This is a genomic window from Motilibacter peucedani (genome assembly GCF_003634695.1).
GTDB lineage: Bacteria > Actinomycetota > Actinomycetes > Motilibacterales > Motilibacteraceae > Motilibacter > Motilibacter peucedani.
This window is the reverse complement of the sequence record NZ_RBWV01000013.1, coordinates 281,486-392,712: the sequence shown is the minus strand read 5'-3', so window position 1 is coordinate 392,712 and position 111,227 is coordinate 281,486. Positions and strand designations below refer to the sequence as shown.

At 73.3% G+C, this 111,227-nt stretch carries 114 protein-coding genes, 1 tRNA gene, 1 other RNA gene and 1 pseudogene (2 of these 117 running past the window's edge); 47 read left to right on the top strand and 70 right to left on the bottom strand.

The genetic code is table 11. The annotated features are described in order from the left end of the window. The 5 genes from CLV35_RS14965 to CLV35_RS14945 all read right to left on the bottom strand — a co-directional run. Nucleotides 1-1,025, bottom strand: the 5' portion of a protein-coding gene (locus tag CLV35_RS14965) for a lactonase family protein (RefSeq protein WP_121194276.1). 136 nt of this gene lie to the left of the window's left edge; only the first 1,025 of its 1,161 coding nucleotides appear in the window; the start codon lies at nt 1,023-1,025; its stop codon lies beyond the left edge, outside the window. Between the two features lie 146 nt (nt 1,026-1,171). After that, nucleotides 1,172-1,315, bottom strand: coding sequence for an Rv0909 family putative TA system antitoxin (locus CLV35_RS14960; RefSeq protein ID WP_121194275.1), 144 nt, complete (start codon nt 1,313-1,315; stop codon nt 1,172-1,174). A gap of 20 nt (nt 1,316-1,335) precedes the next feature. Continuing rightward, complete coding sequence (locus tag CLV35_RS14955; protein WP_121194274.1) at nt 1,336-2,130, bottom strand: alpha/beta hydrolase; 795 nt, start codon at nt 2,128-2,130, stop codon at nt 1,336-1,338. Between the two features lie 5 nt (nt 2,131-2,135). Then, nucleotides 2,136-2,471 (bottom strand): GroES family chaperonin, encoded by a 336-nt coding sequence (locus tag CLV35_RS14950; RefSeq protein ID WP_407938216.1) that lies wholly within the window; start codon nt 2,469-2,471, stop codon nt 2,136-2,138. A gap of 2 nt (nt 2,472-2,473) precedes the next feature. Then, a complete protein-coding gene (locus tag CLV35_RS14945) occupies nt 2,474-2,755 on the bottom strand; it encodes a DUF3618 domain-containing protein (protein ID WP_231121839.1) in 282 nt (93 codons plus the stop codon). Between the two features lie 181 nt (nt 2,756-2,936). On the opposite strand from CLV35_RS14945, the gene bcp reads away from it, so the two are divergent. Next, a complete protein-coding gene (gene bcp / locus CLV35_RS14940; protein WP_121194271.1) occupies nt 2,937-3,410 on the top strand; it encodes a thioredoxin-dependent thiol peroxidase in 474 nt (157 codons plus the stop codon). Nucleotides 3,411-3,448: 38 nt separating this feature from the next. Further along, nucleotides 3,449-3,532 (top strand) — tRNA-Leu (locus tag CLV35_RS14935). Between the two features lie 140 nt (nt 3,533-3,672). Here the strand turns inward: CLV35_RS14935 and CLV35_RS14930 are convergent. After that, nucleotides 3,673-5,655, bottom strand: a complete 1,983-nt coding sequence (locus tag CLV35_RS14930; RefSeq protein WP_121194270.1) for an ArnT family glycosyltransferase — start codon at nt 5,653-5,655, stop codon at nt 3,673-3,675. Here CLV35_RS14930 and CLV35_RS14925 point away from each other — a divergent pair. Continuing rightward, nucleotides 5,643-6,578, top strand: coding sequence for an FAD:protein FMN transferase (locus tag CLV35_RS14925; RefSeq protein ID WP_121194269.1), 936 nt, complete (start codon nt 5,643-5,645; stop codon nt 6,576-6,578). The genes CLV35_RS14930 and CLV35_RS14925 overlap by 13 nt on opposite strands. A 3-nt stretch (nt 6,579-6,581) precedes the next feature. Here the strand turns inward: CLV35_RS14925 and rdgB are convergent, their stop codons facing one another. Genes rdgB through murI form a run of 4 tightly spaced genes read right to left on the bottom strand, consistent with a single transcriptional unit; the run spans nt 6,582 to nt 9,424 of the window. Then, entirely contained in the window at nt 6,582-7,184 is a 603-nt protein-coding gene (gene rdgB, locus CLV35_RS14920) for an RdgB/HAM1 family non-canonical purine NTP pyrophosphatase (protein WP_121194268.1), read from the bottom strand. Continuing rightward, nucleotides 7,181-7,900, bottom strand: a complete 720-nt coding sequence (gene rph, locus CLV35_RS14915; RefSeq protein ID WP_121194267.1) for a ribonuclease PH — start codon at nt 7,898-7,900, stop codon at nt 7,181-7,183. Before rph ends, rdgB begins: the two co-directional genes overlap by 4 nt. Before the next feature lie 13 nt (nt 7,901-7,913). After that, complete coding sequence (locus tag CLV35_RS14910; RefSeq protein WP_121194266.1) at nt 7,914-8,645, bottom strand: MBL fold metallo-hydrolase; 732 nt, start codon at nt 8,643-8,645, stop codon at nt 7,914-7,916. Further along, nucleotides 8,642-9,424 (bottom strand): glutamate racemase, encoded by a 783-nt coding sequence (gene murI / locus CLV35_RS14905; protein WP_121194265.1) that lies wholly within the window; start codon nt 9,422-9,424, stop codon nt 8,642-8,644. The genes CLV35_RS14910 and murI overlap by 4 nt, the downstream gene beginning before the upstream one ends. A 671-nt stretch (nt 9,425-10,095) precedes the next feature. Here murI and CLV35_RS14900 point away from each other — a divergent pair. Further along, nucleotides 10,096-10,644 (top strand): hypothetical protein, encoded by a 549-nt coding sequence (locus CLV35_RS14900; RefSeq protein ID WP_121194264.1) that lies wholly within the window; start codon nt 10,096-10,098, stop codon nt 10,642-10,644. 84 nt (nt 10,645-10,728) lie between these two features. On the opposite strand, the gene CLV35_RS14895 is transcribed toward CLV35_RS14900, so the two are convergent. The 5 genes from CLV35_RS14895 to clpS all read right to left on the bottom strand — a co-directional run bounded on the left by CLV35_RS14895 (nt 10,729) and on the right by clpS (nt 13,351). Then, nucleotides 10,729-11,676, bottom strand: coding sequence for a PLP-dependent cysteine synthase family protein (locus CLV35_RS14895; RefSeq protein ID WP_121194263.1), 948 nt, complete (start codon nt 11,674-11,676; stop codon nt 10,729-10,731). A gap of 17 nt (nt 11,677-11,693) precedes the next feature. After that, nucleotides 11,694-11,966, bottom strand: a complete 273-nt coding sequence (locus CLV35_RS14890) for a MoaD/ThiS family protein (RefSeq protein ID WP_121194262.1) — start codon at nt 11,964-11,966, stop codon at nt 11,694-11,696. Nucleotides 11,967-12,055: 89 nt separating this feature from the next. Further along, nucleotides 12,056-12,463 (bottom strand): Mov34/MPN/PAD-1 family protein, encoded by a 408-nt coding sequence (locus CLV35_RS14885; protein ID WP_121194261.1) that lies wholly within the window; start codon nt 12,461-12,463, stop codon nt 12,056-12,058. Between the two features lie 10 nt (nt 12,464-12,473). Further along, nucleotides 12,474-13,046 carry a DUF2017 domain-containing protein gene (locus CLV35_RS14880; RefSeq protein ID WP_121194260.1) on the bottom strand — a complete coding sequence of 191 codons (573 nt, stop codon included), beginning with the start codon at nt 13,044-13,046 and terminating at the stop codon, nt 12,474-12,476. Further along, nucleotides 13,043-13,351, bottom strand: coding sequence for an ATP-dependent Clp protease adapter ClpS (gene clpS / locus CLV35_RS14875; RefSeq protein ID WP_121194357.1), 309 nt, complete (start codon nt 13,349-13,351; stop codon nt 13,043-13,045). The genes CLV35_RS14880 and clpS overlap by 4 nt, the downstream gene beginning before the upstream one ends. Before the next feature lie 27 nt (nt 13,352-13,378). Here clpS and CLV35_RS14870 point away from each other — a divergent pair, with 27 nt between their 5' ends. From CLV35_RS14870 to CLV35_RS14860, 3 genes are all read left to right on the top strand, one after another. Further along, nucleotides 13,379-14,686: a nicotinate phosphoribosyltransferase gene (locus CLV35_RS14870; protein ID WP_121194259.1), complete on the top strand. Its 1,308-nt coding sequence runs from the start codon at nt 13,379-13,381 to the stop codon at nt 14,684-14,686. Between the two features lie 58 nt (nt 14,687-14,744). Next, entirely contained in the window at nt 14,745-15,227 is a 483-nt protein-coding gene (yidD, locus tag CLV35_RS14865; RefSeq protein ID WP_121194258.1) for a membrane protein insertion efficiency factor YidD, read from the top strand. A gap of 126 nt (nt 15,228-15,353) precedes the next feature. Continuing rightward, a complete protein-coding gene (locus CLV35_RS14860; RefSeq protein WP_121194257.1) occupies nt 15,354-15,998 on the top strand; it encodes a hypothetical protein in 645 nt (214 codons plus the stop codon). A gap of 25 nt (nt 15,999-16,023) precedes the next feature. On the opposite strand, the gene CLV35_RS14855 is transcribed toward CLV35_RS14860, so the two are convergent. Further along, nucleotides 16,024-17,460 (bottom strand): aldehyde dehydrogenase family protein, encoded by a 1,437-nt coding sequence (locus CLV35_RS14855; RefSeq protein ID WP_121194256.1) that lies wholly within the window; start codon nt 17,458-17,460, stop codon nt 16,024-16,026. A gap of 65 nt (nt 17,461-17,525) precedes the next feature. On the opposite strand from CLV35_RS14855, the gene gabT reads away from it, so the two are divergent. Further along, nucleotides 17,526-18,884, top strand: coding sequence for a 4-aminobutyrate--2-oxoglutarate transaminase (gabT, locus tag CLV35_RS14850; RefSeq protein WP_121194255.1), 1,359 nt, complete (start codon nt 17,526-17,528; stop codon nt 18,882-18,884). Here gabT and CLV35_RS14845 read toward each other — a convergent pair. Continuing rightward, nucleotides 18,872-19,642 (bottom strand): class I SAM-dependent methyltransferase, encoded by a 771-nt coding sequence (locus tag CLV35_RS14845; RefSeq protein WP_121194254.1) that lies wholly within the window; start codon nt 19,640-19,642, stop codon nt 18,872-18,874. The two genes, gabT and CLV35_RS14845, sit on opposite strands and share 13 nt — an antisense overlap. A 119-nt stretch (nt 19,643-19,761) precedes the next feature. Between CLV35_RS14845 and CLV35_RS14840 the strand changes: the two genes are divergently transcribed. Together CLV35_RS14840 and CLV35_RS14835 are read left to right on the top strand one after the other, a co-directional pair. Further along, nucleotides 19,762-20,568, top strand: coding sequence for a sugar phosphate isomerase/epimerase family protein (locus tag CLV35_RS14840; RefSeq protein WP_121194253.1), 807 nt, complete (start codon nt 19,762-19,764; stop codon nt 20,566-20,568). Beyond that, on the top strand, nt 20,565-21,698 hold the full coding sequence (locus CLV35_RS14835; protein WP_121194252.1) for a Gfo/Idh/MocA family protein: 1,134 nt from the start codon (nt 20,565-20,567) through the stop codon (nt 21,696-21,698). The genes CLV35_RS14840 and CLV35_RS14835 overlap by 4 nt, the downstream gene beginning before the upstream one ends. On the opposite strand, the gene CLV35_RS14830 is transcribed toward CLV35_RS14835, so the two are convergent. Together CLV35_RS14830 and CLV35_RS14825 are read right to left on the bottom strand one after the other, a co-directional pair. Beyond that, a complete protein-coding gene (locus tag CLV35_RS14830) occupies nt 21,695-23,068 on the bottom strand; it encodes a family 16 glycosylhydrolase (RefSeq protein ID WP_121194251.1) in 1,374 nt (457 codons plus the stop codon). The genes CLV35_RS14835 and CLV35_RS14830 overlap by 4 nt on opposite strands. 384 nt (nt 23,069-23,452) lie before the next feature. Further along, nucleotides 23,453-23,905 carry a MarR family winged helix-turn-helix transcriptional regulator gene (locus tag CLV35_RS14825; protein WP_147431983.1) on the bottom strand — a complete coding sequence of 151 codons (453 nt, stop codon included), beginning with the start codon at nt 23,903-23,905 and terminating at the stop codon, nt 23,453-23,455. An 80-nt stretch (nt 23,906-23,985) separates the two neighbouring features. On the opposite strand from CLV35_RS14825, the gene CLV35_RS14820 reads away from it, so the two are divergent. Both CLV35_RS14820 and CLV35_RS14815 read left to right on the top strand, forming a co-directional pair. After that, nucleotides 23,986-24,459: a hypothetical protein gene (locus tag CLV35_RS14820; protein WP_121194249.1), complete on the top strand. Its 474-nt coding sequence runs from the start codon at nt 23,986-23,988 to the stop codon at nt 24,457-24,459. A gap of 2 nt (nt 24,460-24,461) precedes the next feature. Further along, nucleotides 24,462-24,740 carry a hypothetical protein gene (locus CLV35_RS14815; RefSeq protein ID WP_121194248.1) on the top strand — a complete coding sequence of 93 codons (279 nt, stop codon included), beginning with the start codon at nt 24,462-24,464 and terminating at the stop codon, nt 24,738-24,740. Nucleotides 24,741-24,746: 6 nt separating this feature from the next. On the opposite strand, the gene CLV35_RS14810 is transcribed toward CLV35_RS14815, so the two are convergent. Further along, on the bottom strand, nt 24,747-25,619 hold the full coding sequence (locus CLV35_RS14810; RefSeq protein ID WP_121194247.1) for a helix-turn-helix transcriptional regulator: 873 nt from the start codon (nt 25,617-25,619) through the stop codon (nt 24,747-24,749). Nucleotides 25,620-25,758: 139 nt separating this feature from the next. On the opposite strand from CLV35_RS14810, the gene CLV35_RS14805 reads away from it, so the two are divergent. From CLV35_RS14805 to CLV35_RS14795, 3 genes are read left to right on the top strand one after another with little or no spacing between them, the layout of a single operon-like run. Further along, nucleotides 25,759-26,499: an SDR family oxidoreductase gene (locus CLV35_RS14805; protein ID WP_121194246.1), complete on the top strand. Its 741-nt coding sequence runs from the start codon at nt 25,759-25,761 to the stop codon at nt 26,497-26,499. Continuing rightward, entirely contained in the window at nt 26,496-27,395 is a 900-nt protein-coding gene (locus CLV35_RS14800; protein WP_121194245.1) for an SDR family oxidoreductase, read from the top strand. Before CLV35_RS14805 ends, CLV35_RS14800 begins: the two co-directional genes overlap by 4 nt. 35 nt (nt 27,396-27,430) lie before the next feature. Then, nucleotides 27,431-27,637: a tautomerase family protein gene (locus CLV35_RS14795; protein ID WP_121194244.1), complete on the top strand. Its 207-nt coding sequence runs from the start codon at nt 27,431-27,433 to the stop codon at nt 27,635-27,637. Nucleotides 27,638-27,679: 42 nt separating this feature from the next. Here CLV35_RS14795 and CLV35_RS14790 read toward each other — a convergent pair whose 3' ends face one another. Continuing rightward, the gene (locus tag CLV35_RS14790; protein WP_121194356.1) at nt 27,680-28,237 is read right to left on the bottom strand and encodes a CGNR zinc finger domain-containing protein; all 558 of its coding nucleotides are present in this window, start codon (nt 28,235-28,237) and stop codon (nt 27,680-27,682) included. An 85-nt stretch (nt 28,238-28,322) separates the two neighbouring features. Here CLV35_RS14790 and CLV35_RS14785 point away from each other — a divergent pair, with 85 nt between their 5' ends. The 3 genes from CLV35_RS14785 to CLV35_RS14775 are packed head-to-tail and all read left to right on the top strand — an operon-like array spanning nt 28,323 to nt 32,479. After that, nucleotides 28,323-29,330 (top strand): EamA family transporter, encoded by a 1,008-nt coding sequence (locus CLV35_RS14785; protein WP_121194243.1) that lies wholly within the window; start codon nt 28,323-28,325, stop codon nt 29,328-29,330. A gap of 54 nt (nt 29,331-29,384) precedes the next feature. After that, nucleotides 29,385-30,290 carry an NAD-dependent epimerase/dehydratase family protein gene (locus CLV35_RS14780; protein WP_121194242.1) on the top strand — a complete coding sequence of 302 codons (906 nt, stop codon included), beginning with the start codon at nt 29,385-29,387 and terminating at the stop codon, nt 30,288-30,290. After that, on the top strand, nt 30,287-32,479 hold the full coding sequence (locus tag CLV35_RS14775; RefSeq protein WP_121194241.1) for a glycosyltransferase family 2 protein: 2,193 nt from the start codon (nt 30,287-30,289) through the stop codon (nt 32,477-32,479). The genes CLV35_RS14780 and CLV35_RS14775 overlap by 4 nt, the downstream gene beginning before the upstream one ends. Here CLV35_RS14775 and CLV35_RS14770 read toward each other — a convergent pair. Next, the gene (locus CLV35_RS14770) at nt 32,380-32,877 is read right to left on the bottom strand and encodes a GtrA family protein (RefSeq protein ID WP_183061998.1); all 498 of its coding nucleotides are present in this window, start codon (nt 32,875-32,877) and stop codon (nt 32,380-32,382) included. The genes CLV35_RS14775 and CLV35_RS14770 overlap by 100 nt on opposite strands. Nucleotides 32,878-32,879: 2 nt before the next feature. Continuing rightward, nucleotides 32,880-34,043: an NAD-dependent epimerase/dehydratase family protein gene (locus CLV35_RS14765; RefSeq protein ID WP_121194240.1), complete on the bottom strand. Its 1,164-nt coding sequence runs from the start codon at nt 34,041-34,043 to the stop codon at nt 32,880-32,882. Between the two features lie 108 nt (nt 34,044-34,151). On the opposite strand from CLV35_RS14765, the gene CLV35_RS14760 reads away from it, so the two are divergent. Continuing rightward, nucleotides 34,152-35,183, top strand: a complete 1,032-nt coding sequence (locus tag CLV35_RS14760; protein ID WP_121194239.1) for a LacI family DNA-binding transcriptional regulator — start codon at nt 34,152-34,154, stop codon at nt 35,181-35,183. Here CLV35_RS14760 and ald read toward each other — a convergent pair. Genes ald through CLV35_RS14735 form a run of 5 tightly spaced genes read right to left on the bottom strand, consistent with a single transcriptional unit; the run spans nt 35,167 to nt 42,312 of the window. Then, entirely contained in the window at nt 35,167-36,270 is a 1,104-nt protein-coding gene (gene ald, locus CLV35_RS14755; protein ID WP_121194238.1) for an alanine dehydrogenase, read from the bottom strand. The two genes, CLV35_RS14760 and ald, sit on opposite strands and share 17 nt — an antisense overlap. Beyond that, nucleotides 36,267-37,838: an APC family permease gene (locus tag CLV35_RS14750; protein ID WP_183061997.1), complete on the bottom strand. Its 1,572-nt coding sequence runs from the start codon at nt 37,836-37,838 to the stop codon at nt 36,267-36,269. The genes ald and CLV35_RS14750 overlap by 4 nt, the downstream gene beginning before the upstream one ends. Before the next feature lie 53 nt (nt 37,839-37,891). Further along, nucleotides 37,892-39,322, bottom strand: coding sequence for a gamma-aminobutyraldehyde dehydrogenase (locus CLV35_RS14745; RefSeq protein ID WP_121194237.1), 1,431 nt, complete (start codon nt 39,320-39,322; stop codon nt 37,892-37,894). Between the two features lie 45 nt (nt 39,323-39,367). Further along, nucleotides 39,368-40,888 carry a CoA-acylating methylmalonate-semialdehyde dehydrogenase gene (locus CLV35_RS14740; protein ID WP_231121835.1) on the bottom strand — a complete coding sequence of 507 codons (1,521 nt, stop codon included), beginning with the start codon at nt 40,886-40,888 and terminating at the stop codon, nt 39,368-39,370. Next, entirely contained in the window at nt 40,885-42,312 is a 1,428-nt protein-coding gene (locus CLV35_RS14735; RefSeq protein ID WP_121194236.1) for an aspartate aminotransferase family protein, read from the bottom strand. The genes CLV35_RS14740 and CLV35_RS14735 overlap by 4 nt, the downstream gene beginning before the upstream one ends. A 143-nt stretch (nt 42,313-42,455) precedes the next feature. Between CLV35_RS14735 and CLV35_RS14730 the strand changes: the two genes are divergently transcribed. The 4 genes from CLV35_RS14730 to CLV35_RS14715 are packed head-to-tail and all read left to right on the top strand — an operon-like array spanning nt 42,456 to nt 46,298. Then, nucleotides 42,456-43,865, top strand: coding sequence for an NAD(P)/FAD-dependent oxidoreductase (locus tag CLV35_RS14730; RefSeq protein ID WP_121194235.1), 1,410 nt, complete (start codon nt 42,456-42,458; stop codon nt 43,863-43,865). Further along, on the top strand, nt 43,862-45,238 hold the full coding sequence (locus CLV35_RS14725) for an NAD(P)/FAD-dependent oxidoreductase (protein ID WP_121194234.1): 1,377 nt from the start codon (nt 43,862-43,864) through the stop codon (nt 45,236-45,238). The genes CLV35_RS14730 and CLV35_RS14725 overlap by 4 nt, the downstream gene beginning before the upstream one ends. Nucleotides 45,239-45,259: 21 nt before the next feature. Further along, nucleotides 45,260-45,751 carry an Lrp/AsnC family transcriptional regulator gene (locus CLV35_RS14720; RefSeq protein WP_121194233.1) on the top strand — a complete coding sequence of 164 codons (492 nt, stop codon included), beginning with the start codon at nt 45,260-45,262 and terminating at the stop codon, nt 45,749-45,751. Between the two features lie 40 nt (nt 45,752-45,791). Further along, nucleotides 45,792-46,298, top strand: a complete 507-nt coding sequence (locus CLV35_RS14715; protein WP_183061996.1) for a macro domain-containing protein — start codon at nt 45,792-45,794, stop codon at nt 46,296-46,298. Nucleotides 46,299-46,313: 15 nt separating this feature from the next. Here the strand turns inward: CLV35_RS14715 and CLV35_RS14710 are convergent, their stop codons facing one another. The 4 genes from CLV35_RS14710 to CLV35_RS14695 all read right to left on the bottom strand — a co-directional run bounded on the left by CLV35_RS14710 (nt 46,314) and on the right by CLV35_RS14695 (nt 51,455). Then, entirely contained in the window at nt 46,314-47,933 is a 1,620-nt protein-coding gene (locus tag CLV35_RS14710; protein WP_121194231.1) for a Na+/H+ antiporter, read from the bottom strand. A gap of 42 nt (nt 47,934-47,975) precedes the next feature. Further along, complete coding sequence (locus CLV35_RS14705) at nt 47,976-48,962, bottom strand: inorganic phosphate transporter (protein WP_121194230.1); 987 nt, start codon at nt 48,960-48,962, stop codon at nt 47,976-47,978. Nucleotides 48,963-48,968: 6 nt separating this feature from the next. Beyond that, the gene (locus CLV35_RS14700) at nt 48,969-49,589 is read right to left on the bottom strand and encodes a DUF47 domain-containing protein (RefSeq protein WP_121194229.1); all 621 of its coding nucleotides are present in this window, start codon (nt 49,587-49,589) and stop codon (nt 48,969-48,971) included. A gap of 93 nt (nt 49,590-49,682) precedes the next feature. After that, nucleotides 49,683-51,455 (bottom strand): DEAD/DEAH box helicase, encoded by a 1,773-nt coding sequence (locus CLV35_RS14695; RefSeq protein WP_121194228.1) that lies wholly within the window; start codon nt 51,453-51,455, stop codon nt 49,683-49,685. Between the two features lie 817 nt (nt 51,456-52,272). Here CLV35_RS14695 and CLV35_RS14690 point away from each other — a divergent pair. Further along, on the top strand, nt 52,273-52,569 hold the full coding sequence (locus tag CLV35_RS14690; RefSeq protein ID WP_121194227.1) for a hypothetical protein: 297 nt from the start codon (nt 52,273-52,275) through the stop codon (nt 52,567-52,569). Nucleotides 52,570-52,668: 99 nt separating this feature from the next. Then, on the top strand, nt 52,669-53,157 hold the full coding sequence (locus tag CLV35_RS14685) for a hypothetical protein (RefSeq protein ID WP_121194226.1): 489 nt from the start codon (nt 52,669-52,671) through the stop codon (nt 53,155-53,157). A 9-nt stretch (nt 53,158-53,166) separates the two neighbouring features. On the opposite strand, the gene CLV35_RS14680 is transcribed toward CLV35_RS14685, so the two are convergent. The 4 genes from CLV35_RS14680 to CLV35_RS14665 form a co-directional block, all read right to left on the bottom strand. Then, nucleotides 53,167-53,451: a DUF3039 domain-containing protein gene (locus tag CLV35_RS14680; RefSeq protein WP_121194225.1), complete on the bottom strand. Its 285-nt coding sequence runs from the start codon at nt 53,449-53,451 to the stop codon at nt 53,167-53,169. A 62-nt stretch (nt 53,452-53,513) separates the two neighbouring features. Next, a complete protein-coding gene (locus CLV35_RS14675; protein ID WP_121194224.1) occupies nt 53,514-54,113 on the bottom strand; it encodes a YqgE/AlgH family protein in 600 nt (199 codons plus the stop codon). Beyond that, nucleotides 54,110-54,463: a VanZ family protein gene (locus CLV35_RS14670; RefSeq protein WP_121194223.1), complete on the bottom strand. Its 354-nt coding sequence runs from the start codon at nt 54,461-54,463 to the stop codon at nt 54,110-54,112. Before CLV35_RS14670 ends, CLV35_RS14675 begins: the two co-directional genes overlap by 4 nt. After that, nucleotides 54,460-55,848 (bottom strand): NAD-dependent malic enzyme, encoded by a 1,389-nt coding sequence (locus tag CLV35_RS14665; RefSeq protein WP_121194222.1) that lies wholly within the window; start codon nt 55,846-55,848, stop codon nt 54,460-54,462. Before CLV35_RS14665 ends, CLV35_RS14670 begins: the two co-directional genes overlap by 4 nt. Nucleotides 55,849-55,894: 46 nt before the next feature. Here CLV35_RS14665 and CLV35_RS20150 point away from each other — a divergent pair, with 46 nt between their 5' ends. Continuing rightward, a complete protein-coding gene (locus CLV35_RS20150; protein ID WP_183061995.1) occupies nt 55,895-56,863 on the top strand; it encodes an MSMEG_6728 family protein in 969 nt (322 codons plus the stop codon). Between the two features lie 88 nt (nt 56,864-56,951). On the opposite strand, the gene CLV35_RS14655 is transcribed toward CLV35_RS20150, so the two are convergent. The 4 genes from CLV35_RS14655 to CLV35_RS14640 form a co-directional block, all read right to left on the bottom strand. Continuing rightward, a complete protein-coding gene (locus CLV35_RS14655; protein ID WP_183061994.1) occupies nt 56,952-59,318 on the bottom strand; it encodes a SpoIIE family protein phosphatase in 2,367 nt (788 codons plus the stop codon). 44 nt (nt 59,319-59,362) lie between these two features. Then, nucleotides 59,363-59,581, bottom strand: coding sequence for a hypothetical protein (locus CLV35_RS14650; RefSeq protein WP_121194220.1), 219 nt, complete (start codon nt 59,579-59,581; stop codon nt 59,363-59,365). A 1-nt stretch (nt 59,582) separates the two neighbouring features. Next, on the bottom strand, nt 59,583-60,365 hold the full coding sequence (locus CLV35_RS14645; protein ID WP_183061993.1) for a phosphatase PAP2 family protein: 783 nt from the start codon (nt 60,363-60,365) through the stop codon (nt 59,583-59,585). Between the two features lie 155 nt (nt 60,366-60,520). Next, nucleotides 60,521-61,492 (bottom strand): pirin family protein, encoded by a 972-nt coding sequence (locus CLV35_RS14640; RefSeq protein WP_121194218.1) that lies wholly within the window; start codon nt 61,490-61,492, stop codon nt 60,521-60,523. Nucleotides 61,493-61,635: 143 nt separating this feature from the next. Here CLV35_RS14640 and CLV35_RS14635 point away from each other — a divergent pair, with 143 nt between their 5' ends. After that, entirely contained in the window at nt 61,636-62,259 is a 624-nt protein-coding gene (locus CLV35_RS14635; protein ID WP_121194217.1) for a nitroreductase family protein, read from the top strand. A gap of 31 nt (nt 62,260-62,290) precedes the next feature. Here CLV35_RS14635 and CLV35_RS14630 read toward each other — a convergent pair whose 3' ends face one another. Genes CLV35_RS14630 through CLV35_RS14620 form a run of 3 tightly spaced genes read right to left on the bottom strand, consistent with a single transcriptional unit; the run spans nt 62,291 to nt 65,215 of the window. Further along, nucleotides 62,291-63,226, bottom strand: a complete 936-nt coding sequence (locus tag CLV35_RS14630) for an aldo/keto reductase (RefSeq protein WP_121194216.1) — start codon at nt 63,224-63,226, stop codon at nt 62,291-62,293. After that, the gene (locus tag CLV35_RS14625) at nt 63,223-63,522 is read right to left on the bottom strand and encodes a hypothetical protein (protein WP_121194215.1); all 300 of its coding nucleotides are present in this window, start codon (nt 63,520-63,522) and stop codon (nt 63,223-63,225) included. Before CLV35_RS14625 ends, CLV35_RS14630 begins: the two co-directional genes overlap by 4 nt. Nucleotides 63,523-63,574: 52 nt before the next feature. Further along, entirely contained in the window at nt 63,575-65,215 is a 1,641-nt protein-coding gene (locus CLV35_RS14620) for a sodium:solute symporter family protein (RefSeq protein WP_121194352.1), read from the bottom strand. Nucleotides 65,216-65,339: 124 nt separating this feature from the next. Here CLV35_RS14620 and CLV35_RS14615 point away from each other — a divergent pair, with 124 nt between their 5' ends. Beyond that, a complete protein-coding gene (locus CLV35_RS14615) occupies nt 65,340-67,358 on the top strand; it encodes an ATP-binding SpoIIE family protein phosphatase (protein WP_183061992.1) in 2,019 nt (672 codons plus the stop codon). A gap of 126 nt (nt 67,359-67,484) precedes the next feature. Beyond that, the gene (locus CLV35_RS14610; protein ID WP_121194213.1) at nt 67,485-69,143 is read left to right on the top strand and encodes an APC family permease; all 1,659 of its coding nucleotides are present in this window, start codon (nt 67,485-67,487) and stop codon (nt 69,141-69,143) included. Nucleotides 69,144-69,159: 16 nt separating this feature from the next. On the opposite strand, the gene CLV35_RS14605 is transcribed toward CLV35_RS14610, so the two are convergent. The 4 genes from CLV35_RS14605 to ssrA all read right to left on the bottom strand — a co-directional run bounded on the left by CLV35_RS14605 (nt 69,160) and on the right by ssrA (nt 72,415). Next, nucleotides 69,160-71,385 (bottom strand): heavy metal translocating P-type ATPase, encoded by a 2,226-nt coding sequence (locus CLV35_RS14605; RefSeq protein ID WP_121194212.1) that lies wholly within the window; start codon nt 71,383-71,385, stop codon nt 69,160-69,162. A gap of 7 nt (nt 71,386-71,392) precedes the next feature. Next, the gene (locus tag CLV35_RS14600) at nt 71,393-71,617 is read right to left on the bottom strand and encodes a cation transporter (protein ID WP_121194211.1); all 225 of its coding nucleotides are present in this window, start codon (nt 71,615-71,617) and stop codon (nt 71,393-71,395) included. Nucleotides 71,618-71,642: 25 nt separating this feature from the next. After that, the gene (locus tag CLV35_RS14595; protein ID WP_121194210.1) at nt 71,643-71,936 is read right to left on the bottom strand and encodes a metal-sensitive transcriptional regulator; all 294 of its coding nucleotides are present in this window, start codon (nt 71,934-71,936) and stop codon (nt 71,643-71,645) included. Between the two features lie 100 nt (nt 71,937-72,036). Next, nucleotides 72,037-72,415: a transfer-messenger RNA gene (gene ssrA, locus CLV35_RS14590) on the bottom strand. Nucleotides 72,416-73,071: 656 nt separating this feature from the next. Here ssrA and CLV35_RS14585 point away from each other — a divergent pair. Beyond that, nucleotides 73,072-74,970 carry a hypothetical protein gene (locus CLV35_RS14585; RefSeq protein ID WP_121194209.1) on the top strand — a complete coding sequence of 633 codons (1,899 nt, stop codon included), beginning with the start codon at nt 73,072-73,074 and terminating at the stop codon, nt 74,968-74,970. On the opposite strand, the gene CLV35_RS14580 is transcribed toward CLV35_RS14585, so the two are convergent. Both CLV35_RS14580 and CLV35_RS14575 read right to left on the bottom strand, forming a co-directional pair. After that, entirely contained in the window at nt 74,942-77,203 is a 2,262-nt protein-coding gene (locus tag CLV35_RS14580; RefSeq protein ID WP_183061991.1) for a choice-of-anchor J domain-containing protein, read from the bottom strand. The two genes, CLV35_RS14585 and CLV35_RS14580, sit on opposite strands and share 29 nt — an antisense overlap. A gap of 95 nt (nt 77,204-77,298) precedes the next feature. Then, nucleotides 77,299-78,363 carry a spore photoproduct lyase family protein gene (locus CLV35_RS14575; protein ID WP_121194207.1) on the bottom strand — a complete coding sequence of 355 codons (1,065 nt, stop codon included), beginning with the start codon at nt 78,361-78,363 and terminating at the stop codon, nt 77,299-77,301. A 36-nt stretch (nt 78,364-78,399) separates the two neighbouring features. On the opposite strand from CLV35_RS14575, the gene CLV35_RS14570 reads away from it, so the two are divergent. Both CLV35_RS14570 and CLV35_RS14565 read left to right on the top strand, forming a co-directional pair. Continuing rightward, complete coding sequence (locus CLV35_RS14570) at nt 78,400-79,269, top strand: heme-dependent oxidative N-demethylase family protein (RefSeq protein WP_121194206.1); 870 nt, start codon at nt 78,400-78,402, stop codon at nt 79,267-79,269. A gap of 34 nt (nt 79,270-79,303) precedes the next feature. Continuing rightward, nucleotides 79,304-80,053, top strand: a complete 750-nt coding sequence (locus tag CLV35_RS14565; protein ID WP_121194205.1) for a hypothetical protein — start codon at nt 79,304-79,306, stop codon at nt 80,051-80,053. A gap of 13 nt (nt 80,054-80,066) precedes the next feature. Here CLV35_RS14565 and smpB read toward each other — a convergent pair whose 3' ends face one another. The 3 genes from smpB to CLV35_RS14550 are packed head-to-tail and all read right to left on the bottom strand — an operon-like array spanning nt 80,067 to nt 82,728. Then, the gene (gene smpB / locus CLV35_RS14560) at nt 80,067-80,552 is read right to left on the bottom strand and encodes an SsrA-binding protein SmpB (RefSeq protein ID WP_121194204.1); all 486 of its coding nucleotides are present in this window, start codon (nt 80,550-80,552) and stop codon (nt 80,067-80,069) included. A gap of 5 nt (nt 80,553-80,557) precedes the next feature. Further along, nucleotides 80,558-81,337 carry a DUF72 domain-containing protein gene (locus CLV35_RS14555; protein ID WP_121194203.1) on the bottom strand — a complete coding sequence of 260 codons (780 nt, stop codon included), beginning with the start codon at nt 81,335-81,337 and terminating at the stop codon, nt 80,558-80,560. 8 nt (nt 81,338-81,345) lie between these two features. Further along, complete coding sequence (locus CLV35_RS14550) at nt 81,346-82,728, bottom strand: peptidoglycan DD-metalloendopeptidase family protein (protein WP_121194202.1); 1,383 nt, start codon at nt 82,726-82,728, stop codon at nt 81,346-81,348. Nucleotides 82,729-82,802: 74 nt separating this feature from the next. Between CLV35_RS14550 and CLV35_RS14545 the strand changes: the two genes are divergently transcribed. After that, nucleotides 82,803-83,621 carry an AIM24 family protein gene (locus CLV35_RS14545; RefSeq protein WP_121194201.1) on the top strand — a complete coding sequence of 273 codons (819 nt, stop codon included), beginning with the start codon at nt 82,803-82,805 and terminating at the stop codon, nt 83,619-83,621. 44 nt (nt 83,622-83,665) lie between these two features. On the opposite strand, the gene ftsX is transcribed toward CLV35_RS14545, so the two are convergent. Further along, nucleotides 83,666-84,580: a permease-like cell division protein FtsX gene (gene ftsX / locus CLV35_RS14540; protein ID WP_121194200.1), complete on the bottom strand. Its 915-nt coding sequence runs from the start codon at nt 84,578-84,580 to the stop codon at nt 83,666-83,668. Nucleotides 84,581-84,596: 16 nt separating this feature from the next. Continuing rightward, nucleotides 84,597-85,286, bottom strand: coding sequence for a cell division ATP-binding protein FtsE (gene ftsE / locus CLV35_RS14535; RefSeq protein WP_121194199.1), 690 nt, complete (start codon nt 85,284-85,286; stop codon nt 84,597-84,599). Between the two features lie 231 nt (nt 85,287-85,517). On the opposite strand from ftsE, the gene CLV35_RS14530 reads away from it, so the two are divergent. Continuing rightward, a complete protein-coding gene (locus CLV35_RS14530; RefSeq protein ID WP_121194198.1) occupies nt 85,518-85,715 on the top strand; it encodes a hypothetical protein in 198 nt (65 codons plus the stop codon). 10 nt (nt 85,716-85,725) lie between these two features. Here CLV35_RS14530 and CLV35_RS14525 read toward each other — a convergent pair whose 3' ends face one another. Further along, nucleotides 85,726-86,700, bottom strand: a complete 975-nt coding sequence (locus tag CLV35_RS14525) for a hypothetical protein (protein ID WP_147431982.1) — start codon at nt 86,698-86,700, stop codon at nt 85,726-85,728. Between the two features lie 89 nt (nt 86,701-86,789). Then, nucleotides 86,790-87,890: a peptide chain release factor 2 gene (gene prfB, locus CLV35_RS14520; protein ID WP_121194196.1), complete on the bottom strand. Its 1,101-nt coding sequence runs from the start codon at nt 87,888-87,890 to the stop codon at nt 86,790-86,792. A gap of 140 nt (nt 87,891-88,030) precedes the next feature. On the opposite strand from prfB, the gene CLV35_RS14515 reads away from it, so the two are divergent. From CLV35_RS14515 to CLV35_RS14505, 3 genes are read left to right on the top strand one after another with little or no spacing between them, the layout of a single operon-like run. Continuing rightward, nucleotides 88,031-88,981 (top strand): ABC transporter substrate-binding protein, encoded by a 951-nt coding sequence (locus CLV35_RS14515; RefSeq protein ID WP_121194195.1) that lies wholly within the window; start codon nt 88,031-88,033, stop codon nt 88,979-88,981. Continuing rightward, nucleotides 88,978-89,832, top strand: a complete 855-nt coding sequence (locus tag CLV35_RS14510) for an amino acid ABC transporter permease (RefSeq protein WP_231121833.1) — start codon at nt 88,978-88,980, stop codon at nt 89,830-89,832. Before CLV35_RS14515 ends, CLV35_RS14510 begins: the two co-directional genes overlap by 4 nt. Further along, nucleotides 89,829-90,566 (top strand): amino acid ABC transporter ATP-binding protein, encoded by a 738-nt coding sequence (locus CLV35_RS14505; protein WP_121194193.1) that lies wholly within the window; start codon nt 89,829-89,831, stop codon nt 90,564-90,566. The genes CLV35_RS14510 and CLV35_RS14505 overlap by 4 nt, the downstream gene beginning before the upstream one ends. A 114-nt stretch (nt 90,567-90,680) precedes the next feature. On the opposite strand, the gene CLV35_RS14500 is transcribed toward CLV35_RS14505, so the two are convergent. From CLV35_RS14500 to CLV35_RS19755, 12 genes are all read right to left on the bottom strand, one after another. Then, a complete protein-coding gene (locus CLV35_RS14500; RefSeq protein ID WP_121194192.1) occupies nt 90,681-92,285 on the bottom strand; it encodes a methyl-accepting chemotaxis protein in 1,605 nt (534 codons plus the stop codon). Nucleotides 92,286-92,358: 73 nt separating this feature from the next. Further along, the gene (locus CLV35_RS14495; RefSeq protein WP_231121832.1) at nt 92,359-93,417 is read right to left on the bottom strand and encodes a substrate-binding domain-containing protein; all 1,059 of its coding nucleotides are present in this window, start codon (nt 93,415-93,417) and stop codon (nt 92,359-92,361) included. 112 nt (nt 93,418-93,529) lie between these two features. Beyond that, complete coding sequence (locus CLV35_RS14490; RefSeq protein ID WP_231121831.1) at nt 93,530-94,036, bottom strand: flavin reductase family protein; 507 nt, start codon at nt 94,034-94,036, stop codon at nt 93,530-93,532. A gap of 45 nt (nt 94,037-94,081) precedes the next feature. Next, nucleotides 94,082-94,525 carry a pilus assembly protein TadG-related protein gene (locus CLV35_RS14485; protein WP_121194190.1) on the bottom strand — a complete coding sequence of 148 codons (444 nt, stop codon included), beginning with the start codon at nt 94,523-94,525 and terminating at the stop codon, nt 94,082-94,084. Beyond that, a complete protein-coding gene (locus CLV35_RS14480; RefSeq protein WP_121194189.1) occupies nt 94,522-94,947 on the bottom strand; it encodes a pilus assembly protein in 426 nt (141 codons plus the stop codon). The genes CLV35_RS14485 and CLV35_RS14480 overlap by 4 nt, the downstream gene beginning before the upstream one ends. Beyond that, a complete protein-coding gene (locus CLV35_RS14475) occupies nt 94,944-95,348 on the bottom strand; it encodes a TadE/TadG family type IV pilus assembly protein (RefSeq protein ID WP_121194188.1) in 405 nt (134 codons plus the stop codon). The genes CLV35_RS14480 and CLV35_RS14475 overlap by 4 nt, the downstream gene beginning before the upstream one ends. Before the next feature lie 3 nt (nt 95,349-95,351). Then, complete coding sequence (locus tag CLV35_RS14470; protein WP_231121830.1) at nt 95,352-95,564, bottom strand: hypothetical protein; 213 nt, start codon at nt 95,562-95,564, stop codon at nt 95,352-95,354. Nucleotides 95,565-95,600: 36 nt separating this feature from the next. Beyond that, the gene (locus tag CLV35_RS14465) at nt 95,601-96,536 is read right to left on the bottom strand and encodes a type II secretion system F family protein (RefSeq protein WP_121194187.1); all 936 of its coding nucleotides are present in this window, start codon (nt 96,534-96,536) and stop codon (nt 95,601-95,603) included. Then, a complete protein-coding gene (locus tag CLV35_RS14460) occupies nt 96,533-97,393 on the bottom strand; it encodes a type II secretion system F family protein (RefSeq protein ID WP_121194186.1) in 861 nt (286 codons plus the stop codon). The genes CLV35_RS14465 and CLV35_RS14460 overlap by 4 nt, the downstream gene beginning before the upstream one ends. Before the next feature lie 3 nt (nt 97,394-97,396). Then, nucleotides 97,397-98,620, bottom strand: a complete 1,224-nt coding sequence (locus CLV35_RS14455) for a CpaF family protein (RefSeq protein WP_121194185.1) — start codon at nt 98,618-98,620, stop codon at nt 97,397-97,399. Between the two features lie 96 nt (nt 98,621-98,716). After that, nucleotides 98,717-98,887 (bottom strand): hypothetical protein, encoded by a 171-nt coding sequence (locus CLV35_RS20145; protein WP_183061990.1) that lies wholly within the window; start codon nt 98,885-98,887, stop codon nt 98,717-98,719. 40 nt (nt 98,888-98,927) lie between these two features. Then, nucleotides 98,928-99,185 (bottom strand): hypothetical protein, encoded by a 258-nt coding sequence (locus tag CLV35_RS19755; RefSeq protein ID WP_147431981.1) that lies wholly within the window; start codon nt 99,183-99,185, stop codon nt 98,928-98,930. Nucleotides 99,186-99,223: 38 nt separating this feature from the next. Between CLV35_RS19755 and CLV35_RS20910 the strand changes: the two are divergent. The 8 genes and pseudogenes from CLV35_RS20910 to CLV35_RS14410 all read left to right on the top strand — a co-directional run. Further along, nucleotides 99,224-99,832, top strand: a pseudogene (locus CLV35_RS20910) (DUF5937 family protein); the annotation flags it as partial. A 224-nt stretch (nt 99,833-100,056) separates the two neighbouring features. After that, nucleotides 100,057-100,776 (top strand): cellulose binding domain-containing protein, encoded by a 720-nt coding sequence (locus CLV35_RS14440; protein ID WP_183061989.1) that lies wholly within the window; start codon nt 100,057-100,059, stop codon nt 100,774-100,776. A gap of 72 nt (nt 100,777-100,848) precedes the next feature. Continuing rightward, nucleotides 100,849-102,156, top strand: coding sequence for an APC family permease (locus tag CLV35_RS14435; protein ID WP_121194181.1), 1,308 nt, complete (start codon nt 100,849-100,851; stop codon nt 102,154-102,156). A gap of 71 nt (nt 102,157-102,227) precedes the next feature. Beyond that, nucleotides 102,228-102,530, top strand: coding sequence for a hypothetical protein (locus CLV35_RS14430; protein WP_147431979.1), 303 nt, complete (start codon nt 102,228-102,230; stop codon nt 102,528-102,530). Next, complete coding sequence (locus CLV35_RS14425; protein WP_121194179.1) at nt 102,527-104,221, top strand: WXG100 family type VII secretion target; 1,695 nt, start codon at nt 102,527-102,529, stop codon at nt 104,219-104,221. The genes CLV35_RS14430 and CLV35_RS14425 overlap by 4 nt, the downstream gene beginning before the upstream one ends. Nucleotides 104,222-104,295: 74 nt before the next feature. Continuing rightward, nucleotides 104,296-104,853 (top strand): hypothetical protein, encoded by a 558-nt coding sequence (locus CLV35_RS14420; RefSeq protein WP_121194178.1) that lies wholly within the window; start codon nt 104,296-104,298, stop codon nt 104,851-104,853. 26 nt (nt 104,854-104,879) lie between these two features. Beyond that, nucleotides 104,880-106,175 carry a type VII secretion-associated serine protease mycosin gene (gene mycP, locus CLV35_RS14415; protein WP_183061988.1) on the top strand — a complete coding sequence of 432 codons (1,296 nt, stop codon included), beginning with the start codon at nt 104,880-104,882 and terminating at the stop codon, nt 106,173-106,175. A gap of 59 nt (nt 106,176-106,234) precedes the next feature. Next, nucleotides 106,235-106,855: a hypothetical protein gene (locus CLV35_RS14410; protein ID WP_121194177.1), complete on the top strand. Its 621-nt coding sequence runs from the start codon at nt 106,235-106,237 to the stop codon at nt 106,853-106,855. Between the two features lie 19 nt (nt 106,856-106,874). Here CLV35_RS14410 and eccB read toward each other — a convergent pair whose 3' ends face one another. Next, the gene (gene eccB / locus CLV35_RS14405) at nt 106,875-108,293 is read right to left on the bottom strand and encodes a type VII secretion protein EccB (protein WP_121194176.1); all 1,419 of its coding nucleotides are present in this window, start codon (nt 108,291-108,293) and stop codon (nt 106,875-106,877) included. Nucleotides 108,294-108,414: 121 nt separating this feature from the next. Between eccB and eccE the strand changes: the two genes are divergently transcribed. Both eccE and CLV35_RS14395 read left to right on the top strand, forming a co-directional pair. Next, nucleotides 108,415-109,707, top strand: a complete 1,293-nt coding sequence (gene eccE / locus CLV35_RS14400; protein WP_183061987.1) for a type VII secretion protein EccE — start codon at nt 108,415-108,417, stop codon at nt 109,705-109,707. Further along, on the top strand, nt 109,704-110,465 hold the full coding sequence (locus tag CLV35_RS14395; RefSeq protein WP_121194174.1) for a hypothetical protein: 762 nt from the start codon (nt 109,704-109,706) through the stop codon (nt 110,463-110,465). The genes eccE and CLV35_RS14395 overlap by 4 nt, the downstream gene beginning before the upstream one ends. A gap of 32 nt (nt 110,466-110,497) precedes the next feature. Here CLV35_RS14395 and eccD read toward each other — a convergent pair whose 3' ends face one another. Next, nucleotides 110,498-111,227: the 3' portion of a type VII secretion integral membrane protein EccD gene (eccD, locus tag CLV35_RS14390; RefSeq protein ID WP_183061986.1), read on the bottom strand. Its footprint extends 683 nt past the window's final position; only the last 730 of its 1,413 coding nucleotides appear in the window; its start codon lies off the right edge, out of view; it ends in the stop codon at nt 110,498-110,500.

Genomic DNA, 111,227 nt, shown 5'->3' with positions numbered 1-111,227 from the left:
GCGTAGAGGTGGTCGTCGTCGGAGCTCACCGACAGGTCGAGCGGCGCGCCGTCGCCCACGGCGCTGACGGCACCGGTGCCGCCGACCTGGGTGACGTCGCCGTGCGGCCCCGTCTTCCAGGCGGCGAGCGTGCCGCTGCCGCTGTTGGTGCCGAAGACGAAGTGGCGCGAGGCCGCGTTCCAGCACAGCGCCGCACCCCCGTCGGGGGCCGACGCGCCGAGCCTCGTGAGCGAGCCGTCACTGCCGACCGCGTAGACCAGCGTGCGCGACACCGACGCGTCGGTCAGGACGAGGTGGTCGCGCCGGTCGAAGGCGAAGCTGAAGGGCACGCCGTCGACGGGCGTGACGGCGGGGGTCGGCGCGAGCGTGCCGTCGCTGCGCACCGGGTAGCCGAGCACCGTGCCGCCGACCTTGGTGGTCACGAGCAGGGTCCGGCCGTCGGGCGTGAAGCCGACCTGCCCCGGCGAGTGCAGGAACTCCGGGACGGCGGTGTTGGTGATGCCTACGCTGCGCGCGGAGCCGGGGATGGCGGTGAGGCTCGACCCGGCACCGATGCGGAAGCCGGTCACGCCGACCGAGCCGCCGCCGTTGAGCACGTAGACCAGGTCGCCGGACACGCTGACGCTGACGGGGAACGAGCCGCCCGTCGAGAGCACCTGGCGCCGGGTCAGCGTCGCGCCGTGGACCGAGAAGACGGTGAGCGTGCCGCTGCCGGCGTTGACGGCGAGCAGCAGGCCGTGCGCGTGGTCGAGCACGAGCGAGCCCTGCGAGGCGAGCGCGTCGAAGGGGGCGCCCTGCGTGACTCCCCCGTTGCCGCCGGTGGCCCACGCGCCCGAGGCGACGAGCGAGCCGTCGCGCAGCCTGGACCAGCCGACGACCGTGTTGCCCGACAGGGCGTTCTCCTGGACGAAGGCCGCGCCGCGGGGGCTGTTGTTGGGCGTCGCCGCGAAGGCAGGCGGCGTGACCGCCGCGCCGGCTGCGAGGGCGCCGGCCAGGGCGAGGGTGCGGCGAGTGGTGCGGTGCATGGACGGACCTCCGGGACGGCGGGAGAGGGACTCCTCGAGGTTCTCCACCGTCTGCCGCCGCGCCAAGGGAACCGGCGCGTACGTCACAGGTCCGTAAGAAGTCCGCCTCCCGGTCCGGGAGGTTCGTCCGTGCCGAAGCGGGCTGGCTACTCGCCGATCTTGGCGTCGGCCGCCTTCTCCGCGGACTCGATCTGCTGCTCGCCCTTGCCGCCGGTCTTGGCCTCGGCCGCGTCGCCCGCCTTCTCGATGCCCGCGTCGCTGGCCTTCTCGATGCTGTCCTCGATGCCCATGACTGCTCCTCGTCGGTCGACTACGGCGTCGGGAGCCCCGGCGCCACGAGCCCTCTACCCACCAGCCCCCGCGCGAACTCGACGGACCTGGAGAAGATGAGCGGCGCGTCGTTGTCGAGCGTCGCGACGTGGTAGCTCTCCTCGAGCACCACCTCCTCGACCGTCGTGCCGGTCGCGCCCGCGCGCAGCAGCTCGGCGGAGAGCGGCTCGACGACGTGGTCCTCGCGGCTGCGGAAGAGCAGCACGGGAGCGCGTACGAGCCCGAAGTCCCTCCGGGTGACGGTCCAGAGCCGCTGCAACGACGCGAATGCGGCCACCGGCGTGCGGTCGTAGGTCGGCTCGTGGCCTCCCGGGCGCTTGATGTCCCCGCCGATGGCCGGCCGTGACCTCACCGCCCACGAGACCCAGCGCGCCAGCCGGGCGTCCCACCGCTCGGTCGCGTAGGAGGGGTTGACCACCACGAGGCCCGACAGCGGCCGCCGCTCGGCGAGTCGGGTGACCAGGGTGCCACCCATCGAGAGCCCGCCGGCGACCACCGTCGAGCAGCGGGCGGCCACCTCGTCGTAGGCCGCCTCGACCTCGGCGTACCAGTCCTGCCAGGTCGTCGAGTTCGCGTCCTGCCAGGTGGTGCCGTGACCGGGCAGGCGGGGCACGCGCACCGTGAAGCCTTCAGCGGCGAGGTGCTCGGCCCAGGGCCGCATGGAGGCCGGTGAGCCGGTGAACCCGTGGCTGAGCACGAAGCCGATGCCGTCGCCGACGCCGTCGCGGTCGCCGTCGGCGGAGAAGGGCTCGGCGCCCGGCAGCACGCTCGTCATCGCGCTCAGAGGTAGAGCCCGGTCGCGCTGTCCGCCACCCGGGCCGCGGCGAGCGCCGACACGTCGCGCTCGCGCAGCATCACGTAGGTCGCGCCGTGCAGCTCGACCTCCGGCTTGTCCTCGGGGTCGTAGAGCACGCTGTCGCCGGCTTCGATCGCGCGGGCGTTGGGGCCGACCGCCGCGACCGTGCCCCAGACCAGGCGCTTGCCGACGGCGGCGGTCGCGGGGATGACGATCCCCGCGCCCGTGCGGCGCTCGCCCTCGCCGGGCGTGAGCCGCACGAGGACGCGGTCGTGCAGGAGCCGGACGGGGACGCCGGGCTCGAGAGCGGTCACGGGCAGGCTCAGCGGCGCCGGGCGCGCAGCACCACGAGACCCAATGCCGACACGGCGGCGGCCGCGGCTCCCGCGAGCCGGTCGACGCGCAGGCTGCCGTCGGGCGCGACGACCTGCTCGCGCGCCTTCTCCTTGAGCCGGGCCACGACGTTGGCGGGCTTGACCCGCTCGCTGATCTCGTCGATGGTCCCGGCCAGCCGGTTGCGGGTGAGCTCGATGTCGCGCTCGATGTCCTTGGGCGAGCGGTTCGCCGCACCATTCGGCGACACGGTCCGGGAGGGATCGCTCACGGTGGGTTCCTCCTGCGCGGCATCGGCGGCGGTGGCCGGTGCGTCTCGGTGACGGGTGCTGGACTCTCTATGCCCGATCATGGCGGACGCATACGCGTCAGGGCGAGAGGGGGGCTGCTCGACGAGCCGGCCGTCCGGGCCGGGGCTAGGCTGCCGCCGACCCCTGCGAGGAGGACGACGCATGACCGAGACGAGCAGGCTGTCGCCCGGCGACACCGCGCCCGCCTTCACCCTGCCCGACGCCGACGGCACGCCGGTGTCGCTGGACTCGCTGCGCGGGCGCAAGGCGGTCGTCTACTTCTACCCCGCCGCCGGCACGCCGGGCTGCACCAAGCAGGCCTGCGACTTCCGCGACTCGCTCGAGCCGCTCGCTGCGGCCGGGTACGCGGTGGTCGGCATCTCCCCCGACGCTCCCGCCAAGCTGGCGAAGTTCCGCGACGCCGAGCAGGTGAGCTTCCCGCTGCTCTCCGACGCCGACCGCTCGGTGATGACCGCGTGGGGCGCCTACGGGACCAAGTCGCTCTACGGCAAGCAGGTCACCGGCGTCATCCGCTCGACGTTCGTGCTGGACGAGCAGGGCACGGTCGAGAAGGCGATGTACGCGGTGAAGGCCACCGGCCACGTGGCCAAGCTGCGCCGGGAGCTCGGGGTCTGAGGCGTGGTCAGCGTCGGCCCTAGGATCGACGCCGTCGGGCGGGAGTGGCGAAACTGGCAGACGCGCGGGATTTAGGTTCCCGTGCCCGAGAGGGCTTGGGGGTTCGAGTCCCCTCTTCCGCACACGGGTCGGTGGACGTGGGCCTGCGCGCCACACGGGGGAGTGACGCGCAGGCACCACGAGTTGACCACCGCGACGGCTCGGCGGTCCGGCTTCCGCCGCTGCTCACCCGAAGTGGTGAGCAGCGGCGGCACCGACTGCACTAGCGGGCTGACAGGTCGTAGACCGTCACACCACCGACCGTGGTGGCGGTGTAGGTCGAGGACACCCACGACGCGATCTCGCCCGAGGCGTTGCTGCCGCCCCTCTGCGAGCCCATGCCCATCCCGCCGCCGCCGATGAAGTAGTGGATCGTGCCGGCGGCGACGAGCGCCTCCAACTCGGCGAGCGTGGGTGAGGGGTCGCTGCCGTTGAAGCCCCCGATCGCCATGACCGGGTCGCCGCTCGCGAGCTGGTAGCCCGAGGCGGTGTTCGACCCGACCGCCGCGGCCACCCACGTGTAGTCGTCGGCATTCGTCTGCAGCAGCGCGGTCAGCTCCGCGGTGGGCGTCGAGCCGTTGAGCAGGCCGCCGGCGCCGCCGCCCGTGGGTCCCCCCGTGGGGGCGCCGGTGCCGCCGCCGACACCCGCGGGCGGCTGGCCGCCCGGTCCGCCGGGGCCGCGCTGGCCGCCGAAGCCGCCTCGCCCGCCCGGGCCGCCGGAGCCGGCGACGGTGGGACCGGCGGTCACGATCGACCCGGTGTGGGGCGTGGCTGCGGTCTCCACCGCGTACGCCGCCGGTCCCGCCAGCGCCGCGACCAGCGAGAGCGTCACTGCGGCGGCGGTCACCCGAGCGCCGAGCTGCGGTGCGAGCAGCGCGACCGCGGCGACGACGCCCACGACGAGCACCACCGGGCGCAGCCACGGCACGAAGTCGGCCGAGCGGCCGAGCAGCACCCATGCCCACCAGGCCGAGACGAGGACCGCGGCTGCGAGTACGCATCTGGCCCACAGGGCCGCGCGCTCGCGCCAGACGAGGGCGGCGCCGATGCCGACGGTCGCGCCGATCGCGGGGGCGAGGGCGACGTTGTAGTAGGCGTGGAAGATGCCCCTCATGAAGCTGAAGGTGAGGAAGGTGACCACCAGCCAGCTCCCCCACAGCAGCAGGGCAGCGCGCGCCACGTCGGTGCGGGCGGCGCGGCGCAGCGCCACGAGGCCGCCGACCAGCAGGAGCAGCGCGGCGGGGACGAGCCAGGAGGCCTGGCCGCCCATCTCGGCGTCGAACAGCCGGAGGATGCCGGTCTCGCCCCACATGCCGGTGCCGCCGCCACCCCCGCCGCCCACGCTGCCGGTCTCGTTGCCGCTCAGGCGGCCGAGGCCGTTGTAGCCGATGACCAGCTCGAGGATGCTGTTGTGCTGCGAGCCGCCGATGTAGGGGCGGGCGGAGGCGGGCATCAGCTCGACGGTCGCGATCCACCACCCGCACGAGACCAACAGCGCGAGACCGGCGCCGAGCAGCTGGACGATGCGACGGCGTACGGGTGTGGGCGCCAGCACCAGGTAGGCGAGTGCGAAGCCGGGCACCACGAGCAGCGCCTGCAGCATCTTGGTGAGGAAGCCGAAGCCGATGAGAGTTCCCGCGAGGAGCAGCCACCGCGTCTCGGCCTTCTCGACCGCGCGCGTCATCGCGTAGGCAGCGCCCATGAGCAGCAGCACGAGCAGCGCGTCCGGGTTGTTGAAGCGGAACATCAGCACCGCGACCGGCGTGAGCGCGAGCACCGCGCCGGCGAAGAGACCGGCGGCCGGCGTGGTGACGCGGCGCACTGCCTCGTAGAGCAGCCCGACGCTCGCCACGCCCATCAGCGCCTGCGGCACCAGCATCGACCAGCTGCTCATGCCGAAGACACGGGCGGAGAGCGCCATGACCCACAGCGAAGCCGGCGTCTTGTCGACGGTGATGGAGCTCGCGGCGTCCGAGGAGCCGAAGAAGAAGGCCTTCCAGCTCACCGACCCCGCCTGCACGGCGGCCGCGTAGAACGAGTTGGCCCAGCCGGAGGCTCCGAGGCCCCAGAGGTAGAGCACCGCGGTCAGGGCGAGCAGGCCGACGAGGGCAGGCCGGACCCACGAGAGGTCCTTGCCCGGCGGCGTCGGCATCGGCGGGGGCGGCAGTGGGTCGACTCGTGGTGGGGCGAGGGATGTCGAGGTCATGCCGCAACTCTCGCCAGGCGCTCTGTCGCTGCGTTGTGCCTGCACTGTGCGGTTCCTGTGCCTCGATCGGCCGCCGACAGCACATGGAACGACCAGCCGGTGCTCAGCCCACGCACAGGGATCGGGCCGACGCTCGAGGCATGAACCTGCTACCCGTGACCCGCACCGGTGACATCCGTACTTCCGTCGGGCTCGTGGACCCGCGGCTGCACCGACGCGCTGTCAGGATCGCCCGACGGCACGTCAACGCCGCACTCGGCGCGTGCTCGACGTCGTTCTCGTCGGAGATCGTACGCACGCGCCGGGCAGGCACCGGACCTGTCCACATCAGTCCACTGTTGGCGTGGATCGTGTCTCAGTCCTTGGAGGCCGCGCGACTCACTGACGGCGCCTTCGACCCGACCGTGCGACCCGGTGGCACGACCAAGGTGCTCGTGGGTTGCGGAGGCAGCGCACAGCCGCCGCGGCGAGCGGCAGGGTGGTGCACGGTACGCGTCGACGCCGGCATGCTCGTCATGCCACACGAGACCACTCTGGTGCTCCAGCCGGTGGCCCTGGCGATGGCCGCGCAGAGCGCCGCACGAGAGATCTACGCGCGGTGCGGAAGCGGAGCGCTCGTCGTCGCCGGCGCCTCCGCCGCCGTCGCCGGCGAGACGCGGGAGTGGGACATCCCCGGCGGCCTGCTGCCTCGCGGCACGGCCCGCACGTGGGCCGGGCCGGAGGCGGTCGTCGACCCCGGGTCCGGTCGCGAGGTCGTGCCGCTGTGGCGGGAGGTCGTGGTCACGTCCCCGAGCGCGCCCGCCGCGGCCGCGCTCGCGATCGCCGCGTCGGTGTGGCGCACGACCGCGCCCGAGCGGCTGGCGCACCTGGGCGTCAGCGCCCGGTTGACCAGCCTGGCCGGCGAGACGACGTGGGTGGCGTGACGCTCAGGAGCGGGCCAGCGTGCGCAGTGCCCCCGACAGTGCGCGAAAAGCCCTGCCGCGGTGGGAGATCGCGTCCTTCGCGGCCGGGGACATCTCTGCCGTGCTGAGCTCGTGCCCCTCGGGCACGAAGACGGGGTCGTAGCCGAACCCGCCCTCTCCCCTGCGGGCGCGCAGCAACGTACCCCTCACGACGCCCTCCTCGACGTGGCGCGAGCCGTCGGGGCGCACCAGCGCCGCCGCACACACGAAGCTCGCTCCGCGGCGCGCATCCGGCACGTCGGCGACCTGCGCGAGCAGCAGGTCGAGGTTGGCCTGGTCGTCGCCGTGGGTGCCGGCCCAGCGCGCGGAGAAGATGCCCGGCATGCCGTTGAGCGCGTCGACGGCGATGCCGCTGTCGTCGGCGATCGCCGGCAGGCCCGTGGCACGCGCGGCCGCCTCGGCCTTCAGCAGCGCGTTCTCGGCGAAGCTGACCCCGTCCTCGACCACCTCGGGCACGTCGAAGCCGTCGAGCCCGACGACCTCCACCCCGGCGACCGCCTCGGCGGCGAGGATCCGCTGCACCTCCTGCAGCTTGTGCGCGTTGCGCGTCGAGAGCACGACCTTCATCGCCCCAGCGCCTCCGCCTGCAGCACGCCGAGCTGCGTGCAGCCGCCGGCCGCGAGCTCGAGCAGCGCGTCCAGCTCGGCCTTGTCGAACGGCGCGCCCTCGGCGGTGCCCTGCACCTCGACGAAGCGGCCGTCGCCGGTCATGACGACGTTCATGTCGGTCTCGGCCTTGACGTCCTCGTCGTAGCAGAGGTCGAGGCGGGGCTCGCCGTCGATGATGCCGACGCTGACCGCGCTGACGGAGTCCTTGAGCGGGTTGCCCTTGAGGGCGCCGCGCTCGCGCAGGTATCCCACCGCGTCGGCGAGGGCGACGTAGGCGCCGGTGATGGCCGCCGTGCGAGTGCCGCCGTCGGCCTGGAGCACGTCGCAGTCGAGCACGATCGTGTTCTCCCCCAGCGCCTTCTCGTCGACGACCGCCCGCAGGCTGCGCCCGACCAGACGGGAGATCTCGTGCGTGCGGCCGCCGATCCTGCCCTTGACCGACTCGCGGTCGTTGCGGGTGTTGGTGCTGCGGGGCAGCATCGCGTACTCCGCTGTCACCCAGCCCAGACCGCTGCCCTTGCGCCAGCGCGGCACGCCCTCGGTGACGCTGGCCGCGCACAGCACGCGGGTGCGGCCGAACTCGACCAGGACGCTGCCCTCGGCGTGGGCCAGCCAGCCGCGCGAGAACGTGACGGGGCGGAGGTCATCGGCGCTGCGGCCGTCGGGTCGTGCCATGGGGACGAGCCTCTCAGACCTCGTGCACCCCGCCCGAGGCGGCCAGCACGACCTCGCCGCCGTAGGCGCCTCTCGCCTGCTCCAGCGCGTCCGCCGGGTCGGTCCAAGTCGGGATGTGCGTGAGCACGAGGCGTCCGGCGCCGGCTGCTGCGGCCAGCTCACCGGCCTCGGCCCCCGTGAGGTGCAGGCCCGGCAGCGGCTCCTCGGCCGCGGCCTCGCACAGGAGCAGGTTGCAGCCTGCGGCGAGCTCCTGCAGCCTCGGGTTCGGCCCGGTGTCGCCGCTGAAGACGAGGCTGCGGCCCTCGTGCTCGAGGCGCATCGACCACGACTCCCCCGGGTGCGCGGCGCGGACGGCGGTGACGCGTACGTCGCCCACGTTCAGCTCCGGTGTCCACGCCTCGAACGTCATCGTGTCGAGGCGCTCGGGACGCTCGACGCCGTAGGCGCGGGCCATCCGCTCCGCCGCGCCCGTGGAGGCGACCGCGCGCAGCGTCCCCGCCCGGCCGGCGTCGCCGTACTTGGCGGCGACGTGCCAGGCGCACAGGTCGAGGCAGTGGTCGGGGTGCAGGTGGCTCAGCAGTACCGCGTCGACGTCGGCGAGGCGTACGTGGCGCTGCAGCGGGCTCAGCGAGCCCGGGCCGACGTCGAGCACGATGCGGGTGCTGCCGGCCTCGACGAGGTAGCAGCTCGCGGCGCCGTCGCGGCCCGGTCCCGAGCCCGAGCAGCCGGCGACGGTGAGCCTCACGCGGCCTCGATCTCCGGCCCGAGGAACCGGCGGCCGAGTTCGGTGAACAGCGTCGAGTCGCCGGTGGACAGGAACACGTGGCGCGGCGGGGGCAGCTGCCCGTCGCGCAGCAGGCCCTTGTCGTTGAGCACGCGGTAGAGGTCGCGGGCCGTCTCGTCGGCGGAGTTGACCAGCGTGACCGACTCGCCGACGACGTACTGGATCGCGCCCGCCAGCAGCGGGTAGTGCGTGCAGCCCAGCACGATCGTGTCGACGCCCATGGCGACCATCGGGTCGAGGTAGCCGTGGGCGACCTCGAGGACCTCGGGCCCGCTCGTGACGCCGGCCTCGACCAGCTCGACGAAGCGGGGGCAGGCCTGGGTCGTGAGCTTGAGGTGGGGCGCGGCGGCGAAGGCGTCCTCGTAGGCGCCGCTGGTGATCGTGGCCGACGTGCCGATGACGCCGACGTGGCCGTTGCGGGTGGCCGCGACCGCGCGGCGGACGGCGGGGCGGATGACCTCGACGACGGGTACGCCGTAGCGCTCCCGCGCGTCGCCCAGCACCGCCGCGGTGGCCGAGTTGCAGGCGATGACCAGCGCCTTCACGCCCTGGGCGACCAGGCGGTCCATCACCTCGAGTGCGTAGGCGCGCACCTGCGCGAGCGGCTTCGGGCCGTAGGGCTGGCGCGCCGTGTCGGCCATGTAAAGCACCTGCTCGTGCGGCAGCGAGTCGAGCACGGCCCGCGCCACCGTCAGCCCGCCCACGCCTGAGTCGAAGATGCCGATGGGTGCGTCCGCCACGCCACCCACCCTCTCACCCCGCCCCTCCTCCCGCCCTACGCGACATCCCCACCTCCAGCCTCACAACGTCGTGGTCCTTGGTCACCGCTATAGGGCTACCACCCTCCACAACGTCGCCCCGGCCGCGCTCGCCGCGGCCTGCCAGTGCGCGGGCCGCTCGTCGGTCGGGTCGCCGCAACGGGCCACCTCCGTCCACAACGTCGTACGACGACCGTGGCGGCTTCCACAGGGGCACAGCACCTGGTGGTGGTGCCGGCTGTCTCGGTCCGAACCTGCACCCCGTGGACGATCTGGAACGACTCGTGAAGTGGCAGGAAGGCGTCGTGAGCCAGCAGCAGGCTCTCGAAGCCGGCATGACGCACTCGGCGCTGCGACGCCGGGTCTCGACTGGCCGCTGGCAGCTGGTGCAGCCACGGACGTACCTCACCCACAGCGGGCCGCCGAACTTGCCGTCGCGCCTGTGGGCGGCCGTGCTCGCCGCAGGTCCTGACGCGGCGCTGAGCCACGACTCAGCGGCGGCCCTGTGGGGCACCGCCCCCGGCTACTCCGGTCCGGTCCGAGTCATGATCCCGTTTGAGCAGAACCCACCGCAGCTGCGAGACGTACGCCTGCGTCGTTCCCGTCGCTTGCGGCCCGTGCACCATCCCAGCACGAGCCTGCCCTGTACGAGCGTGGAGGCGACCGTCTTCGATCTGGCCGACGAGGCGGTGAAGGTCAGGGACGCCCTCGCTGTGGTCGCGGCTGCGCTGCAGCGACGCGCGACGACCGGCACGAAGCTGACGGCGGAGCTGACCTTCCGCAACAGGGTGCGCTGGCGGGGCGGGATCACAGCGGCGCTCTCCGATCTCGCCGGCGGAGCCGAGTCCGTGCTCGAGCTCGAGTACCTGCGCCGCGTCGAACGCGCGCACGGCCTGCCGACCGCGCGCCGGCAAGCGCCTGCGTTCGTCCAGGGCACATGGGCGATGCGGGACTGCCTCTACGACGAGTACGCCGTCATCGCCGAGCTGGACGGCTGGCTGGGCCACGGGGACGCAGCCGGCCGCTTCCGCGACATGCGCCGGGACAACGCTGCCGCCACCAGAGGCCAGACGACCCTCCGGTTCGGGCACGCGGACGTCTTCGGCGAGCCATGCCAGGTCGCCCGGCTGGTCGGTGAGGTGCTGACGCGAGCCGGCTGGCCGGGTCCCCTACGACGTTGTGGTCCCTCGTGCTCGCTGTAGGGCGATGGAGCACCACGACGTCGTGGTGCTTCGTGCTCGCTATAGGGCGATGGAGCACCACGGTGTCGTGAGGAAGAGGGCGGGCTAGGCCCAGAGGGAGCCCTCGATGGACTCCTCGGCCTCGTCGAGGTCGCCCTCGTAGGCGCCGGTCGAGAGGTACTTCCAACCGCCGTCGCAGACGATGAGGGCGATGTCGGCCTCGCGGCCCTCCTTGACGCAGCGGCGGGCGATGCCGAGAGCCGCGTGGACGATCGCGCCGGTCGAGATGCCCGCGAAGATGCCCTCCTGGGTCAGCAGCTCGCGCGTCCGCTTCAGCGCGTCGCGCGGCCCGACCGAGAAGCGGGTCGTGAGGATCGAGGCGTCGTAGAGCTCGGGCACGAACCCCTCGTCGAGGTTGCGCAGCCCGTAGACCAGCTCGCCGTAGCGCGGCTCGGCCGCCACGATCTCGACTCCCGGCACCTTCTCGCGCAGGAACCTCCCGACGCCCATCAGCGTCCCCGTCGTGCCGAGCCCGGCCACGAAGTGCGTGATCGTCGGCAGGTCCTCGAGCAGCTCGGGCCCGGTGGTGTCGTAGTGCGACTGCGCGTTCGCCGGGTTGCCGTACTGGTACAGCATCACCCAGTCGGGGTGCTCGGCCGCCAGCGACTTCGCGACCCGCACCGCTTCGTTGGACCCGCCCGCCGCCGGCGAGTGCAGGATCTCGGCGCCCCACATCCGCAGCAGCTGCGAGCGCTCGGCCGAGGTGTTCTCCGGCATGACGCAGACGATGTTGTAGCCCTTGAGCTTCGCGGCCATGGCGAGCGAGATGCCCGTGTTGCCCGAGGTGGGCTCGAGGATCGTCATGCCCGGCTTGAGCACGCCCTCGGCCTCGGCCCGCTCGACCATCGCCAGCGCCGGCCGGTCCTTGACCGAGCCGGTCGGGTTGCGGTCCTCGAGCTTGGCCCACAGGCGCACCGACGGCGACGGCGAGAGCCGCGGCAGCCCGACGAGCGGGGTACGCCCGACCGAGTCGAGCAGGGAGTCGTAGCGCACCGGAGGGGCCGGCTGCCTCAGCCGCCGGCGACGGCCGGGAGGACCGTCACGCTGTCGCCGTCGTCCACGGAGGCCTTGAGCCCGCCGAGGAAGCGGACGTCTTCGTCGTTGAGGTAGACGTTGACGAAGCGGCGCAGGGCGTCGCCCTCGACGAGGCGGTCGCGCAGCCCGGGGTGGCGGCTCTCCAGGTCGGCGATGAGCTCGTCGAGCGTGGTGCCAGACCCCTCTACGGCCTTTGCGCCGTCGGTGTAGGTCCGCAGGATCGTCGGGATCCGTACCTCGACCGCCATTGCACACGCCTCCACTTGCTGAGCTCGCTGAACCGGACCACATCCCGCAGCGCCGCGGGGACACCAGGCTATTCCAGGCGTGAGCGGCCTCACTCCACGACGCTGACCGGCTCCTCGGTGACCTCGCCGTCGACGATCCGGTAGGAGCGCACGACCGCGGTGTCGGGGTCGGCGGTCGAGACGAGCACGTAGTGCGCCGAGGGCTCCTGCGCGAGCGAGACGTCCGTGCGCGACGGGTAGGCCTCGGTCGCCGTGTGCGAGTGGTAGATCACCACCGGCTCCTCGTCGGCGTCGTCCATGGCCCGCCACACCTGCAGCTGCTCCATCGAGTCGAACTCGTAGAACGTGGGCGAGCGCGCTGCGTTCAGCATCTCGACGTGACGCGTGGGCCGGTCGGAGCCGGCAGGCCCGGCGAGCACGCCGCACGCCTCGTCGGGGTGGTCTCGCCGGGCGTGGGCGACCATGGCGTCGTGCAGGGCGCGAGGGAGTTCGAGCACGCGCCGAAGCCTAGGCGCGGGCTGCGCGCGGCGAGGGCGGCGGGTCGCCGGCGGCCTGCACCAGCCGCTCCTGCATCTCGGTGAGGTACTCGTAGACCGCGTAGGAGTACGCCGCCGGGTCGTCCTCGTCGAGCGCTGCCACCTGCTCGGTCCAGTCCTCCTCGATGTCGAGCCGCACGCCGAGCGCGAGCCGCGCGTCGTTGAAGGCGGTGAGCCACGCGAGCAGCTCGTCGGGCTGCAGGCGTACGGGCATCGGGGAGTCGAGAGCGGCGAGCACCGTACGCGCCGCCGCCCGCTTGCGCTCGCGCAGTCCCAGCTCGGTGTAGCGGCGGAACTCCGCCGCCGCCTCGGGATCCTCCGGGTACGCGTCGGGCAGCAGCCGCGCGAGCGCCGGGTCCTCGGGCGGCGCGGTCGCGACGCCGATGCCCAGCTGGGCGGCCAGCGGGTCGGCCGGCGCCGACGAGGAGTCCTCGAGCAGGGAGAGCATCTCGCCGAAGATCCCGCTCAGCAGCCGCGCGGCATCGGCGTCGAGCGAGACCTCCACGCCGCCGCCGGGCGCGCGGGAGAACCACGGCCAGCTCATGCGTCCTTCTGCATCGTCGCCCAGAGCCCGAAGCCGTGCAGGGCCTCCACGTCGCGCTCCATCTCCTCGCGCGTGCCGTGCGACACGGCCGCCCGGCCCTCCTGGTGCACGTCGAGCATGAGCTTGTCGGCCTTTTCCTTCGAGTAGCCGAAGTAGTGGCGGAACACCCACGCCACGTAGGACATCAGGTTGACCGGGTCGTTCCAGACGATCGTGACCCAGGGCGCGTCCAGCACGAACGAGAGGTCCTCGTCGAGCTCGGGGCGCGTGGGCGCGTCGACGGGAGCGGCGGACACGACGCCCAGGGTAGGGGAGCCGCCGGGCGGGGGAGCATGCGTAGGGTGCCCAGAGTGATCGACGCCTCGACCGCGCTGCTGACCGACCACTACGAGATCACCATGCTCCAGGCGGCGCTGCGCTCCGGCACGGCCCACCGGCGGGCGGTCTTCGAGGTGTTCGCCCGCCGTCTGCCTGACGGCCGCCGCTACGGCGTGGTCGCGGGCACCGGGCGCCTGCTCGACGCCGTCGAGAACTTCCGGTTCGGGCCCGACGAGCTCGCGTCGCTGGCCAAGGCGGGCATCGACCGGCCCACGATCGACTGGCTCGCGGACTACCGCTTCACCGGCTCCGTCGACGGCTACGCCGAGGGCGAGACCTACGTGCCGAACTCCCCGCTGCTGACGGTGGAGGCGAGCTTCGCCGAGGCGGTGCTGCTCGAGACCCTCGTGCTGAGCATCCTCAACTTCGACTCCGCGGTCGCCGCGGCCGCCAGCCGCATGACGTGCGCCTCGTCGGGGCGGCCCTGCATCGAGATGGGCTCGCGCCGGGCGCACGAGCAGGCCGCAGTGGCCGCGGCGCGGGCTGCCTACGTCGCCGGGTTCGCCGCCACCTCCAACCTCGAAGCCGCCCGCCGGCACGGCATCCCGTCGACAGGCACGAGCGCGCACGCCTTCACCCTGCTGCACGACACCGAGGAGCAGGCCTTCGCGGCGCAGGTCGCTGCGCTCGGGCCGGGCACGACGCTGCTGGTCGACACCTACGACGTGGCCCAGGGCGTGCGCAACGCGGTCGCTGCCGCCGGCCGGGCGCTCGGGGCGGTGCGCCTCGACTCGGGCGACCTGGTGACCCAGGCGCGCGAGACGCGGGCGCTGCTCGACGAGCTCGGCGCGGACCAGACCCGCATCATCGTGACGAGCGACCTCGACGAGTACGCGATCGCCGGCCTCGCTGCCGCGCCGGTCGACGGCTACGGCGTGGGCACCTCGCTGGTCACCGGCTCGGGCGCGCCGACGGCTGGCCTGGTCTACAAGCTCGTCGCGCGCGAGGACTCGAGCGGCGAGCTGCGCCCTGTCGAGAAGCGCTCGCTCAACAAGACCAGCCGAGGTGGTCGCAAGTGGGCAGCGCGGCGCTACGGCGACGACGGGCACACGAGCGAGGAGGTCGTGGGCATCGGCTACGACGTGCCGGCCGGCGAGACCGGCCGCCCGCTGCTGGTGCCGCTCGTACGCGGTGGCGAGGTCGTCGGCCGCGAGCCGCTCGCCGACGCACGCGACCGGCACGCCCGCTCGCTGGCCGAGCTGCCGGTCGAGGCGCACGCGCTCTCGCGCGGCGAGCCGGCGCTGCCGACGACCTTCGAGTGACCCGCAGCAGGTTTGAGCGGGTCCCTCACCGGTGACTCGGTCGGGATCGGAGGTTCGCATGGTCTGGGTGAACTGGGGCGGTCGCCGCCCCCCGCGCGGCTACGGCTCCTACGGCCCGTTCGGCGGCTACGGACGCGGTGGCTACGGACGCGGCGGCGGCTACTACGGGCGCGGCGGCGGCGGCTGCCTGCGCGACGTCTTCCTGCTCGAGACCGGCTGCTGCCTGGCCGAGATGCTCGGCTGCGGTCCGCAGCTCCTGCTCGTGGCCCCCGCCGCGGTGTCCCTCCTGCGGGCGCCCGCGGCGCGCGGCACCGGGGGCACGTCGCGGGCCGAGCGGCTCATCCGGCTCTACCAGTCGCGGATCAGCACCCGGCGGGAGAGGCCGTGCTGCCGCATGACCCCGTCGTGCTCGGAGTTCGCGATAGAGGCGCTGCACACGCACGGCACCCTGCACGGCGTACGCCTCACCGCCGGCCGCATCCTGCGCTGCCGTCCGGGCGGCACCAGCGGCTACGACCCTGTCCCGCCTGCTCGCGCCTGACGGCCCCCGCAGGAGGCGGTTGACCCGGAGCACCGTCCGGGTGAGGTGCGGGAAGCACCGCGTACGCGTCGGTCCCTGCCGCTAGGGTCGGCGCGGCACCCCGCCGCGCCCACTCCAGGAGCTCCCGTGCGTCTCGTCCGGCCCTTCGCACTCGTCTCGACCGCGGTCGGCGTCGCCGCGGTCACCGGCCTGCTCGCCGCTCCTGCGGACGCAGCGCCGGCTCCGGCGCCGAAGGTCACCACGGCGAAGGTCCGTGCCTCGCTGCTCGACGCGACGGACCTGGAGAAGGGCTGGAAGCACGTCTCGGCCCCTCACGGCGCGGGCTTCGGCTGCCTGTTCCGGGGGCCGAAGTCGGTTGGCATGGTCTCGCACGCGCACACCGACTGGCAGTACGGCAAGGAGGCCGCCTACCTGTCCGAGAGCGTCCAGTCCTACGCCACGCCGGCGCAGGCCCGCACCGACCTGACGCAGAGCGTCGCAGCCGTCGCGACGTGCCGCTCCGTCGTCGAGGACGGCACGCGGTGGACCGTCCGCCGGGTGCCGATCTCGCGGCGCGGCGACTCGGCGGCGCTGTTCCGCGTCACGGGCACCGTCGTCGACGGCAAGGACCGGATCCCGGTGACGACCTACCTGGCCGCCGCCGTCTACGGCCGCCAGGAGATCGCGGTCATCACGGCGGTCGCGGCGCAGGACAGCCCCGAGCTGCACGCCGGCGCCGTCGAGGTCCTCGACGGGGCGCTGGCCAAGGTCAAGGCACTCCTCCCCCGCTGACGGGCGGCGGAGGACCCGCCGCCGGTCAGACGCTGATGCCGGTGAGCACGGTGACGCGCTCGTAGGTCAGGTCGGCCATCGCGGCGGCGACTCCCTCGCGCCCGACGCCGGACTCCTTGGCGCCGCCGTAGGGCATCTGGTCGGCGCGGAAGCTCGGCACGTCTCCGACCACGACGCCGCCGACCTCGAGCTCGACGCCGGCGCGGAACGCGATGCCGAGGTCGCGGGTGAAGACGCCGGCCTGCAGCCCGTAGCGCGAGGCGTTGACGCGCTCGAACGCCTCGTCGACCGAGCCGACGGGCGCGAGCACCACGACCGGGCCGAAGACCTCCTCGCACGAGACCTTCGCCTCGTCGGGCACGTCGGCGAGCACGGTCGGCGCGACGGTGGCGCCGTCCCGCGTACCCCCCGTCAGCAGCCGCGCGCCGGCGCCCACCGCGTCGGAGACCCAGCTCTCGATGCGCTCGGCGGCGCGCTCGTCGATCACGGGCCCGACGTCGGTCTTCTCGTCGCGCGGGTCGCCGGTGACCAGCGCCTCGCTGGCGGCGACGACCTTCGCGGTGAGCTCGTCGTAGACCGAGGCGTCCGCGTAGACGCGCTGCACCGAGATGCACGACTGTCCGGCCTGGTACATCGCGAACGTCGCGATCCGCGAGGCCGCCCGGTCGAGCTCGGCGCCCGTGGTGTCGGCGCACACGACGACCGCGGCGTTGCCGCCCAGCTCGAGCGTCACGTGCTTGCGGGGCACCCGGTCCAGGATCGACCAGCCCACCGGACCGGAGCCGGTGAACGAGACGACGGGCAGGCGCGGGTCCTGTACCAGCGGGTCCATCTGGTCGTTGGGCACGGGCAGCACCGACCATGAACCCTCGGGGAGGTCGGTCTCGGCGAGGATCTCGCCCAGCAGCAGCGCGGTCAGCGGGGTCGCGGGAGCCGGCTTGACGACGACGGGCGCGCCGACGGCCAGTGCGGGCGCGACCTTGTGGGCCACGAGGTTGAGCGGGAAGTTGAACGGGCTGATGGCGAGGACCGGGCCGTAGGTCACCCGGCGCACGACGGCCATGCGGCCCTCGCCGCCGGCGTCGGTGTCGAGCCGCTGGAGGGTGCCGGAGAAGCGGCGCGCCTCCTCAGCGCCCCAGCGGAACGTCGAGACCGCGCGCGCCACCTCGCCGCGCGCCCACTTCATCGGCTTGCCGTTCTCGGCCGTGATCAGCGCCGCGATCTCGTCCGCGCGCTCGGCGATCCGGCGCGAGACGTGGTCCAGGGCGGCGGCGCGCACGTGGGCGGGCGCCTTCGCGAACGAGTCGCTGACCGCGGCGGCGGCGGCCACGGCCCGCTCGACGTCGTCGGCGGTGGCCCAGCTCGTGGTGCCGACCTGCGAGCCGTCGTAGGGATGGGTGACGGCCAGCTCCTCACCGCTCGTGGTGGCCTTGCCTGCAACCCAGTACGGCGTCGACGTCATGGGACGAGCGTAGGCCCGTGCGGACGGCCTGTGCAGCGGCGTGGGCCAGGGTCCATGCTTCTGCCATGACCGACACGACCACCGCACTGCCCCCGACCCGGCTGCCCCAGGAGCGCCGCCTCGTCACCGACCTGCCCGGACCGGCCTCGCAGCAGCTGGCCGAGCGGCGGGCGGCTGCCGTGACGGCCGCGGTCGGCTCGACCATGCCGGTCTACGCGGCCGACGCCGACGGCGGTGTCGTGGTCGACGTCGACGGCAACTCGCTGATCGACCTGGGCTCCGGTATCGCGGTCACCAGCGTGGGCAACGCGAACCCCGCGGTCGTCGAGGCCGTGCGCGAGGCGGTCGGCCACTTCACCCACACCTGCTTCATGATCACGCCCTACAGCGGCTACGTCGAGGTGTGCGAGCGGCTCAACGCCCTGACACCGGGCGACTTCGCGAAGAAGTCGGCGCTCTTCAACTCGGGCGCGGAGGCCGTGGAGAACGCGGTCAAGGTGGCCCGCCGGGCGACCGGTCGCAGCGCGATCGTGGTGCTCGACCACGCGTACCACGGCCGCACGAACCTCACGATGGCGCTCACCGCGAAGAACATGCCCTACAAGGCAGGCTTCGGGCCGTTCGCCCCCGACGTCTACCGCGTACCCGGCTCCTACCCGTTCCGCGACCCCGAGGGCATGACCGGCGCCCAGGCCGCGGCTCGCGCGATCCGGCAGATCGAGGTGCAGGTCGGCGCAGGCGAGGTCGCCGGCGTCCTGGTGGAGCCGATCCAGGGCGAGGGCGGCTTCGTCGACCCCGCTCCCGGCTTCCTGCCCGCGCTCGCCCAGTGGTGCCGCGACAACGGCGCGCTGTTCATCGCCGACGAGGTGCAGACCGGCTTCTGCCGCACTGGCGACTGGTTCGCCTCCCACCACGAGGGCGTCGAGCCCGACCTCGTCGTGACCGCCAAGGGCATGGCCGGTGGGCTCCCGCTCGCCGGCGTCACGGGTCGCGCCGAGCTCATGGACGCCGTGCACAAGGGCGGGCTCGGCGGCACCTACGGCGGCAACCCGGTCGCCTGCGCGGCCTCCCTCGCGGCCATGGACGTCATGGCGTCCGCCGACCTCGCCGGTGCCGCCAAGCGCATCGAGGAGGCGGTGGTCCCCCGCCTGCGCGCGCTGCAGGACAAGAGCGACCGGATCGGCGACGTACGCGGCCGTGGCGCCATGCTGGCGCTGGAGCTCGTCAAGCCCGGTACGTCCGAGCCCGACTCCGCCGCCGCTGCCGCGATCGCCGCGGCGTGCCACGCGCAGGGCGTCATCGTGCTGACTGCCGGCAGCTTCAGCAACGTCGTACGCCTGCTGCCTCCCCTCGTCATCCCCGCCGACCTGCTCGACGAGGGCCTCGGCGTGCTGGAGGACGCGATCCTCGGCTACGCGGGCTGAGTGACGCGGCCGAGCGCCGCCCACGCCCCGGCGGACAGCTCGAACGGCGGGTCGGGCAGCAGCGCGGCGCACACGTCGCGCAGCTCGGCCCGCCGGCGCTCGTCGAGGCGGGCGACGTACTCACCGGCCGGCCAGACGCCGTAGGTGTAGGGCCGCCACCACTCGTCCAGCGAGGCGAAGCGCGAGGTCACCTCGAGCCGGAGGGACTCGATGTCGCTGAGTCCGGCCGACGTCATCAGCTCCGCCAGCTCGCCCTCGCGCGCGCCGGCCGACCCCGACTCGTCCGTGGTCGCGGGGTCGAGCCGCGCCACGGTGGTCCAGAACGTCGACAGCGGCGACGTGCCGCTGGCGTAGTCCCACACCGAGGCGGCGACCAGGCCGCCGGGTCGCACGACGCGCGCCATCTCGCGCAGCCCCTGCACCGGGTCGGCCATGAAGTGCACGACCAGCTGCGCCGCGGCCCGGTCGAACGAGCTGGTGTCGAAGGGCAGGTCCTCGGCCGCGGCGTGCCGCACGTCGACCTCCGGCAGCCGGGCGCGCGCAGCCTCGACGAAGCTCGCGGACGGCTCGACCGCTGACACCGCGTCCGCACCGAGCCGGTCGACCAGCACCGCCGTCAGCGCGCCCGGGCCGCAGCCGACGTCGAGGGCGCGCATCCCCCGCCGCAGCTCCAGCCGGTCGGCGAGCCGCACCGCGAGCGACTCGGACCAGCGGCCCATGAACTGCGCGTACGCGTCGGCCGGGACGTCGAAGCCCACGACCGGATGCTAGGCGCCGGGCAGGGCTCTGGGAAGGCACGCGCACCCCTGCGCGACCGCGCGCCCGGCGCCCGTGCACGATGGGTGGGCCCCGCCACCCGACTCGAGGAAGAGCCGACATGACGACGCCGGAGACCTCCGTCCAGCTCTACGCCGTGCGCCAGGCGCTCGACGACGACCTCGACGGCACCTTCGCCCGCCTCGCGGGCATCGGGTTCGGCAACGTGGAAGCGTTCGACTTCGTCCGCCGCGTCGACGCGCTGAAGGCCGCCGCCGCCCGCCACGGGCTGGCCGTGCCGACCGCCCACGCCATCCTGCTGCGGGAGACCGCGCAGACGCCGGACGGACTGCTCCAGGTCACGCCGCCCGGGCAGACCATGGCTGCGGCGGCCGAGCTCGGCGTGCAGGTGCTGATCGACCCGTACGTCCCGCTCGACCAGTGGACGACGGCCGACGACATCGCCCGGACCGCTGAGACCATCAACACCCGCGCGCAGGAGGCGGCCTCGCTCGGCTTGCGCGTCGGCTACCACAACCACGAGCACGAGCTGCGGACCCAGGTCGGCGGCCGGCCGGCGCTTGAGGTCTTCGCCGACCAGCTCGAGCCCGACGTGCTCCTCGAGGTCGACCTCTACTGGGCGGCCGCCGGCGGCGCTGACCCGGCGCAGCTGCTGCAGCGGCTGGGCGAGCGCGTCGTCGCGGTGCACGTCAAGGACGGCCCCATGCGGCCGGGCATCACGTCACGGCAGATGCCGCAGGACCAGTCGCCCGCCGGCACCGGCGACGTCCCGCTCGCCGAGGCCCTCGCCGCCGGCTCGTCGCTGAGGTATGCCGTGGTCGAGTTCGACCACTACGAGGGCGACATCTTCGCCGGCATCTCGCAGAGCTACGACTTCCTGCAGCAGACGCTGGAGACCGCCCGATGAGCCGCAGTGGCCCCGTCGGCGTCGGGGTCATCGGAGCCGGCGTCATCAGCGACCAGTACCTCTCGAACCTCGGGTCCTACCCCGACGTCGAGGTCGTGGCGGTCGGCGACATCGACGCCGACAGGGCGGCGGCGCAGGCGACGAAGCACGGCGTACGCAGTTCTGGCGGCGTCGACGCGGTGCTCGCTGACGACGACGTCGAGGTCGTCGTCAACCTCACCATCCCGGCCGCGCACGTCGAGGTCTCGACCGCGGCCCTCGAGGCGGGCAAGCACGTGTGGAGCGAGAAACCGCTCGGCATCGAGCGCGAGGGCGCCAAGGACCTCGTCGACCTGGCCGGGAGCAGGGGCCCGCTGCTCGGCTGCGCCCCCGACACCGTCCTCGGCCCGGGCTGGCAGACGGCCAAGCGGGCGATCGAGGCCGGCGCCATCGGCACCCCGCTCAGCGCCACCACCGCCTTCCAGGGCCAGGGTCCGGACTGGTGGCACCCCGGGCCGGAGTTCCTGTTCGCCAAGGGCGCGGGCCCGCTGTTCGACATGGGCCCCTACTACCTCACGGCGCTCGTGCACCTCGTCGGCCCCATCGCGCACGTGGTCGCCGTGGGCACGAAGGCCGCAGAGGTGCGCACGATCCGCTCGGGTCCGCGCGCCGGCACCGAGTTCCCGGTGGAGGTGCCCACGCACCTGGCGCTGACGAGCATCTTCGAGCAGGGACAGGTGGCCTCCTCGCTCATGAGCGTGGACACCCCGCTGTTCCGCCACGGCGTCTTCGAGGTCAACGGCACCGAGGGAACGCTGGTGCTGGGCGACCCCAACTACTTCGGCGGGTCGGAACTCCGGGTCTACCGCCCGATGGTCGAGCACGACCGCAGCAAGCCCCAGCCGTACGAGATCCTCCCGGAGGAGGGGCCCCTGTCCGGACGCGGGGTCGGCGCCCTCTGCATGGCGCGGACCCTGCGCGGTGGCGACGTGCACGTCGCCACCGGGCAGGTCGCCTACCACGTGCTCGACGTGATGGTCAGCGCCGAGGAGTCCGTGCAGCGCAAGGAGTTCGTCGAGGTCGCCAGCACCGTCGACCCGGTGCCGGCGCTGCCCGCCGACTTCGACCCCTTCGCCGCGACGCTGGCCTAGCGCTGGTAGACGCGTACGTAGTCGACCGCGTAGTCCGCGGGGAACTTCGTGTGCCCGGTGGGCAGACCGGGCCACGCGCCGCCGATCTGCAGGTTCAGGCGGATGTGGAACTTGCGGCCGCCGTCGAAGGCCGCGCTGAGCCACGAGGTCGTGCTGCGGTCGCGCGAGTAGGTGAGCTCACCGTCGACGTACCAGCGGATCGCGCCCTTCTCCCACTCCACCGCGTACGTGTGGTAGCCGTCGGACATCGTCCCGCCCTTGGGATAGGCGGCCTTCGACTGACCCTTCACGCTGCCGTCGGTCTTGTACCAGAGCGTCTGGCTCACGTGGTCGTAGTTCTTCTCGCCCGGGTCGGAGCCGACGGCCTCCATGATGTCGAGCTCACCCAGCCCGCCGTCGTCGGGCCGCAGCCAGAAGGCGGGCCACAGGCCCTTCGAGGAGCCGGCCTGCGTCGGCATCTTGGCGCGCATCTCGTAGCGGCCGTAGGCCGTCGAGAACTTGCCGATGGTGTCGAGGTACCCCGAGGTGAAGCTGCCGTTGTAGCCGCCGCACTTCATGTTCTCGCGCTGGCCGACGATGTGCAGCGAACCGCCGCTGACCGAGACGTTCTTGCTGCGGTTGGTCAGGCAGGAGCGCTCGTAGCCGTTGTGGTCGTTGTTGCGCACGTTCCACTTCGAGCCGTCGACGCTCGACCCGTCGAACTCGTCGTCCCACACGCGGTGCCACCCCGAGGGCGAGGGGCTGCTGGTGGGGGTCGGGGTGGGCGTCGGCGTGGGCGCAGGTGCCGGCGGCGCGTCAGCCGCACCGGTGGCGGTCAGCGAGACGTCGTCGACGTCGAGGCTGCCACCGCCGGCCAGCGACCAGGCGAGGACGTTGAGGTCGACGGTCGCGCCGTCGGCGGCAGCCGTGTAGGTGGTCTTGACCTGGTGCCACTTCGTGTCGGTCAGCCACACGGTGCCCTTGCGCTGGCCCTCGAGCGACGAGCCGGCGTACTCCATGAGGCGGACACCGGCGGAGGTGCCGGCGCGGCTGGCCTTCACCCACGCGGACGCCGTGTAGGTCGCGCCCTTCGTGGTCGAGACCACCGTGTTGGTGCGGTCGTTGAGCGCGACGGTGGCAGCGCCGCTGCGCGGGTTGCCCACGTGCGCCGAGGCGGAGCCCGAGTGGTGGGCGCCGGTGGTGCTCAGGGTCGAGCCGGACGAGGCGAACCAGCCGCTGGTGCCGCCTTCGAAGCCGCCGTTGGCGACGAGGTCGCGCGGCGCGGCGGAAGCGTGCGGCGCGGTGGTGGTGAGGGTCGCGGCGACCGCGCCGACGAGCAGCAGGCTGGCGGCGGCGGTCAGCGGTCGACGAGTCGGGGCAGGGTGGTGCACGGGTACTCCGGGGTCGGGGTTGCGGGTGTGGCTCGGCTCGTGACGGAGCGGGACGCTCCTGGCCTCGCGGCCCCCCCAGCCCGGGCGTAGGGCCCGAGCTCCTCGAACGCGCCGGTGGCGACGGGAGCACCAGGTGTCTCACCCGGCCGGCCCTGCATCGAACTGCAAGGCTCCCTGTCGACTGCGCGCCATCATGCTGCCCCACGGAGGGCGGTTTGCACCAATCCCAGCGCCGGTTTGAGACGCGGCTCACTCGAACCGCCGCGGGCGCGCGACGTCGAGAAGTCGTTGCGCGCCAAGCGAAACGACTACGTGCCGTCACGGACGGCGAAGACGTCGTGGGCGCCCCTCACTCAGCGCGACGAGTGGTAAGCAGTGGTCCTCCTAGTCATCCGCGGCACGCCCTCTGACGACGACCTCCTCGAACAGGGACACCAACGCCGCGGTGACGGCCGCCCGGTCGGCGGGGTCGAGCGCGGCCAGCATCCGCTGCTCGAGCCGCTCGAAGAGCTCGCGCCCGCGCCGGGCCGCCGCCCTGCCCTCGTCGGTGAGCTGCAGCTCGGCGCGCCGGCCGCGTCCTGGCGGTGTCGCCCGCACGACGAGACCGAGCACCTCCAGCTGTCCCAGGGTCGCCTGCATGCTCTGGGGCGAGACGCGGGCCCGGCGGGCCAGCTCGCTGTAGGAGGTGCCGGGAGCACCGGCGAGGTGGCCGAGGGCAGCGAGGTGCCGGACGGCCAGGCCGTGCTCGGCGAGTTGATCGTTGACCTGCTCGAAGACCTCCCGCCCGACCGACATCACCAGGAAGGCGAGGTTCGGCGGCGGTGGTCCGGGAGGCACGCCCCACAGTCTGCCTGTCGACGAGAGTTTCAGTCAGGCTGTAATCTGCGCTGCGTGACCTCCTCGACCGGCCGGCGCCCGTGACCGCCGTCCTGCTCTGCCTGCACCTGGTCGCCGTCATCGTGCTCGTCGGCCCGATCACCGTCTCGGCGAGCGTGTTCCCCCGCTACGCCGGCGCCGCTGCCGGGCCGTCCGAGCGCGCCCCGGCGGCGCGGGCGGTCGCCGGCGCGATGCACCGCATCAGCCGCAGCTACGCGCTGCCGGCGCTCGCCGTACCCGTCCTCGGCATCGGCACGGCGACCGCGCTCGGCGTCCTCGCCGACGCCTGGGTGCTGCTGTCCATGGCCCTGACGGCTGTCGCTGCCGCGGTCCTCGTGCTCGCGGTGGTGCCCGGGCAGCGCGCCGTCCTGGCCTCGCTGGACGACCAGGAGGCGGGTACGCAGCTGTCGGCGCTCCTGGGCCGGCTGCGGGCCGTCACGGGCGGCTTCGGCGTGCTGTGGGTGGCGGTCGTCGTGCTCATGGTGGTACGTCCCGGCTCGTCGACGGGGGTGTGAGGGTGGACACCGGCGACGGCCTCGAGCCGGCGTCCGCGGCACGGCGTACGCGGCTGCTGTGGCTGGTCGCGGCGGCCGAGGCGCTCACGCTCGCGGTGCTGCTCGTGAACCTGGTCACCCTCCACGTGGAGCCGGTCGCCCAGGCGGTCGGGCCGCTCCACGGCCTGCTCTACGTGTCGGGCGTCGCGCTCGCCTGGCACTCACCGCTGTCGCTGCGGCTCAAGGCGGCCGCCGTCGTGCCGGTCGTGGGCGCCGTGCTCGCCGCCGTGGCGCAGGACTGAGGACCGTCAGGACGAGGCGGGGTCGCGCAGCCCCGCCTCGTCGCGCGAGAGGTCCTGCACGCCGATGACCGAGAGCAGCTGGAGCTGCTCGGCGGCTGCGCTCCCCGGCGAGGCGGTGAAGAAGAGCAGGCGCTGCCGGCCGTCCTCGCTGGCCATGCGCTGGCAGTCGAGCTCGACGACTCCGAGGGCGGGGTGCACGATCCGCTTGCGCACCGAGCGGCGGACCTCGACGTCGCCGGAGTCCCACAGCCGGGCGAACTCCTCGCTGGCCGAGCGCAGCGACGCGACCAGCTCGGCGGCGCGCGCGTCGCGGCCCCGGCGGGCCACCGCCGCGCGCAGGTCGGCGGTGAACTCGCGCGAGTGGCGGGGGTGGTCGTCCTCGGGATAGATCGCACGGCTGTCGGGCTCGGTGAACCAGCGGTAGACGAAGCTCGCGCGCAGACCGGTGCGTGGGCCGGGGTCGCCGAGCAGCGCGGCCGCCATCCGGTTCTGCGCCAGGCACTCGTGCAGGTCGCTGATCACCCGCGTCGGCGTGCCCTCGAGCAGGTCGAGCAGCGCGAGCATGCCCGGCTGCGCCGTGCCGTCCGGACCGGCGCTGCCCACGGTCGGCTGACCGGCGAGGTGGAAGAGGTGGTCGCGCTCGTCGGCACCGAGCCGCAGCGCGCGGGCCAGGGCCGAGAGCATCTGCGGCGAGGGGCGTACGCCCTTGCCGCGCTCCAGCTCGGCGTAGTAGTCGACCGACGCGCCGGCGAGCATCGCCACCTCGTCGCGCCGCAGTCCCGGCACCCGGCGGCGCGGGCCGGTGGGCAGGCCGACGTCGGCCGGCCGGATGCGCGCCCGGCGCGAGGCGAGGAAGGCTCCGAGCTCTGCTGCGTCCACACCACCAGTGTGCCGGGCGGTGCGCGCGCCATCCACGTGCCGCCGACCCACGGGTCAGCGACTCCTGGTTGCCCCGGCCGGACTGGTCCACGGTGGTTGGCGAGGCCGCGACGAGCGGCCGGGACTGGAGGCAGGAGCCATGAGCACAACCACCACGAGGGTCGCGGTCGTCACCGGCGGCAGCCGCGGCATCGGCCGCGGAGTCGTCCGCCGGCTCGCCGCAGACGGGTTCGCCGTCGTCGTCGGCTACGCCGGCAAGCGTGACGAGGCCGATGCGGCGGTCGAGGAGGTCGTCGGGGCCGGCGGGCGCGCACTCGCCGTGCAGGCCGACGTCGCCGACGAGGCAGCGGTCGCGGCGATGTTCGAGGGGGCAGAGGAGGCCTTCGGGGGGGTCGACGTCGTCGTCCACGCGGCCGGTCGCATGACTCTGTCGCCGGTCGCCGAGCTCGACCTCGCCGACCTCGACGCGCTCCACCGCACGAACGTCCGCGGCACCTTCGTCGTCGCGCAGCAGGTGGCTCGCCGCGTACGTGCCGGTGGCGCGCTGGTGCTGTTCTCGACCTCGGTGCTGGGGCGGCCGCTCCCCAGCTACGGCGCGTACGCGGCGAGCAAGGGCGCCGTCGAGGCGCTGACCGCGGTGCTCGCCAAGGAGTGGCGCGGCCGCGACATCACGGTCAACGCCGTGGCGCCGGGACCGGTCGCGACCGACCTGTTCCTCGAGGGCAAGAGCCCCGAGCTGCTGGCACGACTGGCGGACGAGCCGCCGATGCAGCGCCTGGGCACGCCCGAGGACGTCGCCGGCCTGGTCGCGTTCCTCGCCGGGCCCGACGGCCGCTGGATCCACGGCCAGGTCGTGCGCGCGAACGGTGGCCTGGTGTGAGCGGGCGGACGGTCCTCGTCACCGGCGCCTCCAGCGGCTTCGGCGCCCTGACGGTCCGCGCGCTGGGAGCCGCCGGCCACACGGTCTTCGGGGGGATGCGCGGGCTCGAGGGCCGCAACACCGACGCCGCACGGGCGCTGGCCCAGCACGCCCAGGCGAGCGGCTCCGACGTGCACGCCGTCGAGCTCGATGTCAGCGACCAGCGGTCGGTCGACGCGGCGCTCGAGTCGATCCTGTCGACCGGCGCGCGCCTCGACGTGGTCGTGCACAACGCCGGGCACATGGTGCTCGGGCCGGCCGAGGCCTTCACCCCGGAGCAGCTGGCCGAGGTCTACGACGTCAACGTCCTCGGCACGCAGCGCGTGAACCGTGCGGTGCTGCCGCACCTGCGGGCGCAGCGGTCCGGCCTGCTGGTGTGGGTCGGCAGCTCCTCGACGCGCGGCGGGCACCCGCCTTTCCTCGCCCCCTACTTCGCGGCCAAGGCGGCGATGGATGCGCTCGCCGAGAGCTACGCCGCCGAGCTCGCGCGCTTCGGCATCGACACCACGATCGTGGTGCCGGGCGCCTTTCCCTGCGGCACCAACCACTTCGCGCACGCCGGTCGCCCGGTGGACACCGAGCGGGAGGCCGCCTACGACGAGGCCTACGGCGAGCTTCGTCGCGGCCTGCCCGCCAGGCTGGCGTCGCTGGTCCCGTCGGGCAGCGACGTGCAGTCGGTCGCGGACGAGATCGTCCGGATCGTGCAGCTGCCGCGCGCCGAGCGGCCGTTCCGCACGCACGTCGACCCGAGCCGCGACAGCAGCGAAGTGGTCTCTGTGGTAGCAGACCGCATCCGCCACGAGTTCTACCACCGCGCCGGCATCGAGGACCTGCTGTCCCCGAACGACGCACTCTGACCCCGCTCAACCACTGCACACCAAGGAGCACCGCCATGCCGTTCGCCAACCTCAAGGTCCCCGCGGAGACCCTGACCCCCGGGTCCAAGCAGAAGCTCATCGACGCCGTGACCGACGCCTACGCCGCGGTCTACGGCGAGCGCGCCCGGGCCACCACCCTCGTCCTCGTCGAGGAGGTGCCCGAGGGCGGGTGGGGGCTCGGCGGCACCGTCCTCACGGCCGAGATGCTCGGCCGCAGCTGACCCGCAGGCACACGCACAGGACGGCAGGTCCGCATCCCGGGTTCACCGCCCGGCTGCGGACCTCCGCCGTGCGCGGTAGGCAGCGACGTTGGCCTTGTTGCCGCACGTCGCGCTGCAGTAGCGCCGCGAGGAGTTCTTCGACAGGTCGACGTGCACGTCGAGGCAGTCATCAGCGGCGCAGATGCGCAGCCGCCCGAGCTCCTTCATGCGGATCACGTCGACGAACGCCATCGCCGCCTCGACGGCCATGCGCTCGTCGAGCGGGGCCGAGGGGTCGGTCGCGTGCAGGTGGTAGTCCCACTCGCCGTGGCGCACCAGCTGGGGCAGCGCACGGGCGTCGGCGAGCAGGCGGTTGACGATGCGTACGGCCTCGTCCTCGTCGGCCTCCCAGACGGCACGCAGCCGCGGGCGCAGTGCCCGCACCCGCGCCAGCTCGTCCTCGTCGTGGGCTCGCGAGCCGGTCCAGCCCCACTCCTCGACGAAGGCGTCGAGGGCGGCGAGGGCGGGCAGCTCCTCCCCCGGCGTCACCGGGTCGGGCGCGGTGTTGACCAGCGCCGCGGCAGCCTGGAGCGCCACCTCGGTGTCATGAGCGAAAAGCACCTTGACCCCTGACATGACGCAGCCCTACCGTGGGCATCCTTGTCACGAGCATAAGGCCTTTGACCCATGACAGTCGGGAGAGACGATGACCCAGGAGCACCAGCTCGGCAGGGGGTCGGCCCTCGCCGTCGTGTCGGCGGCGACGTTCGGCACCTCCGGCGTCTTCGCGACCGCCCTGCTCGCCGCCGGCTGGACCTCCGGGGCCGCCGTCACGACCCGCGTCGTGCTCGCCGCGCTCGTGCTCACCGTGCCCGCGCTGCTCCAGCTGCGCCGGACGCCCGTCCGCTGGCGCGCGGAGTGGCGCACCCAGCTGGTCTACGGGCTGTTCGCCGTCGCGGTGGCCCAGCTCTGCTACTTCAACGCCGTCCACCACCTCTCGGTCGGCGTCGCCCTGCTGCTCGAGTACTCCGGCAGCCTGCTGGTCGTCGGCTGGACCTGGCTGGTCGACGGGCGCCCGCCCAGCCGGCTCACCGCCGCCGGCATGGCCGTCGCGCTGGCCGGGCTGGTGCTCGTGCTCGAGGTCTGGCGGGGCAGCTCGATCGACCTCGTCGGCGTCACGTGGGGCATGGGCGCAGCTGTCGGGCTCGCGGTCTACTTCGTCATCTCCAGCCGCACGGGCAGCAGCCTGCCGCCGTTGGTCAGCGCCTGGGCCGGGCTCGCCGTCGGCGGCATCGGCCTCGCAGCCGCCGCGGCGGTCGGAGCGCTCCCGTTCTCGGCCACGACCACCGACGTCACGCTCGCCCACACCCGGCTGCCTTGGCTCGTGCCGGTGCTCGGGCTCGCCCTCGTCGCGGCGGTCGTGGCCTACTGCACCGGCATCGCCGCAGCCCGCCTGCTGGGCGCCACCCTGGCGACGTTCGTGGGGCTGGCCGAGGTGCTCTTCGCCGTCGTCTTCGCCTGGCTGCTGCTCGGCCAGGAGCCGCACGCCGTGCAGGCAGCCGGCGGAGTGCTCGTGCTCGCCGGCATCGTGCTGGTCCGCCTCGGCGAGCGCCCTGTGTCCGAACGCGCCGCGCCGTCGCCGCAGGCAGGCGCGGCGCGCGTTCGGACACAGCAGCGGGGGGACGAGCAGGCACAGCCGGCACCCGTAGGGTGAGCCGCGCCCCGGCAGGCCCGGGCGCGCAGGCGCACTGACGAGGAGGACGCGGGCATGCCGCTGCAGGTGCTGGTGACGGGCGGCTCGGGGTTCGTCGGCCGCAGCGTGGTGCCGGCACTGCTGAAAGCCGGCCACCGCGTACGCGTCGTCGACCGCGACGCCTACCCCGACCCTGCCGTGCCCACTGTCGTCGGCGAGCTGCGCGACCCCGCCGTCCGCGCGGCGGCGTTCGCCGCGCCGACCGACGCCGTCGTGCACCTCGCCGCCGTCACCTCGGTCCTGCGCAGCGTCGAGGACCCCGTGGGCACCTACGAGACCAACGTCGCCGTGACCGCCGGCCTGCTCGAGCTGGCCCGCACGACCGCTGCGCGCCGCTTCCTGCTCGCCTCGACCAACGCGGTGGTCGGCGACGTCGGCACCGCCACGATCACGGAGGACTCGCCGCTGCGGCCGCTGACGCCCTACGGCGCCACCAAGGCGGCCGGCGAGATGCTGCTCTCCGGCTACCTCAGCCAGGGGCTGTCGACCTGCGCGCTGCGCTTCAGCAACGTCTACGGCCCGGGCATGGCGCACAAGGACAGCTTCGTCCCGCGGCTGATGCGCGCCGCGCTCGCGGGCGGGGGCGTCAGCGTCTACGGCGACGGCACCCAGGTGCGCGACCTCATCCACGTCGCCGACGTCGCCCGCGGCGTGCTCCTGGCGCTCGGCAGCGAGGTGACCGGGCCCGTCATCCTCGGCGCCGGCTCCTCGGTGCGCGTGCTCGACATCGTCGAGGCGGCCCGCCGCGCGACAGGGCGCGAGATCCCGGCCGAGCACGTGCCGCCCAAGCCCGGCGAGATGCCCGCGGTCATCGTGGAGCCCGCCCGGGCACGCGCCCTCGGCTGGTCCCCGACCGTCTCGCTCGAGGACGGCCTGCGCGGCGTGTGGCAGGAGTTCCGCGCCGCCGCGCAGACGGCGTGACGCGTACGCTGCGGCCGCTGCTGCGCCGCCACCGGCTCCTGGCGCTGCTGGTCGCAGCCGGCGTGGTGCTGCGGGTGCTCTGCCTGCTGGCGTGGACGCCGGCGATGCTCTTCATCGACTCGTGGCAGTACGTCGTCAACCGCATCGAGCTCGACCCCTCGATGCAGGACCCCATCGGCTACTCGATGGCGCTCAAGGTGCTGGTGCCGACCGTCGGGCTGCAGGGCGTCGTCGTGCTGCAGCACCTGGCCGGCCTCGCGACGGCGCTGGCGGTCTACGCGGTCGTGCTCCGACGGGGCGGGCGACCCTGGTTGGCCGCTCTGGCCACCGCGCCGCTGCTCCTCGACGGCTACCAGCTCGTCCTGGAGCAGTACGTCATGTCGGACGTGCTGTTCGAGCTGCTCCTCGTGGGCGCGGCGGTCGCGCTGTCGTGGCGGCGCCGGCCCGGCGTCGTCGGGGCGGCGGTCGCCGGAGTGCTCGTCGGCTGCTCGGTGGTCGTGCGCTCGGTCGGCGAGCTCGTGGTCGTGCCGCTCGCGATCGCGGTGCTGCTGGTCGCGGGCCGTGCGTGGCGGCGCGGCTTCGTGACCGCCCTGGCGCTGGTCGTCGGTGCGGCGCTGCCGCTCGGCGTCTACGCCTCCTACACGCACGCGAAGACCGGCCACTACGCCGTGGCGAGCTCCGGCGCGCAGTCGCTCTACGCGCGGGTCGCGCACGTCGTCGACTGCGACCGGCTCGAGCTGCCGGCCTCGGAGCGGCCGCTCTGCCCGCGCGAGCCGGCGGGATCCCGGCACCCGATCGACTGGTACGCGAACAACCCGGCGAGCCCGTGGAAGTCGCTGCAACCCGCGGACGGCAAGACGGTGCAGCAGCTGATGCGCGACTTCTCGAAGCGCGCCATCCGCGACCAGCCCCGGGCCGTCGCCGCCGACTACCTCCACGACGCCACGAAGGCGCTGCGCTGGACGCGCTGGGCGACCCGCGCCGACGTGCCGACCTACTACTGGGAGTTCCAGACGCACTACCCGGTCTGGGCGCCGCAGGACCCGGTCGCGCAGCTCGCCACGCTCGACGAGCACCCGCGGGTCTACCCCCGGGTCGCACGCGTCCTGCGCGCCTACGAGCTGAACGGCGGCACCACGCCCGGACCCGTCGTCGGGCTCGCCGCCGTGCTCGCCCTCGCCGGCGCCGTCCTGCGCAGGCGCAGCACCGCCGCCCGCACCGCCCTGCTGTGGCTGGTCCCCGGCCTCGCCGTCACCCTCGGAGCCGACGTGTTCGAGTTCTCCTGGCGCTACCAGGTGCCCGCCCTGCTGCTCGTCGTCCCCGCCGGGGCGATGGGGCTCGCGGCGCTGCTCGGCCCGCGGGCGCCGCGGCTGGCACCGTTCCCCGACGACGTGGACGACGCCGCCCTGCGTGCCTTCGCCCTGCGCCACGGCGAGCCGCGGCTCGGGCCCGTGGTGGTCGTGATCGCCGCCTACGACGAGGAGGGCTCGATCGCCTCGACCCTCGACGGGCTGCCGCGCCATCTCGACGGCACCCGCGTCGACGTGGTCGTGGTGGTCGACGGGGCCACCGACGGCACGGCCGCCGCGGCGGAGGGGCACGACGCGTACGTGGTCGACGTCCCGGTCAACCGCGGGCAGGGCGCCGCCTTGCGGCTGGGCTACCGGCTCGCCGCCGCCCACGGCGCGCAGGTCGTCGCGACGACCGACGCCGACGGGCAGTACGACCCCGGGGACCTCGCCGCCGTCGTCGGCCCGGTGCTGCGCGGCGAGGCCGACTTCGTCAGCGGGTCACGGGCGCTGGGGCGCAACGAGGGCGCCACAGCCGTACGCCGCCTCGGCACGCCGTTCTTCGCCCGGCTGGTGAGCCTGCTCGCCCGGCACCGGGTGACCGACACGTCGTTCGGGCTGCGCGCGATGCGCGCCGAGGTGGCGACCGCGGTGCAGCTGACCCAGCCGCAGTACCAGTCGTCCGAGCTGCTGCTCGAGGTGCTGCGCCGCGGCTACCGCGCGCAAGAGGTGCCGGCGACCATGCGCGCCCGCGGGTCGGGCTCGAGCAAGAAGGGCCGCGACGCGGTCTACGCGACGCGCTACCTGCGGGTCGTGCTCGGCACGTGGTGGCGGCTGCGCGGCGCGCGCGCCTCCCGGCCGGCTGCCGTCCCACCTCCGGTGGGCGTCGAGAACACGTAGCGGTCGAGGGCGACGTACTTCGCCACGAACAGCACGGCGTAGGTGCCGAGGTAGACCGCGCCCAGCAGCAGCGTGCGCGAGGTGCCCGACAGCGAGCCGGCCAGCGACTCGGCCAGCGTCGTCGTCGCGTAGGCCGCGAGCGCGCTCACGACGCTGACCACGGCGTACCTGCGCAGGCGCACCGCCGTCGAGCCCTCGCGGTGCCGCCACGCCCACCCGATGTTGAGGGCGTAGTTGGGCACCGCGCCGGCGAGGAAGCCCGCGACGTTGGCCGCGAGGGTCGAGCCGCCCGCGGCCACCACGGCCACGAAGACCAGCTCGCTCGTCACCGCAGCGACGACGGAGCCGATGCCGTAGCGCGAGAACGTGCGCAGGTGCCGCCGGGCGACGGCGCGCACGGTCAGGTCTGCCGCGGGTTGGCGTGCCGGCGCCAGTCGACCTGCGGGCGGAAGGCCTCGAGGTCGACACGGTCCTTGTGGCGCTCGACCACGTCGATGAGCGAGGTGATCAGCGTGTCGGAGAGCAGGTGCGGCTCCAGCCCGAGGCTCGGCAGCGCGGTGTGGACCACGTTGTAGTAGTGGTCCTCGAGCTCGACGCGCGGGTTGTCGAGGTAGTCGACCTCGACCGGGCCGTTGTAGGCGCTGGCCACCGTCTTGGCGATCTCGGCGACGGAGAAGCTCTCGGTCATCTGGTTGAAGACGCGGAACTCGCCCGCCTCGGCGGGGTTCTCGACCGCCAGCCGGATGCACTCGACGGTGTCGCGGATGTCGAGCATGCCGCGGGTCTGGCCGCCGCCGCCGTAGACGGTGAGCGGCTGGCCGAGCACGGCCTGGATCACGAACCGGTTGAGCACAGTGCCGAAGACGTCGTCGTAGTCGAGCCGGGTCACCAGCCGCGGGTCGCGCACCGACTGCTCGGTCTCGACGCCGTAGACGACCCCCTGGTTGAGGTCGGTGGCGCGCAGGCCCCAGATGCGGGTGGCGAACTCGATGTTGTGGCTGTCGTGCACCTTGGACAGGTGGTAGAACGAGCCCGGCTTCTTCGGGAACAGCACCCGGTCGGTGCGGCCCTTGTGGGTGAGCTCGAGCCAGCCCTCCTCGATGTCGACGTTGGGCGTGCCGTACTCACCCATCGTCCCCAGCTTGACCAAGTGGATCGAGGGGTCGACCTCGGCGATCGCGTAGAGCACGTTGAGGGTGCCCACGACGTTGTTCACCTGGGTGTAGACCGCGTGCTTGCGGTCGATCATGGAGTACGGCGCGGCGCGCTGCTCGGCGTAGTGCACGATCGCGTCGGGGCGGAAGTCGCGGACCGCCTCGACGACCGCCTCGCCGTCCTGGAGGTCGACCACGTAGGTCGGGACCTCGTGGCCGGAGACCTCGCGCCACGCGCGCACCCGGCGCGAGAGCGGCTCGATCGGCGTGAGGCTCTGCACGCCCAGTTCGGAGTCGTACTGGCGGCGCACGAAGTTGTCGAGCGCGCCGACCTCGTGCCCTGCCTCTGAGAGGTACATGACCGTCGGCCAGCCGAGGTAGCCGTCGGCCCCCAGCACGAGTACGCGCATCTCTTCCCTTCCGTCGTCCCCAGCCCGGAGATTGTGTCCTACCTACCTGGGTGCCCGCTGTGCGAAACGCTGGCCGGCCCGTCGGCCGGCCGCTGCTACGGTCGCGCTGTGCCCGACCGGTCCGAGCCGCCGACGCTGAAGGACGTCGCGGCGCGCGCCGGGGTCTCGGTCAAGACGGTGTCGAACGTCGTCAACGGCTACCCGTTCATCTCCTCGGCCACGCGCGAGCGGGTCCAGCAGGCGGTCGACGAGCTGGGCTACCGGCCCAACCTGGCCGCCCGCGGGCTGCGGAGCGGGCGCTCGGGGGTCGTCGCCCTCGCCGTGCCCGAGCTGCGGATGGCCTACTTCGCCGAGCTGGCGCACTTCGTCGTCCAGGCGGCGGCCGCGCGCGGCTGGACGGTCGTCGTCGAGGAGACCGGCGGCTCGGCCGACCGGGAGCGGGCCGCGGCCCTGAGCCGCAGCGGTGCGCTGGTCGACGGGCTGCTCCTCAGCCCCCTGGCGCTCTCCGACGACGAGATCCGGCAGTACGCGACGGAGACCGCCCTCGTGCTGCTCGGCGAGCGCCCGGGTCCGGGGCTCGCCGACCATGTCGCCATCGACAACACCGCGGCCGCCCGCGCGGCCACCGCGCACCTGCTCGACGCCGGACGCGAGCGCGTGGCGGTGGTGGGCGCGCAGAGCGGGCGCAGCAGCCACACGGCCGCCCTGCGGCTCGCGGGCCACCGCGCCGCGCTCGAGGAGCGCGGCCTGCAGGTGCACGACGAGCTGCTCGTCCGTGCCGACGAGTGGCACCGGCAGGACGGCGCCGAGGGCGTGCGCCGGCTGCTCGCCCTCGACCGTCCGCCCGACGCGGTCTTCTGCTTCAACGACCTGCTGGCGCTCGGCGCCCTGCGGGCGCTGCGGGAGGCAGGCGTACGCGTGCCCGACGACGTCGCGGTCGTCGGCTTCGACGACATCGAGGAGAGCCGCTACAGCTCGCCCTCGCTGACGACGGTGTCGCCCGACAAGGCCGGCATCGCGGCCACGGCCGTCGAGATGCTGGCCGACCGGCTCGGGCCGGGCCGTGACGGCCCGGCCCGGTCGGTCTCCGTGGGCCACGAGCTCGTGGTGCGGGAGAGCTCGCTCAGCCCAGCTCCGTGACCGCCACGCCGTGGGCGGCCGCCACCTGCGGGTGCACCACGGCACCGTCGACGACGTTGACGCCGCCGCGCAGGGCCGGGTCGGCCGCCACCGCGTCGCGCCACCCGCGGTCGGCGAGCGCCACCGCGTAGGGCAGCGTCACGTTGGTGAGCGCGTGGGTGGAGGTGTGCGGCACCGCGCCCGGCATGTTGGCCACGCAGTAGAACAGCGAGCCGTGCACGGAGAACACCGGGTCGTCGTGCGTCGTGGGGCGCGTGCCCTCGAAGCACCCGCCCTGGTCGACGGCGATGTCGACGAGCACGGAGCCCGGCAGCATCTGGGCCACCATCGCGTCGGTCACCAGCTTGGGCGCCGCCGCCCCGGGGATCAGGACCGCACCGATCACGAGGTCGGCCGCGACGACCGAGCGCTCGATCTCGTAGGCCGTCGACGCCACCGTGCGCAGCCGGCCCTGGAAGAGCCGGTCGGCCTCGCGCAGGCGCGGCACGTCGCGGTCGACGAGCGTGACCTGCGCGCCCATGCCAGCGGCGATGGTGGCGGCGCTCAGGCCGCTGACGCCGGCACCGAGCACGACCACGTTGGCCGGCCGGACGCCCGGCACGCCGCCCATCAGGACGCCGCGCCCGCCGGGCACCCGCTCGAGGAAGTGCGCCCCGACCTGCGGAGCCATCCGGCCCGCGACCTCGCTCATCGGGGCGAGCAGCGGCAGGGCGCCGTTGGGCAGCTGCACCGTCTCGTAGGCGATGCCGGTGGTGCCCGAGGCGACCAGCGCCTCGGTGCACTCGCGCGACGCCGCCAGGTGCAGGTAGGTGAAGAGCACCTGCCCGCGGCGCATCCTCGGCCACTCCTCGGCGATCGGCTCCTTGACCTTGAGGACCAGCTCGGCCTCGCCCCAGACGTCGTCGGCGGAGTCGAGGATCTTCGCCCCTGCCGACTCGAAGTCGGTGTCGGGGATGGAGGAGCCGGCGCCCGCGTCGCGCTCGACGAAGACCGTGTGGCCGTGGGCCACCAGCTCGTGCACCCCGGCGGGCGTCGCTGCGACGCGGTACTCGTGGCGCTTGACCTCGCGGGGGATCCCGACCTTCACAGCACCTTCTCCTCGGGTACGACGGGACGTGCGGCCCCTGCGAGCGGCGCGGTCGCCGACCCGTCGCGCGCGGCCGGCACGAGCGGTTCGAGCGTCTCGCCGCGGAAGAACGCCGGCGCCCGGCGCTCGTAGACGAGCATCAGCACCACGCCGAGCAGGGCGGAGGCCACCCCCAGCAGGAAGACCCCGCCGACACCGTGGAACGAGGTCTCGCCCGTGTCGGGCTTGATGTCGTCGTAGGCGGTCTTGACGAACGCCGCGAGCAGCATGACCCCGCCGAGGACCGGCAGGATCCCCTTGACCCACAGGTCGCGCGCGCTGCGGCGCAGCTCGTGGCGCAGCTGCCACGCGCACGCGAAGCCCGTCATGCCCAGGTAGAACGCGATGAAGAGGCCGAGGCTGGCGATCGAGTCGGCCAGCACGTCGGTCGAGACCAGCGTGAGCGCGACGTAGAAGAGGATCGAGACGCCACCCATGACGAGCGTGGAGAAGCCGGGCGTCTGGTACCTCGGGTGGATGTCGCCGAAGCGCGCCGGGAAGGCGCGGTAGGCGGCCATGGACAGCGAGGTGCGCGCGGCGGGCAGGATCGTGGTCTGCGTCGACGCAGCCGCCGACGAGAGCACGGCCAGCACGAGGATCTTGCCGCCGGTCGAGCCGAGCACCGAGTTCCCCAGCACCGCGAACACGTCGTCGGCGTTGTCGGGGTTGCCCAGCCCGAGGCCCTCCTGCCCGACGCCGGCGTAGGCCTGCGCCGCGACGGTGATGAGCACGTAGGTCACCAGGAGCAGCACCGTCGACAGGATCGCGGCGCGCCCCGGCGTACGCGTCTTGTCGGCGCTCTCCTCGTTGCACGACACCGCGGTGTCCCAGCCCCAGTAGATGAACACCGCCAGCAGGATCGCTGCGCTGAACGCCGAGAACGACGGGATCTCGAACGGGTTGAACCACGAGAGGGCGGGCTTCACCGACGTGCTGAGCCCGTTGTCGGCGTAGACCTTGACCAGCGCCGTGACCGAGAAGATGAGCAGGGTCACCAGCTCGACCGCGAGCAGCACCACCTGGCTGCGCGCAGACACCTCGATGCCGATGTAGCAGACCCAGGTCATGACGGCGATCCACGCGACGCCCGCCACGGTCGACCAGAACGTGCTGGCGGCCAGGCCGTCCGCGCCGAACAGCAGGAAGCCGTACTCACCGGCGATCTGGGCCAGGTTGGCCATGACCACGACGTCGGCGAGGATCTGCACCCATCCGTTGAACCAGCCCTGCCGCGGGCTGAAAGCGCGCGCGAGCCACTTGAACGACGTGCCGCAGTCGGGGTCGACCGCGTTGAGCTCGCGGTAGGCGATCGCGATGAGCAGCATCGGCACGAACGCCAGCAGCATCACCACCGGCGACTGCAGCCCGACGCCGACCGCGACGAAGCCCAGCGTCGCCGCCAGGCTGTAGCCCGGTGCGGTCGAGGCCACGCCGATGACGACCGACGACAGCAGGCCGAGGGCGCCGGTGCGCAGACCCTTGGACGAGTCCTCCTGCGACGCTGCAGGAGGAGGAGCGGACAGTGCCACGCAGGGCCTCCGTAGGAGATGGGGTGGGGGTCAGTCCTCTGACGACACGAGAGCTAGCTCTCGATGTAGGACATGACGTGCTTGATGCGGGTGTAGTCCTCGAACCCGTAGACCGAGAGGTCCTTGCCGTAGCCCGAGTGCTTGAAGCCGCCGTGCGGCATCTCGGCCACGATCGGGATGTGGGTGTTGATCCACACGCAGCCGAAGTCGAGGCGCTTGGCCATGCGCATGGCGCGGCCGTGGTCCTTGGTCCAGACGCTGGAGGCGAGCCCGTAGCGCGAGGAGTTGGCCCAGCGGACCGCGAGGTCCTCGTCGTCGAAGCGCTGCACGGTGATGACCGGGCCGAACACCTCGTCGGTGACGATCTCGTCGCCCTGCTGCAGCCCCGAGACCACGGTGGGCGCGTAGAAGTAGCCGCGGTCGCCGACGCGCGAGCCGCCCGCGTCGACCGAGGCGTGGTCGGGCAGCCGGTCGAGGAAGCCCGCGACGCGGTCGAGCTGGCTGGCGTTGTTGAGCGGGCCGAACGCGGCGTCGGGGTTCGACGGCGCGCCGGTGACGGTGGCGCGGGCCTGCTCGGCCAGCGCGGCGGTGAAGTCGTCGGCCACGCGCGGCCCGACGATGACCCGGGTGGCGGCGGTGCAGTCCTGCCCGGCGTTGAAGTAGCCGGCCCCGGCGATGCCCTCGGCCGCGGCCTCGATGTCGGCGTCGTCGAAGACGAGCACCGGCGCCTTGCCGCCGAGCTCGAGGTGGACGCGCTTGAGGTCGTCGGCCGCCGAGCGCGCGACCTCCATGCCGGCGCGCACCGAGCCGGTGATCGAGGCCATGGCCGCGGTCTGGTGGGTGACGACCGCGCGCCCGGTGTCGCGGTCGCCGCACACGACGTTGAAGACGCCCGGGGGCAGGAACTCGTTGAGGATCTCGCCGAACACGGCGGTGGTGACCGGCGTCGTGTCGCTGGGCTTGAGCACGACGGCGTTGCCCGCGGCGATGGCCGGCGCCCACTTCCAGACGGCCATCATCATCGGGTAGTTCCAGGGCGTCACCTGCGCGCAGACGCCGACGGGCTCGCGGCGCACGAAGGAGGTGTGGCCCGCCATGTACTCGCCCGCCGAGCGGCCCTCGAGCATGCGCGCCGCGCCCGCGAAGAAGCGGATCTGGTCGACCATGGGAGGGATCTCCTCGTCCATGGTGAGCTGCACCGGCTTGCCGGTGTTCTCGGACTCGAGCGCCACCAGCTCCTCGGCCCGCGCCTCGATGGCGTCGGCGATGCGCAGCAGGGCCAGCTGCCGCTCGGCCGGCGTGGTGTCGCGCCAGACCTCGAAGCCCTCGGCCGCGGCGGCCATCGCCGCGTCGACGTCGGCCGACGAGGACAGCGGCGCCGTGCCGAAGACCTCGCCGGTGCTCGGGTCGAGCAGGTCGGTCGTGCGCCCGTCGGCAGCCGGCTGCTGCTTGCCGCCGATGGTGTTCAGGACCTCGCGTGCCATCCGGACTCCTCCGTGTCTCTCGAGCTCTCAGGGTCTCGCGTGCGATCAGGCATTGGTCGGGAAGCCGAGGTCGATGCCACCGTGGCTCGGGTCGAGCCAGCGGCTGGTGACCACCTTGGCACGCGTGAAGAACTGCACGCCGTCGGTGCCGTGCGCGTGCAGGTCTCCGAAGAGCGAGCTCTTCCAGCCGCCGAAGGAGTAGTAGGCCATGGGCACGGGCACCGGCACGTTGATGCCGATCATGCCGACCTCGACCTCGTGCTGGAAGCGGCGGGCCGCTCCCCCGTCGTTGGTGAAGATGGCGGTGCCGTTGCCGTAGGGGTTGGCGTTGACCAGCGCGAGCGCCTCGTCGTAGGAGCCGACCCGCACGACGGACAGGACGGGACCGAAGATCTCGTCGGTGTAGACGCTCATCGCGGGCTCGACGTGGTCGAGCAGCGTCGGGCCGAGGAAGAAGCCCTCCCCCTCGGCGTCGGTCTCGGGAGTGCGCCCGTCGACGACGACCGTCGCACCGGCCGCCTCGCCGGCGTCGACGTACGAGGCCACCTTGTCGCGGTGCGCACCGGTGATCAGCGGGCCCATGTCGCACGAGCGCCGGCCGTCACCGACGACCAGGCCGGTCGCGCGCTCGGCGATGCGGCGTACGAGCTCGTCGCCCACCGGCTCCACCGCGACCACCGCGCTGACGGCCATGCACCGCTCGCCAGCCGAGCCGAACCCCGCGTTGACGGCGGCGTCGGCCGCGAGGTCGAGGTCGGCGTCGGGCAGCACCACCATGTGGTTCTTCGCTCCGCCGAGCGCCTGCACGCGCTTGCCGTGGGAGGTGGCCGTCTCGTAGACGTAGCGCGCGACCGGCGTCGAGCCGACGAACGAGACCGCCTTGACGTCGGGGTGCTCGAGCAGCCGGTCGACCGCGACCTTGTCGCCCTGCACCACGGTGAAGACGCCGTCGGGCAGCCCGGCCTCGGCCCACAGACGGGCGAGCAGCAGCGAGGCCGAGGGGTCCTTCTCGCTCGGCTTCAGCACGACCGCGTTGCCGGCCGCGATCGCGATGGGGAAGAACCACATCGGGACCATGGCGGGGAAGTTGAAGGGGCTGATGACCGCCACGACCCCGAGGGGCTGGCGCAGCGACGAGACGTCGACGTTGGTCGACGCGCCCTCGGTGAAGCTGCCCTTGAGAAGGTGCGGCATGCCGCACGCGAACTCGACGACCTCGAGACCACGTGAGACCTCCCCGGCCGCGTCGGAGAGGACCTTGCCGTGCTCGGCGGTGATGACGGCCGCGAGCTCGTCGCGGTGCACCGCGAGCAGCTCGCGGAACGCGAAGAGCACGGAGGTGCGCCGGCTGAGCGAGGTCTCGCGCCACTGCGACGCCGCGCGCGACGCGCCGGCGACCGCGAGGTCGACGTCGGCCGCCGAGGCGAAGCACACCGAGCGGGCGACGGCTCCGGTTGCGGGGTCGTAGACGTCGCCGCGCCGGCTCGCGTCGCCCTCGTGGGGCGCGCCGTCGACCCAGTGGGTCACCAGGTCGGGCAGCGCGCCCGCAGGAGGAGCGAGGGTCACAGCAGCGTCCACGCCTCGGTCAGCGTGCTGCGCAGGACCTGCTCGATCTCGTCGAAGTGCGACTGGTCGCAGATGAGCGGCGGGGCCAGCTGCACGACCGGGTCGCCGCGGTCGTCGGCCCGGCAGTAGAGCCCGTTGTCGAACAGCGCCCGCGAGAGGAACCCGCGCAGCAGCCGCTCGGACTCGTCGGCGTCGAAGGTCTGCTTGGTCGCCTTGTCCTTGACGAGCTCGATGCCGTAGAAGTAGCCGTCGCCGCGCACGTCGCCGACGATCGGCAGGTCGGTGAGCTTCTCCAGCGTCGCGCGGAACGCGGCCTCGTTGGCCAGGACGTGGGCGTTGAGGCCCTCGCGGTCGAAGATGTCGAGGTTCTCCATCGCCACGGCGGCCGAGACGGGGTGACCACCGAAGGTGTAGCCGTGGGGGAAGTAGGTCTCGCCCTTGAGGAACGGCTCCATGAGCCGCTCGCTGGCGATCATCGCGCCGATCGGCGAGTAGCCCGAGGTCATGCCCTTCGCGCAGGTGATCATGTCGGGCACGTAGCCGAACTTGTCGCACGCGAAGGTGGTGCCCAGCCGGCCGAACGCGCAGATGACCTCGTCGGAGACCAGCAGGACGTCGTAGGTGTCGCAGATCTCGCGGACCCGCTCGAAGTACCCCGGCGGCGGCGGGAAGCAGCCGCCGCTGTTCTGCACCGGCTCGAGGAAGACCGCCGCCACGGTGTCGGGGCCCTCGAACAGGATCGCCTGCTCGATCTGGTCGGCGGCCCAACGGCCGAAGGCGACCGGGTCGTCGCCGTGCGCCTCTGCGCGGTAGATGTTGGTGTTCGGCACCTTGTGGGCGCCGGGCACCAGGGGCTCGAAGTACTTCTTGGCGTCAGGGATGCCGGTGATGCTCAGGGCGCCGTGCGGCGTGCCGTGGTAGGCCACGGCCCGGCTGATGACCTTGTGCTTCATGGGCTTGCCGGTGAGCTTGAAGTACTGCTTGGCCAGCTTCCACGCGGTCTCGACCGCCTCGCCGCCACCCGTGGTGAAGAAGACCCGGTTGAGGTCCCCCGGAGCGGCGTCGGCGAGCCGCTCCGCCAGCCGGATCGCGTTCGGGTGGGCGTAGCTCCACACCGGGAAGAAGGCGAGCTCCGAGGCCTGCCGCGCGGCGGCCTCGGCCAGCTCGCGGCGGCCGTGGCCGGCCTGCACGACGAACAGCCCCGCCAGCCCGTCGAGGTAGCGCTTCCCGCGCACGTCGTAGATGTAGGCGCCCTCGCCGCGGGCGATGATCGGCACCTCGGAGTCCTGGTAGGTCGACATGCGCGTGAAGTGCATCCACAGGTGGTCGCGCGCCGACGCGGCGAGCGAGGCGGCCTCGCCGGAGGCGGCGTCGGTGGCCGCGCCGTCCTGCGGTGCAGCGGTCAGCTGTTCGCTCACGGTCATGGGGAGGGCCTCCGCAGTGCGGTCGTCCGTGCCGCAGCGGTCGCCGCGGCTCCCCCTTTATGGCAGATCAGGTTGCCGTTGACAAGGGATTCCGTTGCCACGATGCTCCATCGCAACGGTTTCGAGCGCCCGGAGGACTACGCATGCCAGCCCGCAGCCGTGCCGCCGCGCTCGTGGCCGGCGCGGCCCCGGTGCCCTACTGGCTCGACGCCGCTGCTCCGGTCGAGCCCGCACCTCCCCTCGAGCAGGACACCCGCGCCCAGCTGGTCGTCGTGGGCGGCGGCTACGGCGGCCTGTGGACCGCCCTGCTCGCCAAGGAGCGCGACCCCGGCGCCGACGTGCTGCTCGTCGAGGGCGGCCGGGTCGGCGCCGCCGCGTCGGGCCGCAACGGCGGCTTCTGCTCCTCGAGCCTCACTCACGGGCTGCTCAACGGGCTGTCGCGCTGGCCCGACGAGCTCGAGCAGCTCGAGGCGATGGGCCGCGACAACCTCGACGCCATCGAGGCGACGCTGGCCCGGTACGGCATCGACTGCGACTGGCGGCGCACCGGCGACCTGACCGTCGCCGTCGCGCCCTGGCAGCTCGCCGGCCTGGCGGAGACCGCGGAGGCGACAACCCGGGTCGGCGGGAAGCTCGAGCTCCTCGACGCTCCGGCCACGCGCGCCCTGGTCCGCTCACCCACCTACCTCGGCGGACTGCTCGACCGCGACGGCGTCGCGCTGGTCGACCCGGCGCGGCTCGCCCACGGCCTGCTCGACGCCTGCCGGACCCTCGGCGTACGCGTCGCCGAGCACTCCCCCGTGCGCCGGCTGCGCGCCGGGCGCGGCGGCGGCGTCACGCTCTCCACCGACCGCGCCGAGGTCCGGGCCGAGCGGGTGGCGCTGGCCACCAACGCGTACCCCTCGCTGCTGCGGCGCGTGCGCCCGCTGACCGTGCCCGTCTACGACCACGTGCTGGTGACCGAGCCGCTGAGCCCCGAGCAGTGGGAGTCGGTGGGCTGGCGCGGCGGCCAGGGCGTCTCCGACGCGGGCAACCAGTTCCACTACTACCGCCCGACCGCCGACGGGCGCGTCCTGTGGGGCGGCTACGACGCGGTCTACCACTACGGTCGCCGCGTCAGCCCGGCGCACGACCAGCGCCTCGAGACCTCGGTGACGCTGGCCGAGCACTTCGCCCAGACCTTCCCGCAGCTCGCCGACGTGCGGTTCACCCACCGCTGGGGCGGCGCGATCGACGCGTCGACCCGCTTCGCCGCGTTCTTCGGCACGGCGTGCGGAGGCCGAGTGGCCTACTCCGGCGGCTACACCGGGCTCGGCGTCGGCGCCACCCGCTTCGGCGCGCAGGTGGTGCTCGACCTGCTCGAGGGCTCCGACACCGAGCGCACGAGGTTGCAGATGGTGCGCCGGCGGCCGCTGCCCTTCCCGCCCGACCCGGTCGGCTGGGCGGGCATCCAGGCGACGCGCTGGTCGCTGGCGCGCGCCGACTCGCACGACGGGCGCCGCAACCTGTGGCTGCGCGGACTCGACAGCATCGGGATGGGCTTCGACTCGTGACCACCACCTCCCCCTACGCCGGCCTCTCGCTGTGGCACGCGACGCTCGACGACGACTACGCGCCCCGGCCCGCGCTCGCCGGCGACCTCCAGGCCGACGTCGCGATCGTGGGCGCCGGCTTCACCGGCCTCTGGACGGCCTACTACCTCGCCCATGCCGACCCCGGGCTGCGCATCGTGGTGCTGGAGAAGGAGGTCGCCGGCTTCGGCGCCTCCGGGCGCAACGGCGGCTGGTGCAGCGCGCTGTTCCCGGCCTCGTGGTCCACCGTCGCGCGCCGCAGCAGCGCCGAGGCCGCCCGCTCCCTCGCGGCGGCCATGCGCGACACCGTCGACGAGGTCGTGCGCGTGGCGCACGACGAGGGCATCGACGACACCGTGGCCAAGGGCGGCACGGTCGTCGCGGCGCGCACGCCGGTGCAGCTCGAGCGCGCCCGCGAGCACGCGGCCGACGCGCGCACCTGGCACGACGACGTCACCCTGCTCAGCGCCGCCGAGACGCAGGAGCGGGTCACCATGACCGGCGTGCTCGGCGGCACCTGGACGCCCGACTGCGCCGTCGTCCACCCCGCGCGGCTGGTCCGCGGCCTGGCGCGGGCGGTCGAGCGGCTCGGCGTCACGGTCCACGAGCAGACGGAGGTGACGGCGCTGGAGGCGGGCAGCGTACGCACCTCGCGCGGCACCGTGCACGCACGCTTCGTCGTGCGCGCCACGGAGGGGTTCACCGCCCGGCTGGACGGCCACCGGCGCGACATCGCGCCGGTCTACTCCCTCATGGTCGCGACCGAGCCCCTGCCGCAGGCGGTGTGGGAGGAGGTCGGGCTCGCCGGGCGCGAGACGTTCTCCGACTACCGGCACCTGATCATCTACGGCCAGCGCACGGCCGACGGCCGGCTCGCCTTCGGCGGGCGAGGGGCGCCCTACCACTTCGGCTCGGCGGTCCGGCCCGGCTTCGACACCGACGGCGCGACGCACGCCGCGCTCGAGGGCCTGCTCCGCGAGCTGTTCCCGGCCGTGCGCGACGCCGCGGTCACCCACCGGTGGGGCGGCCCCCTCGGCATCCCGCGCGACTGGTACGCGTCGGTCGGCCTCGACCCCGCGACCGGGCTCGGGTGGGCCGGCGGCTACGTCGGAGACGGCGTCGGCACGGCAAACCTCGCCGGCCGCACGCTCGCCGACCTCGTGCTCGGCCGGTCGACGGCGCTCACCCGGCTGCCGTGGGTCGGGCACCGCTCGCCCCGCTGGGAGCCGGAGCCGCTGCGCTGGCTCGGCGTCAACGCCGGGCTGCGCGCCATGACCTTCGCCGACACCGAGGAGCGCCTCACCGGGCGCGCCTCGGTCGCTGCCCGCGTGTTCGGAAGGCTGACCGGCCACTGAGCCGGCGAGGAGGACCCACCCGTGACCGCAGACCCAGCCCGCCCTCCGTCGCGCACCCGCCTCGACGCGATCGACCGGGCGCTGATCGCCGAGCTGCAGACCGACGGCCGCGCGTCCTACGCCGCGCTCGCCAAGGTCGTCGGGCTCTCGGAGGCGGCGGCCCGCCAGCGCGTTCAGCGGCTGCTCGCCGGCGGCGTGATGCAGGTCGTCGCCGTGACCGACCCGCTGACCGTCGACCTCGCCCGCCAGGCCATGATCGGCGTCAAGGCCGACGGCGACACCCGCGAGGTCGCCCGCCTGCTGGCCGAGCTGCCCCAGGTGGACTACGTCGTGCTGTGCGGCGGCACCTTCGACATCCTGTGCGAGGTCACCTGCGAGGACGACGAGCAGCTGCTCACCCTGCTCAACGACTCGATCCGGCTGGTGCCCGGCATCCGCAGCACCGAGACCTTCATCTACCTCAAGCTGGTCAAGCAGACCTACGCCTGGAGCGGGGCGCTCGGCTCGGGCTGAGGGCGTGTGCGCCGGTGCTCCGGCGGGGCAGAGTGGACCCGTGCGCGTACGTCTGCTGCTCGGCACCCCCGAGAGCGAGGCCTGCGACGCCCTCGTGCGCATCGCGCCGCCCGAGCTGGTCGGCCGCACGCCCGACCGGGTCCTGGCCGCGGCCGGCGCCGAGGTGACGGCGCTGTGCCGGGCGCTGCGCCACGACGTCTTCCGCCGCGGCGTGCCCGAGGGCGAGGCCGTCACCACGCCCGGCGGCGACCTGCCGGCGCGCTGGCTCGTGCACGTGGTCGTGCCGGCGTGGTCGGTGCGCGACGAGCGCAGGTGGCTGCTGGCCCGCTGCTACCGCTCGGTGCTCGCGGCGGCCGACGACGTCGGGGCCCGCGAGCTGGTGATGGCGCCGCTCGGCACGCACGCGCCCTACTGGCCGCTCGACGTGCTGGTCGGCACCTGCCTCGGCACCGTGCTCAACACCCCGACGCGCGTGGAGGAGGTACGCCTGGTGCTCGCCAGCGCGTCGGTGCTCGAGCGCTTCGCCGAGGCCCTCGCGCGGCGCTGAGCCGCGCCGCGCGCCTCAGCTCGACGGGCGGCGCGGCAGCGTGTGCTCCTCGTGGTCGAGCTCGCGCTCGAGCACGCGGAGGCTGGCGTCGGGCAGCCGGCCGGCGTCGCGCCAGCGCAGCAGCTCCTCGCGCTGGGCGTCGAGCACCGCGCGCCGGGTGCGCAGCGCCGCGACGTAGCTGTCGGAGACGGGCAGCTCGCCGTCCTCGGCGCTCTCGAGCACCTGCAGCCGCTTGCGGTAGCGCGCGAGCCGCGCGCTCAGCGAGGCGCGGATCGACTCGACCGCCTCCGGCGCGAGCTCCTCCTCGGCGGCGACCCGCTCGAGGCGCGCGAGGCCGGCCTCCACCGAGGCCACCCGCGCCTGGTTGCGCAGCTGCGCCAGGTCGGCGGCGTCGGGCCGCAGCCCTACGGCGTGGACCAGCGCGGTGAAGCTGAGCCCCTGGCCGACCAGCGTCACCAGCACCACGAGGTAGGTGCAGAACAGCAGCAGGTCGCGCTCGTGCATCGGCGAGCCGTCGTCGAGGGCGAGCGGCAGGGTGAAGATCGCCGCCAGGCTGATGACCCCGCGGGTGCCGGCCCAGCTCATGACCACGACCTCGCCGCCGGAGAGCCGTCGGCCGTCACTGGGGCCGCCGCCGAGCTGGGCGTGCAGCGCGCGCGGCAGCAGCTGGGTGAGCACCAGCCACGCCGGGCGCAGCAGGAGCACGACCGCGAGCGTGCCCACCGCCGCCCGGACGACCTCGGAGGTGGAGTAGGCGTCGAGGCCCTCCACGACCGTGGGCACCTGCTGCCCGATGAGCAGGAAGACGAAGCCCTCGAGCAGGAAGTCGACCAGGCGCCACACGGCCGTCGCCTGCAGGCGGCTGGCGCCGGAGGTGAAGCGCGGCGAGTCGTGCCCGACGACCAGGCCGGTCACGACCACGGCGAGGACTCCGGACACGTGGAGCTCCTCGCCGAGCAGGTAGGCGGCGAACGGCACGGCGAGCGAGACGCTGGAGTCGAGGACCGGGTCGTGCAGCAGCGGGCGCACCCGGCGCACGACCAGGGCCACGAACAGCCCGACCGCCAGGCCGCCGGCGGCCGCGACGACGAAGCGCAGCGACGCGTCGCCCATGGAGAAGCTGCCGCTCGTGGCCGCGGTGACCGCCACGGTGAAGGTCGTCAGCGCGGTGGCGTCGTTGAGCAGCCCCTCGCCCTCGATCAGCGTGATCAGCCTGGCCGGGAGCCCGGCGCGGCGCCCGATCGCGAGCGCGGCCACCGGGTCGGGAGGCGACGCGGCCGCGCCGAGCGCCACGGCCGCGGCGAACCCGACCTCGGGCACCAGCGCGTGCACGGCCACGCCGACGAGCAGGGAGGTGGCGAGCACGAGGGCGACCGAGAGGGAGACGACGCTGCGCAGGTTCTCGCGGATGGCGCTGAGCGAGGAGTGCAGCGCCGCGCTGTAGAGCAGGGGAGGCAGGACCAGCGTCAGCACGACCTCGGGGTCGAGCTCGACGTTGGGCCCGGGGAGCAGGCTGTAGACGACGCCGGTGACCGTGAGCAGCACCGCTGCGGGCAGGCGGGCTCGGTCGGCCAGCACCTGCACCGCGACCATGACCGCCAGGGCGGCGATGGTGAAGACCAGCACGTGCAGCACTCGGGCACCCTCCTCCGCCGGGTGCGGGCTGGACCACCGGCGCTAGACGACCACGTGCAGGACACCGTAGGCGAGGGCACCGACGAGCCCCGCCGCCGGAAGGGTCACGACCCAGGCCACGAGGATGCCTCCTGCGATGTTCCAGCGCACCGCCGACAGGCTGCGCGTGGCGCCGACGCCCATCAGCGAGCTGGTCGTCACGTGGGTGGTCGAGACCGGCAGGCCCCAGTGCGACGCGCCGTAGAGCACGGCCGAGGCGACGGTCTGGGCGGCGAAGCCCGAGGTGTTGTCGACCTTGAAGACCTTGCGACCGAGCGTGCGGATGATCCGGTAGCCGCCCGCGTAGGTCCCCAGGCTGAGCGAGAGGGCGCAGGCGAACACCACCCAGAACGGCACCTCGAAGCTCGAGAGGTGCCCGGTGGTGAGCAGCGCGAGCGTGATGACGCCCATGGTCTTCTGCGCGTCCTGCAGGCCGTGGCCGAGCGACATGGCGCCGGCGGCGACGATCTGGCCGTAGCGGAACCAGTGCTTGGCGCGGTGCGGGTTGGCCCGCCGGAACGCCCACATGATCGCCAGCATGAACAGGAAGCCCAGCACCAGGCCGACCACGGGCGAGACCACCATGGGCACGAGCACCTTCTCGCGCACGGCGTGCCAGTGCACCGAGGCGCCGGCCGCCAGCGCCGCCCCCACCAGCCCGCCGATCAGCGCGTGCGAGGACGACGACGGGATGCCGAACCACCAGGTGACCAGGTTCCACGACATCGCGCCGAGCACCGCGGCTGCCACGACGGTCAGGCCCGCCGTCCCGTCGGGCGGGTCGATGACGCCGCCGACGGTGTTGGCGACCGCGGTGGAGATGTGCGCGCCGACGAGGTTCATGACGGCCGCGAGCGCCAGGGCCGTACGCGGTCGCAGCGCCCGCGTCGACACGGTCGTCGCGATCGCGTTGGCCGCGTCGTGGAAGCCGTTGGTGTAGTCGAAGGCCAGTGCGACGACGATGAACAGCACGAGGCCGAGCGTCTCCACGAGCGGTCAGCTCTCCTTGGCGACGATCGTCTGCACCGCGTCGGCGACGTGCTCGAGGGCGTCGGCGGCCCCTTCGAGGATGTCGAGGACCTCCTTGACCTTGAGCACGTGCAGCGCGTCGTAGCCGCCGCGGAAGAGGTCGCCGATCATCTCGCGGTAGAGCTGGTCGGCCTCGTTCTCGAGCCGGTTGACCTCGATCCAGTAGTCCTCCAGCCCCTTCATCGTGCGCAGGCGGGGCATGGCCTGCGAGGTCAGCTCGCTGCCGCGCAGCAGGACGTCGGCGACCGAGGCGGCCTTGGCCGGGAGACCGTCGACGCCGTAGAGGACGACCCGGTCGCCGGCCTCCTCCATCAGGTCGAGCACGTCGTCGAGGCGGCTGGCGAGCCGGTAGATGTCCTCGCGGTCGAACGGCGTCACGAACGTCGTGTTGACCTTGCGCAGGATCGTGTGGGTGATGTCGTCGCCGGCGTGCTCGACCTCGCGCAGCTGCTCGGTGACGCGCAGCCGCTGGTCCGGGGACGCCGCGACGAGCTCGACGACCAGGCGGGCGCCCGCGACGATGTTCTCGCCGGCCGACGCGAACAGGTCGTAGAACTCCGGTTCTTGCGGCCGCAGTCGGAACGCCATCGTCAGGACACCTCTCGTTTCCCTACAGGAGCGACTGACAGAGTGGCAGAAGCGGAGCCACCTGCGTCGCAGGGCACTCGCGGGCAGCCGCCGTCAGGCGAGCGTGCGGCCCTTCGCGTGCCAATCGCGGATGCGGTCGATCCGCTTCTGCACGTGCTCGGCCGAGGCCGTGGAGCTCGGCGGCCCTCCGCAGGTGCGGCGCAGCTCGCCGTGGATGACCCCGTGGGGCTGGCCCGTGCGGTGGTGCCAGGCGGCCACGAGCGCGTTGAGCTCCTTGCGCAGCCCGGCCAGGGCGTCGGCGGCGATGGGGCTCGCCGCGGCGGGCTCGGGCTCGGGCGCCTTCCTGCCCCGGGCGATCTGCTTGGCCTGCCGCTGCTGGAGCAGGACGGAGACCTGGTCCGGCTCGAGGAGCCCGGGCAGCCCGAGGTAGTCCTCCTCCTCCTCGGAGCCGACCTCGGCCTGCATGCCGAACTCGCCGCCGTCGAAGAGCACCCGGTCGAAGGTCGCCTCGGCCTCGAGCGCCTCGAAGGGCAGGGCGTCGACGCCACCGTCGGGCGCGTCGCGCTGCCGGTTGGCCTCGGCCAGCAGGCCGGCCTCGGGGTCGAAGTCGTCCTCCTTGACCGGCCTGTCCAGCGCGTGGTCGCGCTCCAGCTCCATGGCGCCCGCGTGCTCGAGCAGGATGGGAACGGTGGGCAGGAAGACGCTGGCCATCTCGCCCCGGCGCCGGGCGCGGACGAACCGGCCGACCGCCTGGGCGAAGAAGAGCGGCGTGCTCGTGCTGGTGGCGTAGACGCCGACCGCCAGCCGCGGGACGTCGACGCCCTCGCTGACCATGCGCACCGCGACCATCCAGCGGGTGGTGCCGGCCGCGAACTCGGCGATCCGCTTCGAGGCGGTGGGGTCGTCGGACAGCACGACGGTCGCCGGCTCGCCGCTGATCGCGCGCAGCCGGGCCGCGTAGGCCCGTGCCGTGCTGTGGTCGGTGGCGATGACGAGGCCGGCGGCGTCGGGGACGTGGCGGCGTACCTCGCTCAGTCGGCGGTCGGCAGCGGTGAGCACCTGCGGCACCCAGTTGCCGTAGGGGTCGAGCGCAGTGCGCCACGCCTGCGAGGTGAGGTCCTTGGTGAGCGGGTCGGCGCCCAGCGTCGCGGCGACCTCGTCGCCGGCGGAGGTGCGCCAGCGCATCGAGCCGCCGTAGGCGAGGAAGATCACCGGACGCACGACGCCGTCGCGCAGCGCCTCGCCGTAGCCGTAGGAGTAGTCGGCGACCGAGCGGCGCACGCCCGCGGCGTCGCGCTCGTAGGTCACGAACGGGATGGCCGCCGTGTCGCTGCGGAAGGGAGTGCCGGTCAGCGCCAGCCGGCGCCGGGCCGGCTCGAACGCCTCGCGGACCGCGTCGCCCCAGCTCAGCGCGTCGCCGCCGTGGTGGACCTCGTCGAGGATCACGAGCGTCGGCCGGGCCTCGGTGCGGGCCCGGTGGAGCATCGGGGCCATCGCCACCTGGGCGTAGGTGACCGCGACGCCGGTCAGCCCGGCGGCGTGGGCGCCCTGCGAGTTCTTGAACTCGGGGTCGAGCTCGATGCCGACCCGGTGGGCCGCCTCAGCCCACTGCCGCTTCAGGTGCTCGGTCGGCGCCACGACCGTCACGGCGCGGATGACCCCCCGCTGCAGAAGGTCCGTGGCCAGCCGCAGGGCGAACGTGGTCTTGCCGGCGCCAGGCGTCGCGACGGCGAGGAAGTCGCGGGGGTCGCGGGAGTGGTACGCGTCGAGCGCCGCCTGCTGCCACGCGCGCAGCTTCGTGGCGGTTCCCCACGGAGCCCGGCCGGGGTAGGCGGGGGGCAGCGAGGATGCGGCGGTGGTGCTCATATGCGGGGTCGAGGCTAACCCGAGTCGGGTGCTCGACGCGCCGACGCCCCGTGGCGGCGGGCGCGTCGCGGCGGGCGCGGACGGTCAGCAGCGTGAGCCCGGTGAGCGCCAGGGCGCCGCAGTAGGCGGCCGACGCGGCGACCAGCGGCTGGCCCGAGAGCGCCCAGTAGACCGACCAGACGGTGCCGCCCGCCAGCCCCATGGCGTAGGTGCCGCGGGCGACTCCGCCCGCCGACGGCGTACGCACCAGGCGCAGCAGCTGCGGAAGCCCGATCACCAGGCCGTAGGCGGCGCCGGTCGCCGCGAGCAGGTCGGCGCGGCCGAGGGCCGCGGCGCAGACCCACAGGGCCACGAGCACGAGCGCCGCGACGTCGAGGCGACGGGGCGGGCGGTGCTGGGCGCGCGCCCGGTGCGCCAGCACCGTCGAGGTGGCGAAGGTCGTGGTGACCACGTTGCACAGCAGCTGGGCGAGGTCGTGGGCCGCGACGCCGTAGCAGAGCCAGAGGGCGTTGGCACTGGCCCCGGCGCGGATGCCCACCGCGGACAGCCCGCCGGTCTGGCCGCGCACCACGGTCCGCAGCACCTGCGGCACCTGGGCGGTCAGGTTGATCGAGACGCCGACGGTGAGCAGGGCGGGAGCGAGAGCAGGCACGTGCTCCCCGATCGGCCGCAGGGCCGGCGCACGCAGGCGCCCGAGGGCAGACATAGGTCACAGTTCAGTCGAAGGCCGTGCGCGCCGACACCCCTCTGACGCAGACTCGACTGGTCTCCGGCCCGGCGGGCCGGGAGCCCCGCTCCGACGCGAAGGGACAGCCCCGTGCACCTCGCCCTCACCGCTGCCGCGATCTTCGGGATCCTGGCCGCCGTCACCGCCCTCAGCGCGCCGCTCATCGCCTGGGTCGACCGGCGGGCTGGCGACATCACGGCCGACCGCTCCCGCATCAACTCCAGCGTCCAGGTCGTCGTGACCACGGCCGCGTTCGCCACGGCCTACGCGGTCTACCCCGGCTCGGTGTCGCGCACGATGGTGGCCGGCGGCATCGCCGTGCTGTTCGGCATCGCGCTCGGCGGCGAGATCCAGGCCGAGCGGCTGCACCGCGCGTCGTCGTTCTGAGCCTGCGCGGCGAGGGACGTCGCAAGGGTGCTGGCACCACCGCGCACCCGGCTGCCAGCACGCCTGACCGGAGCTCGCCGCGTGCCTAGGTTCCTGGTCATGACGACTCCCCGCACCCGTACCCTGCTCGCTCTCGGCGCCGCCACCCTGCTCGGCGCCCAGCTCGCCGGCGCCACCAGCGCGTCGGCCGCCTCGGTGAAGCCGTGGAAGGCGCCCGAGGTCAGCTACACCAAGGGCAACGTCTTCGCCCACGGCGACTCCGCCGAGGTCCGCGCGAAGTACCGCTGCTCGCCCGGCACCGAGATGACCCACGTGTGGGTGTCGGTCAAGCAGGGGCCCGGCGACCTCACGCAGGAGGGCAGCAGCGCGATCGCCAAGGCCTACTACGACACCAACGTCGCCGGCACCGAGCCGGTGCTCACCTGCGACGGCAAGTGGAAGTTCCTCACCACGACCGTCCTGCGTCACACCGACAAGGACGCGCTGCAGGCGGGCGAGGCCTACGTGCAGTTCTGCCTCTACGCCGGCAGGGGCGAGGTCGTCGAGGGCGCGAGCTACAACCGGATGTCGACCATCAAGCTGGCCTGACCGCCGGGGCTACTCCTTGCCGTCGCCGCCGGGCGGGAGACCGTCGTAGATCTCCTTGCAGGTGGGGCACACGGGGTACCTCTGCGGGTCGCGGCTGGGCACCCACACCTTGCCGCACAGGGCGCGGATCGGCGTGCCCGTGACCATGGCCTCGACGATCTTGTCCTTGGGCGCGTAGTGCGCGAAGCGCTCGTGGTCGCCGTCGTCGGTCGGCACCCTGACGGTGTCGGGCTCCTGCTCGACCAGCGTGCCGATGCCGCCGACTCCGGGCTCGTCAAGACCAGGGACGCTCATGCCACGGATCGTACGCTGCGGCGGGCCTCCCTGCCGACGGCTCGGTCGAGCGCCGGCTCGGCTCAGTTCAGGGTCGGGTCGGCCACCCAGGTCGAGAGCAGCGAGGTCCGCCCGGGCTGCCGGCGCAGGACCGAGCGCCAGAGCTGCTCGGGGTGGGGCGAGAACGGGTCGCCCGGCAGCGCGTCGATGACGATCCACGCGTCGAGGGCGAGCTCGCCCTCGAGCTGGCCGGGCCCCCAGCCCGCGTAGCCGGCGAACACCCGCAGCGCCGCCAGCGACCCGAGCAGCAGCTCGGGCGCGACGTCGAGGTCGACCAGCCCGAGCCCGGCCCGCACGCCGCGCCACCCGGGCGGCTCGGGGTCCTCGGGAGAGGGCACGGTCGCCAGCAGGCCGAGGGCGAGCGCGTTCTCGGGGGCGACCGGCCCGCCGCGGAAGACGGTCGCGGGCTCGCCCACCGCGGAGGCCCAGGCAGGCAGGACCGAGGCGACCTCGATGTCGGTCGGCCGGTTGACGACCACGCCGAGGGCTCCGGACTCGTCGGCGTCGAGCACCAGCACGACGCTCCCGGCGAAGGACGGGTCGCTCAGCGCGGGCGAGGCCAGCAGCAGCCGCCCGGAGAGCTCCTCCTCGACCGGGGTGCCTGGGCGCTCGGGCTCTGTCATGCCCGAGGGATTCCCCGTGTGCGGCTCTCCACCCGCGAGGAGGCGAGCACCCCGAGGCCGACGCCGACCAGGTCGGCCAGCGCGTCCTGCCAGCTGCCGTCGCGGTGCGGCAGGACCGCCGACTGGAGGTACTCGCTGACCCCGGCGTGCACGACGAAGACCCCGACGACCCAGCGCCGCGGCCAGCCGGCCAGCAGCCCGAAGAGCACCGGCAGCCCGAAGATCGTGGCGTGCACGACCTTGTCGAGGTAGGGGATGCCGCCCTCGCTCGGCGCGCTCGGCGCGTAGACGGCGACGAGCTGGGCGGCGAGGGCGACCGCGAAGGCGGGCAGCCAGCGGTGGCGGGTCACCCGGCCACCGCTGCACCGCGTACGGCTGCGGCGACCGCGTCCGCGACGCCGGCGTGGAAGACGCTCGGCACGATGTAGGCGGCGTTGAGCTCGTCGGGACCGACGACCGCGGCGAGGGCGCCGGCAGCGGCGAGCAGCAGCTCGGGCGTCACCTCGCGCGACTGCGCGTCCAGCAGCCCGCGGAAGACGCCGGGGAAGGCGAGGACGTTGTTGATCTGGTTGGGGGCGTCGCTGCGCCCGGTCGCCACGACCTCGGCGTGCTCGGCCGCCTCCTGCGGGTCGATCTCGGGGTCGGGGTTCGCCAGCGCGAAGACCACCGAGCGCGGCGCCATCGTCGCGACGTCGGCGCCGGTGATGATGCCCGGCGCGGAGACGCCGATGAAGACGTCGGCGTCGCGCAGGGCGCCGTGCAGGTCGCCGGAGTAGCCACGCGGGTTGGTGCGCCGCCCGATCGCGCAGAGCCGCTCGTCGGTGTCGGGCCGGTCGGCGTGCAGGGCGCCGTGCTCGTCGCAGACCACGACGTCGCGCGCGCCGGCGGCCACCAGCAGGTCGAGGATGGCCGTGCCCGCCGCGCCCGCACCGGCCATGACGATGCGCACGTCGGACAGCTCCTTCTCCACCACCCGCAGGGCGTTGGTCAGCGCCGCGAGCACGACGATCGCGGTGCCGTGCTGGTCGTCGTGGAAGACGGGGATGTCGAGCCGCTCGCGCAGCCGCGCCTCGACCTCGAAGCAGCGCGGTGCGGAGATGTCCTCGAGGTTGATGCCGGCGAAGACCGGCGCGATGCGCACGACCGTCTCGACGATCTCGTCGACGTCCTGGGTGTCGAGGCAGATCGGGAACGCGTCGATGCCGGCGAACCGCTTGAACAGCGCGGCCTTGCCCTCCATCACCGGCATCGCCGGCAGCGGCCCCAGGTTGCCCAGCCCGAGCACTGCTGAGCCGTCGGTCACGACCGCCACGGTGTTGCGCTTGATGGTCAGGCGCCGCGCGTCGTCGGGGTTCGCCGCGATCGCCAGGCAGACCCGCGCGACGCCGGGCGTGTAGACCATCGAGAGGTCGTCGCGGTTGCGGATCGGCACCTTGCTCGTGACCTCGATCTTGCCGCCGAGATGGAGGAGGAACGTACGGTCGCTGACCTTCCCGATCGCGACGTCGGGCAGCGTACGCAGCGCCTCCACCAGCTCGCCCGCGTGCTCCGAGGAGCGCGCCGCCATCGTCACGTCGATCTGCACGCGCTGCGGCCCGGAGGCCGTGACGTCCAGGGCGGTGACGATGCCGCCTGCCTGCTCGACCGCCGCCGTCAGCCGGCTCACCGAGCCGCCGGCCGCCGGGATGTCGAGGCGGACGGTGATCGAGTAGGACACGCTCGGCAGGACGGTCATGGAGACGCATGCTGCCACTTCCGTGCGCCTGGGTAGGGCAAGCGGTGTGCAGACCTTCGTGCCGTACCCCGGCTTCGTCGACAGCGCCCGGATCCTGGACGACCGGAGGCTCGGCAAGCAGCGCGTGGAGACGTTCCAGATCCTGCGGGCGCTGACCTGGCCGACCTACGCGTGGAAGAACCACCCGGCGACCCGGATGTGGCGCGGGTTCGTGCCCGCGCTGGTCTGCTACGGGCTGGCGTGCATCGACGCGTGGGAGCGGCGGGGGCGGCTCGACGCGACCCGGTCCTCCCTGCTCGAGTTTACCGGCGGCGTCGTGCCCGAGTGGTCGCAGCTGCGGGCGACCGGCCAGCTCCCGCCCTGGCTCGGGCACAGCCCCGTGCACATCAGCCACCAGTCGGCGCTGGTGCGCAAGGACCCCGAGTTCTACCGCCCGTTCTTCCCCGACGTGCCCGACGACCTGCCCTACCTGTGGCCCTCGCCGTCGTTCCCCCGCTGGCCGGTGCGCCGCCCCGCGCTCGAGGCGCTGCCCGAGGAGGAGGCGCTGGCGATGCTGGGCTTCACCGAGATGCGGCCTTGGCAGCGCGCGGCGGTGGACGCGGCGCTCGCGGGCTCGGACGCGGTCGTGCCCGTGCCGCCCGGCCAGGGCGCGACCTCCGCCGGGCTGCTGGCGGCCATGGTGACCCTGGGCCGCACGCTGTGGGTCGCGCCCGGGCCCGCGCTTCCCGAGCACCCCGGCGAGCACGAGGAGCAGCGGCCCGCCGCACCGGCGTCCAAGCTCTCGACCTCGGTCGCGCGCGCCCCGTCGGCGGCCGACCTCGCCGCGATGGAGGACGAGGGGCGCGCCGACCCCGAGTTCCGCTTCGTCCGCCCCGGCGACCTCGCCTCCGCGTGGACCGCGGACACCGGCCTGGTGGTCGTCGAGGGCGAGGACGTCGACCCCGGCCCCCTCCCCCGCCGCGTACCCCTCCTCCGCCTGGTCCCGGACGTTGAGGCGACCCCGGCCCGACGTTGATCGCCCTAGCCGATCAACCTCGTGCGAGACCCATGCAAGTTGCTCGGCCTGGCACGAGTTTGATCGGCCTAGCCGATCAACATCGGCGTCAGCGTCCGGGAGCGTCCAGCGTGAACCAGACGACCTTGCCGTCGGGGAGGGGGCGGGCGCCCCAGTCGCGGGAGAGGGCCTGCACGAGGGCGAGGCCGCGGCCGCCCTCGTCGTCGAGCGTCGCGTGGCGCAGCCGGGGCAGCCGGGTGTCGTGGTCGCGGACCTCGACGTGCACGGCCCGCTCGGCCCGCCGGACCAGCAGCCCGACGTCGCCGCGGGCGTAGCGGATCGCGTTGGTGACGACCTCGCTCACCAGCAGCTGGCCGGCCAGGGCGACCGGGTCGCCGGCCAGTCCCCACCGCTCCAGCGCCGACACGAACAGCGCCCGCGCCGGGCTGACGGCGGCCGGGTCGGGCGGCAGGTCCACCGTCATGACGTGCCCGGCCGCGTCGCTCGCGGCGCGGACCAGCAGCAGCGCCACGTCGTCGGGGTGGCCCGGCGCGTGCGGGACGCCCGCGGCCACCGCGAGGTCGCAGAGCTTCTCCAGGTCGTCCCACGAGTGGGTCTCGAGCGCGTCGACGAGCCCGGCGATGCCGGCGTCCACGTCGCGCCCGGGCGCCTCGACCAGCCCGTCGGTGTAGAGCGCGAGACCGCTGCCGTGCGGCATGGCGATCTCGACCTCCTCGTAGCCGAGGTCGGCCCGCACGCCCAGCGGCACCCCGACCGGCAGTCCGCCGTCGACGGAGAGCACGCGCGCCTTGCCGTCGGGCCCGACCATCACCGGCGGCACGTGCCCGGCGCTCGCCACGGTCAGCACCTCGCGCGCCGGGTCGAAGACCGCGTAGACGCAGGTCACGAGCTGCCCGTCGGCCAGCCCCGAGACCGCGAGGTCGAGCGAGCGCAGCACCTCGGAGGGCGGCGGGTCCTGGTAGGCCAGCACGCGTACGGCCGTGCGCACCTGCCCCATGACGGCGGCGGCACGCAACCCCCGGCCCATGACGTCGCCGACGACGATCGCGGTGCGCCCGCTCGGCAGCGGGAAGACGTCGGCCCAGTCGCCGCCGACCTTGGTGCCCTTCGCGCCCGGCAGGTAGCGCCACGCGACCTGCAGCCCCTCGACGTCGCCGAGCCCCTCGGGCAGCAGGCTGCGCTGGAGCGCCACTGCCGCCGAGCGCTGCTGCTCGTAGGACAGCGCGTTGGCCATCGCCACCGCGGCGCGGCTGACGAGGTCGCGCGCGAGCGCCGCCTCGGCGTCGCCGTAGGTCCGCCCGCTGCCCGCGAACAGCAGCGTGCTCACGCCGATGACCTGGCCGCCGACGCTCATCGGCAGCACGAGCACGCTGCGCAGGCCGGGTACGTGGGGGAACGTCGCGCTGTCGGGCTCGGCGTCGCGCACCAGCAGCGCCTGGCCCTGCTCGACCGCGCGCCGGGCCGGGTGGCCCGCCGGGTAGTCGGCCGGCTCTCCCACGGTGCGCGGCACCACGTGCCCGAAGCGCGGCGTGCCTGCGTGCCGCGCCGCGCGCCGGCGCAGCCGCCCGGTGTCGTCGACGACGTCGACCATGACGTGGTCGGCGAGCGCCGGCACGGCGAGCCGGCAGAGCAGGTCGAGCACCGCGTCCGGCTCGAGGGTGCTCGCCAGCTTCTCGCCGGCCTCGCCGATGAAGGCGAGCCGCTGGGCGGCGGACGCCCGGTCGAGCTCGGCCTGCCGCTGGTCGGTGACGTCGCGGACGACGGCGCCGACGCCCACGGGCTGCCCGCCGTGCTCGAGGCGGAAGAACGAGTGCAGCCACGTACGCTGCGCCTCCGCCGCGGGCGTCGTGCCGCGGACCTCGATGTCGGGAGCCGGCTCGCCGGTCTCGAAGACCCGAGCGACCACGCGGTCGACGTCGCTGCGCAGGCCGGGCAGCAGCTCGGCGCTGCGGTGGCCGCGGTGCTCGGAGTCGCTGAGCCCGTCCATCGCCTCGAGCGCGCGGTTGACGCGGGTGTAGTGCCCGGCCTGGTCGTAGACCGCCAGCCCCACGGGCGCCTCGCGGAACAGCGCGTCGAGCAGGGCGGTGTCGCGCCGGGCGGCCTGACGGCGCGAGGTGTCCTCGATCACCGCGACCGCTCCGAGCGGCCCGCCCTCGCCGTCGGTCAGGGGCGTGCCCTTCCACGACAGCGAGCGCCACGAGCCGTCACCGAGGCGCACGCGCGTCTCGCGGGCGACCGGCTCGCCGCCGAGCAGGCGGGCGACCTCGCTTACGAGCTCGGCGTCCTGGTCGGCCAGGATGCTGCGGCCCTGCCAGGCCGGCGGCAGCCGGAGCAGCTGCTCGGCCAGCCCGTTGCACGCCACGATGCCCGCGTCGGCGTCGAGCACGACCGTCGCCACCGGGACCGCGTCAAGCACCACCGACAGGAGCTCCGGTGACCCCCAGGGCAGAGTCACCTGCGCCACGCTACCGCCCCCGTCGTCGCGCGGACGGGTGCCGGTCACCCCGGCGGCAGGCTCGGGGGTGCGGGCGGCGGCGGCGGCGGGAGCGCGCCGGGGTCGGGCGAGGGCTCGAGGGGCGGGGGCGGCAGCTCGCCCGGGTCGTCGGGGAGCAGCGGACCGGGGTCGTCGGGCACCGGTTCGGTGGGGTCCAGCGGCGGCGGCTCGACCGGCAGCCCGCCCGGCTCCACCGGCAGCGTCTCGGGCGGCAGCGTGGTCACCTCAGGCCGCCACGGCGTAGGCGCGCCGGGGCACCAGCGCACCGCGCGGGCCCACCAGGGTCAGGCTGATGACGAACAGGGCGCCCGCGACGATCGCGTCGAGCCAGTAGTGGTTGGCGGTGACCACGACCACCGCGACCGTGACCGCCGGGTGGAGCACGGCGAGCCAGCGCCAGCGGCTGCGCAGGCTCACGACGACGGCGGCCGCGACCACCAGCGCCCAGCCGACGTGCAGCGAGGGCATCGCGGCGTACTGGTTGGCGAGCATCCCGCCGACGCCGGAGTAGACCGACTCGTCCGAGGCGGCTGCCGTGTCGATGAACCCCGGCATCATCCGCGGCGGCGCCAGCGGCAGCACGACGTGCAGGACCAGCGCGGTCAGGGTCAGCAGCGCCATGACCCGGCGCACCCACGCGTAGTGGTGGCGGGCGCGGAACCAGAGCACCAGCAGCATGAGCGTCGCTGCCGGGAAGTGGACGTAGGCGTAGTAGCGGTTGGCCAGGTCGACGAGCGAGGGCACGTCGTAGGCGACGCTCTGCGTCCACGCCTCCCTCGGCAGGCGCAACACGTGCTCGAGCGAGAGGACGGCCTGAGCGTTGGAGAACGCACGGGCGGTCTCGTCGGCGCTGATCAGGCGGCCCAGCTTGTAGGCGAGCAGCAGCACGGCGACGATGGCGATCTCGCGGGCGCCGGCGGGCACCCGGCGGCCGACCGCCTTCACCGCTCCGGCTACTGCCTCCACCGCCGCTCCCTCCGCCAGGTCCGACGCGGACTCCGTGTCCACGCCGACGATCTCCTGGCTGCGCCTCCGGCGTCATCCTCCCGCCGGAGGATCCGCCTCACCGCGAGGGAGGAGAACAGGCTCGTGCTTGATCAGGGTGCCACGTCAGGGGTGCCCTGAGCGAGCACATATGCCGTCCTGTCGCCCGAACGCGCAGATCAGCGCCCGGTGTGGGGCATCAGCGCGTCGGCGGGGATGACCCCGAGCCGGCCCTTCTGGTAGTCCTCGACCGCCTGGGCGAGCTCGGCGCGGGTGTTCATGACGAACGGGCCGTAGGTCGCGATCGGCTCGCGGATGGGCGCGCCGCCGAGCAGCAGCACCTCGAGCGCCGGGTGGCGGGAGTCCTGCACGCGGTCGGCGCGCACGCGCAAGAAGTCGCCCTCGCCGAGCAGCGCGAGCTGACCGGTACGCAGCGGCTGGCCGCCGCTGCCCACCGTGCCGTCGCCCGCGAGCACGTAGACCAGACCGTTGAACCCGGTCGGCCACGGCAGCGCCAGCTCGGCGCCGGGCACGACGGTGGCATGGACGACCGCGATGGGCGTGTGCGTGGAGCCGGGGCCGCGCACGCCGGCCACCTCGCCGGCGATCACCCGGACCAGCGCCCCGCCGTCAGGGGTGGCGGTGAGCGCCACCTGGCCACCCTCGAGGTTCTGGTAGGCCGGCGGGCGCATCTTGTCCTTGGCCGGCAGGTTGACCCAGAGCTGGACGCCGTGGAAGAGCCCGCCCTTGACGACCAGCTCCTCGGGCGGGGTCTCGATGTGCAGGATGCCGCCGCCGGCCGTCATCCACTGCGTCGCGCCGTCGCTGATCACGCCGCCGCCGCCGTGCGAGTCCTGGTGCAGGAACGTGCCGTCGAGGATGTAGGTGACCGTCTCGAACCCGCGGTGCGGGTGCCAGGGCGTGCCCTTGGGCTCGTAGGGCGCGTACTCCACCTCGCCCATCTGGTCCATGTGGATGAACGGGTCGAGGTCGCGCAGGTCGACGCCCGCGAAGGCGCGCCGGACGGGGAACCCCTCCCCCTCGTAGCCCTGCGGCGCGGTCGTGACCGAGCGGACTGCACGCTCGCGGGAGCCGGCGCCCGGGGCCTCGAGGCGCGGGAGGGTCAGCGGGTCTGCTGTGACGGCGGGCACGGGTGCTCCAAGGGGCGCGACGGAAGAACTGGTTGTACGTTCAACAGTAGACCCGGTCGCATGCTTCCGCACCTCCCGGGGAACACCAGCAGTGCCTCATCTTGTTGAGGGTTCAACTGTCCGAACGGAGCGAGAGCCACCCCATGACCGTGCACGACCTGCCCAGCGACGTCCGCACCGCCAGCACCGACACCGACCCGCTGCTCCACCCGCTGCTCGCCGAGCGCCGCAGCCCGCGCGCCTTCGACCCCGCCCACGAGGTCGACGAGGCCGCCTTGCGCAGCCTGCTCGAGGCCGCCCGCTGGGCGCCGAGCGCGGTGAACCGGCAGCCGTGGCGCTACCTCGTGGGCCGCCGCGGCGACGACACCTTCGCCACCGTCTTCGACACCCTGGCGCCGGGCAACCAGCTCTGGGCCGGCCGCTCCTCCGCCCTGGTCGTCGGGCTCGCCCGCTCGCTCGACGACGCCGGCGAGCCGGTGCCGCACGCGCCCTTCGAGCTCGGGCTCTCCGTCGCGCAGCTCACCGTGCAGGCCCACGCCCTCGGGCTGCACGTGCACCAGATGGCCGGCTTCGACGCGGCCGCCCTGGCGCAGCGCTTCGAGGTGCCGGCCGGCTGGGCGCCGATGATCGTGCTGGCCGTCGGGCTGCTCGGCGACCCCGACGACCTCCCCGAGCACCTGCGCGCCCGCGAGCTCGCCCCGCGCGACCGCTTCCCGCTGCAGGAGATCGCCTTCGCCGGCAGCTGGGGCGAGCCCGCGGTGGCATAGCCGTCGACCGGCACCGACGAGCTCGGCGCGCTCAGGCCCAGGCGGCCCGCAGCGCGTCGAGCTCGTCGGCCTCCAGCTCCAGCGCGAGCGCCGGCAGGATGTCCTCGAGCTGCTCGACCGTCCGCGCGCTCGCGATGGGCGCCGTGACCGTCGGCTGCTGGCGCAGCCACGCCAGCGCGACCGCGGCCGGCGCCACCGAGTGCGCGGCGGCCAGCTCGTCGAGCACGGAGAGCAGGCGCGGGGCACGCGGGTCGTCCAGGTAGCCCGCCACCCGGTCGAGGCGCGCGCTCGCCACCGTGGTGCCGGCGCGGTACTTGCCGGTGAGGAAGCCGGCCGCCAGCCCGAAGAACGGGAAGCTCGCGAGACCCTGCTCGGCCGCCACCGGCGCGATGTCGCGCTCGTAGTCCTCGCGGTGGACCAGGTTGTACCAGTCCTGCGTCGCGACGTACGCCGTGAGCCCGTCGCGCCGGCTGACCTCCAGCGACTCGCGCAGCCGCTCGGGCGAGAAGTTCGAGGCGGCCACCGCGCGGACCTTGCCGGCGCGTACGAGTGCGTCGAACGCCCCGAGCGTCTCCTCGAGCGGCACCGAGGGGTCGTCCTCGTGGGCGTAGTAGAGGTCGATGTAGTCGGTCTGCAGCCGCCGCAGCGAGTCCTCGGCGGCGCGGGCGATGGTCGCGGCCGAGAGTCCCCGCGCGCTCGGCAGCTTGGCGACCTTCGTGGCGACGACGACGCGGTCGCGCCCGCCCCGCGAGCGCAGCCAGTTCCCGATCACCGTCTCGGACTCGCCGCCGACGTGCCCCGGCGCCCAGTGGCTGTAGGCGTCGGCGGTGTCGACGAAGGTGCCGCCGGCCGCCGCGAAGGCGTCGAGGACGGCGAAGGAGTCGGCCTCGTCGGCCGTCCAGCCGAAGACGTTGCCGCCCAGGCAGAGTGCGGAGAGCTCGACCGAGGTTCCGGGCAGCGTCGTCACGCGCGACTGCCCTTCTCGCCCTGGCCGGGGTCGGCGTCGGCGGGCGGGGTGTTGGGGCTCAGCGTCATCCACAGCAGGAAGAGCCCGCCGACCACGAGCATGGCGATGCCGGCCCACAGGTTGATGTCGATGCCCTGCGCCTTCTTCTTGGCGCCACCGCCGTCGAAGATGCCGGCGGCGGTGACCAGCACGCCGTAGACGACGAACAGGCCTCCGATGATCCGTCGGACGTCGAACAGCCGGGCGGCCGTGCTGGCCTCGGCCGACGACTCGTCCGTCGTGGTGTCTTCAGGCATCAGGAGCTCCAAGTGGTGCGGCGGGTTCTGCGAGCGGTGGCGGGGCGGCTTGTCACAGGAACGGGATGTAGAGGGCGACGGCGAGCACGAGGGCTGCGGCACCGAGGACCACCGGAGAGCGGTACCACGTCTGGTCGCCCACGACGAGGTCGCTCGCGGCCTCACGGGTGCCGGCGCCGTACGTCAGGCCCACCAGCTCCTCGGCCGGCTTGGGCTTGGTCACCAGGCTCACGACGACGGAGACGACCGCGTCGACGACGAACGCGCTGCCCGCACCGTAGAACGACTCCTCGAGGTCGGACTTGAAGTCGAAGATGCCCCAGAACTTGTAGCCGAGGTAGACGAACAGGCCGGCGATCGTGCCGCTGAGCAGTCCGGCGAAGCCCGCCTTCGGGGTCATCCGCTTCCAGAACATGCCGATGATGAAGGTCGCGAACAGCGGCGAGTTGAAGACCGAGAACAGCGCCTGCAGGTAGTTCATGATGTTGCTGAAGCCTGACGCGATGAACGCGGTGCCGATGCCGATGAGCACGCCGACCGCTGTGACGACACGCCCCACCTTGAGGTAGTACTCGTCGTCGCGGTCCTTGGCGACGTACTGCTGCCAGATGTCGTAGGTGAAGACGGTGTTGAAGCTCGACACGTTGGCGGCCATGCCGGCCATGAACGCGGCCAGCAGGCCGGTGACCGCGACGCCCAGGATGCCGGTGGGCAGGTAGCGCTCGATGAGGTACGGGATGGCGTTGTTGTAGCCGCCGTCGGGGGTGTCGCCCAGCTTCGGGACGACGACCAGGGCGATGAGCCCCGGGATGACGGTCAGCGCAGGGATGAACAGCTTGGGGAACGCGCCGATGAGCGGGGTACGCCGTGCGGCGCTGCTGTTGCGCGCCGAGAGCGCGCGCTGGACCTCGGCGAAGTTGGTCGTCCAGTAGCCGAAGGACAGGACGAACCCGAGGCCGAAGACGATGCCGATCCAGTTGGCGCCGATCGAGTTGGTGACGTGGCCGACGCCAGTGCCCTGCCACGCGTGCAGGTGGGCGTCGCCGCCGCCCTTCGCACCGCGGACGCGGTCCTCGAGCCCGCCCCAGCCGCCCATCTCCTTCAGGCCGAGGACGACGACGGGGATGAGGCCGGCGAGGATCACGAAGAACTGCAGCACCTCGTTGTAGATCGCGGACGACAGGCCGCCGAGGGTGATGTAGGCGAGGACGAACAGCGCAGCGATGACGATCGAGAACCACAGCTGCCAGCCGAGCATGGCCCGCATGACGATGGCCAGCGCGTAGAGGTTGACGCCGGCGATCAGCACGGCCGAGAGCGCGAAGATGATCGAGTTGAGCAGGTGCGTCGAGTCGTTGAAGCGCAGCCGCAGGAACTCCGGGACGCTGCGGACCTTGGCTCCGTAGTAGAACGGCATCATCACGATGCCGAGGAAGACCATCGCCGGGATGGCCCCGACCCAGTAGTAGTGGACGGTCGCGACACCGTACTGCGCGCCGTTGGCCGCCATGCCGAGGATCTCGGTCGCGCCGAGGTTCGCGGCGATGAAGGCGAGGCCCGTCACCCACGCGGGCAGGGCGCGCCCGGAGAGCAGGAAGTCCAGGCTCGTCTTGATGCTCCTTCGAGCGGCGAACCCGATCCCCAGCACGCACAGGAAGTAGATCCCGAGGATGACGTAGTCGAGGAAGCCCATGTCGAGCCGGAGGGAGTTCACGCATCCCGTGATCTCCACTGCCGATCTTGTCCAAACGCGCGAGGTCCCGCGGCGCCCTGCGCGTCGCCCCTACGATGCAACGCGACAGACCTGGAGGCTGCGGATGCAGGACCGTCTCGGGCTGCTCGGCGATCGCTCGACGTGGCCGGCCGGGCTGGCGAGCGGCGTCGACACGGTGCTCGGCGCCGCCGTGCCGATGGCGCTCGTGGTCGGCGAGGACGCCGTCCTCGTCTACAACGACGCCTACGCCTCGATCCTCGGCACCAAGCACCCTGACGCGTTCGGCCGCCCGGCGGCGGAGGTGTTCCCCGAGAACTGGCACCTGCCCGGCCACTGGGACCTCGTCTGGCAGGTGATGAAGACCGGCGAGGGCGTCCACGACCCCGACACCGTGCTGCCCGTGCGCCGTCGCGGTCCCGACGCCCCGGCCGAGCTGGTGCGCTTCTCCCGCTCCTACGCCGCCCTGCGCGGGGAGGACGGCCGGGTCCTGGGCGTGCTCTCCGTCGTCATCGAGATCACCGGCTCGGCCCGCACGCTGCGCCAGGTGGCCGACCTCGCCGCCCGGCTCTCCTCGGCGCTGAGCGTGGACGACGTCGCCCGCGAGGTGCTGCGCTACGCGGTCGAGGACGTGGGCGCGCACCACGCGCGGGTCGTGCTGCTCGAGGGCGGCGCTCTGCGCATGACCAGGCGCGCCGCGCTCGACGTGCAGGACGAGAGCACCGAGCGGCTGCCGCTGCTCTGGACCCGGCTGCGCGCCGACGCCGCCCTGCCCTCGGTGCAGGTGGCGCGCGAGGGGGCGCCGCTGTGGCTCGGCGCCGACGCGCTCGAGCACTACAACAGCCTGCAGGACGAGCGGCTCGGGCGGCCGCTGCGCGCGGTCGGCAGCGTGCCGCTGCCGATCCTCGGGCAGTACGGCGCGCTGTCGCTCGGGTGGGAGGACGAGCGCGACTTCAGCACCGAGGACATGGCGGCGCTGCGTACGGTGGGGAGCCTGGTCGGCCAGGCGCTCGGCCGAGCGCAGCGCTTCGACGAGCAGCGCGGCAACGCCGAGCTGCTGCAGCGCAGCATGCTCCCGGCCGAGATGCCCCAGGTGGCCGGTGTGAGCATCGGCGCGCGCTACGTGCCGAGCGCTCCGGGCATGAGCGCGGGCGGCGACTTCTACGACGCCTTCACGAGCTCGGACGGCCGGCTGGTGCTGGCGATCGGCGACGTCGTCGGGCACGGCGTCATGGCCGCGACGATCATGGGCCAGGTGCGGGCCGGCCTGCGCGTGCTCGGTCTGCAGGAGCCCGATCCGGCGGCCGTGCTCGGGGCGCTCGACCCCTTCGTCTCGAGCCTCGGTCCCGAGGTGTTCGTGACCGCGCTCGTCGCGGTGCTCGACCCGCTCACAGGCCTGCTGCAGGTCGCGACCGCCGGGCACCCGCCGCCGCTGCTGCGACGGCTGTCGGGACCGCCCGGCGGCACCTTCGTCGAGCTGGAGGCCGGACCACCGGTCGGCGTGCCGGGCGAGCGGCCCGTCACGACGGAGGTGCTCGCGAGCGGCGACCTCCTGCTGCTGTTCACCGACGGGCTGGTCGAGGTGCCCGGCCAGCACCTCGACACCGGGCTCGAGCGGCTGCAGGACACCGTCGCCTCGCTGCACGGCGCGTCCGACCCGCGGCAGGCGTGCACCGTGGTGCTCGAGCGCATGGGCAGCGGCAGCGACGACATCGCGGTCGTGGCCGTCTCGGTCGACGAGGGGTCCCGGCGAGTGGCCCGGCTCGACCTGCCCGCCGAGACCAGCGCGGCCGGCACCGCACGCGCGTGGGCGCGGCGCATGCTCGGCGGCTGGGGCGTCGACGACGACCGCCTCGACGCGGCCCTGCTCTGCACCAGCGAGCTGGTGACCAACGCCTTCCTCCACGCGCGGAGCGGCTGCCTGGTCGAGCTCGACGTCGACGACCACCGGGTGCTCGTGCTGGTCAGCGACCAGGGGATGACGACGCTGCCGGCCGCTCAGGCGGCGGAGCCGGGCAGCGTACGCGGTCGTGGCCTCGCGCTCGTCGAGACCCTGAGCGACGCCTGGGGGAGCGAGCGGACCAGCCGGGGCACGACAGTGTGGTTCGAGATAGGCCTGGACTGAGCCGGTCCTGCTCGGAAGATCGACCGCCCCGTCTGGTTTGCCCGGCACCAGCACGGAGATCTTCCGGGAGGAGGCGCACCCGGTCCGCGCAGGCACGCTCACGCGCCTCCCTGAGGGAGGACTGCGATGACGCTGGACGCCCCTGACCGCCCCGGCAGCACGACCGGGTCGCCTCGCCTGCGCCGGGACGTCGGCGTCGTCGGCCTGCTGTTCGCGAGCGTCGGCTCGATCATCGGGTCGGGCTGGCTGTTCGGGGCCCTGAACGCCGCGCGCGAGGCCGGCCCGGCAGCGGTCATCTCCTGGGCCCTGGGCGGTCTGATGATCCTGACCATCGCCCTCGTCTACGCCGAGCTCGGCACCATGTTCCCGATCTCCGGCGGCGTGGTCCGCTTCCCCCACCTGGCCTTCGGCTCCTTCGCCAGCTACACCGCGGGGTGGATCACGTGGGTCGCGACGGCCACCGTCGCGCCGATCGAGGTCGAGGGCGCGCTGCAGTACGCGACGAAGTACGGCCCCTTCACCGCCAAGCACACCGTCGACGGCGAGATCGTGCACACGCTGACCGGTCTGGGCTACCTGCTGGCCGTCGTCGGCATGGCGGTCTTCGTGGTCATCAACTACTTCGGCATCCGGTGGTTCGCGAAGATCAACAACGTGCTGGTGTGGTGGAAGCTCGGTGTCATCACGCTCGTCGTGGTGGCGTTCCTGTTCACCGCCTTCCACAGCGACAACTTCACCTCCCACTCGTTCCGGCCCGAGGGCTGGCAGGGCGTGTTCACCGCCATCGCGACGTCGGGCATCGTCTTCTCCTACCTCGGGTTCCGGCAGGGCGTCGAGCTGGCGGGCGAGACGAGCAACCCCCGCCGCAACGTACCCATCGCCGTCATCGGCTCGGTGGTCTTGACCGGTCTCATCTACGTCGCCCTGCAGGTCGCCTTCATCGCGGCCGTGAACCCCTCGGACCTCACGAAGTCCGACGGCTGGGCGAAGCTGGAGTTCACCAACGACTTCGGTCCCCTGGCGGCCATCGCCACGCTGATCGGCCTCGGCTGGCTGGCGACGTTGCTCTACATCGATGCGATCGTCTCCCCCGCCGACACAGGGCTCATCTACACCACCGTGACGGCGCGCATCTCCTACGGCGCCGCCAAGAACGGCAACGCACCCGAGTCGCTGGCGTCGACGACGAGCCACGGCGTACCTCTGGTCAGCCTGGTCGTGTCCTTCGTCGTCGGACTGATCGTCTTCCTGCCGTTCCCGAGCTGGCAGCAGCTGGTCGGCTTCATCACCTCGGCGACGGTCCTGTCGTTCGGGTCGGGCCCGCTCGTGCTGTCCGCGCTGCGTCGCCAGCTCCCGGACGCCGAGCGCCCCTTCCGGCTCCCCGCCGGCGACGCGCTGAGCCTGCTCGCGTTCTACTGCTCGAACCTCATCGTGTTCTGGGCCGGCTGGACGACGGACTGGAAGCTGTTCGCCGCGGTGCTGCTGGGCTTCGTGGTCCTCGCGGTCTTCCACCTGCTGGGCAAGGTGAGCGGCGAGATCGAGTGGCGCTCAGGCGCCACGTGGGTCGTCCCGTGGCTGGCCGGCCTGGCCCTGTTGAGCTGGCTCGGCCCCTATGGCGGCGGCCAGGGCACGCTGTCGTTCGGCTGGTCGTTCCCGGTGATCGCCGTCTTCAGCGTGGTCATCTTCGTCCTGGCCGTGTCCGTGCGGCTGGCGCCGGCCGTCGTGCGCGACCACGTCGAGGCCTCGCAGCAGGAGGCCGAGGTTGAGGGCCGCGAGCTGGTGTGACGCGCCGCTGTGCTCGTCAGGTGAAGCGGCGCAGCCGCAGGCTGTTGGTGACGACGAAGACGCTCGAGAGGGCCATGGCGGCGCCGGCGAGCAGCGGGTTGAGCAGCCCGGCGGCGGCGAGCGGGATGGCGGCGACGTTGTAGCCGAACGCCCAGAACAGGTTGCCCTTGATGGTGGCGAGGGTGCGGCGGGCGAGGCGGATGGCGTCGGGCGCGGCGGTCAGGTCACCGCGTACGAGGGTGAGGTCCGACGCCTCGATCGCGACGTCGCTGCCGGTGCCCATCGAGAGCCCGAGGTCGGCCTGGGCGAGCGCCGCGGCGTCGTTGACGCCGTCGCCCACCATGGCGACGACGCGGCCGGCGGCCTGGAGGTCGCGCACGGCTGCGGCCTTGCCCTGCGGCAGCACCTCCGCGACCACGTCGTCGATGCCGACCTGGGCGGCGACCGCCTTCGCGGCTCGCGCGTTGTCGCCGGTCAGCAGCACCGGGCGCAGGCCGAGGGCGCGCAGCCGGCGGACCGCCTCTACGGAGGTCGGCTTCACGGTGTCGGAGACGACGAGGACGCCGCGCACAGCGCCGTCCCAGCCGACCCACACGGGGGTGCGGCCCTGGGCCTCCGCCTCGTCGGCCGCGGCGTGGAGCTCGGCGGGTGCGTGCTGGGCCCACTCCTGCTCGAGCCAGGCCCGCCGGCCGACGACGACGGCGTGCCCGTCGACGACGCCTGAGACGCCGCGGCCAGGTGTGGCTCGGAAGTCCTCCGCCTCCGGCAGAGCAGCCGCATCACGGGCCGCCGTCGCCACGGCGCGGGCGATCGGGTGCTCGGCGGCGTGCTCGAGGGCGCCGGCTCGTCGGAGGACGTCGCCTGGGTCTTCGCCGGGAGCCGCGACGACCTCGGCCAGCGCCATCTCTCCCGTCGTGACGGTGCCGGTCTTGTCGAGCACGACGGTGTCGACGCGGCGGGTGGACTCGAGGACCTCGGGACCCTTGATGAGGATGCCGAGCTGCGGGCCGCGGCCCGTGCCGACCATCAGCGCGGTGGGCGTCGCCAGCCCGAGCGCGCACGGGCAGGCGATGATCAGGACGGCGACGGCAGCGGTGAACGCGGTGGTGGCGGGGTCGCCGTTGACGAGCCAGAAGGCCAGCGTCGCCAGTGCCAGGACGATCACGACGGGCACGAACACGCCGGAGACCCGGTCGGCCAGCCGCTGCACCTGGGCCTTGCCGTTCTGCGCGTCCTCCACGAGCCGCGCCATCTGCGCGAGCTGCGTGTCGGCCCCGACCCGGGTGGCGCGTACGACCAGGCGTCCCCCTGCGTTGACCGTGCCGCCGGTGACGGCGTCACCCGGGCCGACCTCGACCGGGACCGCCTCGCCGGTGACCATCGAGGCGTCGACGGCGGAGGTCCCGCTCGTGACCGTGCCGTCGGTCGCGAGCTTCTCGCCCGGCCGGACGACGAACTCGTCGCCGACGTGCAGTTCGGAGACGGGTACGCGCACCTCTCCCCCGCCGCGCAGCACCGCGACGTCCTTGGCACCCAGGTCGAGCAGCGCGCGCAGGGCCGCACCGGAGCGGCGCTTGGCCCGGGCCTCGGCATAGCGGCCGGCCAGGATGAAGACCGTGACGGCGGAGGCGACCTCGAGGTAGATCTCGTCGCCGCCGCGGTCGCGGCTGGGCAGCAGGGTGAACGGCATCGTCATGCCGGTGCGCCCTGCGTCGCCGACGAACAGCGCCCACAGGCTCCACAGGTAGGCGGCGCTCACGCCTACGGAGACCAGCGTGTCCATGGTTGCGGCGCGGTGGCGCAGGTTGGTCAGCCCGGCGCGGTGGAACGGCCACGCCCCCCAGGTCGCGACGGGTGTGGTCAGGGCGAGGACCACCCACTGCCAGTAGTCGAACTGGAACGCCGGCACCATCGAGAGGACCAGGACGGGCAGGGTGAGGACCGCCGTGGTCGCCAGGCGACGGCGGAGCGGCTGCGACCGGTCCTGGTCGTCGTCCTCGCGGGGCTCTGGCAGGCGCGCGGTGTAGCCGGTGGCGACGACGGTGGCCAGGAGGTCGTCGGTCGCGATGCCGTCGGCGTACTCGACCTTCGCCTTCTCGGTGGCGTAGTTCACCGTCGCGGTCACGCCGTCCATCCGGTTGAGCTTCTTCTCGACCCGGGCGGCGCAGGAGGCGCAGGTCATGCCGCCGATCTCCAGCTCGACGGTGTGCGTGCTGGCCGTGCCCGTCGTCGAGGTGCTCATGCTGGGCTCAGGCTCCGGCGAGCTCGTAGCCCGCCTCGTCGACGGCTTCAGCGACGGCGGCCGCGTCGAGCGGCGCGGTGGAGCGGACGTTGACCGTCGAGGCGGCGCCGGGCACCAGCTCGACGTGCACGTCGGTCACCCCCGGCAGCTTGGTGATCTCCGCGGTAACGGCGCTGACGCAGTGGCCGCAGGTCATGCCGGTGACGGCGTACGCGGTGGTGGTCTCGCTCATGGTCGCTCTCCTTCTGCTCTGCTTCTCAGGACCGGACGAGGCGCGCGATGGCGGCGGAGGCCTCCTGGACCTTGAGCTCCGCCTCGGCGCCGCCCTTGGTGATCGCGTCGGTGACGCAGTGGTGCAGGTGCTCGTCGAGCAGCGCCAGCGCGAACGCCTCGAGCGCCTTGGTCGCGGCGCTGACCTGGGTCAGCACGTCGATGCAGTAGGTGTCGGACTCGACCTGGCGCTGCAGCCCGCGCACCTGCCCCTCGATGCGTCTGAGGCGCTTGAGGTGCGCGTCCTTGGAGCCGGCGTAGCCCGGGGTCGTGTCGCTCACGTGGTCCACGTTACCCCCGGGGGGTATGCCTGGCAAGGGCAGCCTCAACGCACGAAGGCCCGCCCCCTGGTCGGGGACGGGCCTTCGTGGTGGTGCTGCTCGGTGGAGGTGCCGGGAATCGAACCCGGGTCCTTCGCCGTGGTGCCAGGGCTTCTCCGGGTGCATCTCGTGAAGCGATTTTCTCGGCCCCAGCCGGTGCACGAGCACACCTGCTGACGGGCCCAGCCACTGTTCAGTGTCCCGTCAGACCCCGTGACCGGGCTTGACGGTAGAGCTCCCTGGATGATGCAAGGATCCGGAGCGGGAGCATCTCCGGGCTTGCAAGGTCAGCTTCTCTGCTTAGGCAGCGAGAGAGAGCTGAGCCTGGGTGCTGTTTGTATTGGCACCTATTGGTTGCTAGGCATGGTTAACGAGATCATCCCAGCGTCCTCGACCCGCTTCCCCTGACTCGACGAACGAAGTCGAGACCAGTCACCCCCTGTGCAGTTGTTGCGCGGAGTCGAGTCTACCCGGTGCGGCGTGCGCGCGTCAGGTGCGGCGCCTCGGGAGCCGGCCACAGACGTACGAGGCCGTGCGCGGACGGCGAGCCACCGGCGTACCCCTGGGCGCACGCTCGGGGCCCACCCGAGCCAGGCCTACCGAGCTCGTGCCAGGCCGAGCAACGTGCATGGGCCTCGCACGAGGTTGATCGCCCTGGCCGATCACGATCGCCCGGCGGACGAGCCGCAGCAATGGGGCACCAGCCGTACGTGCGTTGTTGCGGCTGGTGCGACGTTGATCAACGTACGTGATCAACGTCCGGCCGAGCCGGGCCCACCAACCTCGTGCCAGGCCGATCGAATTGCATGGGCCTCGCACGAGGTTGATCGCCCTGGCCGATCACGATCGCCCGGCGGACGAGCCGTAGCAAAGGGGCACCAGCCGTACGTGCGTTGCTGCGGCTGGTGCGACGTTGATCAACGTACGTGATCAACGTCCGGCCGGGCCGGGCCCACCAACCTCGTGCCAGGCCGACCGACTTGCATGGGCCTCGCACGAGGTTGATCGCCCTGGCCGATCAACATCGCGGGCCCGGGGCGAGGTTCACCGGTTTGGCCCTACAAAACGGACGAAGCACGCGCCGACACCTCTACTCGTGAGCACTCCCCTGCGCCGTCTGGCCACCACCGCAGTCACCGGCGTCGCGGGGGTGGCTGCGCTCGTCGTGGCGGTCTCCGGGCTGCCCGGAGCGGCGGCAGCGGACGGCACCGGGTCCTACGCCGCGCTGCGGGCCGGCACCGACGCGGCCGTGCAGGTCGTGCGCGACGTCGAGGCGCACGGGCGCAACGCCGAGGGCTACGAGGGCGACGAGGCTCCCGCCGGCGTCGACGTGCACGACCAGGTCAGCACCGACGCCCTCCTGGTCGCGGCCGACGAGGTGCCGGACCCGGGCGCGACCACCGGAATCGGCAGCCGCATCAGCACGGGCTGCTCCGACGACGGCGTGAGCGGCAACCGGGTGCAGGCGGTGTACGTGGTGGCGAGCGACCGCGCCGACCGCTACGACTCGGTCGTCGGCTCGCTGCGGCAGTACGCCGCCGGCGTCGACGCGGTCTTCCTGGCCAGCGCCGCCGAGCACGGTGGGCGCCGCCAGATCCGCTGGGTCCACGACGCCAGCTGCCAGCTCTCGGTCGCCCACGCCGTCGTCGCGCCGAGCGCGACCGCGTCGTTCGCCTCGCTGACCAGCGCGGTCGCGGCGCAGGGCTACAACCGCGGCGACCGCAAGTACCTGCTCTACACCGACGCGACCGTCCTGTGCGGCGTCGCCAACGTCTACACCGACACCACGGCCGCGCAGTCCAACGCCAACAACGGCGGCTACGCGCAGTACGCCCGGGTCGACGCCCCCTGCTGGGCGGCCGGCGACCACAGCGTCGAGGCGCACGAGCTGACCCACACGCTGGGCGCGGTGCTGAGCTTCGCCCCGCACGTGTCGGCGGCCGGCCACTGCACCGACGAGTCCGACGTCATGTGCTACGTCGACGGCCCCGGGGTCGTCATGACCCAGTCGTGCCCGACGAGCCACGAGAAGCTGCTCGACTGCGGCGGCGACGACTACTTCAACACCAACCCCGCCCCCGGCAGCGCGCTCGCGCAGAACTGGAACGCGGCGAACTCCTCGTTCCTCTACGACCCGCCCGCTCCGGTGATCAGCGGCGGGAGCTGGGACGCCGCGAGCGGCACCGTCACGGTCGCCCCGCGAGTCCTCTCGGGCCAGGGCTGGCGCATCGACTGGAGCGGCAGCGGCTGCACGCCGGCGAACGCGCGCACCGAGTCGAGCTCGCCGACGGCTGCCACCGTGCGGGCGACCTGCCCGAGCGGCGGCACCGTCACCGCCACCCTGACCCAGCAGGACGGCCGTGCGGCCGTCGCCACGGTCGCGACCACCGTCACCACCGCCCCCGCGCCGACGAGCCCCGCGCCGACGGCACCGACCGCGCCCACCACCCCGACTGCGCCGGCGCCCACCGCGGCGACCGCGGCCCTCTCGCTGTCGGCCGCGCCGACCAGCGTGAAGGCGGGCGGCAGGGTCACGCTGAGCGGCCGGCTGACGGTCAACGGAGCGGCCGGACCGCGTACGCGCGTCGACCTGCAGCGCAAGGTCGGGTCCTCGTGGGCCCGCGTGGCGACCGCCTGGAGCGGCTCGCTCGGCGTCGTCAGCTTCCCGCAGACGGTCAGCGCCGCCACCGCCTACCGCCTGGTGACCATCGGCACGCCGGCCGCGACCAGCTCGGTCGTCACCGTCGCCGTCACCCCGACCGTCCAGGTCCACGCCTCGGGCCTCAAGGTCCGCGGCACGGTCAAGCCGGTCAAGCGCGGCACGGTCGTGCGGCTCGTACGCGGCACCCGCCTGGTCGCCACCGCGCGCACCGACGCGCGGGGGGCCTTCTCGCTGACCCTCCCGCGCGCCGGGACGAACTACTCGGTCGTGGTCCGCACGGACCGCGCCCCGCGGACCACCACCATCAGCCTCCGGGCTGCAGCACGCCGTTGACCGTGAGGCTGTAGCGCGCCTGCTGCGTCACGGTCTCGGTCGGCTCGTCGTAGGTGACGATGGCCGCGATCGTGTCGACCGTGCGCCCGAACAGCGCCCGGATCTTCCCGCCGCGCAGCGTGCCGGTGAAGCCGTTCTTCAGCTTCATCGCGACCACGTCGACCTTGTCGCCGGTCGAGCTGTAGCCGACGACCTGCACCGTGAACCCGTGGACCGGGACCGGCGAGATCTGGGTCGGCGTCTGCCAACCCGCCAGGCTGCTGCCGTCGGAGACGAGCGTCCCGCCGACCTTGACGTTGTCGACCCACCAGCCGGCGTAGTTGGTGCCGGAGTCGGTCAGGTAGCGGAAGGAGAGCAGCACGCTCTTCCCGGCGTAGGCCGAGAGGTCGAAGGACTCCGACCGCCAGCCGCCGCTGTCGCCGTTGAAGCCAGGGAGGTTGGCCTGGATCACCGGCGTGGTGTCTGTCTGCTCCGAGGTGGTGTCGGCGTTGGACAGCGAGGTGAACGTCTTGCCGCCGTCGGTCGAGACCTGGACGACGGCGAAGTCGTAGCCGTCCTCCATCGACCACCTGGTGTCGAAGCTCAGCGTGGCGTTGTCCGCCGGCACGTCGACCGAGCGGATGATCGCGCGGTCCTGGCTGTCGTCGTGCCCGCTGTAGAGCGCGGCGTCACCCTCGTGCCCCTCTGCGGCGGTATCGACGGTCCACTGCACGGGCACGGCCTCCAGCATCCTCGCGCCGCTGAAGGTGATGTCCTTGACCGCGCTCGCCGGCAGCCACGCGCCGCTGGCGTCGCGCAGGCGTACGTAGTCGGAGCCGTTGGCCGGCGCGCCCGGGGTGTTGTACGCGTACGGCGACTCCCACGAGACCGCCGCGTCGAGCGACGGCGTGGTGTAGCGGCGCTTGAGCGAGCCGTAGGCGCTGCTCGACCCGGACAGCGCCTTGTCCAGGGCGACCATGACCGCCCACTGGTGCAGCACGTCCGTCGCGTCGGCGCCCTTGTGGAACTTCTTCAGGGTGTCGGTGATGCTGGCGAGCCCGTTGAGCGGGTCCTTGTGCAGCGCGCTCATGAACGAGGTGCCGTAGCGGTCATAGAGGAACAGCATGAAGGTGTAGGCCGCGCCGTAGTCGGCGAGGATCTCCTGCGCCCCCTGGTCCTGCCAGTTCGTCAGGCTGTTCTCCGGCCCGCACTGGTCGCGCGGGGTCGGGTTCGCCGGCGTCTGGATGCGGTAGGCGCCGAGGAAGCACTGGACGTGGTTGTCGAAGCCGGTCTGCGTGATCGGCCTGGTCGCGTCGACGTAGCCGACGAGCGTCTGCGCGAAGTCCGACAGGCCCTCGTTGACCCAGCTCGTCTCGTCGCCGTCGACGTAGCTCTCGAGCAGGTGCTGGTACTCGTGGGCGAACGTGCCCTCGTAGAGGTAGGGGCGCGCCGGGGCGCTGGTGCACAGGTTGCCCGGCACCGGGTCGTTCGGCGGGTTGGCCCCGGTGCGGTGCAGCCAGTCGTAGGCGTCGATCGTCATGACGTTGCGCCCGGTGTAGGCGTTGAGCGCCGACGAGAAGAAGCCCGCGATGTAGGTGTTGCCCTGGCTGTTGTTGAAGTCGTAGAACTGGTCGTCTCGCACGTTGTCGACGAGCGTCACGATCTTGTCGCCGGGCCCGGTGAAGTCTCCGGACACCAGAGCGGTCGAGCCGTCGCGCGAGGGCGGCACGCTGAAGGCCGCCGACTCCTTCGGGTACATCCGGTTGTCGAACTGGTCGGCGAGGTACTCCGCCTGCGCTGTCGTGACCTGCGTGCGGTCGTTGCGGCAGTCCCCGGGCAGGAACTGGGTGTCGGTCGAGGGGTCCTCGGCGGGCTGCGTGCCCTTGGCCACCCACACCTCGATGTGGTCGCCGACCGCCATCAGCTCGAAGTTCTTGCGGTAGTAGACGCCCTTGACGTCGTCGAGGGCGAGCCACGACCGGTTCGTGCCGACCGGCACCTCGGCCACCGCGGAGGCCTTGGCGCTCCGGCTCCGCGCAGCAGCACTGGCCGACGAACCGGCTGTGCTCACCGTGACGCGCGTGCCGTCGGGCTCGACCAGCGGCAGCTTGTCGAGCCGCGCGCCGTCGCTGCGCCGGGTGTCGAGGGCTGCTCGTGCTGCTGCAGCCTTGCGGGTGGCCTTCGCCGTCCTGGTCGAGGACGCCGAGGCCGCCGTGGCTGGTGAGGCGAGGGTCGCCGCCGCCAGCGCTGTCACCACCGCTCCCGCGAGGGGGAGGGCTGTCCGGGGAAGTCTCATCCCGGAGTCCTACCGTCCCGGGACAGACCCGCGCAAGAGGTGCGGGCGAAGAATCAGAACGCGTAACGCACGTGCAACCAGGGCGTCTCCTGCTCGACCACCTCGAGCAGCCGGCGCACCCACGTGCCCTTCCAGCCGGTGCGGTAGCGGACGTTCGTCCCGCCGGTCTGCGAGCGCTTGGTCTCCTGGATCTCCGGGCGCCAGAGCAGCTCCTCGGCCTTGGGGTGCCAGCCCAGGTTGACCTCGTGCAGGGCCTCGTTGTGCGTCAGGAAGATCACCTCGGCGGCGAGCTGCTCCTTCGCGCGTGGCCCGGTGCCGGCGTCGAGCTGGCGCAGCAGCGTCCGCCAGTCCTCCAGCCAGCCCTCCTGCACGATGACGGGGCTGAGGTTGACATGCACCTCGTAGCCGGCCTCGACGAAGTCGTCGATCGCCGCGATGCGCTCGGCCACGCTGCTGGTGCGGATGTCGACCAGCTTGCTGGTGGCCTCCGGCATGAGGGAGAAGCGGATCCGCGTGCGGCCCTGCGGGTCCCAGTCGAGCAGGTCGCGGTTGACGTGCTTGGTGGCGAAGCTCGCCTTCGCGGTCGGCAGGCCGGCGAACAGGTCGACCAGGTCGCGCACGTTGTCGCTCACCCGCGCGTCGAGCGAGCAGTCCGAGCTCTCACCGATGTCGTAGACCCATGACGAAGGGTCCACCTGGTCAGGCGTGGTCTTGACGCCCTGGCGGGCGACGTGGCGCGAGAGGTATCGCGTGATCTGCTCGATGTTGGCGAAGACCGTGATCGGGTTGCTGTAGCCCTTGCGCCGGGGCACGTAGCAGTAGGCGCAGGCCATCGCGCAGCCGTTGGCGGTCGAGGGTGCGATGAAGTCGCTCGACCGCCCGTTGGGCCGCGCCGCCAGCGACTTCTTCACGCCGAGCACGAGCGACTCGGTCTTGATCCGCACCCAGCGCGACACGTTGGCCTCGTCGCCGTGCAGCTCGGGGATCTGCCAGTGGCTGGCGACCTCGACGACCTCGGCGTCCGGCCAGCGCGAGAGCACCTGCTGTCCGCGCGGCAGTGCGACCGCGGCGGGCTCGGCGTAGATGCGCCGCACGTCGAGCAGCGAGGTCGTCTCCATCGGCTCCCCAACGTACCCGCCGGTAGCGTTGTCCACATGCCGAGGCCGCGCTACCTGCCCTTCGAGCCGGGGCCGCACCGGCACAAGGTCGGCACGCGCACGCTCGACCCGGCCGCCTGGATCGAGCTCGGGCCGGACACCGACGCCCAGCTCGTCGAGAAGCGCCGGGTCCTCGACGTCCACCACGACGACGCGTTCGCCGTGCTGACCGGTCCACCCGGGCCTGGCGAGGACGCCGTCCGCGCGGCCTCGGCGGAACTGCTCGAGGTGCTGTCGGCGCACCTGGTTGCCACGTTCCCCGACCGGTACGCGGCGGTGCCCCCCGCCGCCGGCCTCCACCCCCTGGAGCTGGCCGCGCGCCTCGTTCCCGAGGACCTCTGCCTGCACCTGCCCGGCGACGACGGCGTCCTGCGGCTGGTGGCCGCCTGCGTCGCGTTCCCCTCGCGGTGGTCGCTGCGCGAGAAGCTCGGGCAGGCGGTCGGCGAGATCCACTCCCCCGTGCCCGGCTACGACCCGGCGATCCGTGGGCCGGTCGACCAGCTGCTCGACCGGCTGCCGCCCGGGCGCGTCCTCTGGCGGCTCAACGGCAGCCTGCTCGACGACCCGGCGCTGTTCCAGCCGGCCGGGCCGGCGCGGCACCGCGGCGTACGCGTACCCGAGGGGGTCGTGCTGCGGACCGAGCGCCAGACGCTGCGGCGGCTGCCGCGTACGGGTGCGGTCGTCTTCACCATCCGCACCTTCGTCGACCCGCTGGCGGTCCTCGCCGACGACCCGGCGGCGTGCGCCCAGGTCGCGGGGTGGCTGCGCGGACTGCCTGGGGCGACCGCCGGCTACAAGGGCCTCGAGCACAGCGGCCCTGCGGTGCTCGAGTGGCTCGACGAGCGGGCAGTGCACCCGATCGGGTGAGCAGGGTCGAGCCCCGGGTGCCGATGGGATCGTCGTGACACCTGACGAGCTCGACACGAACGAGGAACCCGTCCTCTCCGCCGCGGACTGGTCGGCCCTGCTGGCGCTGGGCACCGCTCCCGAGCGGGCGGCGGTCGTCGAGCGCCTGGGCGCCGACCTCGCGGCCCAGGTGCGGCGCCCGCTGCTCCAGCGCGCCGTCACGGTCGCGGTCAAGGCGCGGGCCGAGGCCTGGCGCGGCGCCCGCTCCGAGCAGGTCGCCGCCCGCCTCGACGACGAGGCCGACACGGCCACCTCGCGCCTGGCCAAGACGCTCGCCCACATGCGAGTGCAGCAGGATGAGCACATCGAGCCCGCCGCAGGCGCGGTGGTCGAGCTGTGCGGCCGCGACCTCGCGCTCGGCTGCTGGGCAGCTCAGGAGGTGCTCGGCATGGTCTACGTGCGCAACCTGGTGATGACCGCTCTGCGCAGCGCGAGCTTCGACCGCGACATCCTGCTCGAGCTCATCACCGCCGGCATCAGCGTCGAGCACGGCCTCGAGGTCGCCGCAGCGCTCGCCCGCTACTCCTGGTGGCCGACCCACATGCGCCGCAGCGTCGTGACCTTCCTCAAGAACGGCGGCGACGTCGACGAGGTGATGCGCTGCCTCAACGACGTGGCGTTCTCGCGGCTGAGCTCGATGCAGCAGCGGACCGCGCTCTCGATGCTGCAGGCCGAGGACACGCCCTACGGGATGGACGGCGTCGCCGTCGCGGCCACGCTGCGCGGCATCACGCTGACGCGCTGACGACGGCGCGGGCTCAGACGGCGGCGCGCTGGCGCCGACGGGCCGCGGACATCGCGCGGTCAGCCTCGCGCTTGCTCTGCTTCTCGAGCAGCGCCTGGCGCTTGTCGTAGTCGCGCTTGCCGCGGGCCAGCGCGAGCTCGACCTTGGCCCGCCCGTCCTTGAAGTAGAGCGAGAGCGGGACGACCGTCATGCCCTTGTCGCGGGTCTGGCCGAACAGCTTGTCGATCTCCAGCTTGTGGAGCAGCAGCTTGCGGGGCCGGCGCGGCGCGTGGTTGGTCCAGGTCCCCTGGGAGTACTCCGGGATGTGGACGTTGAGCAGCCACGCCTCGCCCTGGCGCAGCTCGGCGAAGCCGTCGACGAGCGAGGCGCGGCCCGCACGCAGCGCCTTCACCTCGGTGCCGGTCAGGACCATGCCGGCCTCGTAGGTGTCCTCGATCGTGTAGTCGTGCCGCGCCTTCTTGTTCTGCGCGATGAGCTTGCGCCCCTGCTCCTTCACCATGACGGCTACGAGGTTACTGCCTGCGCCGCGGGACCCACACCGAGTTCGGCCGCGAGCGCCCTCGCGTCGAACGGCGCGCGCACCTTCACGTCGTTGTCGAAGTAGACGAACGTGTCGCGACCGGCACCCAGCCACGCGCGTACGCGCTGCGCCCACGCCCGGATCGCCGGCGGGTCGTAGCCGCTGACGTAGAGCTCCTCCGAGCCGTGCAGCCGGGCGTAGGCGAAGTCGGCGGTGAGCTCGTCGAAGAACGGCCACTTGCCGGCCGTGTCGGCCGTGACCAGTGCGATCTCGTGCTGACGGAGCAGCTCGGGGAACGCCGGGACCTTGAACGAGTCGTGCCGCACCTCCATCGCGTGGCGCAGCGGCGCGCCGGTCGCCGGCACGGTGCGCGGGAGCAGGTCGAAGAACGCGCTGAGCCGGTCGGCGTCGAAGCCGAGGTTGGGCGGCAGCTGCCAGAGCACCGGGCCGAGCTTGGGTCCGAGCTCGTAGACCCCGCTCTCGAAGAACGTGGTGAGCGCCTGCTCGACGCCGGCCAGCTTCTTCATGTGGGTGATGAAGCGCGAGCCCTTCACGCTGAAGACGAAGTCGTCGGGGGTCGCGGCCGCCCACGCGCGGTAGGACTCCGGCTTCTGCAGCGCGTAGAACGAGCCGTTGACCTCGATCGAGGTCAGCTGGCGCGAGGCCCAGGACAGCTCGTCCTTCTGGCGCAGCCCCTTGGGGTAGAACTCGCCGCGCCACGGCTTGTAGGTCCAGCCGGAGATGCCGATGCGGGCCTGGGCCACGGCCGCTGCTAGAGCCAGCCGACGGGGTTCACGGTGGCGCCGTTCACGTAGACCATGAAGTGGACGTGGCAGCCGGTGGCATAGCCGGTCTGGCCGGTGTAGCCGATGACCTGGCCGCGGCTCACGTGCGTGCCGACGCCGACCGCGAACCGCTCCTGGTGGCTGTAGGAGGTGACGACAGGTACGCCGTTGATGATGCCGTGGTCGATGGCGAGCTGGTTGCCGTAGCCGTTGAGGTTCTGAGCCCAGATCACCGTGCCGTCGGCCGCCGCGTGGATCGGGGTGCCGCAGGCGGCGCCGAAGTCGGTGCCGTCGTGCAGCTTCCAGACGTGGAGCACCGGGTGCAGGCGCATGCCGTAGGGCGAGGTGATCGGCCCGCTGTTGGGACGCGAGAGGGTGCCGCCGCCGATGGTGGTGGTGCCGCCGCCCGAGCTCCCGCCGCTCGAGCCGCTGTCGTCGGAGCCGCTGGAGCCGCCCGAGCTCCCTGAGCCGGCGCTGTCGCGCGCCTGGGCCGCCGCGCGGGCCGCGGCGGCCCTCTTGGCGGCTGCCCGCTCCTCCGCCGCGATGCGCGCCCGCTCGCGGGCGGCCGCCTCGATCGCCCGCTGGCGGATGAGCCCGGCGAGGCGCCGGCCCTCCGCCTCCTGGGCGGCGAGGCGGGCGCGCTCGTCGGCCTCCTTGCCCTTGAGGGTGGCCGTGGCGGACGCGGCCTCCGCGGAGGCCGAGGAGGCGGACTGCCGCGCGCTCGCGGCGGCCGCCTCGGCGTCCTCGCGGACCACGACGTTGGCCGCGGCCTGGGCCTTGAGACCGGCGATCTGCTGCTTCTTGGCGGTGACGGCCGCCTGCCGCGAGCGCAGGTCGGCCCGCAGCGCGTTGAGCTGGCGGACCACCGAGCCCTGGCTGCGCAGCGCGCCCTGGACCATCTGGATGCGGTCGGCGAAGTCCTGCGGGCTGGTGGCGTCGAGGAAGACGTCGAGGGTTCCCGAGCGCCCGCTGGTGTAGGCCTGCCGCGCGAGAGACCCGACCTGGCGGCGGCCGGCGTCGAGCTGGCTGGCCGTCTCGGCGACGTCCTTCTCGGCCTGAGCCTGCTCGCCCTCGGCGAGGTGGAGGCGGGCGGCGAGCGCCGCGTCCTTCTGGCGGGCGGTGTCGAGCGCGTACTCGGCCGCGCTCTCGCGCTGGCGCGCGGCGTCGAGCCGGTCGGCGGCCTGCTTCTGCGCGACGACCGCGGCGGCCACGTCCTGCTGCACGTCGGCCAGCGAGTTGCGCAGCGCGGCGGCTGCCTCGTCGGCGGCGCGCTTCTGCTGGTGCAGCTTGTCGTCTGCCTGCGCCGGCCCCAGCAGGCCGCACGTGAGCGCGGCGAGCAGGAGGGTGACCAGGAGGGGGCGCAGACGCACGGTCGCTAGTCCACCACCGCCCGGGCGCCCAGCCCCGCAGGCGCGCCGAGGCAGGGGTGCGCGAGGATCAGGACGTGACCCTCGACGTGACCCTGGTCGGCACGACCACCAAGATCGCCGTGCTCAACCTCAAGCCCGGACAGGTCGTCTACAGCGAGGCGGGCAAGTTCCTGTTCGCCTCCGACGACGTGGTGATGGAGACCAAGCTGTCGGCGCCGAGCGCGCCCGGCCAGCCCGCCGCCGCTCCCGCGGGGGCCGGCGGCGCCTTCGGCGGGCTGCTGCGCGGCGCGATGGACGCCGGCAAGCGCATGCTCGCCGGCGAGTCGTTCGCCTTCACCCACTTCCACACGACCGGCGGCGACGGGCTGCTCGGGCTGGCCGGCGTCATCCCCGGCGAGATGCGCGCGCTGGAGCTCGACGGGGCGACCACCTGGTTCGCGGAGAAGGACGCCTTCGTCGCCGCCGAAGCGGGGGTCAACTTCGACATCGCCTTCTCGGGGCTGCGCCAGGGCATGTCGGGCGGCGAGGGGTTCGTGCTCGAGAAGTTCACCGGCGTCGGCACCCTGCTGATCGCGGGCGCGGGCGACTTCATCGACATCAACCCGGCCGACTACGGGGGCCGCATCCGGGTCGACACCGGCTGCATCGTGGCGTGGGACTCGAGCATCCGCTACGGCGTGCAGCGGGTCGGCGCGATGAACCGCCAGGGCGCCATGAACGCGCTGTTCGGCGGCGAGGGCATGTCGCTCGCCACCGTCGAGGGCAACGGCCGGGTGATCCTGCAGTCGCTCACGCTCGACGGGCTGGCCAAGGCGCTGGAGAAGAACGCCGGAGCCGGGGACAAGAAGACCGGGCTCGGCATGGGCGGGATCTTCTCCGGCAGCGCCGACTGACCCCACCCGCTCTCCCCACCCTCGCGATGACGGCTCAGGCGGGGTCAGACGCGGAGGTGGCGGCGCAGGGTGAGCAGGGCGGCGAAGGAGGCCAGCCCGACGCCGAGCGCGACCACCCACGGAGCCGTCGCCCAGACGTCACCCCAGTTGATGAAGGGCACGGCGGGGATCTTCTCAGCGGCCTGGTCGAGGATGATGAACTTCTCGAAGGCGGCCATCGAGGCCACGGTCAGGCCCGCGCCGAGCAGGCCGGCGAGCGCCCCCTCGAGCAGGAACGGCAGCTGGATGTAGAAGTTCGACGCGCCGACCAGCCGCATGATCCCGGTCTCGCGCCGCCGCCCGTAGGCTGCGACGCGGATCGTGTTGGCGATCAGCAGGGCCGCCGAGAGCACGGTGAGGCCCGCCACCAGGAACGCGGCCAGCTGGAGCCGCGACAGGATCGTGAAGAACTTCTCGAGCACCTGGCGGCTGTCCTCGACGGTCGAGACGCCCGGCTGGTTCTCGAACCTCGAGGCGATCACGTCGAACTGCTCGGGGTTCTTCAGCTTGACCCGGAAGGACTCGGGCAGCGCCGAGGGGTCGACGTCCTGGCTGATCGACTGGTCCTTGTAGATCTCCTTGAACCGCTTGTAGGCCTGGTCGCGCGACTCGTAGTAGACGGTCTGCACCTCGGGCATCGCCTGGAGCTCCGAGCGGATGCCCTCGCGCTGCGCCTCGGTCACCTCGCCCGACGCGCAGCCCGCCGCGGTGGTGTCGGCGTCGTCCTTGGTGCACAGGTAGACCGAGACCTCGATCTTGTCGTACCAGTAGCCCTTCATCGTGTGGACCTGCTGGCTGAAGAGCAGGCCGGCAGCGAAGAAGCCGAGCGCGATCCAGGTCGTGATGACGACCGAGATCGTCATGGTCAGGTTGCGGCGCAGGCCGATGAGGACGTCGGACGCGATGACGCGCAGGCGCACGGGCAGGAGCTCCTTCTCAGCGCGAGTAGCCGTAGACGCCGCGCGACTGGTCGCGCACCACCCGGCCCTCGTCCAGTTCGACGACGCGCTTGCGCATCTGGTCGACGATGTCGTCGTCGTGGGTGGCCATGACGACGGTCGTGCCGGTGCGGTTGATGCGGTCGAGCAGCCTCATGATGCCGACGCTCGTGGCCGGGTCGAGGTTCCCGGTCGGCTCGTCGGCCAGCAGGATGGTGGGCCGGTTGACGAACGCGCGCGCGATGGCCACGCGCTGCTGCTCGCCGCCGGAGAGCTCGTCGGGCATGCGGCCCGCCTTGCCGTCGAGGCCGACCAGGTCGAGCACCTCGGGCACGACCCTCTTGACGGTCGCGCGCGGCTTGCCGATCACCTCGAGCGCGAACGCGACGTTCTGCTCGACCGTCTTGTTCGGGAGCAGGCGGAAGTCCTGGAACACGACGCCGATCTGGCGGCGCAGCGCCGGCACCTTCCACGACGAGAGGCGGCCGACGTCGCGCCCGGCGACGAAGACCTGGCCCTTGGTCGCCTTCTCCTCCTTGAGCACGAGGCGCAGGAAGGTCGACTTGCCCGACCCGGAGGGGCCGACGAGGAAGACGAACTCGCCCTTGACGATCTCGACGTCGACGTCAGCAAGCGCGGGACGGGCGGTGCGCGGGTAGGTCATCGTCACGGAGTCGAAGCGGATCACAGGTCGACCATCTGCTCGGGGACGTTGCGTCGGGGGACGGTGTGCTCGGGGCCACGGCACGCCGGGGACTACGCGCGCCGGGCGACGCGTTGTCGCCGCTGCGGCCCCGACGACGCCAGCCAGTCTAGGTGCGAGATGCCCGAGTTCTGGGCACCCTGGACTCCAGCCGCGCGTTGGACGAGCCGAGAGCCAGCACGAGGCCCGCACTGGGGCGAGGGAAGGGGGTCGGCCGTGGTCGACGCGTACGACCGTGGTGCGCTCCGCCCTGTGTGCGCGGCGTGCAACCGGCCGGCGGACGAGGGCAGCTGCCCGACGTGCCGCGGCTACCGCACCGGTCCGCCCGAGGGTGGCGGCCCCTCCGGCAGCGTCCTGCTGGCCGTGGCCGCCGGCCTGCTGGCGCTGTGGGTGGTCCTGCTGCTGGTGGGCTAGCCGTCGCGCGTCAGGCGTGCCGCTTCCACAGCACCCCGCGTACGCCGCCGTCGACCGGCGCCGTGCCGACCACCCCGCCCTTGCCGTCGACCGCGCGCGCCGTGCCCGGACCGACCACGGTCAGGCGGTCGCGCCGCCAGGTCAGCGCGAGGCAGGCACCCGTCGCCGTCCTGCAGACGGTGCCCGCCGCGCGGTCGTGCGCGCCGGCCGTGCCCGTGACAGAGGCGTACGCCGGGCCTCCGGTCCCTGCTGGCAGCGGCAGCCGGTGCAGCCGGCCGGAGGCGTCCCACCGCACCGCACGAGCGGGGATGCCTCCGGCGGCGTAGTCCGACACCGTGCCGTAGACGGCCCCGTCCTCCACGTCCGACACCGCCACGGCCAGTCCGGCCGGCGCCTCGAGGGCGACGGCCCGGCCGCCGGTCCAGAGCACCGGCGGGGTCGCCAGCGCGTCCACCAGGTCCCCGGCGGGGTCGAGCAGCGTGGCGCGCTGCAGCGCGCCCGACGTGAGGTCGGCGACGGCCGCCAGCGAGCCGGCGCGCCAGACGTACGACCTGTCGTCGCCCCGGCGCAGCAGGACCCGGCCGCCGCGGTCGACGTCAGCGACGTACCAGGCGCCCGGCGAGAGGTCCAGCAGCTCAGGCTGGTAGTCGGGCGACCGCCACTGCACCACGCGAGGAGCGCCGTCGGCACCGGTGGCGCCGCCGGTGACCGTCCCCGAGTCGTCGAGCCCGGCCACGCTCGAGCCGGTGGTGCCCGCGGGGTCGCGCAGGGTACGCAGCCCGCCGTCCCGGGTGACGACCTGCGCCTCCCCCGTCGGCTCGACGCGCCCCAGCACGACACGGTGCGCGTTCACCGCGACCGGGACGAACCCCGGGCCGCCGAGCACCCTGGTCGCAGGCTCGCCAGCCTGCGCCGGCAGGAGGCCGGCCGAGCCGAGGGCCGCGCCGAGCGCTGCAGCCACCACCACTGCACGGGCACGCGCCATAGCGGTCTCCCTCGACCCCCGTGGGGACGGCGGCGCGCCGACCCGCTGAGGGCAGCGTCCCGCGCCGCCGAGGCGACGCGCAAGCAGGATCAGGCGCTCTTGCGCCAGCGGATCCCGGCCTCGATGAAGTCGTCGATCTCGCCGTCGAGCACGGACTGGGTGTTGCCGGTCTCGTAGTCGGTGCGCAGGTCCTTGACCATCTGGTAGGGGTGCAGCACGTAGGAGCGCATCTGGTTGCCCCACGAGCCGGACGAGTCGCCCTTGAGCGCGTCCATGCGCGCCTGCTCCTCCTGGCGGCGCCGCTCGAGCAGCTTGGCCTGGAGGACGGCCATCGCCGAGGCGCGGTTCTGGATCTGCGAGCGCTCGTTCTGGCAGGAGACGACGATGCCGGTCGGCAGGTGCGTGATGCGCACCGCCGAGTCGGTCGTGTTGACGCCCTGGCCGCCGGGGCCGCTCGACCGGAAGACGTCGACGCGGATGTCGTCGTCGGGGATCTCGACGTGGTCGTCGGACTCGACGACGGGCAGCACCTCGACGCCGGCGAAGCTGGTCTGGCGCCGGCCCTGGTTGTCGAAGGGCGAGATGCGGACGAGCCGGTGGGTGCCCTGCTCGATCGACAGGGTGCCGTAGGCGTAGGGCGCGGCCACCTTGAAGGTCGCCGACTTGATGCCCGCCTCCTCGGCGTAGGAGGTGTCGTAGACCTCGGTCTTGTAGCCGTGTCGCTCGGCCCAGCGCAGGTACATCCGCATGAGCATCTCGGTGAAGTCGGCGGCGTCCACGCCCCCGGCCTCCGCCCGGACCGTGACCAGGGCCTCGCGGGCGTCGTACTCGCCGTTGAGCAGGGTCTGGACCTCGAGCGCCTCGACGTCCTTCTTCAGCTTGTCGAGCTCGGCGAGCGCCTCGTCGCGGGTGTCCTGGTCCTCCTCGCCCTCGGCGAGCTCCCACAGCACGGCGAGGTCGTCGATGCGCGAGCGGATGCCCTCGACCCGGCGCAGGCTGCCCTGCAGGTGGGAGAGCCTGCTGGTGACCTTCTGCGCCGCCTCGGGGTCGTTCCAGAGGTCGGGCGCGCCGGACTGCTCCTCGAGGTCGGCGGCCTGCGCACGCAGCGCGGGCAGGTCGAGGACCTTCTCCACGCTGGTCATGGTCGCGTCGAGGGACTTCAGCTCGTCGGAGAACTCAGGGCCGGCCACGAGGGTCAAGCCTACGGGCTCGGGCTCAGGGCCGGACGACGCGGAACGCACCTGCGCGCTTCCTGACCGGTTCGGAAGATGACCTTGATAATCTGCGGGCACCGCCCGTCGCGCTCGCGCACGTCCTCGAGGAACCCTGCATGAAGCTCCGCTCGCTCGTCGCCATCGCCGCCCTCGCCTCGGCCGTCACCGCCTGCGCCCAGGAGAAGGACGACTCGACAGCGCCGTCCTCCTCGAGCGCTCCGGCCGCGTCCTCGCCGGTCCTCACCTCCCCCTCGCCGGCCGACACGGGCGCCGCCAGCGCCGCACCCAGCGACAGCTCCGCCGCCCTGCCGGCCTCGTGCACCAAGGACTCGCTCGCCACCCGCACCAAGGGCACGCTGACCGTCGGCACCGACAAGCCGGCCTACGACCCCTGGTTCGCCAAGGACGACCCGAGCAACGGCCAGGGCTACGAGTCCGCGGTCGCCTACGCCGTCGCCGACCGCCTCGGCTTCGCCAAGACCGACGTGAAGTGGATCGTCGCGCCCTTCAACAGCGTGGCCACCCCGGGCCGCAAGAAGTTCGACGTCGACATCAACCAGGTGTCGATCACCGACGAGCGCAAGAAGGTCGTCGACTTCAGCTCGGGCTACTACGACGTCGCCCAGGCGGTCATCGCGCGCAAGGACTCCCCCATCGCCGGCGCCACCACGGTCGCCCAGCTCAAGTCCGCGAAGCTCGGCGGGCAGATCGGCACCACGAGCTACCAGACGCTGACCGACGTCGTGAAGCCCACGCACAAGGTGGCGGCCTACCGCACCAACGACATCGCGAAGGCGGCGCTCAAGAACGGCCAGATCGACGGCCTCGCCGTCGACCTCCCCACCGCCTTCTACATCACCGCGGCCGAGATCCCCGACGCGAAGATCGTGGGCCAGTTCCCGGCCGAGTCGGGCGGCGAGCAGTTCGGCATGGTGCTCGAGAAGGGCAGCGCGCTCACCTCGTGCGTCACCGCGGCGGTCGACTCGCTGCGTACCGACGGCACCCTCGCCGACCTGCAGTCGCAGTGGCTCGCCAAGACGGTCGGCGCGCCGGTGTTCGGAGAGTGAGCGAGGCCTACACCCCCTCCGCCCGCCAGCTCGAGCGCGAGCGCTACCGGCGCGCGCGCTCGCGCCGCTCGACGGCCGTCGCCGCGCTGACGACGCTGGTCCTGCTCGCGGTCGTGGTGGCGCTGGTCACCAGCGCGCCGGGGTGGCCGCCGTTCCGCGAGTCGTTCCTCAGCGCCCACTACGCGAAGGAGGCGCTGCCCGACGTCCTGCGCGGGCTGTGGCTCAACCTGCGGCTCATGGTGGTCTGCGAGGTGTGCATCCTGGCGCTCGGGCTGACGCTGGCGGTGATGCGTACGCTGCGTGGCCCGGTCGCGTTCCCGCTGCGGCTGTTCGCGGCGGTCTACACCGACCTGTTCCGCGGGATCCCGCTGCTGCTGGTGCTGCTGCTGCTGGGCCTGGGGGTGCCGGCGCTGCGGCTGACGGGCGTCACCGACAGCGTGGTGTTCTGGGGCGGCGCCGCACTGGTGCTGACCTACTCCGCCTACGTCGCCGAGGTCTTCCGGGCCGGCATCGAGTCGGTGCACCCCTCGCAGCGGGCCGCTGCCCGGTCGCTGGGGCTCAGCTACGGCCAGTCGATGCGCCACGTCGTGCTGCCGCAGGCGGTCCGGCGCGTGGTGCCCCCGCTGCTCAACGACCTCGTCTCGCTGCAGAAGGACTCGGGCCTGGTCTCGATCCTCGGGGCGACCGACGCGATCCAGGCGGCAGCCATCATCACCGGGCGCTCGTTCAACTTCACGCCCTACATGGTCGCCGGGCTGGTGTTCGTCGCCCTCACGATCCCCATGACGCGGCTCACCGACTACGTCGCGGCCCGCTCGGGCGGCCTGCCGGTGCACGGGAACGTCCTGTGAGCGAGCCGCTCCTGCGCCTCGAGCAGGTGCGCAAGAGCTTCGGCGCCACCCAGGTGCTGCGGGGCATCGACCTCGAGGTGCCGGCCCACTCGGTCACCGCGCTCATCGGCGCGAGCGGGTCGGGCAAGTCGACGCTGCTGCGCTGCGTCAACCTGCTCGAGGTCGTCGACGACGGCGTGGTGTGGCTGGAGGGCAGCGACATCTCCGACCCGCGCGTCGACGTCGACTCGGTGCGCCAGCAGATCGGCATCGTGTTCCAGGCCTACAACCTGTTCCCGCACCTCTCGGTGCTCGACAACGTCACGCTCGCTCCGCGCAAGGTGCGGCGTAACGGGCGCGCCGAGGCCGAGACCGAGGCTCGCCGGCTCCTCGAGCGGTTCGGGCTGGCCGACAAGGCGAAGGACTACCCCGACCGGCTCTCCGGCGGCCAGCAGCAGCGCGCCGCGATCGCCCGCGCCCTGGCCATGCGGCCCAAGCTGCTGCTGCTCGACGAGGTGACCAGCGCGCTCGACCCAGAGCTCGTCGGCGAGGTGCTCGACGTCGTCCGCGAGCTCAAGGACGAGGGCATGACGATGGTGCTGGCCACGCACGAGATGTCGTTCGCCCGCCAGGTGGCCGACCAGGTGTGCTTCCTCGAGTCCGGCGTCGTGGCCGAGCGCGGCACCGCGGCCGACGTCTTCGAGCGGGCGGCCGACCCGCGTACGCAGCGCTTCCTGCGCCGCGTCACGGGCTGACGTCGCGCCGCCGCGCGACCAGGCACAGCAAAGGGGCGCCAGCCGTAGGAGATCTCCTACGGCTGGCGCCCTGTTGATCAACGTACGTGATCAACGTCCCGACGGACAGCGACCTCAGTAGCGGAAGTGCGACACCATCGTCTGCAGCTCGTGGGCCATGGTGCTGAGCTCGCTGACGGCCTCCTTGGACTGGGCGACACCGGCGGTGGTGACGTGCGAGGCGTCGGCCAGGCCGGCGATGTTGTCGGCGATGCCCGCGGCGCCGGCGGCGGCGGCCGCGACGCTGCGGTTCATCTCGGCGGTGGTGGCCGTCTGCTCCTCGACCGCGCTGGCGATCGTGGTCTGGAAGTCGTTGATCTGGCTGATGACGGCGCTGATCTCGCCGATCGCCGACACGGCGCCCTCGGTGTCGCTCTGGATCGCCATGACGCGCTTGGCGATGTCCTCGGTGGCCCGCGCGGTCTCCTGCGCCAGCTCCTTGACCTCGTTGGCGACGACGGCGAAGCCCTTGCCCGACTCGCCGGCCCGAGCGGCCTCGATCGTCGCGTTGAGCGCCAGCAGGTTGGTCTGCTCGGCGATCGTGGTGATGACCTTGACGACGGTGGCGATCTCGGTGCTGGAGGCTCCGAGCTTGCCGATCTGCGCCGTGGTCGACTCGGCGAGCTGCACGGCCTGGCTGGCGACGCGGGCGGCCTCGTTGGTGTTGTGGGCGATCTCGTCGATCGAGACGCGCATCTCCTCGGCGCCGGTGGCGACAGTCTGGACGTTGGAGGAGACCTCGGCGGCGGAGTCGGACACGCGGCGGGCCTGCTCCCCCGACTCGTTGACGGACGAGCTCATCGCGGCGGCGGTGGAGGACATCTCCTCGGCAGCGGCGGCGACGGCGTGGGCGGAGCCCGACACCGAGCCGACGACCTCGCGGATGCCGGCGAGCGCCTGGTCGAGCGCGCGGGCCATCTGGCCCATCTCGTCCTGGTGCGGCACGTCGGCCGAGACGGTCAGGTCGCCCTTGGCCATCGCCTCGAGCGAGGCCCGAACCTTGCGCAGCGGGCGGGTGATCGAGACGACCACGACGTACGCGATGAGGCAGACCACGAAGGCCGCGAGGACCACGACGAACCACAGCAGGTGCGTCGCGCTGCTGCGCTGCGCGGCGGCGGCCTTCTCCGCGTGGGCGACGGCCTTCGAGAAGCTGTCGCGGTTGTTCTTCAGCACGGCGCTGACGAGGTAGTTGTCGACGTCGATCTGCTCCCACGACAGGCGAGCGGTCTCCGGGTCGGCACCGGCGTTCTTCACGAAGCGGGTGATGACGCCCTCGTAGTCGGTGTAGACGTCCTTCAGCGTCTGCACGCCGGCCTTCTGCGCCTTCGGCAGCTCGGCGGCGGTCAACTGGTCCAGGGTGGTGTTGGTGCGCGTGATCTGGTCCTGCAGCACCTGGACCTGCGCGGCCGGGTCAGGTCGGACGATCGCCTGCAGCCCGTCCACCTTGAGCTCGCTGGCGAGCCGGTCGAGCTGGAGGACCAGCGCCGCGGCGGAGTTGAGGTTGCGCAGCTGCTCGGAGGTCTGGGCAGCCGTGCGGTTGGTCTTCGCGGTCACGGCGACGCACGAAGCGAGCGCCAGGAGGCTGGCGACGACGAGGGCGACGAGCTTGACGCGTACGGGACGGTCGAGGAACGAGCCGGCGAGGCGGCTCGGGAGGGGGGCGGGCGTGGTACCCATGCGACTGGCTCCTGGTTCTGCGTCCGCGCGCGCGGACCTGAGGGGATGCGGGGTGGTCAGGACGTGCGCAGCCTCAGGAGAGGTCGCTGCTCTTGTAGTAGCCGCTGTCGACCAGGACGCCCTGGTAGTTGGCCTTCGTGACGCTCACCGGCTGGAGGAGGAAGGTCGGCACGACCTTGACGCCGTTGTTGTACTGCTTGGTGTCGTTGACGCGCGCGGTGTCGCCGTCGAGGACGGCGTTGGTCATCTGCACGGCGACCTTGGCCAGCTCACGGGTGTCCTTGAAGATGGTCTCGGTCTGCTCGCCGGAGGCGACCAGCTTGACCGACTCGAGCTCGGAGTCCTGGCCGGTGATCGCGGGCCACGGCTTGCCGGCGGCGCCGTAGCCCTTCTCGCCGAGCGCCGCGAGGATGCCGCGGGCCAGGCCGTCGTTGGGGGCCAGCACGCCGTCGAGCGTCACGCCCGCGTCAGGGCCGGCGAGCAGCTTCTCCATGCGGGCCTGGGCAGTCTTGCCGTCCCAGTTGGGCGTCGCGACCTTGGCGAACTCGGTCTCGCCGCTGACGACCTTGATCTTGCCGGAGGCGATGTAAGGCTTGAGCACGCTCATCGCGCCGTCGAAGAAGAAGCCGGCGTTGTTGTCCTTGGGGTCGCCTGCGAAGACCTCGATGTTGAGCGGGCGCGTCGCCTTCGCCACGTTCAGCCCGTCGAGCAGCGCCTGGCCCTGCAGGACGCCGACCTTCGCGTTGTCGAAGGTCGCGTAGTAGTCGACGTCGCTGGTGCCGGTGATGAGGCGGTCGTACGCGATGACCGGGATCTTCTTCGCCGCAGCCTTGGCGAGGACGTCCTTGAGGGCACCGCCGTCGACGGAGCCGACGATGAGCGCCTTGTCCCCGTGGTCGATCATGGCCTGGATCTGCGTCACCTGGGTCGCCGGCGCCTTGTCGGCGTTGGTCACCTCGGTCTTGTAGCCCAGCGCGGTGAGCTGCTTGACCATGTTGTCCGCGTCGCTCGCCCAGCGCGAGTCGCCCTGCGGCATGGCGACGCCGACGGTGACGGCGGGCGCCTCGGCGGCCGCGCCGGACCCTGAGCCGGAGCAGCCGGCGAGGCTGCACGCGAGGGCGACGCCCGCCACCGCGTACCGAAGTGAACTAGACCGCACGAGATCCTCCAGGAACCACGGACCCCGCCTACCGGGGACGCGGAGTTCTCTTCGGCACCTGCGACGCGGACTTGAACGCGGAAGATCACGGTTCGAGCGCTGTGTGGTCCCCGAGCCCGTGGTAGCGGCGGTCGTGGTAGACGAGCGGTGCGGCGTCGCCGTCGACGCGGGCCTCGAGCACGCGCCCGACCAGCAGGGTGTGGTCGCCGACGGGCACCCGCTGGGCCGTCTCGCAGCGCAGCCACGACGCCGCGTCGAGCAGCAGCGGCTCGCCCGTGGGCAGCCGGGTCCACCGCGTGGGAGGCGCGAACCGGTCCACGCCCGTGGTGGCGAAGCGCTGGGCCACGGCGGCGTGCTCGTCGGCGAGCAGGTTGACGACGAAGGTCGAGGCGCTCAGCAGCGTCGGCGCCGTCGACGCGCCGGACGCGAGGGCGAACGAGACCATCGGCGGCTCGAGCGAGACGGAGGCCAGGGAGGTGGCGGTGAGCCCGGCGGGCCCGTCGCCCGCGTCGGCCGTGACGACGACCACGCCGGCCGGGTGGCGACGGAAGGCCGCCCGGAAGGTGGCTGCGTCGACCGGGTCCAGGTTCACCTCCCGATCCTCCCTCAGGCCCGTGCCGGACGCCCTGCGGGGGCGTCAGCGCAGCGGTGAGTGCGCGGTCGACGACGCAGTGATGCGTAGGGTGCGGCGCCCGCCGCTGATGCGGCCGACGAACGGCAGCGCGACGGTAGCCGTGAGCTCGACCGTGACGCTGGTGGCGCCCGGGTCCAGGTCGACGGAGCGCACGCGTACGGAGCGGTAGTGCTCGTCGAGGTCGGTGCGGGCGAGGTACGCGGTGGCGCGCGACCGCGCGCTCCTCGCCTCGATCGGCAGCCGGGTCAGCGACTCGTCGTAGAGGCGGTCGCGGTCGAGGGCGCCGGCAGCGTAGAGCGCCGCGCCGTCGCTGGCGGCGACCAGCGAGCGACGGGCCAGGAAGGCGGCCGACGAGTCGGTGATCACCGCGACCAGCCCCACGAGGATGGCGACGAAGCCCAGGAGCAGCGGCGTGATCGAGCCGTCGTCGCCGCGCAGCCGCCTCACCGGTACTCGTCCACGACGGCGAGCGCCTGTGCACGCACGGGCACGGCGGCGTGGGAGAGGAAGCCCGGCAGGAACGGCAGCGGCACGCGGGTGCGGACGGTGACGGTGACGAAGCTGCCGGGCGCCAGGCTGCCCGAGACGGCGATGCGCTCGCGGCTCGACGAGGCGTCGAAGTCCGTCATGACGAGGTGGGCAGCGGCGCGTGCCCGGGCTTCAGCGGCGGCGTCCGCGTCGCCCTGCGTCGTGACGTAGGCGCGACTGCCCTCGCGAGCGGCGGCGGCCGCCGCGTAGGAGGCGTTCTGCGCCGAGAACGCCGCCAGCATCACCCACGTCAGCGGCACCAGCAGCAGCACGGCCAGGAACACCGTCTCGATCAGCGCGCTGCCGCCGTCGGTGGTCACCGGCTCGTCGACGGGGGTCATGCACCCTCGTCCACGGCGTGCGCCGTGACGTCGATGCCGCCGTCGACGCCGGCGAGCCAGCCGACCAGCGGCAGGTCGGCCTGCACCCGCACCCAGACCGTCGGCAGCCCGTCGTCGGACGAGGTGCCCGCGGTGACGTGCTGGCCGAGCCCGCTGCCGAAGGAGCCGCTCACCAGCGAGGCGGTGGCGACGCGGCCGTCGACCGGCGTGCGGTCAGCGGCCGCGGCCACGCGCGCGCCCTCGGCCGCCTCGGCCTGCAGCGTGTTGCGCACGTGCAGGACGAGGCCGAACTGCAGGATCGCCAGCACCATCGGCACGACCACCGCGACGACCAGGCAGAACTCGACGACCGCCGCGCCCGAGTCGTCGTGGAGCGCGCGTCGCAGTGCCGGCGGCCGCACGGGTCAGTGCTTCGAGGTGGCCGAGGTGAAGGCGTCGTCCAGGAGGTCGTGGAGCTGGTCCTGGGCGAAGGTCCACAGCACGCCGACGATGCCCGCGGTCATGACGGTGATCAAGACCCAGGCCGGGACGTCGCCGCGGTCGTCGGAGTCGGCGGCCGCAGCCGCTCGGGCGGCGAGCGAGTGGACTGCCCTGGTCAGGGCGAGGGAGGCGGACATGAAGAGGTCTTCCTTCGTGGTTGCGGTTTGCGGTGATCAGCCGGCGATGTCGAGCGAGACGACGCCGGGGTAGAGGGCGAAGACGATCGTGACCGGGAGCACGAGGAAGACGACAGGCATCATCATCCCGATCTCCTTGCGGCCACCGGCTTCGAGCAGGTCGCGCTTGCCGAGCTCGCGCACGTCCGTGGCCTGCGCGCGCAGCACGTCGGCCAGCGGCGTTCCCCGGTCGACGGCGACGGCGACGCCGTCGACGAAGCGGGCGAGCGGGGCGAGCGACGTGCGGGCAGCGACGCCCTGCAGCGCGGTCACGAGCGACGCGCCGGCTCGCGCGTCGGCGAGCGCACGCGAGAGCTCGCGGGTCAGCTCGCCGGAGCTCAGGCCGCAGACGCGCTCGAGCGCTCCGGCCGCCCCTTCACCGGCGCTGACGGCGAGCGCCAGCATCTCTGCGACGGTCGGGAACTCCTGCACCATGCGCTGCTCGCGCTTGGTCACCTGGGCCCCGAGCCAGTAGTCGCGCGCGAGCACTCCCCCGGCTGCTGCGACGAGGCAGAGCAGCGCCAGCGGGACAGGTCGACCCTTGCCGCTGCTGAGCATCGCGAGCGAGAGAGCGAGCCCGCCACCCAGACCGGCGGCACCCCACAGCACCTGCTCGGCACGGAACTGCTCGAGGCTCAGCGGACTCGCCGACTGCTCGAGCTTGCGGCGCACGGAAGCACTGCCACCGAGCACGTTCTCGAGCACGCGAGCGGCGTCGCGCACCGCCGGACCGACGATGCGCTCGAGAGTCGGGAACGGCGTGAGAGAGCGCGACTCCTGCAGCAGCCGGGACACCCGTGGCGTGTCGCGCAGGTAGGGGGCGAGCCGGTCGTCCAGCCGCGGACGGCGGAACACCGGCAGCCGCCAGAACGCGGTCACCGCGCCGAAGCCGGCGACCAGGCCGAGCAGTGCCCCGAGCAGGCTGCGGCTCATCGCAGCACCCGCTCTTCTTCGGGCAGGCGTGCGATCTGCAGCATCAGCCGGTAGGCCAGCAGGCAGACGCCACCGCCCACGAGCAGCACGACCGCCCCGGCCGCCGAGTTGAACGCCGCGACACCGTCGGGGTTGAAGGCGAGCAGGCCGAGGACGAGCCAGGGTGCTGCAACGGCGAGCCGGGCACCGTTGACGGTCCAGCTCTGGCGGGCCTGCAGCTCGGCGCGGGCCCGCGCCTCCTCGCGCAGGAAGCCGGACAGCGTACGCAGCAGCCGCCCGAGGTCCGAGCCGCCGACCTCGCGCGCGAGGCGCAGCGACTCGACGATGCGGTCGCCGACCGGGTCGGCCAGCGAGGCCTTGAGCCGGTCGAGGCACGGGCCGAAGCGCCCGGTGGCGCGGTAGTCCTCGCCGAAGCGTACGAAGTGGCTGCGCAGCTGCTCCGGGCCTCGCGCGCCCACCTGGGTCAGGGCTTCGGGCAGCGAGAGCCCGGCGCGTACGCCGCTGGCCAGATTGTCGACGACCTCGGGCCACAGCTCGCGCAGGTCGGCACGGCGCTTGCGCTGGCGCATCCGGACGAGCCCGAGCGGCGCGTAGGCGGCCATGCTGGCGAACGCGGTCGCCACCACGGGTGAGTGCGACACCAGCGCCATCACCAGCAGGACGACGACGCCGGTGCCGGCGCACGCGCCGACCAGGGCGAGCGGCGTCACCGACTCGACGCCCGCCTGGGCGAGCATGTCGGACATCCGCTCGGACAGGCGCGGGGTCGTGCGCGGCTTCGGCTCCCGGGGCGGGCCGAACGACAGCCACACCAGCAGCAGGCCCGCGCCGAACGCGAGACCGATCAGGGCACCCATGGCTCAGGCCGCCTGCAGTAGTCGGGCGAGGTCGAAGCCGCTGCGGGCGAATCGCTCCTGGTGCGGCGGCCAGCCCTCGGCACGCACGAGCCGGCCGTCGCGGGTCGTGAAGATGTCGGCCGTCTCGACGACGTCGCCCTCGACCCGGCCAGGCACCGCGACGATCTCCCGCACCCGCCGGGTGCCGTCGGCCTCGGTGGCCGCGTGCACGACGAGGTCGACGCAGGACGCGACCGTGGGGACGACGAACTGGTGGGTCACGTTCTCGCCGGCGAGCAGCGGCAGGGTGCACAGCTTCTGCACGGCCTCGCGGGCGCTGTTCGCGTGGATCGTGCACATGCCGGGAAGGCCGCTGTTGAGGGCGATGAGCAGGTCGAGGCTCTCCTCCTGGCGCACCTCGCCCACGACGATGCGGCTCGGGCGCATGCGCAGCGCCTCCTTGACCAGGCGGCGCAGCTTGATCTCGCCGGTGCCCTCGAGACTCGGCTGCCGGCACTGCATCGCCACGATGTCGTTCAACGGAGCCTTCAGCTCGAAGGTCTCCTCGCAGGTGATGACCCGCTCGCGCGGAGGGACCGCTGCCAGCAAGCAGTTCAGCAGCGTCGTCTTGCCCGCCTGCGTGCCGCCCGCGACCAGGATGTTGAGCCCGCTCGCGACCGCCGCCTCCAGGAACCGCGCGGCCGGCGCGGTCAACGAGCCGAGGCCCACCAGGTCGTCGAGGTGCGTCGCGCGCACCACGAACTTGCGGATGTTGACCGACCAGTGCGCCCGCGTGATGTCGGGGATCGCGACGTGCACGCGGGCGCCCGAGGGCAGCGATGCGTCGACGAACGGGGAGCTCACGTCGATGCGCCTGCCCGACGGCTTGAGCATCCGCTCGACCAGGTCACGCACGTCCTCGGCGGTCAGGATCGTCGTGGTCAGCTCCGCCACCCCGTGCCGGGCGATGAACACCTTGTTCGGCTCGTTGATCCAGATCTCCTCGACCGTCGGGTCGTCGAGGTAGCGCTGGATCGGGCCGAGCCCCGCCACCGCGTCGAACACGTCCCGTGCGGTGCCGCGGGCGTCGAGGAGGGCCGGCAGCGAGCCGTCGAGGCTGCGCTCGTCGTAGTCGGCGATCACGTCGTCGACCAGGCGGCGAACGGCCGCCTGCTCGCTCGCCGGGTCGATGCCGCGGCGGCGGACCAGCTCGCGGACCTCGTCCTCGACGACGCTCGACGCGTGCACCTGACCCACCCTCCAGCCGAACGGACACCGGGGCTCCCCGGACGACGTACAGGGTGCGGTGGAGAAAGTAGGCCGAAAGCCGGTACGCGTGGGCGCTCACCCGATCGAACTGTGGATGACCTCCACCTGCGCGAAGATCGGCACGGAGCGTCGACCAACGGCTACGCGCCGGGCTGCGCGGTAGTTTCGGCGGCGTGCGAAGGAGTCCACGTCGGTGATGCGCTTCGTCGTCGGGGAGCGCGACGTCCTGTCGAGCAGGTTGGCCATCTCCCCCGTCTTCGAGCTCGACAACCTGCTGCGCCTGCTGTCAGGCCGCACCCGCCGCCGTCTCGGCCAGCCCTGGGTGAGCGAGCTGCGGCCCGCGTTCGTCGAGCTGCGCACGCGGGTGCCCGTGGATGCGGTGCTCGCTCTGCAGCACATGGCCATGAGCGCCAACTTCATCGCGCCACCGCCACGCGGTGCTCAGCAGACGATCGAGGACGACATCGCCGCGGTGCGCGAGACGCCCACGCGACTCGCCCGGCAGGAGATCCGCCGTGCCCTCGAGCTCGAGCCTGTCGTCCATCCTGCCGTGCGCGACATGCTCCAGCGCCGAGACGTCGTGCAGGTGCTCGCCACACCCTCGAGGCCGCCTGGCAAGCGCTGCTGGCCCAGCACTGGCCGCACCTGCGACTGCTGCTGGAGCTCGACATCCACCACAGGTCCGCGCTGCTCGCCGACCGCGGATGGGCCGGCGTCCTCGACCAGATGCACGACACCGTGCGGTGGCGGGCGGGAGCCGTGGAGATCACGCGCGGCGTCACCCAGACGCGGGAGCTGAACGGCGAGGGCATCCTCTTCGTGCCCTCGATCTTCGTCCACCCCGGCGTGGCCGCCTACATGGAGCCGGCCTGGGCACCCACCCTCGCCTACCCGGCGCGCGGTGCGGCTGCACTGCTGCTCGGCAGGCCACCGGGCCCTTCGCAGGCGCTCGCACGGCTCATGGGCGCGACGCGCGCGAGGCTGCTCGTCGAGCTCGCCTCCCCCGCCTCGACGAGCGAGCTCGTCCAGGCGCTCGGCCTCCCGCTCGGGAGCGTCGGCGGCCACCTGTCGCGTCTGCGGGCGGCGGGCCTGGTCGAGGGCCGGCGCGACGGCCGGTCCGTCACGTACCACCGCACTCCCACGGGGCACGCGCTGGTGGCCGCGAGCGGCGGCGTCTTGTCCGGGACTTGACGGATGCACCGGGTCGTGGTCGGTCGGCGGAGCGACCGACCACGGCACCCCCGTGGCGCACCAGACGGTCACAGCAAGGGTGACCCGACTGCACGCCTTTCGTCGTCGGTCGAAACAGAGGGACCAGTCCGATGGCCGTGGGGAGGGTCTGTCGACGGCGCCGTCGGCGTCGGTCAGGAAGTGCAGGTCGCCTCCAGTCATCGAGCCCAGGAGACCCAGTGCGCGTGAAGACCGGCCCCGCCGTCCTGGCCGTCGCCACCCTGACCGCGAGCATCGCTACGCCAGTCGGAACTCCGGCCAGCGCTTCGTCGAGGCCTGCGCCGACGACGACCGTCGAGTCGTGCAAGGCCGTCTACTCGCTGAACGGGACGTGGACGGGCCGAGCCACCGGCTTCACGTCGACCCTGCGCGTCTACAACACCACCACGGCGTCCGTGACCGACTGGACGCTCGTGTTCACCTTCTCCGGGGCCGGTCAGCGCGTCACCCGCCTCTGGGACGGGACCTTCAGCCAGCTCGGCCACCGGGTGACCGTCCACCCGACCGCAGCCAACCGCACCATCGCGGCAGGCAAGCAGCTGACCATCGGGTTCGTCGCTTCCGGCGTCGACGGCAGTCCGCGCTCCGTGACCCTGTCAGGCACCGCCTGCACCGAGACGGCCTCCCGAGGGCATGTCGTACCCGGCGCGGCAGCGGCGCTGCACAACGCCCTCGCCTCCCAGGTGGCGGCCGGGCATGCGTCAGGAGGGACCCTGCTCGCCCTGCGCCACCGCGTCAGCCAGATGCAGCGCGACGAGTCCCGTGACAACGTCAAGGCCGAGATCAGCCATCTCAACGGCTTCATCCGTGAGTTCCACTGGCCCGCCGCCAAGGTCGATGTGACACCCGAGGGCACCACAGCCCTGCTGGCAGTGGCGCAGGCGACCCTCACCAACCTGCGCTGAGCGCCGCCACCGGCCGGCCTCCACGCCGACGGCACAGTTTCGCGGCAGCGCCCGGGAGGCACACCTCGATCCATGAGCCAGCCCAGCCTCAAGCGCGCGGTGACGACCCCGTTGCTCTTCCTGTTCATCCTCGGGGACGTCCTCGGCGCCGGCGTCTACGTGCTGGTCGGTCAGATCGCCCAGGAGTCCGGCGGGGCGGTGTGGCTCCCGCTGGTCATCGCCCTGCTCCTCGCGCTGCTCACAGCCAGCTCCTACGCCGAGCTGGCGACGAAGTACCCGCGAGCCGGCGGGGCCTCCCACTACGCGAACCTCGCCTACGGCTCCTTCGCCGGCTTCGTCGTCGGCTTCTGCATGCTCGCCGCGGGCATCGTGTCGGTCGCGGCGCTCGCGCGCGGCTTCGGCGGCGACTACCTCAACGAGTTCGTCGACCTCCCGGTGGCAGCGGTCGCCGTGGTCTTCCTGCTCCTCCTGGCGCTGCTCAACGCGCGCGGCATCAAGGAGTCGCTGCGCGCCAACACCGTCGCCACCCTGATCGAGGTGAGCGGTCTCGTCCTCGTGGTCGTCCTCGGCGCCTGGGTCGCGCTGCGCGGCGACGCCGACTACAGCCGACTCACCGACGTGGGCACGCCCCAGCACGGCGCGGCGGCCGCGCTGCTGAGCGGCTCGGTGCTCGCGTTCTACTCCTTCGTCGGCTTCGAGACCTCGGTCAACATCGCGGAGGAGACCAAGGACCCGCGGCGCTCCTACCCGCGGGCGCTCTTCGGCGCCCTGGTGGTGGCGGGCGTCATCTACCTGCTCGTCGGCCTGGCCGCCAGCTCCGTCGTGCCGACCGACACCCTGGTCAAGTCCAGCGGGCCGCTGCTCGAGGTCGTGCGCGAGGCCGGCGGCGTGCCCGACAAGCTCTTCAGCGCGATCGCCCTGGTCGCCGTCGCCAACGGCGCGCTGCTCACGGGGATCATGTCCTCCCGGCTGACCTACGGCATGGCGCGCGACGGCCTGCTGCCCTCGCCCCTGGCGCGGGTGTTGCCCGGTCGGGGTACGCCGTGGGTCGCCATCGCGGCGACGAGCGGACTCTCGATCATCCTCGCCGTGACGGGTGACGTCGGCACGCTCGCCTCCACGCTCGTGCTGATGCTGCTCATCGTCTTCGTCGCCGTGAACTCGGCCGTGCTCGTGCTGCGCCGCAAGCCCGGGCCCGACGCCGTTGCGGACCACTACCGCACGCCGACGGTGCTCCCCTTCCTGGCCATCGCCTCGTGCATCGTGCTGTTCACGCAGATCGAGGGCGAGGTGTGGGTACGCGGTCTGATTCTCGTCGCCGTCGGCCTGGCCCTGGGCGCGGTGGCGAGCCTGCGCCGGCCCAGCCCGGTGCCGGCCTGACAGCGTCCGGCTCGATTGGGGTTGCCACGAACGGGCGGAGTCACCGGCCGGCGAGTGGGTAGGGAGCCGTCGTGTCTGATCTTCGTGTCGACAGCGACGTGCTCCTCGACGCCGCCAGCGCCGTGCGCGACGCGCCCGCACCAGGCGTGCAGGCAGCGGGCGGCGCGGCGCCGGGAGAGGGCGCGGTCGGGCACGCCGACCTGGCTGGGGCGCTGTCCGCGATGTCCGCGGCCTGGAAGCAGGGCGTGACGGCCCTCGACACCGACACGACCCGCGCCGGCGACGGGCTGCGCGCCAACGCGCTGCGCTACGTCGAGACCGACCTCAAGCTGCAGGAGCAGGTCGACCGGATCCGGCGGGGGCTGCCCGAGTGAGCGGTCCTGACTTCTCGGTCCCCGGCGACCCCGGCGCCCTCCGCGGCTACGCGCAGGAGCTCCGCGGCGCCGGCACCGCCATGGGCGACACCGCGGCCGCGGTGCGCAAGGCGTCGACCGGCCCGTGGGAGGGCGCGGCCGAGCAGGCGTGGCGCGCCACCCAGCAGCGGATCGCCACCGCGTGGGAGGACGCCAGCTCCGCGATGTCGAAGGCCTCGACCGCGGTGGACCACTACGCCGACGCGCTCGAGTCGGCCCAGAAGAAGGCCGCCACGGCCCTGTCGAGCTACAACGACGCCGTCGCCGACACCAACAAGGCGGTCAACGACTACAACTCGGCGGTCAGCGCCGGCACCCAGACCGGACCCTTCACCGACCCTGGCGAGGGGAAGCGCACCGCGGCCCTCTCGTCGCTCTCCTCCGCCCGCGACGCGGTGGAGCAAGCGGGCGCGAACGCCGCCACAGCCGTACGCGCCGCAGCCGAGGTCGCGCCGACCTCCGCTGTCATGCAGGTGCCGTCCTCACCCTTCGGCAACGACGCCGTCACCAACGGCGACGGCGCCAAGGCGGGCGGCCCGGTGCCCGACCTCCCCACCGACCCCGCGGCTCTCAAGCGGCTCCTCGACCTCGCCCGCTCGTCCGGGATGTCGCCGGCGGACTACTCCGGGCTGCTGCGGCAGTACTGGGCAGCGGTCGCGGCGCAGAAAGCCGGCATCGACCTCGAGGCCTGGGACCCGACGAAGGGCGCGTCCGGCAACCCCGACGCGATCCTGGCGGTCTACCGCTACTACGGCAACCTGTTCCTGCAGCACCCCGAGCTGCAGTGGGCGGGGATGGCCAACCTCATCGGGCCGTCGTTCGCCGGCGGGTTCCTCGACCTCGACATGGTGCAGAACCTCGCCCGCGAGCTGCAGAAGCGCATCGACAAGCTGCCCGGCCCGGTGCGCGACGCCCTGCCCGAGGAGCTCAAGCAGATGGCCGCGCTGGCGAACGCCGGCGGTGACGAGGTGGCGTTCTACGAGAACACCTTCCTGGCCATGCAGAAGAAGATCTTCTTCGACCAGGGCGGCATGCACGAGGCCTACCTCGACGGCGGCATGGACGCCATCAAGGAGCTCCAGGACGCCGGCATCACCGACCGTGCCACGACCAACGCGTGGCAGCAGATCCACGACGGTGCCGCGACCGGCAACACCGCCCTGCTCGACGCCGGCAACACGACGCTGCTGAGCCGCGAGCAGAACATCATCATCCCGGACCAGTACGACGCGATGCGCAACCACCCGGTCACCGGGCAGGCCTTCACCTACCTGCTCACGATGGTCGGGGCGCCCTCGATCCCGGGGGCCCACACGCCTGCCGAGGTGAGCCCGCTGTCGGTCAGCGCCAAGGTGCCGGTCATCGACATCCCGTTCGTCGGGCACGCAGACGCGACCGTCACCCTCGACACCCCGCTGCCCGACTTCAACATCTCGTCGAAGGACCCGCGCTGGGACATGATCATCAACGATACGCTGCCGGCCTACACGACTCTGCTCCGCGAGCACCCGCAGGAGGTGAGGGACCTGGTGGCCTCTGACGTCGGCACCCGTGTCGACCAGCAGCGGCTCGCGTCGCAGTGGGACGACATCCTGCGTAGGTTCTTCACCGACTGGCACCTGCACGGCGGCTTCGACGTGACCATCGGATGAGTCGCCACACCTCCCGCCGCGCGCTGTGCGCGGCAGCCTTGTCCGCCGTCGTCGTCACCACTGGAGCATGCAGCGTGAGCGTGGGTAGCAGCACCGCCGACAAGGATCCCCTGGTCAAGGACGACAAGGTGACCCTCGACCTCACGCAGCGGCCTACACGGGCGAGCCTGCACCTGCGTGACGGCGAGCAGGGCTCGAGCGCCGCGGCGGCCGACTCGAGCAAGGGCATCGACGTCACGGTCCTGCTGCCTGGCGGGGGGTCGACCCGCATCACGGCGTACCGGCTGGCCATCCTCGCGGCCGGCGGGCCCAAAGCCGAGCCCAGCGAGCTCGTCGTGAACGCCAAGTTCCACTCTCGGGAAGAGCTCGGCAAGGCACTGTGGGCGCAGCAGTCAGTGCTGCGCCTGGACCAGGACGCCCTGACGCGGACCGCCGGACCGGAGCCCGGATCGACGGACGGCGCCGGCCCCGGCTCTGGGCTCGGGGTCGTGCAAGGTCTCCAGCAGGACTTCCTCACCCTGGACGTCGACGTGCGCGACGGCGCCGAGAGCGGCACGATCCTGGCGAACTACGACTTCGCCTTCGACCTGCCCCTCTCCGGCAGCGCGACCCCGTCCGCCTCGACGGGTTGAGCACCCTGGCCGGAGGACGAGTTCCCGTGCGAGCCCTGCTCCGCGCTGCTGCACTGCTGGCGGCGGCCGCAGTGCCCGTGGTAGGCGGCGTGCCTCTCGCTCCCGCACGAGCCGCCACCAGCAGGTGCGCCACCACGCCGGACCAGCAGGTCGCGCGCCCCTGGCAGCAGAGCCGCCTCCAGCCCGGGCGGGTGTGGCCGCTGACGCGCGGAGCGGGCGTGACGGTGGCGGTGATCGACAGCGGCGTCGACGCCACGTCGCCCCACCTGCGGGGCGCCGTCGACGTCGGACCTGACGTGCTCGGCCGTCCCGGTGGCGGGTCCGGCGTCGACTGCAGCGGGCACGGCACCGAGGTCGCGAGCCTGGTCGCCGGCCGGGTCCTGGCCGGTACGCCGTTCGCCGGCATCGCGCCCGAGGCCCGCGTGCTCTCGATCCGCCAGACCGAGCGGCTGGAGCAGGGCCAGCCGCGCGGCACGACCAACGGCATGGCGACCGCGATCCGGGCGGCGGTCGCCGCCGGAGCTCGGGTCATCAACATCTCCGCGACCGCGGAAGGCAGCACTCCGGCGCTGAAGGCCGCCGTCGACTACGCCGTCGCGCACGACGTCGTGGTGGTCGCGGCGGCCGGCAACGACGACGGCACCCGCCCGGCGGGCGACGACGGCTCGACGCCCCCGACCTACTACCCGGCGGCCTACCCCGAGGTCCTGGCCGTCGCCGCGACCGACTCAGCGGACGCGCGGGCCGACACCTCGCACGCCGCGGACTACGTCGACGTCGCGGCGCCGGGCCAGCAGGTCGTGGTGGCGGGCGCGAACGGTCCCGGCCGCTACGCCGTCGTGACCGGGACGAGCTTCGCGACTCCCCTGGTCGCCGGCACCGTCGCCCTCGTGCGCGCCTACCTCCCGCAGCTCACCGCGGCCCAGGTCGTCGCCCGCATCGAGGCGACCGCCGACGCACCGCCCGCGGGCCGGGACGCCGGGGTGGGCGCCGGCGTCGTCGACCCGTACGCGGCGGTGACCGCGGTCCTGCCCGCCGAGGGCGCGGCGGGGGTGCACAGTGCTCCCCCGGTGGCCGCCGCTGCACTGCCCGTCCCGAGGCACGCACACCGCACGTCGCTGATCGGCGTGGTGCTCGCCGCCGCCGGCCTGGGCGCAGCGGCCCTGCTGGCAGTGGTGGCGCTGGTCCTGCCGCGCGGTCGCCGTCGCGGCTGGGCGCCGGGCCGGGTGACCGCTCCGAGCGCCGCCGGCACGCTCGCGGCGCCTCGGGCCGAGGGCGCCGACGTGCTCGCCGGGATCCGCACCTCGCAGGGACCGCGGTAGGAGTGGCGGTCATCAAGGACGTGAGGTCCCCCAGGTGGCGCCGGACCCTTCGCCGCCAGGTGTGCACCGCCGCCGCGTACGCGCTCGTCGTCGTCACCACCGGCGCCTGCACCATCAGCGTCGGCAGCAGCACCGCCGACAAGGACCCCCTGGTCAAGGACGACAAGACCACCCTCGACCTCAGGCAGACGCCGACACGGGCGACCCTGCACATCCCCGAGGGAGCCGGTGGCTCAGGGTTCGCGGCCAAGGACGACAAGAAGGGCATCGACGTCACCGTGCTGCTGCCCGGCGGCGCCTCCACGCACATCACGGCCTACCGGGTCGCGACCTCAACTCAGACGAGCGACCCCGAGTCCCCCCCGAGCGTCGTCTACGTGAACGTCAAGTACCCCTCGGTCGAGAAGCTCTCGGAGGCCCTCTGGGACCAGCAGGGCGTGCTGCGCCTGTCGACCGACGATCTGACCCGAACGGTCGGACCGAAGCCCGGGTCGACCGACAGCGCGGCCCCCGCCACCGCGCTCGGAGTCGTGAAGGGGCTCCACGAGGGAGTGCTGATCCTCGACGTCGACGTGCGCGAGGGCGCGGAGGCCGGGTCCGCGTCGGCCACCTACAGCTTCTCGTTCGACATCCCGGTCTTCGGCAGCGCGACTGCGAGCCCGTCCGCCTCAGCGGGCTGAGGCTGACGCGCGCGGACGTCTACTGTCCGGTGGTCGACCCAGCAGTCGTCAGGGCCGCCGCGCGGCTGAGCAGCGGCCCCGCCGGGATGAGGCCCAGCACCAGCGGCGGCACCCGCAGCGGCTGGACCGAGGAGTAGCCGAGGGCGGCCACGGCCTCGTCGTCGGCCAGGGGGTAGCGCAGGCCTCGGTCGGTGACCAGGTAGCGGGTGCCGGACGACACTCCTGCGGCCGGCTCGGCGCGCACGTAGGCGACCGCTCCGGGCGACATCACCAGCGCGTCGCCCGTGGGCGTGGCGCTCCCGGCAGGGGCGGCCAGGGGCTGGCCGGCCGGCACCGACCCGGTGAGCCGCAAGACCGCCGGCCCCGCGCCGGAGGCCTGCACCCGGCGCACGACGCACACCACCCGGTGGCTCGGCGAGGCGTCGGCGGGGTGCAGCCGTTGCGCGGGCAGCGCGTCGATCCCGGGCACCGTCGCCGAGCGCGCCACCGACGGCAAGGCCGAGGCCGGTATCGACCGGGCCCGGGCGCCGGCGCTGCGGCTCAGGGCGAGCTCGGCGGCGACGGGCGAGACGAGGGCCAGCCCGCTGGAGGTCACCACGGCGTACTGGGCGCCGTCGGCGAGCTGCGCGACGACCACGTCACCGACGACGGTGGCCGCACCGGCGACCGCCGGGCCGGGCGCACCGCGCCGGGCCAGCGCCGGGAAGACCAGGTCGGCGCCCTGCGGCACGCTGTCGAGCCACGCGGCCCCGACCACGCGGGCCGGCTCGTCGGCCAGCCCCAGCGCCGCAGCGGCGCGCAGGTCGGCGATGCGGTGCCGGGCGCCCGCCCACACGACCCACAGCGAGGTGTCGCGCCCGCCGGCGCTGACGAGCAGGCCCTGGTCCTCGGTGGCCGCTGTCCCCGTCGGCGCCTGCCCCGCCAGCACCACGGTCCGGCGCTGCTGCTGCACCCGGCCGGCGACGTCGAGCACGGGCGCCGTGCACACCGACCAGGGCCCGGTCGTGAGCTTCTTGGCGCTGGGCAGCGAGTCCGGCGCGTCCTGGATGCCCATCGTCGAAGGAACGCGGGGCACGCCGTGCAGCGAGGCGCGCGAGACCTTCGACGTGCCCGCCTGGCCGCCGACGGCGAGCCGCGCGGAGGTGTAGTTGAGCGCCGGGTGGAGGGCGCCGGCGTACCACGCGTATCGCGCTCCCGTGTCCTTCTCGATCACCACGGTGTCGCTGCGCTTCCAGCCCTTGGCGCTGCCCGGGCTCACCAGGCCGGCCACGCCGAAGCCGGCGAGCGCGAGCACGCCGACCATCGTCCCGGCCAGGGCTGTGCGCGTCACGCGTGCCACGTGCGGGCCGACGGGGTCGGCGCTGCCTGCCACCAGGGCGTCGGTCGTGCGCCGGGCGAGGAACTGGTAGGCCTGCAACTGGTCGCGCCGCGAGCGCATGCGTACCTCCTTGCCGGCCCAGAGCGGGGCCTAGCATAAGCGCGGTCCGCGCTGCCGCTCCCGCGGTGGCCACGCTCTGCCAGCCGCACCGCGGCGGCCAGGTCCCGGGGGTGCGGTAGCAGTGGCGACCAGGACGGAGCGCGTACGCCGGTCGGAGTCCTCGCGGCGACGCCGGGCGCTCGGGGCACGCCGTGCGCCGCGCACCTCGGTCCGCCCGAGGGGTGCCAGCCCGCTCGGCCTCGGAGCCGCCCAGCTCGTGGCTGTCGAGGTCGCCGTGGCTGCCGCGCTGCTCGCGTTCGTGCGCTCGGTCTGGCTGGGTGCCGTCGTCGCGCTGCTCGCCCTCGTGGTGGTCCTGCTCAGCCTCGGTCGCGTGTCGGGCAGCTGGGCCTACCTGCACCTGCGTACGCGTCGGCGCTTCCGCCGCCGCTCCGCCTCGCGCACCGGCGAGGTCCGGGACCAGCGGTTGGCCGGCCTCGCAGGCCTGCTCCCGGAGGTCGAGGTGCAGGAGGCGCTCGACCGCTCGGGTGCCCGGATCGCCGTGCTCTTCGACGGTCGCGCCTGGAGCACGGTGATCGCGGTGGAGCCGACGGGTGTCGTCGTCGGCGCCGAGGCGGCGGACGCCGGGGTGCCGGTGGAGCTGCTGCGCGGGGTCCTCGACGACCCCGAGCAGCGGGTCGCGGCCGTGCAGCTGGTCACCGTGGCCGTCCCGTCGCCCGCCGCCAGGCTGCCGGTGTCCGAGGACCCCGCGGCCTTCTCCTACGCCTCCCTGCTCGCCGACGCCGACGCCACCGGCCTCGTCTCCCACCGCGGCACCTGGGTCGCGCTCCGGCTGGAGCCCCAGCGCTGTCCCGAGGCCGTGGAACGTCGCGGCGGGGGTGCGGAGGGAGCCCGGCGCACCCTGCTCGGCGCCACCGCCCAGCTCGTCGCGCGCCTCGACGCGGCCGGCGTGGCGACCTCGGCCCTCGACGCGCCCGCCGTCGTCGCCGCTCTGCTCGAGGCGGCTGCGGCCGAAGGAACGTCGCGGGAGACGCCCGGCCAGGACGCCGTGCCCACACCGCCGGAGTCCGGCGAGGAGCGGTGGGACCACTGGGAGTCCGGCGGCGTCGCCCACGTGAGCTGGGCGGTCCGCCAGTTCGGCCGGCCGGGCGACGCGTCGGCCCAGCGGCTCGCCGACGTGCAGGCCACCCGGGCCTCCGTCGTCGCGCACTCGGTGACCTTCCTGCCCACGGAGACCTCGGAGGTGCTCGTGCGCGCGTTCGTCCGCGTGGCCGCCCCGCTGCCCGTCCTGACCGACGCCCTGGCCCAGGTGGCAGCCACTGCCGGCCAGGCGGGCATCCGCCTGAGGCGGCTCGACGGGGCGCAGGCGCCCGCTGTGCTGGCGACCCTGCCGCTCGCGCCCGGCGGTGCGTCGTGAGCGCGCGTGCACCGCTCGAAGCGCCCGTGTTCCCCGCCACTCCCGAGGCGATGGCCCGGGCGGTCGTCCCGACGGCCGCCGGCGGGCTGCTGCTCGGCACGACCCGCTCGGAGTCCGGGAGCGCGCCAGTGGCGATCAGCGCCTTCAGCTGGACGCCGACCCGCCTGGTGGTCGACGACGTCGAGCTCGGGCGGATCATCGCGCTGCGGGCGCTGGCCCTCGGCGCCCGGGTGGCGGTCGGCACCACGCGACCGGCGGCCTGGCAGCCGCTGGTGCGCGTCGCTGGCGAGGCGGCCCACCGCATCACCGTCGGCGAGGGCATCTCGCGCGGCAGCGGCCTCGCCTCCGCGCAGTCGCCGGTGCTGCTCGTGCGCGACCGCATCAGCGACCCCCGCCGGGTGCCGGGTGCCCGCCAGGCCCAGAACGACCTCATCGCCGTCGAGGCGGCGGCCGCCGGGCCGTGGCGCTGCCTCGTCACCGTCACCCGGTCGGTGAGCGCGGTCGACCCGGCGGCGTCGCTGGCGCTCGGTCGGGCCCACGTCGCCCTGTTGGCGAACGGCTCCACCCCGCTGCTGGAGGCGTTCTGCGACGGGCTCGGGCTCGACCCGGCGGCGGCTCGGCGGATGCTTCCCGAGCCGGCCGCCGCTGTGGCCGGGCAGGACGAGGGGCCGGCCCACACGCATCTGCTGCTGGCCCGGCGCGGGCCGGTCACCCGGGTGCAGGTGGCGCCGACCGAGATCGAGCGAAGGATGCGCTGAGGGCCGTCACCGACCCGCTGGGCTCCGGGGCATCAGCCGCCCAGCCCGTGCATGTAGCCGTAGGCGCCGGGCACCGCCAGCGCGACCGGCACCACCGCGACGAGCGCGGCGATCTCGACCAGGTCGAGCAGGCGCCACCAGTAGGGGGAGGGCTCCCTGCCCACGCCCGCCACCGTCGCGAGCAGCACCACCAGACCGGCGATCGCGAGAGCGGGGAAGGCGGCTGCTGCACGCCCTGGCGCCCCGGCGTCCGCGGTCAGGACCGCGACGAGCACGCCGGCCACGGTCAGCCCCGCCAGGAGCAGGACGCCGCGCTCGCCGCGGGCGGGGTGCGTGCGCGCGCGCATGACGAGGGCGAGCGCCAGGATCCCGGCGAGCCAGCGCGCCGCGGTGCCGCCGGCCACCGCGAGGACGACGCCCGAGGCAGCGACCACCAGCGCGTCCGCCGCGAGCAGGGCGGTCAGCACGTCGGCCGCCGCCCGGCCCCGGCGCAGCGTGTCGACGCCGGCGAGCGCCTCGTCGTCGCGCGCCTGACCGGTGAGGTCCGCGGGGAGCCGCGGCAGCGGCATCCGGGCGAGCCGCAGGGAGAGCACCGGGAGCGCTGCCTGGAGCCCGAGAGCCAGCGCGCCGGTCACCGCGGCGAGGTTCTGCGGCTGGCAGCCGGTGGCGCTGGCGCCCAGCCCGGCCAGCGCCGCCACCAGCGCAGAGGAGCCGGCTCCGACGAACACCGGCAGGAAGTCCCCCACCGCGAGCAGTCCCAGC

What these genes read in the sequence shown, in the direction of transcription:
- CLV35_RS14930 (WP_121194270.1), bottom strand. Translation starts at nt 5,655, where the DNA reads ATGACCTCGACATCCCTCGCCCCACCACGAGTCGACCCACTGCCGCCC.
- CLV35_RS14575 (WP_121194207.1), bottom strand. Translation starts at nt 78,363, where the DNA reads ATGGAGACGACCTCGCTGCTCGACGTGCGGCGCATCTACGCCGAGCCC.
- CLV35_RS14600 (WP_121194211.1), bottom strand. Translation starts at nt 71,617, where the DNA reads ATGAGCGAGACCACCACCGCGTACGCCGTCACCGGCATGACCTGCGGC.
- eccB (WP_121194176.1), bottom strand. Translation starts at nt 108,293, where the DNA reads ATGCGCTCGCGGCGCGACCAGTTGCAGGCCTACCAGTTCCTCGCCCGG.
- CLV35_RS14785 (WP_121194243.1), top strand. Translation starts at nt 28,323, where the DNA reads ATGACCCAGGAGCACCAGCTCGGCAGGGGGTCGGCCCTCGCCGTCGTG.
- CLV35_RS14635 (WP_121194217.1), top strand. Translation starts at nt 61,636, where the DNA reads ATGACCGTGCACGACCTGCCCAGCGACGTCCGCACCGCCAGCACCGAC.
- CLV35_RS14735 (WP_121194236.1), bottom strand. Translation starts at nt 42,312, where the DNA reads ATGACCGTGAGCGAACAGCTGACCGCTGCACCGCAGGACGGCGCGGCC.
- CLV35_RS14695 (WP_121194228.1), bottom strand. Translation starts at nt 51,455, where the DNA reads ATGAGCACCACCGCCGCATCCTCGCTGCCCCCCGCCTACCCCGGCCGG.
- smpB (WP_121194204.1), bottom strand. Translation starts at nt 80,552, where the DNA reads ATGGTGAAGGAGCAGGGGCGCAAGCTCATCGCGCAGAACAAGAAGGCG.
- CLV35_RS14890 (WP_121194262.1), bottom strand. Translation starts at nt 11,966, where the DNA reads ATGGCGGTCGAGGTACGGATCCCGACGATCCTGCGGACCTACACCGAC.
- CLV35_RS14570 (WP_121194206.1), top strand. Translation starts at nt 78,400, where the DNA reads ATGCCGAGGCCGCGCTACCTGCCCTTCGAGCCGGGGCCGCACCGGCAC.
- CLV35_RS14615 (WP_183061992.1), top strand. Translation starts at nt 65,340, where the DNA reads ATGCAGGACCGTCTCGGGCTGCTCGGCGATCGCTCGACGTGGCCGGCC.
- CLV35_RS20145 (WP_183061990.1), bottom strand. Translation starts at nt 98,887, where the DNA reads ATGGCCAACCTGCTCGACAGGACGTCGCGCTCCCCGACGACGAAGCGC.
- yidD (WP_121194258.1), top strand. Translation starts at nt 14,745, where the DNA reads ATGGTCTGGGTGAACTGGGGCGGTCGCCGCCCCCCGCGCGGCTACGGC.
- CLV35_RS14435 (WP_121194181.1), top strand. Translation starts at nt 100,849, where the DNA reads ATGAGCCAGCCCAGCCTCAAGCGCGCGGTGACGACCCCGTTGCTCTTC.
- CLV35_RS14840 (WP_121194253.1), top strand. Translation starts at nt 19,762, where the DNA reads ATGACGACGCCGGAGACCTCCGTCCAGCTCTACGCCGTGCGCCAGGCG.
- CLV35_RS14605 (WP_121194212.1), bottom strand. Translation starts at nt 71,385, where the DNA reads ATGAGCACCTCGACGACGGGCACGGCCAGCACGCACACCGTCGAGCTG.
- CLV35_RS14460 (WP_121194186.1), bottom strand. Translation starts at nt 97,393, where the DNA reads ATGGGTGCCCTGATCGGTCTCGCGTTCGGCGCGGGCCTGCTGCTGGTG.
- CLV35_RS14675 (WP_121194224.1), bottom strand. Translation starts at nt 54,113, where the DNA reads ATGACAGAGCCCGAGCGCCCAGGCACCCCGGTCGAGGAGGAGCTCTCC.
- CLV35_RS14745 (WP_121194237.1), bottom strand. Translation starts at nt 39,322, where the DNA reads ATGGCACGCGAGGTCCTGAACACCATCGGCGGCAAGCAGCAGCCGGCT.
- CLV35_RS14795 (WP_121194244.1), top strand. Translation starts at nt 27,431, where the DNA reads ATGCCGTTCGCCAACCTCAAGGTCCCCGCGGAGACCCTGACCCCCGGG.
- CLV35_RS14620 (WP_121194352.1), bottom strand. Translation starts at nt 65,215, where the DNA reads ATGGGCTTCCTCGACTACGTCATCCTCGGGATCTACTTCCTGTGCGTG.
- CLV35_RS14470 (WP_231121830.1), bottom strand. Translation starts at nt 95,564, where the DNA reads ATGTCCGCCTCCCTCGCCCTGACCAGGGCAGTCCACTCGCTCGCCGCC.
- rph (WP_121194267.1), bottom strand. Translation starts at nt 7,900, where the DNA reads ATGGCACGACCCGACGGCCGCAGCGCCGATGACCTCCGCCCCGTCACG.
- CLV35_RS14765 (WP_121194240.1), bottom strand. Translation starts at nt 34,043, where the DNA reads ATGCGCGTACTCGTGCTGGGGGCCGACGGCTACCTCGGCTGGCCGACG.
- CLV35_RS14880 (WP_121194260.1), bottom strand. Translation starts at nt 13,046, where the DNA reads ATGAGCTGGCCGTGGTTCTCCCGCGCGCCCGGCGGCGGCGTGGAGGTC.
- CLV35_RS14780 (WP_121194242.1), top strand. Translation starts at nt 29,385, where the DNA reads ATGCCGCTGCAGGTGCTGGTGACGGGCGGCTCGGGGTTCGTCGGCCGC.
- CLV35_RS14960 (WP_121194275.1), bottom strand. Translation starts at nt 1,315, where the DNA reads ATGGGCATCGAGGACAGCATCGAGAAGGCCAGCGACGCGGGCATCGAG.
- CLV35_RS14870 (WP_121194259.1), top strand. Translation starts at nt 13,379, where the DNA reads ATGCGTAGGGTGCCCAGAGTGATCGACGCCTCGACCGCGCTGCTGACC.
- gabT (WP_121194255.1), top strand. Translation starts at nt 17,526, where the DNA reads ATGACCGACACGACCACCGCACTGCCCCCGACCCGGCTGCCCCAGGAG.
- CLV35_RS14855 (WP_121194256.1), bottom strand. Translation starts at nt 17,460, where the DNA reads ATGACGTCGACGCCGTACTGGGTTGCAGGCAAGGCCACCACGAGCGGT.
- CLV35_RS14625 (WP_121194215.1), bottom strand. Translation starts at nt 63,522, where the DNA reads ATGCCTGAAGACACCACGACGGACGAGTCGTCGGCCGAGGCCAGCACG.
- CLV35_RS14805 (WP_121194246.1), top strand. Translation starts at nt 25,759, where the DNA reads ATGAGCACAACCACCACGAGGGTCGCGGTCGTCACCGGCGGCAGCCGC.
- CLV35_RS14465 (WP_121194187.1), bottom strand. Translation starts at nt 96,536, where the DNA reads ATGAGCCGCAGCCTGCTCGGGGCACTGCTCGGCCTGGTCGCCGGCTTC.
- CLV35_RS14730 (WP_121194235.1), top strand. Translation starts at nt 42,456, where the DNA reads ATGCCAGCCCGCAGCCGTGCCGCCGCGCTCGTGGCCGGCGCGGCCCCG.
- CLV35_RS14955 (WP_121194274.1), bottom strand. Translation starts at nt 2,130, where the DNA reads ATGACGAGCGTGCTGCCGGGCGCCGAGCCCTTCTCCGCCGACGGCGAC.
- CLV35_RS14665 (WP_121194222.1), bottom strand. Translation starts at nt 55,848, where the DNA reads ATGACCGTCCTGCCGAGCGTGTCCTACTCGATCACCGTCCGCCTCGAC.
- CLV35_RS14925 (WP_121194269.1), top strand. Translation starts at nt 5,643, where the DNA reads ATGTCGAGGTCATGCCGCAACTCTCGCCAGGCGCTCTGTCGCTGCGTT.
- CLV35_RS14835 (WP_121194252.1), top strand. Translation starts at nt 20,565, where the DNA reads ATGAGCCGCAGTGGCCCCGTCGGCGTCGGGGTCATCGGAGCCGGCGTC.
- CLV35_RS14500 (WP_121194192.1), bottom strand. Translation starts at nt 92,285, where the DNA reads ATGGGTACCACGCCCGCCCCCCTCCCGAGCCGCCTCGCCGGCTCGTTC.
- rdgB (WP_121194268.1), bottom strand. Translation starts at nt 7,184, where the DNA reads ATGAAGGTCGTGCTCTCGACGCGCAACGCGCACAAGCTGCAGGAGGTG.
- CLV35_RS14680 (WP_121194225.1), bottom strand. Translation starts at nt 53,451, where the DNA reads ATGAGCGTCCCTGGTCTTGACGAGCCCGGAGTCGGCGGCATCGGCACG.
- CLV35_RS14700 (WP_121194229.1), bottom strand. Translation starts at nt 49,589, where the DNA reads ATGGCGTTCCGACTGCGGCCGCAAGAACCGGAGTTCTACGACCTGTTC.
- CLV35_RS14685 (WP_121194226.1), top strand. Translation starts at nt 52,669, where the DNA reads ATGACGACTCCCCGCACCCGTACCCTGCTCGCTCTCGGCGCCGCCACC.
- CLV35_RS14610 (WP_121194213.1), top strand. Translation starts at nt 67,485, where the DNA reads ATGACGCTGGACGCCCCTGACCGCCCCGGCAGCACGACCGGGTCGCCT.
- CLV35_RS19755 (WP_147431981.1), bottom strand. Translation starts at nt 99,185, where the DNA reads ATGGACGACAGGCTCGAGCTCGAGGGCACGGCGGATCTCCTGCCGGGC.
- CLV35_RS14525 (WP_147431982.1), bottom strand. Translation starts at nt 86,700, where the DNA reads ATGGCGCGTGCCCGTGCAGTGGTGGTGGCTGCAGCGCTCGGCGCGGCC.
- CLV35_RS14515 (WP_121194195.1), top strand. Translation starts at nt 88,031, where the DNA reads ATGAAGCTCCGCTCGCTCGTCGCCATCGCCGCCCTCGCCTCGGCCGTC.
- CLV35_RS14480 (WP_121194189.1), bottom strand. Translation starts at nt 94,947, where the DNA reads ATGACCCCCGTCGACGAGCCGGTGACCACCGACGGCGGCAGCGCGCTG.
- bcp (WP_121194271.1), top strand. Translation starts at nt 2,937, where the DNA reads ATGACCGAGACGAGCAGGCTGTCGCCCGGCGACACCGCGCCCGCCTTC.